Below are 115,343 nucleotides of genomic sequence, written 5' to 3' on the forward strand. Positions count from 1 at the left end.
ACAACGGAGCCCCGGCTGCTGGGCGAACCGGACGCGTCACGGGCCGGGCCTCACGGCCGCGCGTGTGTCGGCACGGTGAGGATTTCGGCTCCGTCCTCGGTGATGGCGATGGTGTGCTCGCTGTGCGCGGTGCGGCAGCCGGTCGCACTGCGCAGCGTCCATCCGTCGGCATCGGTGACGAGCTGAGCGGTGTCCGCCATGACCCACGGCTCCAGTGCCAGCAGCAGCCCCGGGCGCAGTGTGTAGCCACGGCCGGGCCGTCCGGTGTTCGACACGTGCGGGTCCTGATGCATCGTTGATCCGATGCCATGGCCTCCGAACTCGGTGTTGATCGGGTATCCCGCCGTGCTGAGGACCGTGCCGATGGCATGGGAGATGTCACCGATGCGAGCCCCGGGCCCGGCGGCGGCGATCCCCGCGGCCAGCGCGCGTTCGGTCGCGCTGATCATGGCGACGCTCTCCGGGGGCAGTGTGTCGCCCACGATGAAGCTGATGGCGGCGTCCGCGGCGACTCCGCCTCGGGAGACGGCGAGGTCGAGTGTCAGCAGATCGCCGTCGGCGAGTGTGTAGTCGTACGGCCGTCCGTGGAGCACGGCGTCGTTGACGGCCGTGCAGATGTAGTGGCCGAACGGGCCGCGTCCGAAGGACGGCTCGTAGTCGACGTAACAGGAGAGCGCTCCCGCCTCCACGATCATGGACTTGGCCCACCGGTCGATGTCCAGAAGGTTCGTGCCGATCGAGCTACGGCTCTTCAGCGCCTGCAGGATGTCGGCGACCAGGGCGCCGGTGTCTTTTGCTCGGGCCAGCAGGGTGGAGTTCAGGATCTCGATCATGTGGCGTCCTTCTCGCGCAACCAATAACTATACCGGCCGCACTATACCGGTATGAGAATTGGGTTCCGTGTCAGGGTGTCGCTCGCTGGGGGGCAAAGACCGCCGTCTCCGTCACGCCCCGCGCGTCGACGCCACAGTGGCTCCGTATCGACAACTTGGTACGGTGCGCGGGTTCACCGCTCGGAGAGTCATGGCAGTGCTGAAGAGGGAGAGGCCGGGCCACGATGCAGGCATCAGAGGTCCCGCGTGCGATGGCCGCGGCCATGTCGACCGCCTCATCACTCGGCCTGACCGCCGACGACGTGACCGTTCTTCAGGACTCGAACAGGCTCACACTGCGTCTGCTGCCCTGTGACGTCCTGGCCCGGGTGGCACCCGTCGCGCATCAGGCCGCACCGTTCGAAGTCGAGCTTGCTCAGCGGCTCGCCGGAACCGGGTGCCCGGTGGCCGTGCTCGATCCCCGGGTGGAGCCGCGCGTCCACGAGCGTGACGGCTTCGAGGTCACGCTATGGACCTACTACGAACCCGCGACACCCCGAGAGATCTCACCGGCCGACTACGCCGACGCGCTCCAGCGGCTGCACGCCGGCATGCGCGCGCTCGATGTCCCGACGCCGCGCTTCACGGATCGAGTCGAGCAGGCCCGGCGACTCGTGGCGAACCGCGACCGCTCCCCGGCGCTCGCCGACGCGGACCGGGAACTGCTCGGCGCCACGCTACGCGGCCTGGGGCGAGCGATCGGCGAGCGCGGCGCCGCAGAGCAGCTACTGCACGGCGAGCCGCACCCGGGCAACGTGCTCACCACGAAGAACGGGTTGCTGTTCATAGACCTTGAGACCTGTTGCCGTGGGCCCGTCGAATTCGACCTCGCCCATGCCCCCGAAGAAGTCGGCGAGCACTATCCGGGTGTCGATCAAGACCTGCTGCGCCAGTGCCGGGTTCTCGTACTGGCGATGATCACGGCATGGCGCTGGGATCGAGGCGACCAACTCCCGAACGGGCGCCAACTGGGCGCCGAGTGGCTCAGCGGGATCCGGGCGGCACTCGACAGCAACGACTTTGACATCCCTGGCTGACCGGGGACCTTCGCGGTCGTAGCCGACCGGCTGCTGATGCCGGGATCTGCCGTGAGTCCGGCCTTGGCCAGTCGTACGCAGGCTCCAGCAGCCCATGCCGTCGGCTCGACGACCGATTCGGGCTCCGTCGGGACAGGGCCGGGTTCAGTTCCCCACGCCGAGGCCGGACATGAACGCGGACGGGTATCGGTCGCCGCGTGCCGCGCCCCGCGGTACCGCCTTCTCGATCTCGGCGAGGTCGTCCGCGGTGAGGGTCAGCTCCGTCGCGGGCAGCGCCTCGGACAGCCGCTCGCGGGTGCGGGCGCCGACCAATGGCACGATGTCCTCGCCCTGTGCGGCCACCCAGGCGATGGCCAGTTGGGCGACCGTGCACCCCTTCGCGTCGGCGACCTGGCGCAGAGCCGCCACGAGGGTGAGGTTGTGTTCCACGTTCCCGCTCGTGAAGCGCGGGCTGAAGCCGCGGCCGTCGCCGGGGTCCGTGGCGTGGCCGGCGGACCAGTGGCCGGAGATGAGGCCGCGGCCGAGGACGCCGTACGCGGTCAGGCCGATGCCGAGTTCACGCAGCGTGGGCAGGACCTCCGCCTCCACCGCGCGGGAGATCAGCGAGTACTCGATCTGCAGGTCGGCGACCGGATGCACGGCATGCGCCCGGCGGATCGTCGCCGCGTCGACCTCCGAGAGGCCGAGGTGGCGCACGTACCCGGCATCGATCATCTCCTTGATCGCGCCCACCGTCTCCTCGATCGGTACCGTGGGGTCGAGCCGGGCGGGACGGTAGAGGTCGATGTGGTCGGTGCCCAGCCGGGTCAGCGAGTAGGCCAGGAAGTTCTGCACCGCCTCGGGACGGGCGTCGTGTCCGCCGAACCCGGGGCCCGGCCCCCGCAGCATGCCGAACTTCACGCTCAGCCGGTAGCTGTCGCGGTCCCGGCCCCGCAGGGCCTCGGCGAGCAGCAGTTCGTTGTGGCCCATCGCGTAGAAGTCGGCGGTGTCGATCAGTGTGACGCCGGCGTCCAGCGCGGCGTGCACGGTGGCGACACTCTCCGCGCGGTCGGCCTCGCCGTAAGCCCCCGACATGGCCATCGCGCCCAGGCCCAGCGCGGAGACGGCCGGGCCGGTGCTGCCCAGGGTTCGGATCTGCATCGTGTGCTCCTTCGTCGTCGATCTGCCATCCACCGTGCGCCCGCGCCGCGTCGTACGGGAGCGGAGCGTTCATCATGGGAGAGCCGCTCCCTGGATCGGCTCGCCCTCGCGAGGGACCCTGGGGTGATGCAACGTGACCAGCTCGCCGACTTCCTGCGCCGCCGCCGTGAGGCGATCCGCCCGGCCGAGGTCGGCATCGCCGACGGCCCCCGGCGCCGCACCACCGGCCTGCGCCGGGAGGAGGTGGCCATGCTCGCCGGCATGTCGGTGGACTACGTCGTACGCATCGAACAGGGCCGCAGCAGCCGGCCCTCGACGCAGATGCTCGGCGCGCTGGCCCGGGCGTTGCGTCTCTCCGACGACGAGCGCGACCACCTGTTCCACCTGGCCGGCCACCGGCCCCCGCCCGCCGACGGGCTGGCAGGCCGGGCCCGCGCCGGCCTGATCCGTATGCTCGACCTGCTCGGCGACACCCCGGCCCTGGTCCTGTCCGACCTGGGCGAGGTCCTCGCCGGGAACCGGGCCGCACTTCTGCTCACGGGCGACCTCACCAGCTTCTCCGGCGACCGGCGCTATGTCGTGCACCGCTGGTTCACCGACCCCGCCGCCCGCGCCGTCTGCCCGCCCGCGGAGCGGGAGGACCACGCCCGCCGTCTCGTCGCCGACCTGCGCGCCGCCGCGGGCCGCCGGTCCGGCGACCCCACGGTCGCCGGACTCGTCGACCGGTTGCGGGCCGCGAGCGCCGACTTCCGCCGGCTCTGGGCCGAACACGAGGTGGCGGTCCGGCGCGCGGACCGCAAGACCTTTCTGAACCCGAGGGTGGGCCGGCTGCTGATGGACTGCGAGACCCTGGTCACGCCCGACCAGGGCCAGCAGCTACTGGTGCTCACCCCGGCGGACGCCGACACCCGCGAGCGGCTGGAACTGCTGCGGGTACTCGGCGTCCAGGATTTCCCCACAGGGTAAGGGAGCCCCGCCCGTACGGTCGTGGGCGGCGCCCCGGAAGCGGGGGGAGGAACAGGCCGTCCGCCTGTCCGCCCGGGGCCGGGTGCTGCGCCGTTGGTGGGAAGCCTGAGGTGTTCTCGCTGCGCCCGGTGACCGGGGTGCCACCGGCTGCGGTTGTATCCATCGGATGGACCACATCACGTTCCTCGTGGCTGTAGTGATCTTGACCGCTCTCGTGTTCGACTTCACCAACGGCTTCCATGACACGGCGAACGCGATGGCGACCTCCGTCGCCACGGGGGCGCTGCGCCCGAGGCACGCCGTTCTGGTCAGTGGCGTGCTCAATCTCGCGGGGGCGTTTCTGTCGACCGAGGTGGCCAGGACGATCTCCGGCGGCATCGTCAGCGACGGTCTGGTCACTCCGGCCATGGTGTTCGCCGGACTGATCGGCGCGGTCCTGTGGAATCTGACGACCTGGCTGCTGGGGCTGCCGTCCAGTTCCTCGCACGCGCTCTTCGGCGGGCTGATCGGCGCCGTGTGGGTGGGGGCCGGACGGGCCGGGGTCCACTTCGACCAGGTGGTCGACAAGATCATCCTTCCGGCGGTCGCCTCGCCGCTGGTGGCGGGGCTCGCGGCGCTGCTGTCCACCACGCTCGCCTACCGGCTGACCGCCCGGGGCCGGGGCATCTCGGTCGACCGCGGTTTCCGGCTCGGCCAGATCGCCTCCGCCTCGCTGGTCTCCCTGGCCCACGGCACCAACGACGCCCAGAAGACCATGGGGGTCATCACGCTCACCCTGATCTCCGTCGGCGCGCTCGCCCCCGGTTCGGGGCCGCCGCTCTGGGTCATCGTGTCCTCCGGGCTGATGATCGCCCTCGGTACCTGTCTCGGCGGCTGGCGGATCATCAGGACCATGGGCAGGGGCCTCACCCACATCAGGGCCCCGCAGGGCTTCGCCGCGGAATCGTCCTCCGCGACCGTGATCCTGACCTCGGCCCACCTGGGTTTCGCCCTGTCCACCACGCAGGTCTGCTCCGGTGCCATCCTCGGGGCGGGCCTGGGCCGTAAGCTCGCCGAAGTGCGCTGGGGGGTCGCCGCGCGTATCGCCATCGCCTGGTGTGTGACCCTGCCCGCCGCCGCGGCGGTCGGCGCGCTCGCCGCGGTCATGGTCGTTTACGGCGGCACGATCGGCACCGTCCTCGTCGCCCTGGCCGCGGCCTCCGCGGCGGCGTTCATCGTGGTCCTCTCCCGCAGGCACCCGGTCACCGCCGGCAATGTGAACGACGCGCACACCGTGACCCTGCGCTCGGACACCGCCCGAGCGAAAGTCTGAGAGGGCGGACCATGGCTTCGAACTGGAGCAGCCTGGGCGAAGTGGCGCTCATCGGCGTCGGCGCCACGGTCGGGATCGTGACCGTGTTCTCGCTGGGTGTCCGCGCCCTCGCGCCACCGGAGGTCCCCAGCGGGGACATGCCCGCCGGCGACGACGTCGAGCGTTCGGCCCCGCTGAGGAAGGCCGTCGCCGCACTGTGCTTCACGGCCTGCGCCGGCGCCGTCGCGTACGGCCTCTGCCTGATGGTTCCGGCACTCCGCTGAACCCTGCCCGAGTACGTGGGTCCACCGGCTTTCCACCAGGTGGCCGGCCTCCCGCGCGAGACCGGGCACGACGCCGGCCCGCCCCGCGCCCCGGCATGCGTACCCGTTTGGCGTGAATGGCGCTGTTGCCCCTGTGCCGCGAGGTACGCGAGCCTGCTGCGTCATGGACCGCGAACACAGCACCGCCGCCGCCTTCTCGCTCTCCCGCCGTCAACTGCTCGCCGCCGCGGGCGCCTCAGGGGTCGCCGCCCTCGGCTCCGCCCCGGCGGCGGCACGGTCGCACGCCGCGCTCTCGCTGTCCTTCACGGCGGCCACCAACGGCGCGGCGACGCTCTCACCCTCCGGGGACCGGCTGATCGCCGAGGTCCAGAACGTGCTGTGGTCGCTGCCGCGCACCGGCGGCGCGGCCGTGCCGCTCACCCCGGCGGGCCTCGAACCCAACCGGCCCGTGCACTCCCCGGACGGCTCGCTCATCCTGTTCTGCGCCTACCAGGGCGGCGGTTACCACCTGTGGACCATGCGGCCGGACGGCTCCGATGTACGGCGGCGGACCGAGGGCCCCTGGGACGACCGGGGGCCCGCCTGGTCGCCGGACGGCACCCGGATCGCCTTCGCCTCCGAGCGCGCGGGAGACCCGGTGGCCGGCGGCCCGTACCGTATCCACGTCCTCGACCTGCACAGTGGCGCCATCACCCGCGTCACCGGGCTCCCCGGGCAGGACGGGCCCCTCCAGGACGGTGGCTGGGAGGACTTCGACCCCACCTGGTCCCCGGACGGCGAGCGGATCCTGTTCGTACGGGCGCGGGCCGTCACCACCGCCACCGGGCCCGCACTGGACGCCCGTACCGTCGCCGCCGTACCGGCCGGGGGAGCGGGGCCGGTCGTGGCCGAACACACCGAGGCCGAGGCCGCGCAGATCCTCACACCGGCCCTCGCGCCGGACGGCCGCCGCCTCGCCTACCTGCGGACCACGCCGTCGGCCCACGCCTCCTGCGCGCTCGTCGTCGACGGCAAACCCGTGACGGTCCCCGGGGACATCGCGGCCGTCCCGCCGCGCTGGACGGCCCGGGGAGAGCTGCTGCTCACGGTCGACGGCCGCTTCACCCTCGTACGCCCCGGAGAGCCGGCGGAACCGGAGACCATCCCGTTCGAGGGGACGCTCCCCGTGGACCGGCCGCGGTACCGCGTCAAGGAGTACGACCTGGGGGAGGGGCGGGTGCGCTCGGTGCGGGGCATCCATCTGCCCGCGCTCTCGCCCGACGGGCGCCGGTTGGCCTTCGCCGCGCTCAACACGCTCTGGCTCGCGGACACTTCGGGCGCCCGGCCGCCCGAGCGGCTGCGCCGGTCGCCCGCCACCCGCTATCCCCTCGGGCCGGTGTGGGCGCGCGACGGGCGCTCGCTGCTGTACGCCGACGACCGCGACGGACTCCTCGGCGTGTACCGGCGCGATCTGGCCACCGGCGAAGAGAGCGCGCTCGCGACGGGCGGCCGGGTCCATCCGGCGCTCTCGCCCGACGGCACCCGGCTCGCCTGTCTCGACCTGGCCGGCCAACTCGTCGTACGCGACCTGGCGACCGGCGCGGAACGGGTCCTCGCGGCCCCGCTCGGCGGTGGCGGACTGCCCGGCCGGCCGAGCTGGTCACCCGACGGGCGGTACCTCGCCCTCTGCGACCGCAACCGCCTCAACCTGCGCTTCAGGGAGGGCTACAACCTCATCCGGGTCGTGGACACCACGACCGGCGCCGACCGGCTGCACACCGTCGCGCCCCATGTGTCCCTCGCCGACCGGTACGACTCCGGGCCCGTCTGGTCCCCCGACGGCCGCTGGATGGCGGTGATCGTGGAGTCCGCGCTCTGTCTGCTGCCCGTCACCCCCGACGGCACCCCGCGAGGAGAATTCCGTACCCTGACCGGCGAACCGGCCGACCACCCCTCCTGGTCCGGCGACTCCGGCACCCTGATGTACCTGTCGGGATCGAGACTGCGGCTCATCGGCGCCGACGGCACCCGCCTGCGCACCGTCCGCGTACCGCTGGACCGGCGCACACCCACCCCCGCCGACACCGTGGTGCACGCCGGGCGGCTGTGGGACGGCACCGGTGACGCCGTACGGGACGACGTCGACATCGTCGTACGCGGCGGCCGGATCGCGGCGGTCGAACCGCACCGCGCCGCCCGCCCCGGCGCCCTCCGGCGGATCGACGCCTCGGAGCGCACGGTCGTCCCCGGCCTGTGGGACACCCACACCCACCCGTGGCAGAGCACCTACGGCGGCCGCCAGAGCGCCGGGCAACTCACGTACGGGATCACCACCGCCGTCTCCCTCGGCGGGTTCGCCTACGAACAGGCCCGTATCCGCGAGGCGGTGGCCTCCGGCCAGCTCGCCGGTCCCCGGCTGCTCACCACCGGCGAACTCCTCGACGGTGCCCGGGTCGCCTACAGCATGGGACGCGCCCACCGCACCCGCGAAGGGCTGCGGCGCTCCCTGGAGCGGGGCGCCGCGCTCGACTGGGACTTCGTCAAAACCTATGTCAGAGCGCCCGGTTGGCTGATGGAGGAGGCGGCGCGGTTCGCCCACGAACGGCTCGGCGTACGAGCCGGCAGCCATCTGCTCTCGCCCGGCATCCAGTTGGGCCAGGACCTGACGACCCATCTGCAGGCCACCCAGCGCGCGGAGTCGGGCCACGCGGTGACCGCGGCAGGCCACGCCTACCAGGACGTGGTCGAGATCTACGGCACGCGCGGGGCCGGCTTCGGCCTCATCGCGACCCCGTTCACCGCCGCACCCCTGATCGGCGCGGACCCCGCGCTCGCCGACGACCCCCGCGTCACCGCCGTGATGCCGCCGTGGGACGTCGCCGCGGTACGGCAGTCGGCGGGCGTGGCACCCACCCCGGCCCAACTCGCCACCCTGCGTACGGAGACGGACGTCTACCGCCGGGTGCTGGCCGCGGGCGGTCTGGTCGCGCTCGGCACGGACGCGCCGCTCGTCCCGGTCGGCCTCTCCCTGCACCTGGGCCTGCGGGCGCTGCACCGGGGCGGGTTGTCGCCGGCGGCGGCGCTGCGCACCGCGACCGTACTGCCGGCCCGGCTCTTCGGGGTCGACCGGGACCTCGGCACCGTCGAGGAGGGCAGGCTCGCCGACCTGACGATGGTGGACGGCGACCCCTTCACGGACTTCGACACGCTGGTACGGACCGTGTCGGTGCTCAGGGGCGGCGTGCCCTACACGACCGAGGAGCTGGTCGCCGCGTTCGGGACCCCCGCGCACCGCGCCCTCACCGGCGACGAGGACCACTGGCTCGCGGTGGGCCGGCTGATGCGGCGGGACGGCTGCTGCGATCCGGGCAGGTGAGAGCGGGGGCGTGAAAGCCCCGGCAGCGCACCACCGGCGCCGGGCCGGGGCTCAGTCAAGGGCGAGCGGGTCCTTGGGCGTCTCCCGCTGGTCCGTGAACAGCCCCTCCGGCGGAAGTTCGAGAGCCAGCGGCTCCTCGCTTTGGTGGCCGTCGCCGCAGCGGGCGAACGGGCCGGTGACCGGGTCCATCAGGGCCCGCATGTGCGGCTCCGCGTGATGGATCCACCAGTTCGACATGCCGAGGGCGGGGTCGAAGCGCAACATCTCCCACGCCCGCCAGACAGAGTCCAGCCGGGAGAGTGCCTGGGCGTGCGTGAACCAGCTCGGGCACCAGATCCGTCCGGAGCCGGGAGCGGGGGCCGGAACGAGGTAGGCGAGCCGGTTGGTGACGAATTCGTGGACGTTCGCGTGGAACAGCTCCGCCGGGCTGGCCGCCTCCTCCTCGTCGTGCCGGATGTCGTCGAGCGACTCGTCCTGCGCCTCTTCGCGGGGTGCTGTCATGGCCTCATGCTCCTCTGCGTAGCTGTACGTCGACGGCCTCGTCGTGACGGCCGACACGGTCCAGGACCTCGGCGAGCAGGATGAGGGACCAGCGCAGGCCGGTCTGGGCGTGGGAGTCGGACGGGTTCCGGTCCACCAGGTCCCGGTAGACGCGGACGGCCCGCCGGGCCGGGTCCACCGCACGGACCGCCCGCTGCCAGTCGCGTCCGCCGCACAGGCTCAACGCGCGGGCCAGCCGCTGCAGGAGCCCTGCGACCTGGCCCGGTGCCAGGCCAGGACGCCCGGTCGCCGCCCGGCAGGCATCCTCGGCCCGCAGGGCGGTGCGCCAGGCCGCGGCGGGGTGCCCCGCCCTCGACTGTCCCTCGGCCAGCCGCAGCAGGGCGTGGGCGAGCGGCAGCTCCTGGCCCTCAGGGTCCGCGACGAGCAGTCTGCGGCGCAGGCGCACCTCGTGCTCCGCCACCGGGACGCACGCACGGAAGCGGCTCGTCCTCAGCGACGCCTTGGCCAGTTCCGCGCAGGTGTCCGCCAGGTCCGCCTCGTGCCGCGCGTCGCCGGCGGCCAGTTCCCCGCGCAGCGCGTACGCCTCACGCAACGCCACGACCGCCCGGTCGGCCGTCGGCCAGGAGCGCGCGTAGCTGGTACCGAGGTCGTGCAGACAGGAAGCCAGCCACGGGAGCGCCTCCTCGCTGTCACGGGACAACCGGCGGTAGTACGGCAGGGCCTGGCGCAGCAGGATGCGCTCCGCGACGGGGCGCCCCAGTCTCCGGTACAGGTAGGCGCCGTCCTGGAGGCTGACGGCGTACCTCTCCGCGTAGAGGCTGGGGGCGTACGCGCTGAGCCGCCGCAGAATGGCGAGGGCCTGGGTCAGCGGAGCGACCGCGTCCGCCGGGCGGCCGAGGGCGTCGTGGGCCAGGGCGAGATTCAGCACGTTCGCGGACTGGAAGTCCAGCTGGCTCGCGCTGAGCGGCAGCCGGGCCTGGGCGTAGATCTCCAGAGCCTCCTGGAAGCCCTCCACCGCCGCCCGATGGTCGCCTGTGCGCACCTGGAAGGTGGCGAGCGCGCTGACCGATTGGGCCAGGCGGGGGCCCATGGTGTCGCGCGAGGTGCGCGCCAGGGCCCGGCGGAGCTCGATGGCCTCGCGGATGAACTTCCGCGCCGCCGCGTGGTCCCCCTCGTCGGAGTGCCCCCAGGCGAGATTGTGCAGGATCTGCGTCAGGTTGGAGCCGTGGGCGCCGGGTGCTTCCGCGGCCAGCGGACGCAGCAGTTCCATCGCCTCCCGTTCCAGCACCACCACCTCCTCGTACGGGCGCGAGGCGAAGCTGTAGTCGACGGCGAGGCCCATCAAGGCGCGCGCGAGATCGGCGGTGTACGCGTCGGGGTTCTCCTTCGCCAGCCGGCGCGAGGTCTCCACCGCCTCCTCGCCCAGCGCCAGCGCCTCCGGATGCCGCCGCAGGCGCCAGAGGTTCGCGCCTCGCTCCGTCAGCGTCGTGGTGAGCAGCAGCGGATCCAGTTCGGGGTGCCGGACCGCCAGCGGGCGGGCGCGTCGGACGGCCTCCTCCGTGTACGCGTCGGAGCGGGCGATCCGGTCGAAGGCCATCGCGTCAGGATCGAGCTGCCAGACCACCTGCGACTGGTTGACGAGCGCCCGCACCAGCCCGCTCTCGCGCTTCTCCCACCCCTCGCCGTCCTCGGCCGCCAGCGCCCGGAAGAGGCTCAACGCCTTGTCGCCGGCGTCGTACGCCTCGCTCAGACGCCCGGTCATACGGCAGGCTTCCGACAGGACCAGCAGCGAATCGGCCAGCTCCGTGCGGTGCGTCGTCGCCCCGTCGCCCGCCGCGCCCTCGCGGATCGCCACCGCCTCGACGGCCGCCTCCCGGGCGTCCTGCCGGTCGGCGACCGCCAGATGCCGCTCGGCCAGGTTGTGCAGCGCCCAGGCCCGGTCGCGCAGCGCGCGCGGATCGTCGCCCGTGGTACGGCACAGGCCGCTCAGCGCACGGGCGACATCGAGGGCGTGGTCGCGCAGGATGTGGGACTGCGCCGGCAGCGCGTCCGAGTGCGCGCGCAGCACGGCCGCGGTCAGTGGCGTGCCGGCGGGTACGGAGCGCAGCGCCGCGCGCAGCCGGCCGATGACGGTCCGTGCCTGATCCGGGCGTCCCTCGTTGGCGTGGGCCACGGCGGACCGGGCCAGTACGGTGAGGGTCTGCACCCGCTGATGGTCAGGGGCCCGGCCGAACAGCCGCGCCAGCAGCCCGCTGTCGGCGACGATCTGCTCCGAGGCGTGGTACTCCGCCAGCCGGTCCGGTTCGAGCTGTCCCCAGTGGCGCCCCTCGGGCGGCGGATACAGATCACTCAGCCAGCCGACGATGTCCGTGACCAGCCAGGGGGGTTCGTCCGGCAGCAGCCGTGCGACGGTCTCCCGTGCCTCCCGCTCGTCCTGCGCGGGGCACAGCACGGCCGCCGCCACCGCCGGTTCGAGATGTCTGATCCCCCGGGACTCCAGACCCCATCCGTCGGCGGTCTCCTGCCAGTACTTCCGCTCGTGGTCCAGGAGTTCGTCCTCCAGCGTCCTTCCGTCCCGCTGGGCAGGCAGGGCGCGGCGCAGCAGCGCGGCCAGCGCCGCCATCTGCACGGTCAGCGCCGTCTCGGCCCCGGCGCCCGCCGCCGGGTGGGTGGCCGGGAGGGTGTCGGCGAGCGCGGTCCAGTCGATGTCCGTCCTGCCGGTCACCTCGGCCATACGGTGGGAGAGGTCGCGGGCCGCCCGCCGGAACGCCTCCTCCCGGTCCCCGGCGTCCGGGGTGAGCGCGTGCAGCCTGGTCTCGGGCAGCGCGCCGGTCGCCCTGGTCTGCCAGGAGCCGAGCGAGCGGGCGAGCAGCAGCAGGCGTACCGGATGCCTGACCTCCCGGGTCAGCTCCCGTACCTGCCTGACCAGTTCGGGCCGGGTCTCGGCGTAGTCGATGACCAGCAGCAGCGGGTGCTGGACCGTACGCAGCGCCCGCACGTCGCGGGGGTCGTGCGCCACCTGTCCGACAATCCAGCCGTGGTCGCGCATCCGCGCCATCAACTGCCGCGCCAGCCGCGTCTTTCCCTGGCCGCCGGGAGCGGTGAGCACCCGGACGGCGAGCGGGCCGTCCGGATCGGCCCGGCACCACTCCTCCAGGTCGGCGAGGGTGTCCTCCCTGCCGTGGAACGACACGACCTCGGCGTCGGCCCGCAGCAGCATGATGGGGGAGGTCACGTCCCGCTGGGGCGGCGCCGGATCCAGCAGACCGGCGAGCTCCGCCGGTTCGGGCCGAGGGTCGACGCCGGTCGCCTCCCGCACGACCTCGCGGAAGCCGTCGCAGGCCAGCAGGTCCTCGCTGCGGGTGTACGTCAGCCGGGTGCCCTGATGTGGTCGCCGGTCGGCTCGCACCACGCCCAGGAGCAGCTTCTCGTCGACCGGGAAGACGGCCGCGCCGGACATCCCGGACCAGGGGGTGGTCCGGTCGGCGGTTCTCGGGTCGAGCCCCGAGGTGTCGATGTCCAACAGGCCGATGTCGTCGAGGATTTCGAAGGCCGCCCCGCCGTGCGGCCTGACCCGGCCGACCAGCGACTGCTGGTTCCGGCGGTCCGCGGTCCGTTCCTGGCGGGGGAAACCCGTGGCGGTGAGCCGCTGTTCGGTGCCGCCCGTCACCCAGCGGCCCCAGCGCTGCGGGTGGCGGCCCCGCGCGCCGTCCAGCGTGCTGGGCGTCGGCCAGTCCCGTACCTCCGCGGGGACCTCCAGCAGCGCGGCGTCCACGGTCTCGTCGTGCCGGCGCCACCGCGTCTCCACGGGGAACCGCGCGCCGGAGTCCGGGAGGGACACCGTGATGTCCCCGTACGCGTCCGGCGACAGCAGATGCGCGGCGGTCAGCACGAGCCGGGGCGCGATCAGATAGCCACTGCCGAAGCTCGCGCCGCGAACCTGGACGACCTGTGTCCACTCCATGAGCGGGCCCCCGACTACTCGACGTCGCCCACGGCCACGTCTCCGCCCCCGCGGCGCTCCGGGGTCAGCCGCAGCGTCACCCGCTGGGCGGAGCGGGTCGAGCGCTCACCGCGGGCCTCCGCCTCCGCCACGCCGAACCGCAGCTTCCCGCCGCCGTTCTTCGCCCGCACCAGCTCGATCTCGAACTCCGCCGTGATCTCGCCCAGTACGAAGCGCAACGACGAGTCCTGGCCTCGCCGTTGGGCCTCCGAGAGCTGGGACCGCAGAACCTCGATGGCGTCGGCCAGATCCAGCCAGCCCTCACCGTACTCATCGTGTGCCATGCCCCGCCCCCGTCACCACGACATTACCCGGGGACATGGTAGTGCCCCTCCCGGTAAGCCTTTCCCCCGCGAGCGGCCCGGCACGCACGCCCGCGGGGTCGACGGTGTCAGCGGCCGGTGGCCGGGCGGGCGCCGGTGAGGGCGCAGTCCCGGGCGGACAGGTCCAGCTGCCGACCCCTTGGTCAGACAGGCCGCGATCATATGAACCTGCTGGCCGTAGCCACGTCCCTGAACGGAGGTCACCTGTCCGGCCTGGTCCACCTCGCCGGGGTTGTTGTCGGTGCACTGCTCGCCCGCGGTGTTGTGCGTGTGGTGGATTCCCACGACCGTCTCGCCGTCGGGGGCCGGCAGCGCCGAACCGGAGGTGCCGGGCCAGGGGGCGCACTCCTCCCCGGTGGCGTAGTGGATCGAGTCGTCCTGCTGGTACCTGCCCTCGCGCAGGTGCGGTACGACGGCCTCGGCGGCGCAGTTGAGGCGCAGACTCGTGTACGCCATGGTCAGGGAGTCTCCCGCGCGTACGGGGGAGGTGGTGAGCCGGAAGACCTTGGCGCCCTCGGCCCGCAACCGGGCGTAGCTCTTGTCCAGTCGGTGGAGCGCGATGTCGGTGCCGGTCATCGTCGCGTACACCAGACGCTTCGCGCGGGCGGTGGCCTGCGGGTAGCCCTGGCGGTCCGCGATGGGCACCTCGCGGTCCGCCGGCCGGTCCACCAGGGCGGTACCCGGCTCGGCCCACTCTCCCTCGGCACAGTGACCGTTGGTCAGCATCAGCGCCGGGTCCTCGGGCCGGGAGGCGGGGGTGCCGGAAAGGCCGGCTGGAACGAGCCCATGAACGAGTAGGCATGCGCGGACTCGGTGCCCCCGCGACGGCCTGCGCCGGAGCGGCGGCCATCAGCGGCGCGGTGAGCGCGAGCAGGGAACTGACGAGAAGAGAACGACTTCGCACGTGTCCGGACCGTACGGAGCTCATATGCGCACCCCTGGATCACCGTATGACCATTGCGCGACAGCGCTCAGCTCCGGCCGCGGGCCTCTCTGAATCTGGCCAGCCCCTCGGACAGCTCCACCAGAGGCTCCGGATAGCCGCCGTGCCCGTCCGCCGGTGCCCGCCCGCGCGCCTTCCACGGTTCGTGGACCGCGCCGCCGTCGATCCCCCGCAGTTCGGGCACCCAGCGCCGTACGTACACGCCGTCCGGGTCGTACCGCTTCCCCTGGACCACCGGGTTCAGTACGCGGTGGGGCCGGCTGTCCGTCCCGGTCCCCGCCACCCACTGCCAGTTGAGCTGATTGTTCGCGATGTCGCCGTCCACCAGCAGGTCCAGGAAGTGCCGGGCCCCGACGCGCCAGTCCACGTACAGCGTCTTGACGAGGAAGCTCGCGGCCAGCAGCCGCCCCCGGTTGTGCATCCACCCCTCGTGACGCAGTTGCCGCATCGCCGCGTCGACGACCGGATAGCCGGTGCGCCCCGCCTTCCATGCCGCGATCTCGGCCTCCGCCGACGCCCCGGTGCGCCACCGGTCGTGCCGGGTGCGGTAGTCGGCGTGGGCCGCCGCCGGGCGGGCCGCCAGGACCTGGTGGTGGAAGTCCCGCCAGCAGAGCTGCCGTACGAAGGCGTCCGCGCCGGGGCCGCCCGCCGACCGGGCCCGGTGGACCAGCTCGGCGGGGGAGAGGGTGCCGAAATGCAGATGGGGCGAGAGCCGCGAGGTGGCGTCGCCCGCCAGATCGTCATGAAGGTCCTCGTACCGGGCGAGCCCCGTACGCCGCCAGGCCGCCAGGCAGCGCCGCGCCGCCCGCTCCCCGCCCTGGGCGAGCCCTTCCGAGACACCGGTGACCTCCGCGCGCGACGGCAGCGCGTCCGATCCCACGTCCCGAGGTACGCGCACGGTGCGCGGCGCGCCGAGCGGGTCCCGGATCCGCTCCTGGGACCACCGCCGGAAGTACGGCGTGAAGACCGCGTAGTGGTCGGCGTGCGAACCCGCCGGGGTGACCGCGCCCGGCGCCACGGCGGTCACCACGGCGTCGTGCGCGTGCAGCCGGCGTCCGCCGGCCTCCAGGGCCTCGCGCAGCCTCTCCTCGCGCCGTACCGCGTAACCGCTCACACCGCCGGTCAGATACACCTCCCGCGCCCCCGTTCCCGCGGCGACCCGGGAGACCTCCTCGGCCACCTCGCCCGACCTGATCACCAGCCTGCCCCCGCGCTCCCGCAGCTCCGCGTCGAGGTCGCGGAGGCAGTCGGCGAGGAACGCCCGGCGGTTGGGCGCGCCGAAGCCCAGTTCCTCGATGCGCCGGTCCCGCACGAAGAGCGGGACCACCTCGTCGGCCGCCGCGAGCGCCGCGCGCAGGGACGGGTTGTCGTGCAGCCGCAGATCGGAGGTGAAGAGGACGACGGCGACGCTCATGCTGCTCCTGTTCCAAGGGCCCCAGGGCCCCAGGGCCCCAGGGCCCGACGGACGGGGTTACCCCGGCCCACCGGGGTTCGCCGGTGCAACGGTCAACGGGAGGTGACGGACACGGCCGGGGCCGGTGGCGTCACCTGGTCCGCCGCGCGGGCGATGTTGCGAGCCATCCCGCCGAAGACCAGGGCGTGGAAGGGGGAGACGCTCCACCAGTAGGCGTGCCCCAGCAGACCGCGCGGATGGAACAGGGCCCGCTGGCGGTAGCGGGAGCCGCCGCCCTCCCCTTCCACCACGTACATCTCCAGCCAGGCCAGGCCCGGCAGCCGCATCTCGGCGCGCAGCCGCAGCAGCCGCCCCGGTTCGATCTCCTCGACCCGCCAGAAGTCCAGCGAGTCCCCCGCACGGAGCCGCTCGGCGTCCCGGCGGCCCCGGCGCAGCCCCACCCCGCCGACCAGCCGGTCCAGCCACCCCCGGACGGCCCAGGCCAGGGGGAACGAGTACCAGCCGTGGTCGCCGCCGATGCCCTCGACGACCCGCCACAGGGCGCCCGGGGAGGCGTCCACGTCCCGCTCCCGTACATCGGTGTAGAGACTGCCACCGGCCCAGTCGGGGTCGGTGGGCAGCGGATCGCTGGGCACACCGGGAACCGAGGCCGAGGACCACCGGGTGGTGACCCGCGCCTCGCGCACCCGCTGGAGGGCCAGCGTGAGCGCCCGGTCGAAGGAGATCGGCCGGCCCGGCAGATCGGGGACATGGCGCGCGATGTCGTGCTCCCGGCAGACGACCTCGTAGCGCAGCGACTCCGCGAGAGGCCGCGCGATCGACCGCGGGACCGGGGTGACGAGGCCGATCCAGTGACTGGACAGCCGGGGCGTCAGCACCGGGACCGGCATGATCAGCCGGTGCGGCAGCCCGGCGGCCCGCGCGTACCGCTGCATCATGGCGCGGTAGGTGAGGATGTCCGGGCCGCCGATGTCGAAGGCGCGGTTCACGTCCCCCGGCATCCGGGCGCTGCCGACCAGGTAGCGCAGCACATCGCGTACGGCGATCGGCTGGATCCGGGTCGACACCCAGCTCGGGGTGACCATCACCGGAAGGCGCTCGGTGAGATAGCGCAGCATCTCGAAGGAGGCCGAGCCAGAACCGATGATCACCGCGGCGCGCAGCGCGGTCGTCGGTACCCCCGAGTCGAGCAGGATCCGGCCCACCTCGGCGCGGGAGCGCAGATGCGGCGAGAGCTCTTCCACGGGGAGGGAGTCCGGGGTCAGACCGCCCAGATAGACGATGCGCCGTACGCCCGCGGCCCGTGCCCGCTCGCCGAAGACCCGCGCCGCCGTCCGGTCGGTCTCCTCGAAGCCCGGACCGCCGGCCAGGGCGTGGACCAGGTAGTAGGCGACATCGATCCCCTCCATCGCCGCGCCGACCGAGGCCGCGTCGGTGACGTCCCCTTGGACGATGTCGACCTGCCCCGCCCAGGGATGGTCCCGCAGTTTCCCGGGGGTACGGGCCAGACAGCGCACCGGGTGGCCGGCCTCCAGCAGTTCGGGGACGAGACGCCCGCCGATGTACCCCGTCGCCCCTGCCACCAGGCAGCGAGGTCCTGCCCCGGTCTCCTTGGCCTCCATGGCGCCTCCGTATCGGCTCGTACCGGTACTCCCACCGTGGACGCACCGGGCTCATTCCGCTTCCGGACACGCCGAGGACCGGTGCCGTCCGCGTGTACGTCGCCTTCCCTCCGCCCGGGGCCGCGCGGCGCGCCACTCTTCGGTACCCGGCTGCCCGTGGTTCACCTGCCGGACCGCCGAAGGTCCATGAACGCACGTTCAATCCCAATGAACGCGCGTTCATTCCCGGTACGGAAGCCTCTCGGAGCCCGGAGCCGAACGCGCGCTCGCCACCACGACCAGGAGGCCCGCCGCGCTACGCCGACAGGGCCGGAACGGAAGAGAACCGATGCGTCTGACCCTCACGGCCCCGGTGGCCGTGCTCGCCACCGCCCTGCTCGCCGCCGGATGCTCCTCGCCGATGTCCTCCGGCGGCGACGACGCGCGGAGCCTCGTCGTCTACAGCAACTCCCTGTCCGACGGGCGGGGCGCCTGGCTCAAGGACGAGGCGAAGAAGGCGGGCTTCGACGTGCGACTCGTCGAGCTGGGCGGCGCCGATGTGCGCAACCGCCTGGTCGCCGAGAAGAACAACCCGGTGGCGGACGTCACCTTCGGCCTCAACAACGTCTACTTCGAGAAGCTGAAGGAGGCACAGGTCCTCGACAGCTACACACCCTCCTGGTCCGGCCAGGTCGACGCCTCGCTGGGCGACGCGACCGGGAAGCGGTTCTGGCCCATCGTGCGCGAGCCGGTCATGCTCGTCTACAACAAGGCCGCCTACCCGGACAACGCCCAGGCCCCCGCCGACTGGCCGGACCTGTGGACCAAGGAGCGGTTCAGGAAGAAGTACGAGGTCCCCGGCGAACTCGGCGGCGGCACCACCCAGATGGTGCTCGCGGGCATCCTCAGCCGCTACCGCGATGCCCGGGGCGACCTCGGTGTCAGCCAGGCCGGCTGGGACGCGGTGAGGGACTACTTCGCGGACGGTACGCCCGCGACGGCGGGCACCGATCTCTACGCGCGGATGGCCGCGGGCAAGGTCGGCGCGGGGCAGATGTGGCTCTCCGGCAAGGCCACCCGGGAACAGCAGTACAGGATCCGGACCGAGGCCGTGCACCCACGGGGCGGTGTCCCGATGGTCGTCCAGCAGGTCGGTCTGGTGAAGGGCACGAAGAAGGCCGCCGCCGCGAAGAAGTTCATCGACTGGTTCGGCGGCGCCGACGTCCAGGCCGCGTGGTCGCGGAAGTTCTTCACCGCCCCGACCGACAAGGCGGCCCTGGCGAAGGCGAGCCCGGAGGCGGTCAAGGAGACCGACTCGTTCACCGCGCAGGACATCGACTGGTCCTTCGTCGCGCGCAACCTCGACCAGTGGATCGAGAAGATCGAACTCGAATACCTCGCCAAGTGAGCCCGGTCCGGCAGCCCGCCGGCACCAGCCGTCCGACCGTCCGCCCCGCACGACCCGTACCACCGCACCGTCCACCCCTGTTCAACCGAGGAACGACATGATCACCTTTGACGGCGTGACGGTGAGGTTCCAGGACTTCGAGGCGCTTCCCTCCTTCTCCCTGCGGGTCGAGGAGGGGGAGTTCTTCACCCTTCTGGGACCCTCCGGCTGCGGGAAGACCACCGCGCTCCGCGCACTCGCCGGCTTCGTCGACCTCACCGCGGGAGACATCCTCGTCGACGGCCGGAAGGTCACCCGTCTTCCCAGCGGCAAGCGCGAGGTGGGCATGGTCTTCCAGAACTACGCCCTGTTCCCCGGTATGAGCGTGCGCGAGAACATCGCCTTCGGCATGCGCGTACGCAAGCGCCCCGCCGAGGAGGTGGACCGCCGTGTCGACGAGATCGCGGAACAGGTCGACCTCTCGCGGGAACAGCTCGCGAAGGGCGTGGCCGAACTCTCCGGCGGTCAGCAGCAGCGTGTCGCCATCGCGCGCGCTCTGGTCATGCGCCCCAAGGTCCTCCTCCTCGACGAGCCGCTGTCGAACCTCGACGCGAAGCTGCGTCAGCAACTGCGCGGCCAGCTCAAGGAGTTGCAGGCTCAGTTCTCCATCACCACCGTCTATGTCACCCACGACCAGGAGGAGGCCCTGTCGATGAGCGACCGCATCGCGGTGCTCAACCGGGGCCGTGTGGAGCAGGTGGGGACGCCCGAGGAGATCTACGACCGCTCCGCGAGCGAGTTCGTCTGCACGTTCATCGGCGAGGTGAACAAGCTCAGCCCCCAGCTCGTGGGCGCCCTGGCCGCACACGGGGGCCGCGACCTCGACCCGGCCAAGCCCTCCTACATCCGTATCGAGAAGGTCGCCCTGCCGGGCGACGGCCGTCCCGCGAAGGGCCTCCCCGTCCGGGGGACCGTCACCGCGCGCACCTACCACGGACCGCACAGCGTCTACCGTCTGCGGACCGAGCACGACACCTTCCGGATCGTACGGAAGGAGGGCGACGGGCCACCGCTGCGGACCGGGCAGGAGGTCGAGGCCGTCGTCGACCCCGAGTCCGTCCTCCAGTACGCCGGAGCCGCGCGATGAGCGGGTCCACACGGACCATGCTCCGGTCCCCCCTGACGCTCACCGCCGGCGTGGCGCTGCTGTGGTTCGTCGCCACCTTCCTGGTCTATCCGAACGCCGTCACACTGGGGCAGATCTTCTTCCCCGGCGGTACGCCGAGCACCCGCGCCTTCGAGAAACTCTGGGCCTCGCGGCGCGCGCTGGACTCGCTGCGCAACAGCTTCCTGCTGGCCGCCGTCCTCTCGGTCACGGTGAACATCGTCGGCCTCTTCATCGTGCTCGTCACGCGCTACTTCAGCGTCCGCGGCGCTCGTCTGCTCTGGCTCGGGTACGCCACGACACTCGTCTACGGCGGTGTGGTCGCGGTCTCGGGCTACGCGTTCGTCTACGGGGAGAGCGGCTTCGTCACCCGGCTGCTGACCGCACTCCTGCCGGGGACGGACCCGGCGTGGTTCTCGGGGATGCTCGCGGTGGTGGTCGTCATGACCCTCACCGGTACCGGTCACCATCTGCTCTTCCTCTCCTCGGCGGTCGCCCGGATCGACCAGCAGACCATCGAGGCGGCACGCCAGTTGGGCGCGTCCCCCTGGCGGATCCTGCGGCAGATCGTGCTGCCCGTCCTCAGGCCCACGCTGTTCGCCGTCACCATCCTGACCTTCCTCGGCGGGCTCGGCGCGTTCGCGGCGCCGCAGATCCTCGGCGGACGGGAGTTCCAGACGATCACCCCCATGATCCTCACCTTCTCGGGGATACCCACCTCCCGCGACCTCGCGGCCACCCTCGCGCTGATCCTCGGCGTGGCCTCCCTTTTGCTGCTCGGACTCCTCAACCGCCTTCAGGCCGGGGGCACCTACTTCTCCGTCTCCAAAGTCCCCGCCGTCCTGAAGAAGCAGCGCATCGACCATCCCGTGGCGAACGCCGTCGTCCATGTGCTCGCCTACACGCTCTTCCTCGTCTACGTGATCCCGCCGCTGCTCATCGTGGTCTTCTCGTTCACGGACGCGGCGACGATCGCCTCCGGCCGGCTGGGCGCGGACAGCTTCACCCTCGCCAACTACCAGCGGGTGCTGACGGACGCGACGGCCTCCTGGCCGTTCGTGGTGAGTGTCGGGTACGCGGCGGTGACCGCCGCCGTCGTCATCGTCGCGATGCTGTTCGTCGCCCGGATCCTGCACAAGTTCGTCAACCCCGTGACCGTCACCGTCGAGTACCTGCTGCACATCCCGTGGGTGCTGCCCGGCACCCTCACGGCGCTGGGCCTGATCATCACGTACTCCGTACCGCGCGCCCTCACCGGCGGCACCGTCCTCACCGGCACGGTCGGCCTGCTGGCGGTCGCCTACATCACCGCCAAGATCCCGTTCACCCTGCGCCTGCTCAAGGCGGCGTACGCGGGCATCCCCGGCTCGCTCGAAGAGGCGTCGGCCATCCTCGGCGCGAGCACGTTCCACACCTACCGACGGGTGTTGCTGCCCCTGGTGCTCCCGGCGGCGGCCGCCGTCACGGCGCTGAACTTCACCAGCCTGCTCGACGAGTACGACACGGCGGTGTTCCTCGCCCATCCGCTGTACCAACCGCTCGGCACCGCCATCCAGAACGCCACCCGTAACCAGGGGAACGGCGACGCCACGGCCCTGACCTTCGTCTACACCGTGCTGCTCATGGTCATCTCCACCCTGGCGATCTGGTTCGTCTAAGGCCGCCGCGGCAGGGCGGGGCCGCGCCGTGCCGCGAGCGGCGCGGGGCGCCGCTGACGGTCCTCGCGCCGTAACCACCACCACACGTCCACCCCCTGACGGAAGGAACCCATGTTCGGCCAAGCGCGGTACCAGGACATCAACTCCCTTGTGAACAACAGGCTCGCGGAGCGCACCCCGCTGATCGCGGTGCACCGCGGAACCGGTCTCGGTGACGTGCCGGAGAACACCGACCGAGCGATCGAGGCGGCTCTGCTGCAGGGCGCCGACATGGTCGAGATCGACATCGTCGAGTCGACGGACGGGGACTTCTTCCTCTTCCACGACGGCTGCGAGCGGCAGGCGTTCGACCGGGACATCGATATCCGCGCGCTGTCGACCGAGGAGATACGCGCGCTGAGGTACCGGTGGATCGGGCACGACGTCGCCGTGACCGCACTCGGCACGGTGTTCGAACGCTACCGCGGTGACACGCTGTTCAACATGGACCGGTCGTGGTGGTACTGGGACGACCTCCTGCCGTTCCTCGACCGCTACGACATGGCGGGCCAGTTGGTCTTCAAGAGCCCCGTCGAGGAGAGCTGGCTCGGCACACTGCGCCGGCACCCGGTCAAGTACCCGTTCGTCCCGATGGTGCGGTCCCTCGCCGATGTCGACGCCGTACTCGGTGACCCCGACATCAACCTGATCGGGGTGGAACTCATCGCCACGGGACAGGACCACGAACTCGCCCGGCCCGAGGTGGTCGCGCGGATGCACGAGGCCGGGCTGGCCTGTCTGCTCGACGCGATCAACCTCACCAACGGCGTCCCCCTCTTCGCCGGTTTCGACGACAACACCTCGCTCTTCGGGGACCCGGCCGACGGATGGGGACGGCTCATCGGACTCGGCGCCGACATCATCCAGACCGACTGGCCGGGGCCGCTGGGCCAGTACCGGCAGCAGCTCCTCGGCATCCCGCCCCGGCGCCACCGTCCCCGGTACGAAACGGCCCCCGGCCAGGGGTGGATAGGGTGACCGGGTGCGATCAAACGAAGGCGTCGACAGCCCCGCGGACCCGCCCTCCTCGGCGTCACCGCTGAACGTCACGATGGAAGCGGTCGCGACGGCGGCAGGGGTGTCACGGGCCACCGCCTCCCGCGTGTTCTACGGCTCGACCCCCGTCTCCCCGAAGACCCGGGACGCGGTCTACGCGGCGGCGCAGAAGCTCGGATACGTCCCGAACGTGATGGCGCGATCGCTGGCGGCCCGGGGCTCCGACATCCTCGGGCTGCTGCTGCGGGACCCCACCAACCCCGCGTACGGCCTGCTCTTCAGCGAGTTGCAGTCCCACATCAGCCGGGTCGGCCTCCAGATGGTGACGGTCGCCCCGTCACGGACCGAGGGAGCCCACTTCGAGCGGCAGGCGCTCAACCGTCTACTCGGGCTGCGGGTCGGCGGGATGTTCGTGGCGACCGGCGTCATCCGCGCCGAGATGCTGGGGCCGTTCCTCGACGTGGTGCCGGTCGTCGTCATCGGACGGCCGGAGACACACCCCCGGATATGCAGCGTCTCCTACGACGAGGAGAACAACGCGACCCAGCTCGCGGACGCCGTCGCGTCCCACGGACACCGGGCCGTGGCGGTGGTGGTGCCCAGCGCCGAGAACTCCGTACCCGAGAACCGGCGCGGTGTGACGATGGCCCGGCGGCTGCGGAGCCACGGCATCCAGGTGCACGAGATCCCAGCCCCCACCTTCGGACGCAGCGACGAGGGCGTCGAGGAGATCGTCGCCCGGCAGCGCGCCGGGCGGATCACGGCCGCCATGTTCCCGTCGGACTGGCGGCTGCTCGCCTTTCTGCCCCACGCCCAGGCGGCCGGCGTACGGGTGCCGGAGGACCTGTCCCTCACCGGGTGCGACGGCATCATGCACGGCATCGACCTGCTGGGCTTCACCACCCTGCGCATCCCGGTGGAGCGGGCGGCCGGGCGCGCGGTGACGGTCATGAGGTCCATGCTGGACAACCCGGGCGCCACGGAGGTCACGCACGAACTGCTCCCCGGCACGCTGGTGCCGGGACGCACCCTGGGGCACGTCTCCGCGCGCTGAACCGTCCCGCGCCCCGCCGTCCCGTCCGCCGGATGTCAGGGGAGGCGCGCCAGGCCCAACGCCGTGAGCTGGCGGATCTCCGTCGACTCGACACGCGCCGCCTGCGGTGCGGTGATGATGTCGCACACCCAGTCCCAGTGCAGCGCCACCAGGTCGCCGGGGGCGAGCCCGGGCAGCAGGGACCGGCCGCCCGTCGACCAGCGTACGGACTCCTGGACGGGTGCTCCCGGGGCCAGACACGTACCCGTCCAGCGCAGCGGGCGGGACTCGACGGTGGCGCTCTCGCCGCTGACCGAGCGGACCACACCCGTACGGATACGGCACCGGTCGAGGACGGAGAGCGCCGTCGGGGCGGCCGGGGTACGCAGCAGACCGGCCCAGGGGTACACGTCGAAGACCTGGAAACTGTGGTGGGCGAGCGCGCGCTCGGACGCGTCGCGCCAGGTGCCCCCCTGCTGGCCGGCGAACCGGTCCCGCAACCGGTCCAGCAGGGCGCCCGGGGTGGTCAGGTCCAGGAGTTCGTTGCCGATCCAGTACGCCTCGACGACCCGCTCGTCGAGGGGATCGGCGAGCCCGGCCCTCTCGGCGAGCAGTTCGAGATAGCACCAGGCGCCCTCGAACCGGCGGGCGTGACGCTCGATGCCCGCCGTCTCCTCGGGACGGAGCAGCGCCCCGGAGTCGGCGGGCCCGCAGTAGCCGAGTTCGTTGGGAGGATAGGCGTACCGCGCGAAGAGGAGCGCGCCGCGCTCGCTCATTCAGCAGATCCTCGGCAACTGCTCACCGACCGGGAGGCCGACCACCCGGGATCCACCGAGGCCGGTCCTCGCCACCACCATCCCGGGATGGCCGGCCACACAGGTGCCGATCCGGCGGGCCCCCCGGCCCAGCGGGTGCGCGGTGAGCGCCGCGAGGATCCCCTCGGCGGCGTCGGCCGGGACGACGGCGATCAGTTTGCCCTCGTTCGCGACCTGGAGCGGATCGAGCCCCAGCAGGCTGCACGCGTCACGCACCGTCTCCGGTACGGGCAACTCCCGTTCGACGAGTTCGACGCCGACGCCCGAGGCGGTGGCGATCTCGTTCAGCGAGGCCGCGACCCCACCGCGGGTGGGGTCGCGCAGGACATGGATCCCGGCGCCGGTGGCGATCATCGCGGCGACCAGGCCGTGCAGGGCCGCGGTGTCGCTCTCCACCGCCGTACCGAACTCCAGCCCCTCCCGGCAGCTCAGCACCGCGATGCCGTGCACCCCGATGTCGCCGCTGATCAGCACGGCGTCACCGGGCGCGGCGCGGTGCGGGCCGATCTCGACACCGTCGGGGATCACACCGATCCCCGAGGTGTTGACGTACACGCCGTCCCCGCTGCCGCTGTCGACGACCTTGGTGTCACCGGTGACCAGCCGGACCCCCGCCGCCCGCGCCGCCGCGCCCATGTCCTGGGCGATCCGGCCGAGTTCGGTCAGCGCGGTGCCCTCCTGGAGGATGAACGCGCAGGACAGGAAGAGCGGTACGGCGCCCGACATCGCCAGGTCGTTGACGGTCCCGTTGACCGCGAGGTCGCCGATGGACCCGCCGGGGAAGAACATCGGCTTCACCACGAAAGAGTCCGTGGAGAAAGCGAGCCGTGTGCCGTCCCCGACGGTGAGCACGGCGGAGTCGCCCAGTTCGGACGCGGCGGCGGATCCGTACGCCGGGAGGAACAGATGCTCGACCAGTTCGGCCGACATCGCCCCGCCGCCGCCGTGCCCCATCACGACCGCCGGGGTCTCACGCAGCGGGACCGGGCAGGACCAGCCCTCGAAATCCAGCCCGGACGCCGCGTCGGTCTCCAGGGGGAGCGCGGCGGCGGGGGCGGGCACCTGACGTTTCGTCTCAGTCACTTCGCATCGACCAGTTCCAGTCGGCGGTACGTGTAGTAGGCGGCGCAGGCGCCCTCGGAGGAGACCATCGTGGCGCCCAGCGGAACCCTCGGCGTGCACTCCTTGCCGAACGCCGGGCACTCGTGCGGCTTGATCAACCCTTGAAGGACCTCCCCGGACCGGCACAGCGAGGACTCGGCGGTACGGATCTCCGCCACGTCGAACCGCGACTCGGCGTCGAACTCCCGGTACTTCTCCGCCAGTCGCCAGCCGCTGGCGGGGATCGTCCCGATGCCGCGCCAGGTCCGGTCGGTGACCTCGAAGACGTCCCGCAGCATCTCCATGGCGGGCAGGTTCCCCTCGGCGCGTACGGCGCGGGGGTAGGCGTTCTCCACCTCGTGCCGGCCCTCTTCGTACTGGAGGACCGTTCTGCGGACGCCTTCGAGGATGTCGAGCGGTTCGAAGCCGGTGACGACGATGGGGACCCGGTACTTCTCCGCGAGCGCCGGGTACTCCGACGTCCCCATCACACTGCACACATGCCCGGCGGCCAGGAACGCCTGGACCCGGCAGGCGGGGGACTCCATGATGGCGGCGATCGCGGGCGGTACGAGGACGTGCGAGACGAGCAGGGAGAAGTTGTGCACGCCGAGACGGTGTGCCTGGTGGACCGTCATGGCGTTGGCGGGGGCGGTCGTCTCGAAGCCGATGCCGAAGAAGACGACTTCCCGGTCGGGGTTCTCGCGGGCCAGTCTCAGAGCGTCGAGCGGCGAGTACACCACCCGTACGTCGCCGCCCGCGCTCTTCACGGTGAACAGGTCCTGGCTGCTGCCCGGCACTCGCAGCATGTCGCCGAAGGAGCAGAAGATGACCTCGGGACGGGCGGCGATCGCCAGCGCCCGGTCGATGATCTCCAGCGGGGTGACACAGACCGGGCAGCCAGGTCCGTGAATCAACTCGATGTGGTCGGGCAGCAGTTGGTCGATGCCGTGCCGGATGATCGAGTGGGTCTGGCCTCCGCAGACCTCCATCATCGCGAGCGGGCGGGTGGAGGCCGCGTGGATCTGCTCCAGCAGCCGTCCGGCCATTTGGGGGTCGCTGAATTCGTCCAGGTACTTCACCGGTCGGTTCCTTCCACCGCGCCACGCTGCCGGGCAGCCAGTTCGAAGCCGTCGCCGAACTCCTCCTCCAGGAGTCCGAGCTTCTCGAAGTTGGCCAAGGTCTCCTGGGCCGACTTCTCGTCGAGCCGTTGAATGGCGAATCCGACATGGACGACGACGTATTCGCCGACCGCCGCGTCGGGTACGTACTGGAGGCAGACCTCCTTGCGTACACCGCCGAAGTCGACCTCCGCCATCAGGGCGTCGTCGACCTCGACGGTACGCAGGACGCGCCCCGGAACTGCCAGACACATGGTGTCTTCCTCACTCTGCGGGTCATCGGGTGGATTCGGGAGTGGTGTCAGCCGCCGGACGCCGCGACCAGCAGTTGGCCGAAGGCGAGGCCGCCGTCGTTGGGCGGCAGCAGGCGTGGCCGCAGAACGGTGAAGTCCCATTCCTCAAGGACGTGTTGGGTGGTTTCGAGCAGAACGGCGTTCTGGAAGACCCCGCCGCCCAGCGCCACCACCCCGAGCCCGGTCCGCCTCCGGCACTCCTCGGCGAGGTCGGCGGTGAGCCGGGCGACGGCCGTGTGGAAGCGCGCCGCGATCAACTCCGGTGCGACGCCCGCCCGTACGTCGGAGACCACCGCGCGGACCACCGGACCGGGGTCGGCGAGAACCGGCTCGCCGGGGCCCGCCGCCGCCCGTGTGCCGAAGGCGTAGGCGTGCCCGGCGGGCTCCGGCGGCGCGGCGCGGGCCAGCCCCTCCAGCCCGATCGCCGCCTCCGCCTCGTAGGCCACCTCGTGGCGTACCCCCGCCAGCGAGGCCACCGCGTCGAAGAGCCGGCCCATGCTCGATGTCGGCACACAGCCGAAGTCCGTCGCGAACTGGTGGGCCAGCACCCGCTGTTCGGCGGGCGGGCAGGCCGCCACGGACGGCAGCTCCTGGTCCCAGGTGACACCGGCGGCCCGCAGATGCGAGAGCGCCATCCGGTACGGCCGCAGCACGCTCGCGTCGCCGCCCGCCAGCGGCACGTACGCCAGATGCGCCGCCCGCCGGAACGACTTGTAGCCCGCGATCAGCACCTCGCCGCCCCACACCGCGCCGTCGCCGCCGTGCCCGGTGCCGTCGTAGGCGAAGCCGATGACGCTCTCGCCGGGGCCCAGGCCGTGCTCGCCCATCACGGACGCGATGTGCGCGTGATGGTGCTGTACGGTGCGCACCGCCCGGCCCCTGGCGTGGGTACGGGCCCACACGCCGGAGCGGTAGCCGGGGTGCCGGTCGGCCACGAGCTGTTCGGGCGTGACACCGGTCAGCAGCGCCAGATGATCCGCCGTACGGGTCAGCGCCTCCACCGTGGAGAGGTCGTCCAGGTCACCGACGTGCTGACTCACCCAGGCGTAGCCGCCCTCGCCCAGGGCGCAGGTGTTCTTGAGATCGGCGCCCGCCGCGAGCAGCGGCGGGACCTCGAAGGGCAGGGCGAGGGGGAGCGGCGCGTACCCCCGCGATCTGCGCAGGGGCAGTTCGGCGCCGGCGACGAACCGGCTGACCGAGTCGTCGCACGGCACCTGGATCGCCCGGTCGTGGCGCAGCCACGCGTCGGCCAGCGGCGCCAGCTCGGTCAGCGCCCGCGCGTCGTCGGTGACGATCCGCTCGCCGGAGCGGTTGCCGGACGTCATCACGAGGGCGTCGGGGCCGGGGGCGTCGCCGTCGAGACCGAGGAGGAGAACGTGCAGCGGGGTGTACGGCAGCATCAGGCCGAGATCCGGGTTGCCGGGAGCCACGGCCCGGGCGATCCCCTCCCCGGCGGCGGGCGTTCGGCGGGGGAGCAGCACGATCGGCTTCCGCGCGCCGGTGAGCAGCGCTCTTTCGCCCTCGGTCAGGGACACCAGCTCCTCGGCGACACCGAGGCCGGCGACCATGACGGCGAAGGGTTTGCCGCCCCGGTCCTTGCGCCGGCGCAGCCGGGCGACCGCCGCCTCGTCGCGGGCGTCGCACGCCAGGTGGTAGCCGCCGAGCCCCTTGACCGCGACGATCCGGCCCTCGGCGAGCAACCGCCGTGCCGCACGCAGCGCCTCGTCACCGTGGAGCGGTGGGCCGCCGTCCCGGGTGAGCAGTTCGAGGCGCGGGCCGCAGGCGTGACAGGCGATCGGCTGCGCGTGGAAACGCCGGTCGCGCGGGTCCTCGTACTCGGTACGGCACTCCGCGCACATCTCGAACGCCGCCATGGTCGTCGCAGCGCGGTCGTAGGGCAGGCCGGTGACGATCGTGAACCGGGGCCCGCAGTGCGTGCAGGTGATGAAGGGGTGGCGGTGTCGGCGGTTGTGCGGGTCGCGCAGTTCGGCCAGACAGTCCTGACAGGTCGCGATGTCGGGGGAGACCAGGGTACGGGCCCGGTCCCCCGTACTGGAGTCCTCGATGGTGAACCCGGCGCCGCCGCACGGCGCCAGATCCGTCTCCGTCACGGACTCCACGACCGCGAGCGGGGGCGGCCGCTCCCGCAGGAGCCGGCCGAACTCCGTCACCGCCCCGGGATCGCCCTCCACCTCGGCGAGCACACCCGCGCCGGTGTTGGCCACCGAGCCGATGAGGGCCAGCTCGGCGGCCAGGACATAGACGAAGGGGCGGAAACCCACGCCCTGGACGACACCGCGCACCGCGAACCGGCGTCGGACACGGGGCTGTTGGGGCGCCGGACCCTCCGCCGTACGGGCACCGCTGCCCATCATCTCCAGCCCCGCCAGCGCCTGTGACGCCTTCGCCTCGTCGATGATCTCCAGGGCGAACCCCATGTGCAGCAGGACCCAGTCACCGGTGGCCGGGGGCGCGTCGAGCATGCCGACATTCACCCGGCGCCGGGCGCCCTCCACATCGACGAGGGCGAGCTGGCCCGCGTAACCCTCGACGGTCTCCACGACTCGCCCGGGAATGCCGAGACACATGATCAGGACCTCCGGGGCCGGTCGGGCGCGGATGCGAGGGCGGGGTCGGGCAGGGGTGTGGCTGAGGGCGGGGGGCCGGCCATCGGCAGCCGGTGGAGCAGCGTCCGCACCGCCGCCACCGCCCGGGGGACGGCCGCGGCGACCGCTTCGCTGAGACCGATGCCCTCGTCGACGCCGGCGGGCGTGCAGCCCACGAGGTGAGTCAGCGGGAGCGTACCGCCTAGTTGGTCCAGATTTGCCAGCATCGCGACCGGATTCATGCCGTGTGCATCGAATTCACCCGTACCGAGGTCGTCCGGGCCGATCTCCAGCACGGTCAGCTCACCGGGCGGCCCGCCCCCCGGATACGCGTCCACCAGCACCAGCGCGTCGTACCCGTCGAGCAGGTCGTACGCGAGGTGCATGCCCCGGATCCCGTAGTCGGTGATCCGGACTCCGGCGGGCAGCGGCGGCCCGGGGCCGGCGGCGAGCCGCCGTACGACCTCGGGGCCGAAACCGTCGTCGCCGAGGAAGAGATTGCCGATGCCCGCGACGAGCACGCCCCGGGTCATGTCCGGGCCCCGCCCGGCGGTGTACGGCCTGCCGCGCCGGAGCGCCCGGCCGGGGCGGCCGGACACTCCTCCCGCTCACGCCGCGCGCTCACATGGAGCGCATTCTGAGGTACCTGCGGATGTCGGGGATCGAGCGCACGCCGAGGGCGACGGCGGCCGCCGCCAGAACGGCGGCCACACCCGTGGTGATCAGTCCGAGGGATCGCACGATGGGTTCTCCTTCCGGAACTCCGGTGACAGGGGATCGGGGACGGTACGGCCGGAATCGCCGGCGGGCAGCGGTTCCAGCTCCTCGGGGGCGAAGTAGAGGTAGCGGCCGTACCAGTCGTGCAGATCGGCCGCCGGGTCGTCGACAAGGACCAGCGCGACATGCACCCCGCCGTCCACGTCCGCGAGCACGGCCGTCACCCGCGCCACCCGACCCTCGAAGAAGAGATCCTGCGCATCGGCGCGGCGGGCCGGACGCACCCGTACGAGACTGCCCCTGGCGACCTCGACCCCGTCGATCACCACATGGTCGGAGCCCGGCGACACGGCCGCGTCGGCCGCCGGATCCCACCAAGGGGCGCCGCCGGTGTCGAAGGCGGCGGGAGCGGCGTTCCGCGCGTCGGCGGCGGGGTCCGGGGCAGGGCCGTGAGGATCGCGCAGCAGACCGTGGAGGCGCTGGAGGTCCCCGGGCGACATCGCGTCACAGCGGTCGATGATCTCGCGGGCACGGGGATCGGTGGCGCGTGCCTCCGCCTTCTCCCGGTCCGTCATCGTCATCACCCGCAGCGTCAGGATCTCGTCGATCTCGGTCGAGTCGAAGAGGGCGCCCGCGCTCTGCTCGGCGATCTCCGGGTGGTCGTAGAGAATGATCGGCGCGCCCATCACCGTGTCCGTGGAGCCCTTCGCCCCCGCCAGAACCGGCCAGCACCGGCGCTGTACACACCGGGCCGCCGCCCGGACCGCCGCCCTCGGGGGCTCGCGCAGCGAGACGAAGCGGGCGCCCCGGGCCTGGAGCAGCAGATGCGTGCCGATCAGCGAGACGCGGATCGCGGCGTCCTTGCCCGCGACGGTCCCGGCGTGCTCGTTCTCCACCGAGACCGACAGCCGCAGGAATCCGTCGTCCTCCGTGACCCGGGTACGGACCCGGGCCGTCAGCGGCTCGCGCCGCCGCACGAGGGAGCCGACCGCCACCCCGTCCGGGTCCGTCAGGGGCTCGGTCTCCTCGCCTCCGGGCACGGTACGGAGCTGATCGCTCTCCCCGGTCAACGGGAGCGTCCCCAGGTCGACTTCACGCTCGACCGCCTCGTCCCAGCTCAGCACCGCCGTACCGGCCACGACGAGTTCGCCGACGGGGACGTGGCGGCCGTCCTCGGTCCGCCGCCGTACCTCGCGCACCTGGTGCTGGAGGAAGCGCAGCCGCACCGTCACCTCCGCCGGGCCCGGCGCGCCGTCCGGGACCGAGAGCAGGCACTGCATCGCCATCCCCGGTTCCTCGGCGAAGCTCCCGGGGGTCGCGGAGGGCGGCCCGAGGACACCGAACTGCCAGCGGGAGCGGTTCTTGTGGGCGCTGGCGCGGTACGGGTACAGCAGATAGCCCTCGTACAGCACCGCGTCGGCGACCTCACGCACCTGGTCGAGGCCCACCGGAGCCGTCCCGGTCACCGGACCACCTCGTCGAGATCACCGGGGGCGGCAGCGGCGCACACTGCCACTCCCGTCTCCGCACCCGCGCCGGCCAGCAACGTGTCCACCGTCTCGTCCCAACTGATCAGCCCGCGCCGCTCACGGAAGTCCGCGAGCGCGGCGAGCATGTCGTGATCCAGCCTGATCCAGCCGGAGTGCGGAAAGTGGTACGCGATCAGCCGCCGCCAGACCGCGACCGGCAGGTCGTAGCGCGCCTCACGGTCCCAGGGCACCTGCCGCACACCGAGCCCCGGACCGCCCCCACCGCCCCGGGCGAACACGGTGCCCGAGAACAGCAGACTGATCGGCACCGTCCCGTCCTCGCCGAGCGCGTGCAGATAGCGGGAGCCGACCACGTCGAAGTCGTAGGTGCAGGGCAGCGCGAGGTCCACCTCGGTGGTGCCGGTGAACCCCTGGACCGTGGTGTTGCACTGCATCCACAGGAACGGCCGCAGTGTGTCGGACCACCGCTCCCGCTCCCCGAACAGGCCCCGCAGACCGTCCTGTTCGGCCTGGTCGTACGGGCGGCGCTGCGGTTCGACGCGGACCTGGCAGCGCAGCACGATCGCGTGGACCGGCTCGCCGGAGCCGTCTTCGATCCGCAGCCGCGCGGTGAGCTGCGGCGCCGCGCTGTACGGCTCGGCGACGATGTCGCGTACGGAGAACTCCAGGCCGGGCGCGGCGGGAAGGCTCATGAGGAACCCTCCACGGCCGCCGGCTCCGGGCGCGCGGGCCTGCTGCGCGCCCTGACCCGCTCGAAGAACGCGTCGATGGCGGCGTGCGCCTCCTGGCCGCCGTCGAAGCCGCGCCACAGCGTGCGCAGCCGGCCCACCAGTTCGTAGCAGGCGTCGATCGGCACCAGATGGCACGACGCCGTTCCCTCGTCCTCGCCCGGTCCTGGACGGCGCACGAGCAGCGCCTCGACATCGGGGCGCACCACCGCCAGTTCGGGGACGGCCGCGACGAGCGTGGTCCAGCCGTCGAGCGGCAGTTCGGACTCCGTTGCCCCGGCCGGGCCGGGGTAGAAAGCGACCGTGCGCTCCTGCGCGGAGTTGCGGAACAGGAAGGCCAGCCCCACCGGGATCCGGAACTCGTCCCAGGTCCGCGCGGACAGCGGGAGCCCGTCGAAGCTCAGATACCGTTCGGGCACGGCGCGGTAGCGCAGCCGCGCCCCGTCCTCCGTGAACAGCAGGTAGCAGGCCCGGCAGCAGCACATCAGGCCCCGGCTCTCCAGGTTCACCACGTGCTGGTGCTCCTCGCCGACCGGCGCGGCGCACATGTCGCACCGTTCGCCGGTGACCGGCTCGGGGCGGTTGCGGTTGACCCGCAGCAGGGTGGCGACCGGGGACCGGGTAGGGCCCGTCGGCGCGCTCATGTCGCGACCGCGGGCGTGCACGGCACGGCGACCGAGACCGAGGCCCCGTCCGCCAGCACGGGCAGGGGGTCCAGGTGTGCGCCGTCGGCGTCCGTGTCGAGACAGGCACCGGCCCGGCGTACGTCGTAGTGCGCGCGGCAGGCCGAGCAGCGCAGCACCCCGTCCTGCGCGCCGCCGCCCAGCCGCCGGGCCAGTGTCGCGCCGTTCATCGGCCGTTCGCACCGGGCGCACCGGTCGCGGAAGGCGAACAGGTCGGCGCCGATCCGGCAGGCCACCACGGGGAACCCGGCGGCGCTCAGCCGCTCGACCCCGCCGGGCTCCAGGGCGAGCAGCGCCGGGACCGACTGCCAGGTCGCGCCCGTACCGCCGGAGCCGGAGCCCGGGCCGGAGCCGGAGCCGGCGCCCGCGTCATCACCGGCATCGGCGTCCGCGGCGCCGGCCCCCGCCGCATCGGTGCGCAGCCGCGAGAACAACGTGTCCACCGGTAGCAGCGGACCCGGTGGATCCGGTGTCCCGGCCGCGTCCGCCACGTCGATCGTGGTGATCTCCGGCGCCGCCGCCTCGACCGCGCCGCGCACGGCGAGCGCGAGCGTGGCGGAGGAGGACGGGCAGCCGTCGCAACTGCCCAGCAGCCGCAGCCGTACCGCTCCGTCCTCCGTGACACCGATCAGCTCCACGTCACCGCCGTGCGAGCCGAGATACGGCCGTACGCTCTCCAGCGCGTTCTCGACGCGGGTCTCCACGCTGTACGGGTGGAGCCCGTGCACCAGCAGCACACCGGACACCAGTTCGTCGCCGGCCAGGGCGGCCAGGACCGTGTCGCCGAGACCGCCGTGCTCGTGGACGAGGTCGAGCAGCCGCTCCAGTCCGGCGCCGTAGAAGTCGGTGACCAGCCGGACCAGTTCCTCGCCGCGTTCGCGCGCCGCCGGGCCGCCCGCCGCCGGACCGCCCGCCGCGCCGGCCGAGATCAGGGCGTCGATACGTTCCCCGGTCGTCCGCCAGCTCTCGGACGGCGCCGGCTCGCGCGTCTCATGCCTCTCCGTCTGCCGCTCCGCCACGTCACTCACTGCCCGCGGACTGCGTGGGCGAGTGCAGCAGCTCCAGCTTCTTGCCCTCACCGAGGTACATGTGCACGCCGCAGGGCAGACAGGGGTCGAAGCTGCGTACCGTGCGCATGATGTCGATGCCCTTGAAGTTCTCCCGGTCGTTCTCCTCGAAGATGGGCTGTCCCTGCACCGCGTCCTCGTACGGCCCGGGGGTCCCGTAGGTGTCGCGCGGGCTCGCGTTCCACGGGGTCGGTGGGTACGGGTGGTAGTTGGCGATCTTGCCGTCCCTGATCACCATGTGGTGCGAGAGCACCCCGCGTACGGCCTCGGTGAAGCCGCAGCCGATGCCCTCCTCCGGTACCTCGAACTTCTCCCAGGTCTTGGTGCGGCCGGCCCGGATCTCCACGAGCGCCTTCTCCGCGAAGTGCAGCGCGCAGGCCGCCGCGTACGCCTGGAAGTAGGTGCGCGCCCGGTTGCGCTCGATGGTGTTGCTCCAGCGCGGGACATGCCACTCGAACTCGACAGGGCCCTTGGTGGCGGTCTTGGGGAGGTTGATCCGCACGCTCTTGCCCGTGGCCTTGATGTAGCCGATGTCGACCAGGCCCGCCAGCGCGGTCGTCCACAGCCGGGCGAGCGGTCCGCCGCCGGTGTCGAGCGCGAGGTAGTCCTTGCCGTCGAACCAGCGCGGCGACATCACCCAACTGTATTTGTCGCCCAGGTCGCGCTTCTGGGGCTGCGGGTTGGTGTGCTGGTTCCACGGGTGCCGCCGGTCGACCGGGTTGCCGAGCGGGTCGTGGGTCACGAACATTTCCTGCTCCTCCCAGTCGTTGTAGTACGACGAGCCGAGCAGGATGCGGATGCCCAGGTTGATCTCCACGAGGTCGGTGGTGATCAGCTTGCCGTCCACGACGATGCCGGGGGTCACGTACATCTTCCGGCCCCAGTCGGTCATGTCCCGGTACGCGAAGTTGCAGTGCTCCGGGTCCTGGAAGGAGCCCCAGCAGCCCAGCAGGATCCGGCGGTTGCCCACCTGCTCGTAGCCGGGCAGCGCCTCGTAGAAGAAGTCGAAGAGGTCGTCGTGCAGGGGCACGACCTTCTTCATGAACTCCACGTAGCGCTGGAGACGGGTGAGGTAGTCCGTCATGAGCTGGATGGTCGCGACCGTGCCCACGCCGCCGGGGTAAAGCGTGGAGGGGTGTACGTGGCGCCCCTCCATCAGACAGAACATCTCGCGGGTCATCCGGCTGACCTGAAGGGCCTCGCGGTAGAACTCGCCGGTGAACGGGTTCAGCGCGCGCATGATGTCGCCGATGGTCCGGTGCCCGTGGGCGTCCGCGTGCGGCGCGGGGGTGCGGTTGGCCTGTTCGAGGACGCCGGGGTTGGTCTCGGCGACCATCTTCTCGCAGTAGTCGACCCCTACCAGATTCTCCTGGAAGATGTTGTGGTCGAACATGTACTCGGCGGCCTCGCCGAGATTCACGATCCACTCGCCGAGGTGCGGGGGCTTCACGCCGTACGCCATGTTCTGCGTGTAGCAGGAGCAGGTGGCGTGGTTGTCACCGCAGATCCCGCAGATCCGGCTGGTGATGAAGTGGGCGTCGCGCGGGTCCTTGCCCTTCATGAAGACCGAGTAGCCGCGGAAGATCGAACTGGTGCTGTGGCACTCGGCGACGACCTTCTGCTTGAAGTCGATCTTCGTGTAGATGCCCAGACTCCCGACGATACGGGTGATGGGATCCCACGCCATCTCCACCAGATCGTCTTTGCCCTGGCTCGTCGTCGTCATGAGGCCGCCTCTTTTTCCTTTTTTCGGTGCGTTACCAGGTGCGGGTGGCGCCGGTGGTCAGTTTCCTGCCGCGGGTACGCCATTTGGGCTCGCGGTCGAGGGTGTGCGTGGTGATGCTCCGCAGTCGGCGCATCGTCGAGCCGTACAGTCCGACGGCATTCGTGGAGAGCTTTCCGCCCGGAGGCTCGTCCATGAACGGCATGAATTTGTCGGGGAATCCCGGCATGGTGCAGCCGATGCAGATTCCGCCGACGTTGGGGCAGCCCCCGATGCCGTTCATCCAGCCGCGCTTGGGCACATTGCATTTCACGGTGGGGCCCCAGCAGCCCAGCTTCACGATGCACTCGGGCCGGCCGTACTCCGTCGCGAAGTCGCCCTGCTCGTAGTAGCCGGCCCGGTCGCACCCCTCGTGCACCGTACGGCCGAACAGCCAGGTCGGACGGAGCGACTCGTCGAGGGGGATCATCGGGGCCTGGTCGGTGGCCATGTAGAGCAGGTAGGTGAGCGTCTCCGACAGGTTGTCCGGCTGGATGGGGCAGCCGGGGACGCACACGATCGGGATGCCCGCCTTCGACTTCCACTCCCAGCCCAGGTAGTCCGGCACGCCCATGGCGCCGGTCGGGTTGCCCGCCATGGCGTGGATGCCGCCGTACGTGGCGCACGTACCGGCCGCGACGATCGCCGTGGCCTTGGGTGCGAGCCGCTCCAGCCACTCACTGGTGGTCATCGGCTGCCCGGTGGCCGGGTCGTTGCCGAAGGCCGACCAGTACCCCTCCTCGTGCAGTTTCTCGTTGGGGATCGACCCTTCGACCACCAGGACGAACGGTTCCAGTTCGCCTCGGTCGGCCTTGAAGAACCACTCCAGGAAATCGTCGGCGCCGCCGTTGGGGCCGCACTCGAAGTCGATGAGCGGCCAGTGCACGGCGATCTGCGGCAGACCCGGCAGCGCGCCGAGCGCGATTTCCTCGATACTGGGCTGCGTGGCGGCGGTCAGTGCCACCGAATCCCCGTCGCAACTCAGCCCCGCGTTGATCCACAGGACATGGATGAGAGTGTTCTCCGCTTTTACGGCTGCTTCTGTCGGCATAGCCCGCTGCCTTCCGGGATGGGACCGCCCGATTCCAGTGAGGATGGCGACACTCACCTTGCTACCATCTAGAATCCGCCCGGTTGTTCTGTCAACACGAGATTTTTTCTGGTGACCATCTTTCGCCCCGGTCGGACCGGGGCGAATGGGTGAGTACGGAAAGCTGGCTCTTGATGCATGAATTGTCAATCACCCGGAGCGTGGTCGACGCGGTGTGCGAACGTGCCGCGGGACGACCCGTGCGCTCGGTGCGGATCCGCGTGGGGGCGCTGACCGCCGTGGTGCCCGACGCGATGCGGTTCTGCTTCGATCTCACCACCGCGGGCACGGTCGCCCAGGGCGCGGTGCTGGAGATCGACCAGCCCCCCGGAACGGCGCACTGCCGGGCGTGTGAGCGGGACTTCACCCTGGCCGATCTTGTATTGCTGTGTCCGTGCGGCAGCGCCGACGTGAATGTCACGTCGGGGCGGGAGCTGCAGATCGTCTCGATGAGAGTGGGCTGACCACATGTGCGGTACTTGCGGTTGCGTCGGCGGAAGCGGTGCGGACGGCGGGACGAGGATCGCCGTACCGCACACCCACCCGCACGGCCACGATCGGGTGCCTCCCGGTCACGGCCATGACCACACCGCCGTACGGGACCATCCGTCGGCCGTCGGGGGGACCGCGGGGGACGGCGAGACCCTCACCCTCGAACAGAAGGTGCTCGGCAAGAACGACGACCTGGCCGCCCGCAACCGCGCGTGGCTCGCGGACCGGGGCATCGTGGCCGTGAACATGATGAGTTCGCCCGGGGCAGGCAAGACCACCCTCCTCGAACGGACCCTCAGGGACTTCGCGGGGCGCCGCCCGGTCGCGGTGATCGAGGGCGACCAGGAGACCGCGCTCGACGCGGAGCGGATCCGGCGGGCGGGCGGCGCCGTCGTCCAGGTCAACACCGGCGCCGGCTGCCATCTCGACGCGGAGATGGTGGGGGACGCGCTCATGGCGCTGGAGCCGGAGCCGGGCTCGCTGATCCTGGTCGAGAACGTGGGCAACCTGGTCTGCCCCGCCCTCTTCGACCTCGGTGAGCGGAGCCGGGCGGTGATCATCTCGGTCACCGAAGGCACGGACAAGCCGCTCAAGTACCCCTACATGTTCGCCGCCGCCGACCTCGTGATCATCAACAAGACCGACCTGCTCCCGTACGTCGACTTCGACGTCGAGCAGTGCGCCAAGTACGCCCGTTCGGTCAACCCGGAGCTGAGCGTGCTCACCGTATCGGCGACCACCGGCGAGGGGATGGCGGCCTGGTACGACTGGGTCGCGCGCCCCTGATCACCGGGCCGGCCGCGCCATCCGGACCGGGCCGCCGGTGGTGACGGACTCGATCGCCGCGAGGGCGATGGACAGCGCCGCGCGGGCGTCGTCACCGGTGACCGCGGGGGCGCGCCCGGTGCGGACGCTGTCGGTGAAGTCGGCGAGTTCGGCCACATAGGCGTCGTGGAACAGGTCCTGGTCGTAGCGGACACTCTCGGCGCCGACCCGGGGTTTGAGGAACATCCATGTCAGATCGTGCGCTAAGCCTTCTCGGTGTTGCTTGACGCTTTGACCTGGGGTGATCGCCTGTCAGAGCCTTCGTGGGTCGCTGTTGTCGATCTTCGGAGAGTTGTTGTGGCGGTCGAGTTTCTGTCGGGCGAGCAGGCTGGGTACGGGGTGTTTGCCGGGGCGCCGTCCCGTACCGAGTTGGAGCGGTACTTCTTCCTGGACGACGCGGACCGGGAGGCGGTGCAAGCCAAGCGGCGTGCGCACAACCGGCTCGGGTACGCGGTCCAGCTCACGAGCGTGCGCTACTTGGGCCGGTTCCTGCCGGATCCGCGGCAGGCGCCGGCGGAGGTGGCCGAGTACCTGGCCGAGCAGTTGGAGATCGCGGACCCGTCGTGCCTGAAGGAGTACGGCGAACGGGACGGGACGGCTCGCACCCACGCCGGGGAGATTCAGGAGGCCGGGGGCTGGCGGGACTTCGCCGAGGTCTCGGCCGAGCTGAGTGAGTGGCTGGACGCACGGGCCTGGACGACTGGGGACGGGCCGAAGGCGTTGTTCGACGCGGCGGCGGGATGGCTGCGCGAGCGCAGGGTGCTGCTGCCCGGGGCAAGCCGTCTTTCCCGGTTGGTGGGCAATGTCCGGGAGGCTGCGAACCAGCGGCTGTGGGACACCCTGTACGGACTGCTGAACACCGGCCAGCGAGCGGTGCTGGACTCACTGCTGACGGTCCCTGCCGGTGCGCGGGTCTCGGAGCTGGACCGCCTGCGGCGCGGGCCGGTGCGGGTGTCGGGCCCGCAGATGAAGTGGTCCTTGGACCGGGCGGAGGAGATCGCCGACCTGGGCATGGGCACCCTGGACGTGTCGGGGATACCGCCACGCCGGCTGGCGGAGCTGTCGAGGTACGGCGTGGATGGCAAAGCCACGTTGCTCAAGCGCCACAACGAAGCGCGACGCCTGGCGACGCTGCTGGCCACCGCGGTGCACCTGGCGACGCGGGCGGTCGATGACGCCCTGGACCTGCTGGAGGTGCTGATCGCCACCAAGCTGCTGGCCAAGGCCGAGCGGGAGACGGCCAAGGAGAAGATGAAGACCCTGCCGAGGGTCGAGCGGGCCGGGGCGAAGCTGGCGACCGCGTTCCAGGTCGTCTTCGACACCACCTCCGAGCAGGTCGACACCGACACCGGGGAGATCAATCCGCCGAAGGTGGAGACGCTGACGGCGATGTGGGAGCAGATCGAGGCGGTGGTGCCGCGCAACGAGCTGGCCGCCGCGATCGCGGCGCTGTTTGAGCTGACCCCGCCGCTGGACTCCGATGCGGATCAGGCATGGCGGGCGATGCTGGCCACCCGGTTCGGCACGGTGAGGCCGTTCCTGAAGCTCCTGGTCAAGGTTGTGGACTTCGGCGCGACTCCGGAGGGCGCCCCGGTTCTGGCCGCTCTGAAGACCTTGCCGGAGCTGATGGGCCGCAAGAAGGTGGGACCTGCCGAGATCGACACCGAGCTGTTGGCCGGGTCCTGGCGGCGTCTGGTGCTGGCCGCGCCGGGCCTGGAACCGGGGACGGTGGACTGGAAGGCGTACGTGTTCTGTGTGCTGGAGCAGTTCCACCGCATGCTGCGCCGGCGGGAGATCTTCGCGAAGAACTCCTCCAAGTGGGGCGACCCGCGGGCGAAGCTGCTGGCCGGTGAGGCATGGGAGCAGGCCAAGCCCACCGTCCTTGCGTCCCTGGGCCTGCCCGAGGAGGCGGACGAACACTTGGCGGCGCGGGCCGCACTGCTGGGCGGTACCTACCGGGAGGTCTCGGGCCGTCTGCCGGACAATGCGCAGATCTCCTTCGACGATGACGGCCGCCTGCACTTCGCCGCGCTGGAACCGGAGCCCGAGCCGACCTCCCTGCTCGACCTGCGGGCGGCGGTGAACGCGATGCTGCCCCGCGTCGACCTGCCGGAGGTGCTGCTGGAGGTTTTCTCCTGGACCGGCGCCGACCAGGCGTTCACCTCGGTCACCGGCGGCGAGGCCCGGCTCAAGGACCTCCCCGTCACCATCGCGGCCCTCCTGGTGGCCCACGGCTGCAACGTCGGCTACACCCCCGTCATCAGCGGGGTCGATGCGCTGAAGTACGGGCGGCTGTCCCACGTCGACCAGACGTACCTGCGCCTCGCGACCTACCGGGCCGCGAACGCCGCACTGATCGACACCCAGGCGGCGATCCCGCTCGCCAGTGCGTGGGGCGGCGGGCTGGTCGCCTCTGGGGGGCCAGCCAAGGTGAGCCCAAAGCCCGCCACGAGTGGATCTTGAACGTTGGTTTGCCCTGATCAGGGGCTTCGGGACCGTTGGGCAGCACGTTCGTGGGGAGGATTCCCCTGGTTTCCAATATCACTTCGCTTGATCGCGTGTCCCGGGTATGGCGGTTTCCCGGAGTTTTGGATCTTCCGGTCGAGACGATGCCGCGCGGGTGCGTGTGGCGCCCGTGACTGTTGTTGGCATCGGGTCGTCTGGGGCGCTTGGTATGACGTCGATCGAGAGGACCGCGTATCCGCGGTTCAAGCGGCTGATCTCCGCTCGTGAGCTGCATGTGTTCTTCACTCCGGGCAGGGAGGAGGCGCAGTGGGCGGCGGAGAGCACGGCCTCCGACGAGCATCAACTCGCGCTGCTGCTGGCGCTGAAGTCGTACCAGCGGATGGGGTGTTTCCCACGGTGGGAGGAGATACCAGAGCCGGTGGTGGAGTTCGTGCGCCGGGCGGTGGATCTACCGGAGGGCACGGAGCCCTTCCGGGCGTCGGGGCGGACCGGGGAGCGGATGAGGACGGGTGTGCGGCGCCGGTCCGGCGTGTCGTACGACACGGCCAGGGCCCGCAAGATTTCCGAGGCGGTGATGCGGGCGGAGGCGGCGGCGAAGAACAATCCGGCTGACCTGATCAACATCGCGCTGGAGCGGCTGGTCGCGGCGAACCTGGAGCTGCCGGCGTTCTCCACGCTGGACGCCATGGCCTCGAAGGTCCGGGCCGAGGTGAATACGGCGCTGTACGCCGGGGTCCGGGAGCGGATGACGTCCGCCGAGCAGATACAGCTGCTGGGCCTGCTGGATCGTGTGTATCTGGACGGGAAGACGTACTTCAACCGGCTGAAGAAGTCGGCCAAGGGGCCGACGTGGACGAACTTCCGCAATCTTGCCGACCATCTGGAGTGGGTGGACGGTCTCGGCGACACCGAGGTGTGGCTGTCCGGGATCGCTCCGAGGAAGATCGCCGACTTTGCCGGAGAGGCGGAGGCGGCGGATGCCGGGGTGCTGCGCGACTACGCGCCCGACAAAAGGATCGCGGTGCTGGCCTGCATGGTGCACAAGGCGCAGATGCGGGCCCGGGACGACCTGGCCACGATGTTCTGCAAGCGCGTCGCGCTGAAGACCAAGCGGGCCAAGAGCGAGCTGGAGGAGATCCGCCTGCAGCAGCAGGCGATGGTCGAGGCGCTGATCGGCAACTACCGCACCCTGCTGAAGCAGACGGACGCCGACGGGCCCGCCCAGAAGGCGCGGCAGAAGGCCGCGGAGATGACCGGCGACCTGCTCGGAGCCCTGACCGATCTGAGCGAGGACATCGGCATGGCGGAGCTGCGGCGGCTGCTGGGCGGCAAGGTCCCGCCCGCGCTGCTGCTTCTTGCCAAGGCGCTGACGGTGCAGGCCGGCGGGCTGGCGGCGCCCGCCGCCGCGGTGGAGGCGTTCGGCGGGTTCGCCAAGCAGTACGAGCAGATCGAGAAGGTCTCCGCGCACCACGGCAACAACTGGGAGATCCTGCTGTACGGGCAGGTCGGCCGGGACCGTTCGGTGATGTTCGACCTGCCGATGCTGCTGGAGCTGACGGCGACCAGCGAGGACACCCTGGTCCTGGCCGCGCTGGAGCACGCCCGGCGACACCGGGCCCCGGCCCGCGACTACATCCCCGCGCATGACGAGAACGGCGACGTGGTCGACTTGTCGTTCGTCACGCAGAACTGACGCAAGGCGATTGTGGACCCGGCCCGGGAGGGCCAGTTCGTGCGCAAGCACTTCGAGGCGATGGTCTTCTTCCACCTCGCCGAGACGAACAAGGTCGAGGCGTACAACGGGTTCTCCGACTGGCTGCACTTCGGCAACCGCGGCGTCATCGCCGACAACGACCCCGTCGAGCAGGAGAAGGCCATGAAGTTCAACTCGCTGCTCACGAACTGCGTGATCTTCCACAACACCCTGGACATCGCCGAGGTCGTCCGCCATCTGCAGGCCGAGGGCTACAAGGCGGATCCGGAGGACCTCGCGCAGATTTCGCCATACCTGACGGACAACATCCGCCGCTTCGGCGAGTACTCCACCCACGAGCTCGGCATCCGGCCCGAGGACTACGAGCCACACCTGGACGTCGACTTCACCCGGCTCCGCGACGGTTTTGATCAGGAAGCTGCCTGAGGAGCGCCGGACGCCTTCGCGGAGTGAGGAGTAGCGGCGGCGTATCGACGTCGACGCTGCCGGTTACAGCTCCCCGGGAACGGTTGCTTCTGGGGCGACGTGCTCAGGTGGCCACTGCGATGGCGCGCTACGACGACACCGATCTACTTTACCAACCGGATGGTAAAGTTGTTTCATGCGGAAACCCCGACAGCAAATACTCGAAGCCTCTCTCGATGTCCTACGGGACCCATCGGGTCCCGCGCTGACGCTCGAATCGGCCTCGCGGCAGGCTGGGCTCTCGAAGCCTGGGTTGATGTACCACTTCCCAACGAAGGATGCGCTCGTGCGCGGGGTGCTGGCGCATGTCGCAGCTCTGTGGGAGAGCCGCCTGCTCCAGCTTCTCGGCAAGCCCCTGGAGTCGGCCTCTGCGGAAGAACGGGTCGCCGCCTACGTGGCGTTCGCAGCCGAGACGGTGCACGATCCCGCGGACGTGGCGGTGTGCTTCAACGCCCATTACCGCGCCGACCTCGCCGCGGTGTGGGAGGAGCGACTTCGCCCGTGGGTCGCTCTCGATGAGGATCTGGGCGCCGAACGCCGTGGCCGACTCGAAGCGGCACGTCTCGCCGCAGACGGCTACTGGTACGCGATCGCCAGCGGCGTGCTGGCCCCCGCAGCCTCCGACCGCGCCGCCACGCTCGCGGCCATCGGCTCGCTCTTGCTCGACGACTCACGCCACCGCGACTGACAGCCCACCGAACAACTGAGGAAGACATGCAGCGCACCACCATCCAAGTCATCTGGGCACACCCCCGCAGCGACTCCCTGACCGCGGCCATCGCCGATGACATGATCAAGGAGCTACGCGGCCTCGGCCGGGACGTCGAGGTCATCGACGTCTACCGGTCGGGCTTCGACCCTGTTCTCCACGAGGCCGACGAGCCCGATCTGGAGAACCTCGACAAGCAGTACACACCAGAGGTGATGGAAGCCGCAGCCCGCACAGCCGGTGCCGCCGCGGTCATCTTCGTGTTCCCTGTCTGGTGGTACTCAATGCCCGCCGCGCTCAAGGGCTACATCGACCGGGTCTGGAACTACGGCATCTTCTACGGCGGCGGTCGCCGCACCGGGCTTCCGGCCGTTCGATGGGTCGGCCTGGCCGGCGACACCGAGGCCAAGTACACCAAGCGCGAGTACGACTCGATGATGGCCCACCATCTCAACCAGGGCATCGCCGGCTACTGCGGCGTCTCCGACAGCCGGCTTGAACTGCTCTACGACACGTTCGCCTCGGAAGCCGACGATCCCGCGACGCACATCACCACCCTGCGTCAGCAAGCACGCACGATCGCCGCCGCGCTCCACAGCCAGACCGGCGACACGCAGGCCACCCCCAGATGACTCCTGCTCCCCGGCGAACTCCGCGAAGCGTGCCCCTGCTGCCGATGCCCCAACTGCTACAGGTAGGTGACGCCCCGCATGCGCTGTCCGACGGCGATGGACTCACCGGAGATCACGGCGAGCGGGGACAGGAGGAACGTCACCAGTGAGGCGATCTGCTGCGGGCTGGATTCGCCGGCCCGACCGATCTCGACATCCGGTGACGGGTGGTCGGAGACGATGCCAGGATTGACGGCGTTGACCGTGACGCCCGTGCCGCTCAGGCTGTCGGCGATGTTCTTCGCTGCGAGGATCATCGCCGCGTTCCGGAGCGAGCCTGTGACGTTGCCGGTCTGGAACGCGTTTTGACCACTGATGCCCACGACACGACCGAAGCCCGCGGCGCGCATGTGCGGGGTGACGGCGTTCGCGACCCGCAAGAACGACATCGCTTTCGCGTCGATCGCGTCGAGCACCTGCGCCGGGTCGTCGCTGCGAGCCGGATCAAGCGTCAGCGCGCTCGGAGCGGCTGCAACGACAAGCCCATCGATGCGTCCGTGCCGTTCCACCAGTCGGCCCACCGCGGCGTCGACTGAATCGGGGTCGCGCGCGTCGAGGAGGACTCCGTCGCTGCCCGGATGACGGGATGCGACGACCACCGTTGCCCGCTCGGCACGGAGCTGGTCCACGATCGCGGAACCGACGTATCCGGTTCCGCCAAGTACGAGCACGACCCGTTGGTCAAGAAGAAGATCCATGGTCACCATCATCCACCGAGGGCATGGTCACCGCCCACCGCCCTCGTCGCGATGATCGGCGTCGCCCTGGTCCTGCTCGCTTCGCGCTCGCAGAAATGACTAGTTCTGCGAACGATCACACCTAGCCGACCCGAGCCTATCTCATCCCTATTTGTCGTTCTCATAACTTCTCGCAAAACAGGGTTCGCACAATGGTCGCTCAGATAGCTTTTGCGTCATGAACTCGCTCGCCGAACCGGCCGCCGCCGTCGAACAGTTCGACTGCCCGACCTGTTCCGTCCCCGCCGGAAGCACCTGCCGCACCCGCGGCGGCAAGGTCGCCCCCAAGTACCACACCCCGCGCTTCATGCTCGTGCCCCAGCTCCGCGCCGAACTCGAAGTCCGCATCCCCGCCAGCCGCGGCCCCGGCCACGCCTGGGAGAGGGGCCCGGCCATCGAAGCCACCGCCCCCAAAGCCCAGGTGAAGCCCACCAGGGTGGGCTACGCACGCTGCAGCACCGCAGCCCAAGAGCTGCAGAGCCAGCTCGACGCTCTCCAGGAAGCCGGCTGCGAGCCGGTGTTCTCGGAGAAGATCAGCACCCGGATCAAGGATCGGCCCGAGTTCGTCAAGGCCCTGGCCTACGCGCAGAACATCAAGAAGGCCGTGCCGCACCAGCGGGTCATCCTCACCGTCCACGAGATGAAACGGCTGGGACGCGGCGCCGCCGAGCTCCTGACCATCGCCGAGACGCTCCGCGCCGACGACATCCAGCTCGAACTCCTCACCGGCCCTCTCCAAGGGGTCTACGACCCCTCCGGGCACGGCGCCGCCCTCTTCGCATTCTTCGCCGGTATGGCCGAGTCCGAGCGCGAGTACATCCGCGAGAAGTCCCTGGGAGGCCAGGTCTCCGCCCGCGAGCGCGGACGCCACGGCGGACGACCCAAGGTCATCGACGACGACCAGATCGCCTATGCCCGCACCCTGCGCGCCAGCGGCGTCCCCGTCCCGCAGATCGCGGGCAAACTCTTCATCTCCAGCGGCAAGAACAAGGGCGAGAACCCGTCGGTGGCCACCGTCTACCGCGTCCTGGCCGACGCCGACACCGAGGAGAGCGCGTGATCGCCGCCATGCACCGCACCAAGGGCAGCGGCCCGCAGCTCGGCGCCACCGCCCCATGAACCTACGGGCCGTTCGGACCGTACGGCGGACGCCAGGAGTCCCCGGCCGCCGACTCGGGCGCACTGGCGGACGACCCCGAGCCCATGAAAGTGACTGGCTGCTCTGACCGGGGCTTCAGCGGTTCAAGATCCACTCGTGGCGGGTTTTGGGTTCACCTTGGCCGACCCCCCTCTGTGGACGGGATGCGGTTCGTGGTGCCGGTGCCGTCGGTGTACGCCCGGCCGAACCCGAAGTACTTCGGGCGCCAGGGCGGCGCCACCTGGCTCAACATGATCAATGACCAGGCGGCCGGGCTCGGCGGGAAGGTTGTGGCCGGCACCCCGCGCGACTCGCTGTACGTGCTGGACGTGCTCTACGACCGCGGACGGCGGCAAACGCCCCGACATGATCGTTACTGATAGCGCCTCGTACTCCGACATTGTCTTCGGACTCCTGACCTTGGCGGGATTCACCTACGCGCCGCAGCTGGCCGACCTGCCGGACCAGAAGATGTGGCGTATCGACCGCACCGCCGACTACGGCGCCTTCCAGGACGCGGCCCGCGGCCGGGTCGACCTGGTTCGGATAGAGCGGCACTGGGAGGACATCCTGCGGATCATCGGCTCTATCCACACCGGAGCCGTCCGCGCCTACGACGTGATCCGGATGCTCTCGCGCGACGGCCGCCCCACCCCGCTGGGCGATGCGATCGCGCACTACGGGCGGATCGCCAAAACGCTGCACATCCTGCGTCTGGCGGACGAGCCGGCCTACCGACGGAAGATCAAGGTGCAGGCCAACCTCCAGGACGGCCGCCATGCACTCGCCCGGAAGATCTTCCATGGCAAGGCCGGGCAGCTCTACCAGCGCTACCAGGACGGCATGGAAGACCAGATCGGCGCCCTCGGCCTGGTCCTCAACGCCCTCGTGCTGTTCAACACCCGCTACATGGACGCTGCCGTCACTCAGCTCCGGGCGGACGGATTCGATGTCCGTGATGAGGACGTCGCGCGCCTATCCCCGTTCGTCCGCCATCACATCAACATGCTCGGCCGGTACTCCTTCCAGCTCCCCGAGCTGCCCGACGGCCTGCGGCCATTGCGTGATCCGGATGTCGTAGACAACGAGTGATCGCCGCTCAGGGGATGCGCGTGGCAAACCCGGCCGCGAGGAGATGACCGCCGCGTTGACCAGGTCGAAGCTGAGGCACACCCTTCTGCGTCGGCAAACCTAGGTGCTCACGCTGGCCGCTGCCGGGGCAGTTCGGCTTGCCGTACGGCCCCGGAGGCCAGGGCGATGACCACGCCCAGGCTGGCGAAGATGCCGCAGCCGACGAACACCGGGGCGGCGCCCCAGGCGCCGATGGCGGCGCCGACCAGCGGGTAGCTGAGGGGTGCGAGACCGACCATGGTCAGCATGACCACAGAGGTGACGCGGCCGAGATAGGCGGGGTCCGCCGCGGTCTGTATCAGGGCATTGTCCAGACTGCCGAAGACACCCGCGCTCAGTCCGATGACCGCTGCCAGCACTACCGCGATCCAGAGGGTCGGAACCAGTGCGATGGTGGCCGCTCCCGTGCAGCCCACGAGGAGCGTCCCGGCCAGCATCAGGCCGGCGCGGGGCAGCCAGCCGGTGATGGCGAGCAGGGCGGCGCTGACCGCTGCTCCTGCGCCGAAGCTGCTGACGATCCAGCCGTAGCCGGAAGGTCCCCAGCCTCGCTCGGCGTTGAGGAGGACCATGCCCACGTTGAGGGTGCCGGTGAGGCCGAGCTCGCAGATGGCTCCGGCGGCGACGAGCGGCCCGATGAGGCGGTGGCGGCGGATGTAGCGCAGGCCGTCGAGGAGGTCCTTCCACGCCGTGCCGGGTTGCGGTTGCTGCTGGCCGTGCTCCCCGAGGGGCTGTATCCGAATCGTCAGCAGGAGCGGCAGGGACAGTGCGAAGAGGAGGCCCGCGACGGTGAAGGCGGCCGCGGGCCCGCCGAGCCCCATGGCCAGGCCGCCGATGGGCGGGCCCGTGATCTGGCTCAGGCGCATGGACAGGGAGCGCATGCCGGTGACCCGGGCGAGCTGGTCGGAACTCGTGATCCTCGCCGGAAGGGCCCCGATCGCGGGTACGAACAGCGCGTCGACGGCACCGAAGACGAGCGCCACCGCCACCAGGATCCAGAGGGCTGGTGCACTCAGCGCTATGACAGCGGCCACCGAGAGGATGAGGAGACAGCGCAGCGCGTCGCTGCCGAGAATCACCCGGCGTGGGTCGATCCGGTCGGCCAGCACGCCTCCGCCGAGCATGAGCAGCGCTCGTGGCAGCGCCCCGGCGGCCATGACCAGACCGACTTCGGTAGGACCGGCAGCCTTCTGGGCGGACCAGGCGAGGGCGACGAAGTACACGCTGTCACCGATGAGGGAGGCGGTGTACGCGGTGAGCCAGCGCAGCACGTTGCCGTCGCGGTAGGCCGGTGTGGCGGCGCGTTGGGGCAGGGCTGTCTGTATCCCTAAGGGTGCCATGACGGGGCTCCAGCGAGTCGGGGCCCCCGGTCAGGGCCGGAAGGGGAAGCCGTAGAAGTGGGCGGAGACGTGCTCACGGTCCTCGGTGTCGCCGGCCGCCTTGGCGGCCTTGCCGCACTCCCGCCAGCGCCGCGCCACTGCCTCCAGTTCGTCGCTCATTTCAGCGAGTTCAGCCGGAGTGAGGTCGAACATCCATTCCGAGCTGAACGCGGCGTCGGTCCACGTCTTGCCCCAGGCGGCCGTCTGGTCCAGATACGTGCGGTACTGGGCGGTGCGGGTATCGAGGATGCTCCGAGTCACTGCCCCGACGGCAGCGGCCCCTTCAGGCGATTCCGTGAAGTCCGAGTCGCGAAAGCCCCAGCCCTCCTCGGATGCCACCTGCCACCAGCGCTCACGGCCGTCGGTTCCCTCGCCGCTCGCCTGAGTCACGAAGCCGTGCTCGGCCAGCTTGCGCAAGTGGTAGCTGACCAGCGACGGCGTCTCGTGGACGTGCTCGGCGAGCTGAGAGGCGGTCGCTGTGCCCGCGGCGTACAGCAGCCGGTAGAGCTGCATTCGCAGGGGGACGGTGAATGCCTTCAGCCGGGACAGGTCGGTGATCTGCTCGGGCTCATGCTTTGGGCGCATGCCCTCACCTTAGATATGAAGCGAAAGTTTCGCAATATCGGCTTCAGAACTGCCCGAAGGTGAACTGGCCCTCAGTGAGGGTCCATGTCCAGTCGATCCAGGTCGCTTTGACTGCCGCCGCAGATGCCGGAAACGTGGTCAGCCCCGACGATCGCCCGGCGCGAGCAGGCTGGTGACTTCGGCGATCGCCTCGGGTGAGGGATGGAAGTACGACCACGGCCGCGCCGCCCCGGGAGGCGTGACGCGCGGAGCCCGTGCGCGGCCGAGGCGGTGAATCGTGAGCCCCGGGGCCGACGGTGAAACCCCCGCCCCCTCCCGGCCCGGGACCGGGGCGGGCGGAGACGGGGGTCGGGGAAAGGGCGGCGCCCGCGGGTCAGTTGCCCGCGACGGCCTTACGGCGACGGGTCACGATCACGACCGCGCCACCGGCGGCCAGCAGCACGGCCGCGCCCGCGGCGAGCGGCACGACATTGCCGCCACCGGTCTCCGCGAGGTCGCCGCCGCCACCGGTGGACGCCTGGCTCGGCGTGTTCGGCGGCGTGGAGGTGTCCGTCTCCGGCTCGGAGGCGCTCGGTGTGGGGGTGGCCGACCCGGGAGTGCCCGGTGTGCTGGTGGCGGGGGGCGGGGTGTCGGAACCGGGGGTCGCCGGCTGCGACGGTGTGCCGGCGGGAGGCGTCGCCTCGGCCGGCGGCTCCTCGGGCGTGGACTCGCTCGTGGACGGCCCCGGGGCCGGCGGGATCTCCTGCGTGGTGCAGTTCTTCGTGCCGCCGTTCCAGGCCGCGATCAGCTTGTCCTTGATGACCGAACGGCTGGGCCCGATCGGCAGATCGCCGTGCTCGAAACCGTCCTTGGCGTCCTTGAGGCCGTCGTACCTGACCTTGCCGCGGTAGAGGTCGACCTGTGCGAAGCAGCCGACGTCGGGGAAGGCCACGTCCAGGGTGTCCTGGCCGCCCTGCTCGATGTCGACGGTGTCGAAGTCGTGGAAGACCTGTTCGCCGGAGGTCTCCCAGGTGGGGCCGTGGGTACGGTACGAGGCGAGCGAGACCGTGCAGTTCGCCGCGTCGGAGGCGGTGCGGACCTTGACATGGACCTTGCCGTCGTCGGCCGCCTTGAGGCTGATGTCGTCGACCTTGATCTGGGAGAACCAGTCGCGGCCGTCGAGTGAGAACTCACACTTGTCGGCGGTGGTGACCGGCGTGCCCGCGCCCGTACCGGGCTTGTAGCCCCCGTGGTTGCCCTTGTCCCAGCCTTTGCCGCCGGGGCAGTCGGTGGCCCACGCGGAGCCGGCCGCCACGGTGGTGAACGCCAGGGCGGCGGCGCCGACTCCGAGCAGGCGCAACGCGGTGACACGTCTCGTTCTGGCCATGCGTTTCTCCATCTTGTCGCCACGCGTGATCCGGTCCCGCACCTCGCGTCGCGCACAACACGGGGTGGCCCGCCGCGCGCTGGAGCGGGCAGGCCGAAGCGGGGGGCCGGACTGAAGTGATTGGTCGCACACCGGCAGGGTGGCTCGGTGGCATCACGCATGCTGCTGGGGCGGCGACTTCCGTGTCAACCTGCGGCAACGGCCGGAATATGGCCTTCCGTCGAGCCGGGCGGCGGTCGTTTCGTACGGCGGAACACGCGGTCGGGGCCTCCCTGGCGGAACGGGTTCTTCCGCCTGTCCGCGTGGGAACCCGGGCGCCCTTGACCGGGCCTGGCGGCCGGGGTGAGCGGTGGCCGTGCCGGGCGGCCCGGTCGTCCGATCCGGTGTTGTGCGTGGTCAGCGGCAGGTGCGTGAGGCGTACCGCGCACCTCGGTGGCGGCGGGCCGCTCGCGGAGCGGGCGGGGAACGCGCCGCGTTCCAGGCACTGTTGGAGGGGCGCGGATGAAGGGGGCGGGCCGCGGGGCGAGTGTGGTGCGGGCGGTCGATGATCAGCGTCCCGCCAGGAGGGTTGCGGTGAAGTCCAGCCAAGCGAGGCCCGATTGTGGTCAGGGCCGGTGTCTCGGAGCGGACCCCCGTGCCGTGGTCCCGCCGGACCCGTCCGGGGCCTGAACCTGGGGCTGATTTTAACCGCCCATTACAGAACACCGACTCTGTCACTACCTGTTTTCAGACAACTTCGGGGTGATAGTGGCTGATTCGCGATGGTTCCCTGGTTCTACTTGCCTCCCGGGCATAAGTGGCAGAGGTGTTTTCGGCCATGGCGTGGATCGCGTGTGCCGTGCCGGTCGCCTCCGTACGGGGCGGTCGGTGCCGCCCGTGTTCGACGGGTCGGCACACGTGATGACCGATTGGCGCCGGGGCCGCCTCCGGTTGCCGCAGGGCCCGTCCCCGGGAACCGGGCGGCGGCAGGCGCACCGGTCGCTCCCGTACGCTCCGGCCCCTCTGCCACGCCGGCCCCTGGGATAGGGGACCTGGCCTGCGCGTTCGCTCCTTCGCGGCCGGCGGCGCCGGATCGGAGGCGCCACGGGGGGAGCGCGCGGTGGCGCAACTTCTCCGCATTCTGTTGGCCTTGAATCCATCAAGAAATATGACGGTGACACCTTTCGTGATCCGGCTGGAAAGATTCAATTCCTTGATCACCGGCGCCTTCGGCTGTTTCGTCGATCACATCGGCCTCGGCGATGTTTCTGAGACACGCGATGCTCCGGCTGTCCAGTTTTCGCCCCTTCAGATTTCTCGCCGTGGACTCGTATGGTCTGCAGTGAGAAATCGGAAGACGGACGGTGGGGAGGACACACGTGCGAAGTGAACTCCTGGCATGTAGACGCGTGCGACGTTCTTCGGGGCCGAGGGGAAAAGGTGTTCTTCCCCTGATCGGGGAGATCCGCTACGTTTCTTCAGCCGTCGACCCGCCGGCTCCTGAGAGGCATTCACGGACCGGGCCGTTCTCCGTCATCGGCGACTGAGGACGGACCGGCGCGAGCGCGATCTCGTAGGGCACTCCCGCGCTTCTGGACTGGACCAATGCTCCCTCCGGTCCTGAGGTCTGAGCTGTGCGGGAAGCTGTGCGGGACATGTGCGGAACATGTGCGGGAACCTTCCGGCATTCCCGGCGACGAAGCCCCGGAGGCGAAATATGGATTCGACGACGCGTCATCGAAAGTTTTCCGGAACTTCATAAATGCGGAAGGGTTTACGGATCGCACCAGGCGAAGCGGGAGCCTGATTCGCCTCATAGACGATGCGTGCTGCTTGAAATCCCTGATGAAAACGGGCGAGAAACGGTGGTGGGCACGTGAGGACAGGTGGGGACGTGACGGATTCAATAATTGAGGACCAGGGGTATAAAGGCCCTGTCGCCCTTGTCGGACTGTCCTGCCGTCTTCCGAAGGCCGCCGACAGGCACGCTTTCTGGACGATGCTGGCCGATGGAGCCCACGGGGTGACGGACGTCCCCGAAGACCGGTGGAACCACGCCGACTACTTCGACGAGGACCCCGGAGCGCCGGGCAAGGTCAACACCCGGCGGGGCGCCTTCCTCGATCAGGTCGACCGGTTCGACCCGGCCTTCTTCGGGATCTCACCGCGTGAGGCCGCCGCAATGGACCCCCAGCAGCGCCTCGCCCTCGAACTGAGCTGGGAGGCGATCGAGGACGCGGGGATCGTCCCCGCCACCCTCGCGTCCACCAGGACCGGCGTGTTCATGGGCGCGATGAACGACGAATACGCCACGCTCACCCGCCGCGCCGGGCTGCGCCGGGTCGACCAGCACACCTTCACCGGACTGCAACGCAGCCTGATCGCCAACCGTGTCTCCTACTTCCTCGGCCTGCGCGGCCCCAGTGTGACCATGGACACCGGACAGTCGTCCTCGCTGGTCGCCGTGCACATGGCCGTACAGAGCCTGCGGACCGGAGAAGCGGACATCGCCCTGGCCGGCGGCGTGAACCTCACCCTCACCCCCGAGGGCGCGGTCGGCGCGGCCAAGCTCGGCGCGCTCTCCCCCGACGGCCGCTGCTACACCTTCGACGCCCGGGCCAACGGCTTCGTGCGCGGCGAGGGCGGCGGCGTCGTGGTGCTGAAACCCCTGGCCGCCGCGGTCGCCGACGGGGACCGCGTGTACTGCGTCATCGACGGCAGCGCCGTCAACAACGACGGCGGCGGCGCGGGGCTGACGGTGCCCAGCGGCCCCGCCCAGGAAGAGGTGCTGCGCCTCGCGTACGAGCGGGCCGGGGTGGACCCCGCCTCGGTCCAGTACGTAGAACTGCACGGCACCGGCACCCGGCTCGGCGACCCGGTCGAGGCCGCGGCCCTCGGCGCCGTGCTGGGCGCGGCGCGCGGCGCGGCGGGCCCTCTCCAGGTGGGCTCGGTCAAGACCAACGTCGGTCATCTGGAATCCGCCGCCGGCATCACCGGGCTCATCAAGACCGCGCTGGCGCTACGGCACCGGCTGCTGCCGCCGAGCCTCGGCTTCACCGCGCCCCATCCGCGGATCCCGCTGGCGGAGCTGAACCTCGAAGTCCGCGTCGCGCACGGGGAGTGGGCGGCGCCGGACCGGCCGCTGGTCGCCGGGGTCAGCTCGTTCGGGGTCGGCGGGACCAACTGCCACGTCGTCCTCTCCGAAGCCGAAGCCGAAGCCGAAGCCGAAGCCGAAGCCGAAGCCGAGGCCGAGGCCGAGCCCGCAGCCGTGTCGCGAGCCGGGACCGCCCCGGCCACGGCCGGGCCCGGCGCCGGGGCGGCGCCCGGGCCCGGGGGCGGCGGGGCGCCCTGGATCGTCTCCGGCCGGTCGGCGGCGGCTGTACGGGAACAGGCGGCGCGGCTGCGCGCACATGTCGCGGACCGCCCGGGGACGGATCCGGCCGATGTGGGCCGCTCCCTCGCCACGACCAGGACCGCGTTCCGCCACCGGGCCGCCGTGACCGCCACCGACCTGGCCGGATATCTGGCCGGACTCGACGCCCTGGCCGCCGGTGACCCGGCCCCGGGAGTGGTCGAGGGAACGGCCGACACCTCGGGCGGCACCGTCTTCGTCTTTCCCGGTCAGGGGTCGCAGTGGGTGGGGATGGCGGGGGAGTTGCTGGTGTCGTCGCCGGTGTTCGCGGCGCGGATGGCGGAGTGTGGTGAGGCGTTGGCGCCGTTCACCGGGTGGTCGTTGTGGGAGGTGCTGGACGACGGTGAGGCGTTGGAGCGGGTGGATGTGGTGCAGCCGGTGTTGTGGGCGGTGATGGTGTCGCTCGCGGAGTTGTGGCGTTCGTACGGTGTGGAGCCGGCGGCGGTGGTGGGGCACAGTCAGGGGGAGATCGCGGCGGCGTGTGTGGCCGGAGCGCTGTCGCTGGAGGACGCCGCGCGTGTCGTCGCCCTGCGCAGCCAGGCCCTCGTCTCCCTCTCCGGACACGGCGCGATGGCCTCCGTCGCCCTGCCCGCCGGTGAACTCGCCCTCGACGGCACCCTGTCGGTGGCCGCCGTCAACGGACCCCGCTCGACCGTGGTCGCCGGTGACGGGGCGGCGATCGACACCCTGGTCGCCGAGTTGACCGAACGGGGGGTCCGGGCCCGTCGTATCGCCGTCGACTACGCCTCCCACTCGGCCCATGTCGAGGCGATCCGCGACCGGCTGCACACCGCGCTGGCCCCGATCGCCCCACGGGCCGCCGAGGTCCCGTTCTTCTCGACGCTGACCGGACAGTGGCTCGACGCGGGCGCGACCGACGCCGACTACTGGTACCGCAACCTCCGGAGCACCGTCCGCTTCGAGGAGGCGGTCCGCGGGCTGCTCGAATCGGGCCATCGGGCGTTCGTCGAGGTGAGCCCGCACCCCGTGCTGGTGATGGGCGTCCAGGAGACCGCCGAGGCGGTGGGCGCGCCCGTGGTCGTCGTCCCCTCGTGCCGCCGGGACGACGGCACGACGGGACGCGTGCTGGCGTCGCTCGCCGAACTGTCCGTGCGCGGGGCCGACATCGACTGGACCGCGGTCTTCCCCGGCGGCCGCCGCGTCGAACTGCCCACGTACCCCTTCCAGCGGCAGCGTCACTGGCTTTCCTCCGTATCCGAGACGGCGATGGACGGGGACGGGGACGGGGACGAGCCGGCGTACGCGGCCGGGGCCGAACCCACCCCCGAGGCCCCGGCCGACGGTGTGCTCGACGCCGGCCGGTTGCGGCAGCTCGTCCGGGCCCACGCCGCGGCCGTCCTCGGCCACACCTCCCCGGCCTCGGTCGAGACGGACCTACCCTTCAAGGACCTCGGCTTCGACTCCCAGATGACCGTCGACCTGCGGAACCGGCTCAGCGGCGCACTCGGCCGGCGGCTGCCGTCCGCCCTGCTCTTCGACCACCCGACGCCGGACGCGCTCATCACCCATCTGACCGGCGCCCCCGCGCCTCGCCCCGGCGCACCCGCCCTCGCCACCGCCACCGCCACCGGCGACGCCGACGCCGACCCGATCGCGATCGTCGCGATGAGCTGCCGCTTCCCCGGCGGGGTACGGACCCCGGAGGAGCTGTGGGACCTGGTGGTCTCCGGCACGGACGCGATCTCGGCCTTCCCCGCCGACCGGGGCTGGGACCTCGACGCGCTCGCCACGACCAGCCACACCCGGCACGGCGGATTCCTGCACGACGCGGCCGAGTTCGACGCCGCGTTCTTCGGCATCAGCCCGCGTGAGGCGCTCGCGACCGACCCCCAGCAGCGGCTGCTGCTGGAGATCTCCTGGGAGGCGCTGGAACGCGCCGGACTCGACCCCGCCGCCCTGCGCGGCAGCGACACGGGTGTCTTCGTCGGGGCGATGGCCCAGGACTATGTGCCCCGCCTCCACGAGGCGCCGGAGGGGTTCGCCGGATACGGGCTCACCGGCTCCACCGGCAGCGTCGCCTCCGGCCGTATCTCGTACGTCCTGGGCCTGCGCGGCCCCGCGCTGACCGTGGACACCGCGTGCTCCTCCTCGCTGGTCGCCCAGCATCTCGCCGCCCAGGCCCTGCGGCGCGGCGAGTGCTCCCTGGCACTGGCGGGCGGCGTGACGGTGATGGCCAACCCCGGCATGTTCGTGGAGTTCTCGCGGCAGGGCGGGCTGTCACCGGACGGCCGGTGCAAGGCGTTCGGTGCGGACGCCGACGGCACGGGGTGGGCCGAGGGCGCCGGGATGCTCGTCCTGGAACGGCTCTCCGACGCCCGGCGCAACGGACACCCGGTGCTGGCGCTCGTGCGCGGCTCCGCCGTCAACCAGGACGGCGCGTCCAACGGCCTGACCGCGCCCAACGGCCCCTCCCAGCAGGAGGTGATCCGGCGCGCCCTCGCCGACGCCGGACTCGCGCCGTCCGACGTGGACGCGGTGGAGGCACACGGTACGGGCACCACCTTGGGCGACCCGATCGAGGCCGAGGCGCTGCTCGCCACCTACGGGCAGGACCGGGAACACCCGCTGTGGCTCGGCTCGTTGAAGTCCAACATCGGCCACACCCAGGCCGCCGCCGGGGTCGGCGGTGTGATCAAGACGGTCCTGGCCCTGCGCCACGGGATCATCCCCAGGACCCTCCACGCGGACGAGGTCTCGCCCCGGGTGGACTGGTCGGCAGGCCAGGTCGTGCCCGTCGCCGCCCAGGTGGCCTGGCCGGAGACCGGGCGCCCGCGCCGGGCCGCCGTGTCCTCCTTCGGTGTCAGCGGCACCAACGCGCACACCATCATCGAACAGGCCCCGCCGGAGCCCGCCGTACCGCCCGCTGCCGTACCGCCCCCCGCCGCCCCGGCCCAAGCCGCCGCCGGGGGAGCGCCCCTCCCGTGGCAGCTCTCCGGCCGGACGCCCCGGGCGCTCCAGGACCAGGCGCGGCGCCTCGCCGACCACCTCGACGCCAGGACCGGTCCCGGCGCCGCCGACATCGGCCGCTCCCTCGCGGCCACCCGGTCCGCCTTCGAGCACCGCGCCGTACTGCTCGGCCGGGACCGCGCCGAACTCCGGGGCCTGCTCGACACCTTGGCCGACGGGCGGAGCGACCCCCGGCTGGTCCTGGGCAGCGCCGGGACCGCCGGCCGCGCCGTCTTCGTCTTCCCCGGCCAGGGCTCCCAGTGGGCCGGGATGGCGGTCGAACTCCTCTCCTCCGAACCGGTGTTCGCCGCGCGGATGGCCGACTGCGCGCGTGCCCTCGCCCCGCATGTGACCTGGTCGCTCGCCGAAGTGCTCTCCGACGCCGAGGCGTTGGAGCGGGTCGACGCGGTCCAGCCGGCGCTGTTCGCGGTGATGGTGTCGCTCGCGGAGCTGTGGCGTTCGTACGGTGTGGAGCCGGCCGCCGTGCTCGGGCACAGCCAGGGGGAGATCGCCGCGGCCTGTGTCGCCGGAGCCCTCTCGCTGGAGGACGCCGCGCGGGTGAGCGCCCTGCGCGCCAAGCTGATCCTCGCCGAACTCGCCGGCCGCGGAGGCATGGCCTCGGTCGCACTGGCCCCCGAGGAACTGCTGCCGCGCCTCGACGCCTGGGACGGACAGCTCTCGTTGGCCGCGTCCAACGGGCCCACGGCCTCCGTCGTCTCCGGCGCACCCGGGGCGCTGGACGAACTGCTGGCCGCGCTCAGCGCCGAGCAGGTCAGGGTCCGCAGGATCCCGGTGGACTACGCCTCGCACTCCCCGCAGGTCGAGGAGGTCCGCGACGGGCTCCTGGCCGCCGTCGACGCCGTACGGCCGCGCACCGCTTCCGTCCCGTTCTTCTCCACCGTCACCGGCGCACCGTTCGACACCACCGCGCTGGACGCCGGGTACTGGTACACCAATCTGCGTGCCACCGTCCTCTTCGAGCAGGCCACCCGGGCCGCCCTCGACCAGGGGTACGACCTGTTCATCGAGGTCAGCCCGCATCCGGTGACCGTGCCCAGCGTCCAGGAGACCATCGAGGCCACCGAGGCGCGCGCGGTCGCCCTCGGGTCGCTGCGCCGTGACGAGGGCGGGCAGGAACGATTCCTCACCTCGGTCGCGACCGCCCACACCCAGGGCGCCGCCCCGGACTGGAGCGGCCTGCTCGGCGCCGGACCCCGGGCCGAGCTGCCCACGTACGCCTTCCAGCGCGAGCGGTACTGGCTGCTGCCCGAGCGGGGCGGCCGGGCCGCGCACGGCCCGGACGACTGGCGCTACCGGGTCACCTGGCGCCCCGCCACCCCCGGGGCCGTCCCCAGGACGGCCGGGCGGTGGCTGCTGATCGCGCCCGCAGAGGACATCGGCGGACCCCTCACCGCCCGGTGCGAACGGGCGCTGACGGAGGCGGGAGCCGAGGTCGCCCGGCTGACCGCCGGCGACCCGGCGGCGCTCACCGAACGGCTCGCCGCGGGGACACCCGCCGGGGTCCTCTCCCTGCTCGCCCTGGACGAGCGCCGCGCACCGGACGGTTCGGCCCCGCGCGGACTGCTCGACACGGTCGCCCTGGCCCAGGCGCTGGCCGGGCGGGAGATTCCGCTGTGGCTCGCCACCCGGGGCGCCGTCGCCGTCGACCCCGACGACCGGCTCGACCACCCCGAACAGGCGGCGGTCTGGGGCCTGGGCCGCGCCCTCGGCCTCGAATCGCCCCGCGACTGGGGCGGCCTGGTGGACCTGCCCGCCGACCTCGACGAGGCCTCGGCGGCCCTGTTCGCCGCCGCGCTCACCGGCGACGGCGACGAGGACCAGATCGCCGTGCGCCCCGCGGGTCTCCTCGTACGGCGACTGGTGCGGGCCACGGCCCCGCCGGTGACCCCCGCCGTCTGGCGGCCCCGGGACACCGCTCTCGTCACCGGCGGTACCGGCGCGCTCGGCGCCCGGGTGGCCCGCTGGCTCGCCGCCGCCGGGGCCGCGCACCTCGTCCTGGCGAGCCGCGGCGGCCCCGAGGCACCGGGAGCCGAGAAGCTGCGGGCCGAACTCACCGCGCTCGGCGCCTCGGTGGAGATCGTCGCCTGTGACACCGCCCGCCGCGAGGAACTGGCCGCGCTGCTGGACTCCGTACCCGAGGACCGTCCCCTGCGGACGGTCGTGCACACCGCCGGAGTCCTTGTCGAGTCCGCCGTGGCCACCCTGACCACGGACCAACTCGCACACACACTGCGCGCCAAGACCGAGACCGCTCGCCATCTCCACGAACTCACCGAAGGGCTCGACGCGTTCGTCCTGTTCTCCTCCGGCGCCGGTGTCTGGGGCAGCGGCGGACAGGGCGCGTACGGCGCGGCCAACGCCTATCTCGACGGGCTCGCCCGGTACCGCCGCGACCACGGGCTGCCCGCCACGGCCGTCGCCTGGGGCGCGTGGGGCGGCGGCGGGCTGGGCGCCGTCGACGGCGCCGAGGACGTCTGGCGGCGCCTGGGCGTCCTTCCGATGGACCCGGGCTCGGCCGTCACCGCGCTCCAACGGGCCCTGGACGCCGGGGAGAACACCCTCACCGTCGCGGACATCGACTGGACGCGGTTCGCCCCGGCCTTCGCGTCCGCCGGGCCCCGGCCGCTCCTCGCCGACCTGCCCGAGGCACAGCGCGCCCTGAACGGTCCCACCGGTGTCACCACCACGGACCCGGCCGCCACGGACACCGAGCGCCCCGAACGGATCCGGCATCTGGCGGGCCTGCCCGAGGCGCGGCGCACCGAGGCCCTGCTCGACCTCGTCCGCGCCGAGGCCGCCGCCGTACTCGGCCACACCGACCCCCGCTCCGTACGGCCGCGACGGCCCTTCAAGGAGAGCGGGTTCGACTCGCTGACCTCCGTCGAACTCCGCGACAGGCTGGTCACCGCCGTCGGCCACCGGCTCCCCACCAGCCTCGTCTTCGACCGGCCGACACCGACGGCGCTCGCCCGCCACCTCGACACCCTGCTCTTCGGCACCGCCACCACCGGCGCCGGGACCGCCGTGGCCTCCGACGAACCCGTCGCGATCATCGCGATGGCCTGCCGCTACCCGGGCGGCGTCGGCTCGCCCGAGGACCTGTGGGACCTGGTCGCGGCCGGCGCGGACGCGGTGTCGGAGTTCCCCGCCGACCGGGGCTGGAACGTGGAGTCCCTGTACGACGCCGACCCCGACCGGCCCGGCGCGTCCTATGTACGGCACGGCGGATTCCTGTACGACGCCGCCGAGTTCGACGCCGAACTCTTCGGGATGAGCCCGCGCGAGGCACGCGCCACCGACCCGCAGCAGCGGCTGCTGCTGGAGACGGCCTGGGAGACCTTCGAGCGCGCCGGCATCGACCCCCGGTCGCAGGCGGGCTCCCAGACCGGTGTGTTCGTCGGCGCGATGTCCCAGGACTACGGGCCCCGGATGCACGAGGCGCCGCAGGACCTGGAGGGGTATCTGCTCACCGGCAACATCGGCAGTGTGGCCTCCGGGCGCCTCTCGTACACCTTCGGCCTCGAAGGCCCGGCGATGACCGTCGACACCGGATGCTCCGCGTCCCTCGTCGCCCTGCACCTCGCCGCGCAGTCGCTGCGGCGCGGAGAGAGCTCGATGGCCCTCGCGGGCGGGGTGACGGTGATGTCCACCCCCGGGGTGTTCATCGAGTTCTCCCGGCAGCGGGGTCTCGCGCCGGACGGCAGGTGCAAGGCGTACGGTGCGGGTGCGGACGGTACCGGCTGGTCGGAGGGGGTCGGTCTGCTTCTGCTGGAACGGCTCTCGGACGCCGAACGCAACGGCCATGAGATCCTGGCCGTGGTCCGGGGCTCCGCCGTCAACCAGGACGGCGCGTCCAACGGACTGACCGCCCCCAACGGCCCCTCTCAGGAACGCGTCATCCGGCGCGCGCTGGCCGACGCCGGACTCTCCCCGGCCGAGGTCGACGCCGTCGAGGGACACGGTACGGGCACGACGCTCGGCGACCCGATCGAGGCCGAGGCGCTGCTCGCCACCTACGGCCGCAACCGCGAACGCCCGCTGTGGCTCGGCTCGTTGAAGTCCAACATCGGGCACACCCAGGCCGCCGCGGGCGTCGGCGGCATCATCAAGATGGTGCAGGCCATGCGCCATGGCGTCCTGCCGAAGACCCTGCACGCCGACGCACCCTCGCCCCGGATCGACTGGTCGGCCGGCGCGGTGTCGCTGCTCACGGAAGAGCGGGCCTGGCCCGACGACGGCCGCCCGCGCCGCGCGGCCGTCTCCGGATTCGGCGTGGGCGGCACCAACGCCCATGTCATCGTCGAACAGGCTCCACCGCCCGCCCCCGCCACCCCGCCCGCGCCCGTCCCCGGTGCGCTGCCCTGGCTGCTGTCGGGCCGTACCGAACAGGCCCTGCGCGACCAGGCACGCAAGCTCTCCGACCACCTCGCCGCCCACCCGGACGCCGCCCCGCTCGACATCGCGTACACCCTGGCCACCGGCCGCACCGCGCTCGACCACCGGGCCGTCGTGGTCGCCGCCGACCACAGCGAGTTCCGTGCCGCGCTCGACGCCCTGGCCGCAGGGGACGACGGCTGCCCCCGGGGCATCGCCGACGAGGACGCCGCCACCGTCTTCGTCTTTCCCGGTCAGGGTTCGCAGTGGGTGGGGATGGCGGGGGAGTTGCTGGTGTCGTCGCCGGTGTTCGCGGCGCGGATGGCGGAGTGTGGTGAGGCGTTGGCGCCGTTCACCGGGTGGTCGTTGCGGGAGGTGCTGGACGACGGTGAGGCGTTGGAGCGGGTGGATGTGGTGCAGCCGGTGTTGTGGGCGGTGATGGTGTCACTGGCCGAGTTGTGGCGTTCGTACGGTGTGGAGCCGGCGGCGGTGGTGGGGCACAGTCAGGGGGAGATCGCGGCGGCGTGTGTGGCCGGAGCGCTGTCGCTGGAGGACGCCGCGCGTGTCGTCGCCCTGCGCAGCCAGGCCCTTCAGGCGCTCTCCGGCGGCGGCGCCATGGCGGCGCTGCTGCTCGCGCCGGACGAGGTCGCCCGGCTGATCGCACCCTGGAACGGGCGGCTCACCATCGCCGCCTACAACGGCCCCCACTCCACCACCGTCGCCGGGGACCCCGAGGCCGTCGAAGCGCTGCACGCCCACTGCGCACACGAACGGATCCAGTCCCGCCGCGTCGCCGTCGACTACGCCTCCCACTCGCCGCAGGTCGAGGAGATCCGCGAGCGGCTGCTCGCCGACCTGGCCCCGATCACCCCGCGCCGGGCCGCCGTACCGTTCCACTCCACCGTCACCGGCGCACCGATCGACACCACCGGGCTGGACGCCGCGTACTGGTACACCAACCTGCGCGGCCCGGTCCTCTTCGAACCGACCGTACGGGCCCTGATCGACACCGGCCACGGCATCTTCATCGAGCCGAGCGCCCACCCCGTCCTCACCACCGCAGTCCAGGACACCGCCGAGCGCGCCGGACATCCCGTCGCCGCGTTCGGCACCCTGCGCAGGGACGACGGAGCGGCCGACCGCTGGCTGGCCGCCCTCGCCGAGGCCCATGTCCACGGCGCCCCCGTCGACTGGTCCGGCCCGCTCGCCGGGGGCCGCAGGACCGCGCTGCCCACCTACGCCTTCCAGCACGAGCGGTACTGGCTGGACCCGGTCGCCGCGCCGTCCGCGGACGGCGCGGCGGGCCTCGGGCTCCGGCCGGCGGCCCATCCGCTGCTCGGCGCCGCCGTGGAGATGGCCGGCACGGACACGTATGTCCTCACCGGCCGGCTGTCCCTCGCCACCCACCCCTGGCTCGCCGACCACGCCGTGTCCGGCACCGTACTGCTCCCCGGCACGGCGTTCGTCGAACTCGCGCTGCGCGCCGGGGACGAGGCGCGCTGCGACCGGATCGAGGAACTGACCCTGAGCGCACCGCTGCTGATCGACGGCGAGGTGACTCTCCAGGTCCTGGTCGGGGCCGCCGGCGCCGACGGACGGCGGACCCTGACCGTGTACGCCAGGACCGCCCCGGACGCGCCGTGGACCCAACACGCCGACGGCACCCTGGGCACCGGAGGACCCGACCCGGCCGGGGACGACGGGGCCTGGCCGCCCCCCGGAGCACACCCCGTGGAGCGGACCGGTTTCTACCCGGCGCTCGCCGCGGCCGGCTACGACTACGGTCCCGTCTTCCAGGGGCTGCGCGCCGTATGGCGGCACGGCGACGACCTCCTCGCCGAAGCGGCCCTCCCGGACACCGGGTCCGCCGACGGATTCGCGCTCCACCCCGCCCTGCTGGACGCCTGCCTCCACCCGCTGGGGCTCGGGAAGGGCCCCGACGACCCGGCCGACGGGGGCGGGACCCGGCTCCCGTTCGCCTGGACCGGGGTCCGGCTGCACGCCGTGGGCGCCACGTCCGTACGCGTACGGATCTCCCCGTCCGGCACGGACGCCGTCTCGGTGACCGTCAGCGACCCGGCGGGCGCGCCGGTCGCCACGGTGGAGGGCCTGGTGCTCCGCCCGACGACCGCAGGACAGCTCGCCGCCGTACGCCATGACGACCACGACGCGCTGTTCCGGCTGGTCTGGAACCCGGTCGCCGCCCCGGCTCCGGCCGGGCCCGTCACGGGGATCCCCCTCATGGGTACGGAGGCGCTCGGCACGGCCCTCGCCGAGGGCGCGCCGCTGCCCGCCGTCGTCGCCGTACGGCCCGACGCGCCGGCCGGGGACGACCTGGCCGCCCGGGTCCACGGGGCGACGGCCCGGCTGCTGGAGCTGATACGCACCTGGCTCGCCGACGAGCGGCGTGCCGCCACCAGGCTGGTGATCCTCACCCGGGGCGCCGTCGCCGTCCGGGCGGACGAGGACATCCTCGATCTCGCGCAGGCGCCGCTCTGGGGGCTCGTCCGCGCGGCACAGACGGAGAATCCGGACCGGTTCCTGCTGCTGGACACGGACACGGACGCGGACACGGATACGGACGCGGACACGGATACGGACGCGGATACGGATACGGACGCGGATACGGACCCGGCTGTCGACGCGGCCGTCGCCGTCGCGCTCGCGGCCGGCGAACCGCAGGCCGCGCTGCGCGACGGCGCCGTACTGGTGCCACGGCTCGCCCGCCCGGCATCCACCCGCCTCCCCGTCCCCGCGCTCGACCCGGACGGCGCCGTCCTGATCACCGGAGGCACCGGCACCCTCGGCGGCCTCGTCGCCCGGCACCTCGTCACCACCCGGGCGGTCCGCCACCTCGTACTGATCAGCCGCCGCGGTCCGGACGCGCCCGGCGCCGCCGCGCTGAGAGCCGAACTCACCGCACTCGGCGCCGAGGTGACCGTCGCCGCGTGCGACGCCGCCGACCGGGACGCCCTCGCCGCGCTGCTGGCGGACCTCCCGGTCCGGCTGACGGCGGTCGTGCACGCGGCGGGCGCCGTGGACGACGGCGTCCTCGCCTCACTCACCCCCGACCGGCTCGCCCCCGTCCTGCGGCCCAAGGTCGATGCCGCACTCCACCTGCACGAACTCACCGACAGTCTCGACGCGTTCGTCCTCTTCTCCTCGGCGTCGGCCACCTTCGGCACCGCCGGACAGGCCACCTACTGCGCCGCCAACGCGTTCCTCGACGCGCTCGCCCACCACCGCCGTACGGCCGGACTCCCCGCCGTCTCCCTCGCCTGGGGCTACTGGGCGCAGACCAGCGAGCTGACCCGCGGTCTCGGCGCCGGTGACGTCGCCCGCCTGGAGCGTTCGGGCGTGCTTCCGCTCACCACCGCACGCGGGCTCGCGCTCTTCGACGCCGCACAGCGCCTCGCCGAACCCTTCGCGGTCACGGCACGGCTCGACACCACACCCCGGGCCCACGCCCCCGCCCTGCTGCGCGATCTCGTCAGGACACCGGCCCGGCGCACCGCCGGGGCGCCCGCCGCGACGACCGCCGCGACCGCCTTGGCGGACCGGCTCGCCGGGCTCTCCGTACCGGAACGCGAACGGCTCCTCCTCGACGAGGTGCTGCGCCACGCCGCGGCCGTCCTCGGCCGTACCGGCTCCGCCGGACTGCTGCCGGGCCGGCCCTTCCGGGACAACGGGTTCGACTCGCTGACCGCCGTCGAACTGCGCAACCGGCTCCACACCCTGACCGGGCTGCGGCTGCCCGCCACCCTCGTCTTCGACCACCCCACCCCCCTCGCGCTCGCCACCGACCTGGCGCAGCGGCTGACCGGTACCGCCCCCGGCTCCGCCGCCCTGGCCGCCGCTCCGGCCTCCGGCGACGAGCCCATCGCGATCGTCGCGATGGCCTGCCGCTACCCCGGCGGCGTCAGCTCGCCCGAGGAGCTGTGGGACCTGGTCGCGGCCGGTACGGACGCGGTGTCCGGCTTCCCCACCGACCGGGGCTGGGACGTCGAGTCCCTGTACGACGCGGACCCCGCCAGGACCGGTACGTCGTACACCCGCAGTGGCGCGTTCCTGTACGACGCCGCGGACTTCGACCACGAACTGTTCGGGATGAGCCCCCGCGAGTCCCTGGCCACCGATCCGCAGCAGCGGCTGCTCCTGGAGACCACCTGGGAGGTCTTCGAACGGGCGGGCATCGACCCGCTGTCGGTGAAGGGCAGCAGCACCGGTGTGTTCGTCGGCGCGATGTACAACGACTACGCCTCCCGCATCCAGCAGGCCCCCGCCACCGTCGAAGGACAACTGCTGACCGGCAGCGCGGGCAGCGTCGCCTCCGGGCGGCTGGCCTATGTCTTCGGACTCGAAGGCCCGGCGATCACCGTCGACACCGCGTGCTCCTCCTCGCTCGTCGCCCTGCATCTGGCCGCCAGGTCGCTGCGCCAGGGCGAGAGTTCGCTGGCCGTGGCGGGCGGGGTGACACTGATGGCAGGACCGACCCTGTTCGTGGAGTTCTCCCGGCAGCGCGGGCTCTCCGCCGACGGACGCTGCAAGGCGTTCGGCGCGGGGGCCGACGGCACCGGCTGGGGCGAGGGCGTCGGAGTCCTGCTGCTGGAACGGCTCTCGGACGCGAAGCGCAACGGCCACGAGGTCCTCGCCCTGCTGCGCGGCACCGCCGTCAACCAGGACGGCGCGTCCAACGGTCTGACCGCGCCCAACGGTCCCGCGCAACAGCGTGTGATCCGCGGAGCCTTGGCCGATGCGGGACTCACCACCCAGGACATCGACGTGGTCGAGGGACACGGTACGGGGACGACGCTCGGTGACCCCATCGAGGCACAGGCCGTGCTGGCGACATACGGGCAAGGCCGTGAACACCCGGTGTGGCTCGGCTCGTTGAAGTCGAACATCGGGCACACCCAGGCCGCCGCCGGGGTCGGCGGTGTCATCAAGATGGTCGAGGCCATGCGCCACGGCATCCTCCCGAGGACCCTGCACGCCGACGAGCCGTCGCCCGAGGTCGACTGGGAGCGCGGCGCCGTGGAGCTGCTGACCGAGGCCAGGCCGTGGCCCGGGGGGACACCCCGGCGCGCCGGGGTGTCCTCCTTCGGCGCGGGCGGCACCAACGCCCATGTCATCATCGAACAGGGCCCGACCACCGAAACGCCCGGACAACCACCTGCCGAAACCCCCGGACACGCGCCCGTCGAAACCTCCGGACAGCCGCCCGCCGAAACCCCCGGCGGAGCGCCCGCGCTCCCCTCCGCCGGGACCGCCGCCGGGGCCACCACCGGGGAAACCGCCCCGACGGCCGCCGCCCCGCTGCCCTGGGTGCTCTCCGCCAGGACCGGTCCTGCGCTGCGGGCCCAGGCCGCCCGGCTCGCCTCCTTCCTCGCGGTCCACGGCGACCTCGGCACCGCCGAGATCGGCCACTCCCTGGTCACCACCCGCGCCCGCCTGGACCACCGCGCGGTCCTCGTCGCCGCCGACCGTCCCGAGTTCCTGGCACAGCTCACCGCGCTCGCCGAGGACGGCGGACCCGCCGTCCTCGGGAGCGCCGGAGGCCACGGCCGTACCGTCTTCGTCTTCCCCGGCCAGGGCTCCCAATGGGCCGGGATGGCTCTCGGACTGATGGACTCCTCGCCGGTGTTCGCGTCGCGGATGGCGGAGTGTGCGGCGGCGTTGGCGCCGTACACGGACTGGTCGCTCGCCGAAGTGCTGGGTGACGCGGGGGCGTTGGAGCGGGTGGATGTGGTGCAGCCGGCGTTGTTCGCGGTGATGGTGTCGCTCGCGGAGCTGTGGCGTTCGTACGGTGTGGAGCCGGCCGCCGTGCTCGGGCACAGCCAGGGGGAGATCGCCGCCGCCTGCGTGGCCGGAGCCCTCTCGCTGGCCGACGCCGCCCGGGTGGTCGTGCTCCGCGGCCAGGCGCTGACCGAACTGTCCGGGCGCGGCGCCATGGCCTCGGTGGCGCTCGGCAGGGACGTGCTCGGGCCCCGGCTCCCCGCGGGGCTCTCCGTCGCCGCCGTCAACGGCCCCGCGTCCACGGTGATCTCCGGGGACCCCCGCGCCCTCGGTGAACTGCTCGACACCCTCACCGCCGAAGGGGTACGCACCCGCCGCATCGCCGTGGACTACGCCTCACACTGCGGCCAAGTGGAGGCCGTACAGGCCCGGTTGCTAGAAGACCTCGCCCCGATCACCCCCCGTACCCCGCGCATCCCCTTCTTCTCGACCGTCTCGGCGAGCTGGCTCACCGAGCCCGTCGACGCGGACTACTGGTACCGGAACCTGCGCGGGACCGTCGAGTTCGAGGCCGCCACCCGCGCGCTCGTCGCGGAAGGGTACGGCGTCTTCGTCGAGGCCAGTCCCCACCCCGTCCTCACCGTCGCGATCCAGGAGAGCGCCGAGGACGCCGTTGTCGTCGGCTCACTGCGCCGCGACGAGGACGGGCCGCGCCGCTTCCTCACCTCCCTCGCCGAGGCCCATGTCCGGGGCGTCGACGTCACCTGGACGCCCGCGTTCCCCGGCACGCCCCGCCGGGTGGGCCTGCCCACCTACGCCTTCCAGCGCGAACGGTTCTGGCTGGAGCGGACCCCCGGCGGCCCCGCCGATGTCACCTCGGCAGGACTCGCCCCCGCCGAACACCCGCTGCTGGGCGCCACGGTGGCCCTGCCGGCCTCCGGCGGCCACCTCAGCACGGGACGGATCTCCCGGGAGGACCACCCCTGGCTCGCGGACCACGGCGTACTCGGCACGGTCCTGTTGCCGGGCGCGGCCCTGGCCGAACTCGCCGTCCGGGCAGGGGACCAGGCCGACTGCCCCCATCTGGAAGAACTCGTCCTGCACGCCCCGCTCGCACTGCCCGCGCACGGCGGCGTACAGGTACAGCTCGAACTCGGCGCGCCCGACCCGACAGGCCGGCGCACGCTGAGCGTGCACGCCTACGACGCCGACAGCCCGGACGCCTGGACCCGTCACGCCACCGGCGTCCTCGCCCCCGCCCCGGAACGGACCGGCGAGGCGCTCACCGCCTGGCCACCCGCCGGCGCCACCCCGCTCGACCTCGGCGCCTTCTACCCGGGGCTCGCCGACCGGGGCTACGGCTACGGACCCGCCTTCCAGGGGCTGCGCGCCGCCTGGCGCGACGGCGACGACATCTTCGCCGAGATCGCCCTGCCCGAGGAACACCACGCGCAGGCCGCGCGGTTCGGGCTGCACCCCGCCCTCTTCGACGCGGCCCTGCACACCGTCGGACTCGGTCAAGCCCTGGACGGGCACGACCGGCCGGTGCTGCCGTTCTCCTGGCAGGGAGTGAGCCTGCACGCGGTCGGCGCCGCGGCGCTGCGTGTGCGCACCCGCTTCACCGGCCCCGACACCGTCTCCCTCACCCTGGCGGGACCCGACGGGGCGCCCGTCGCCACGGTCGCCTCCCTCACCGTACGGCCCCTCTCCCCGGACCTGCCCGCCGCCGCACCCGCCGTACGCGACGCGCTGTTCCACGTCGCCTGGCGCGAGCAACCGCGGCCCGCCGCCCACGACACCACCGAGGGGCCGGTCCTCGTGCTCGGCGCGGACGGCCTCGGGATACGCGCCGCGCTGGAGACGGCCGGGGTGCCGGTGACGGCGTCCCGGGACCTGGCCCACTGGAACCCCGCCGAGGACACGCCCGCACCCGGGCCGGTGCTCACCGGCGAACTGCCGGGACGTACCCCGCGTGAAGCCGTCCACCAAGCCCTCGCCCTCGTACGGAGCTGGCTCGCCGACGACCGGTTCGCCGCCTCGCGCCTGGTCGTCGTGACCCGCGGAGCCGTCTCCACCCGCCACGACGAGGACATCACCTCCCTCGCGCAGGCCGCCGTGTGGGGCTTCGTCCGTACGGCCCAGGCGGAGCACCCCGGCCGGTTCACACTGCTCGACCTCGGCGCCGGGGAGCCGCCCCTCGCCGGGCTGCCCGCCGCGCTGGCCTCCGGCGAACCCCAACTCGCCCTGCGCTCCGGCGGCTTCCTCGTACCACGGCTGGACCGGCTCGACCGCGGCGGCACCCTGCTGCCGCCCCAGGACGGGGCATGGCGGCTCGATGTCACCAGCCCCGGCACCCTGGAGAACCTGGCGCTCCTGCCCGCTCCGGAGGCCGAAGCCCCCCTCGGCGAGGGCGAGATACGGATCGCCGTACGGGCCGCCGGACTCAACTTCCGCGATGTCCTCATCGCCCTGGGCATGTATCCGGGCGCGGGCATCATGGGCAGCGAAGGCGCCGGAACCGTACTCGAAACCGGGCCGGGCGTCACCGGACTCGCCGTCGGCGACGCCGTGTTCGGCCTGTTCCTCGCCGGTTCCTTCGGCCCCCGCGTGGTGGCCGACCGACGGCTGGTCGCGAAGATCCCGGCCGGCTGGTCCTTCACCGACGCGGCCTCCGTTCCCGTCACCTTCCTCACCGCCTACCACGCACTGGTCGACCTGGCGGGGCTGCGCCCCGGCGAGTCGGTGCTCGTGCACACCGCGACCGGTGGTGTCGGTACGGCCGCCGTCCAACTCGCCCGGCATCTGGGCGCGGAGGTCTTCGCGACCGCCGGCCCCGGCAAGTGGCACGCCCTGCGCGCCCTCGGCCTGGACGAGAAACACATCGCCTCCTCCCGGGACCTCGACTTCGAGGAGCGTTTCCGGACGGCCACCGGCGGACGCGGTGTCGATGTCGTCCTCAACTCCCTGGCCCGCGAGTTCACGGACGCCTCCCTGCGCCTGCTGTCCGAGGGCGGCCGGTTCACCGAGATGGGCAAGACCGATCCGCGCGACCCCGGCCAGGTCGCCGCGCGGTACCCGGGCGTGACCTACCGGGCGTTCGAGCTGATGGACGCGGGCCCCGACCGGGTCGGCGCGATCCTCGCCGAACTGCTGACGCTCTTCGAGCGCGGCGTCCTGTCACCGGCGCCCGTCACCACCTGGGACATCCGCAGGGCGCCGGAGGCCGTACGCTTCCTCAGCCAGGCCAAACATCTCGGCAAGCTCGTCCTCACCCTGCCCGCCCCGCTCGACCCGGACGGCACGGTCCTGGTCACCGGCGCGTCCGGGACCCTGGGCGGCGCCGTCGCCCGCCACCTCGTGACCCGCCACCGTGTACGTCACCTGGTGCTGGCCTCCCGGTCCGGTCCCAGCGCCGACCTGTGCGCCGAACTCACCGCGCACGGCGCCACGGTGACGGCCGCCGCGTGCGACATCGCGGACCGTACGGCGCTGGCGCGCCTCCTCGACGCGATCCCCGCTCCTCATCCGCTCACCGCGGTGGTCCATGCCGCCGGGGTCCTCGACGACGCGGTGGTCGACTCGCTGACCCCCGAACGTATCGACACCGTCCTGCGGCCCAAGACCGACGGCGCGGCCCATCTCCACGAACTGACCCGCCACCTGGACCTGTCGGCGTTCATCCTCTTCTCCTCCGCCGCCGCGACACTCGGCAGCGCGGGACAGGCCGCGTACGCGGCGGCCAACGCGTATCTCGACGCCCTTGCCCAGCACCGCCGCGCCACGGGTCTGCCCGCCACCTCACTGGCCTGGGGCCTGTGGGCCGAGCGCAGCGCGATGACCGGGCATCTGGACGACACCGACCTGGCCCGCATGGGCCGTTCGGGCATCGCGCCGCTCACCACCGAGGACGGCCTCGCCCTCTTCGACGCGGGACGTTTTGCCGCCGAGGCCGCAGTGGTCCCGCTGCGCCTCGACCTCGCGGCGCTCCGGTCGGGCGCCGCCGACCCGGCGTTCCCGCCGCCGTTGCGCGGTCTGGTCAGGGCCCCGGCGCGCCGGGCGGCGGAGGCACGGCCGGCCTCCGAGGGGGTACGCGAACGGTTCGCCGCCCTGCGCGGCGCCGACCGGGAGCGCGCGCTGCGTGAACTGGTCTGCGACCACGCGGCGATCGTCCTCGGACACGGCGACAGCGCTTCCGTCACCCCGGGACGGCCGTTCAAGGAACTCGGGTTCGACTCGCTGACCGCCGTGGAACTCCGTAACCGGCTGGGCGGCGCCACCGGGCTGCGGCTCTCCGCCACACTTGTCTTCGACCACCCGACACCCCTCGCACTCGCCGAGCATCTGCGGGCCGAACTGTTCGCGGACGAGGAGCCGGCGGGCGGCTCGCCCGACGCCGAACTGGAACGACTCGAAGCGGCCCTCGCCCTGGCCGCCCCCGACACCTTCGACCGGACCCAGGTCACCACCCGGCTGCGCGCGCTCCTCAAGCGCGTCGAGCGGGCCGAGCGGACCGAACCGAACGGGCAGGACGGGTCCGACGGCGGACTCGACCTCTCCTCGGCCACGCACGACGAGATCTTCGCACTCATCGACGGGCAGCACGACGACGTCTGAGGCTCCCCCACTCGCTAGGAGACACCGTGGCGACCGAACAAGAACTCTTCGCGTATCTCAAGAAGGCCACCAGCGATCTTCAGCAAGCCCGTCGCCGGGTCCGTGAACTGGAGTCGCCGGAGCCCGTCGCCATCGTCTCGATGGCCTGCCGCTACCCCGGCGGAGTGCGCTCCCCCGAGGAACTGTGGGAGCTGGTGGCGGCGGGCACCGACGCCGTCTCGCCGTTCCCCGACGACCGCGGCTGGGACCTCGACGGACTGTACGACCCGGACCCCGACACGCCCGGCACCTCATACGGCAGGGAGGGCGGCTTCGTCACCGGCGCCGCCGACTTCGACGCACCGTTCTTCGGTATCTCGCCGCGCGAGGCGCTGGCCATGGACCCCCAGCAGCGGCTGCTGCTGGAGACCTCGTGGGAGGTCCTGGAACGGGCGGGCATCGACCCGGCCGCGCTGCGCGCCAGCAGGACCGGTGTCTTCACCGGGATCAGCCACCAGGACTACGCGCTGGGCCTGAACATCTCCACCGAGGTCTCCGAGGGACACCTCATGACCGGCAACGCCGTCAGTGTGATGTCCGGCCGCGTCGCGTACACCTTCGGCTTCGAGGGGCCCGCGGTCACCGTCGACACGGCGTGCTCGTCGTCGCTGGTCGCCCTGCACCTCGCCGCGCACTCACTGCGTACGGGGGAGTGCTCCCTCGCCCTCGCGGGCGGGGCCACCGTGATGGCCACCCCCAACGCCTTCACCCGGTTCAGCCGGGAGCGCGGACTGGCCCCCGACGGCCGGTGCAAGGCGTTCGGCGCGGGCGCCGACGGGACCGGGTTCAGCGACGGCATCGGCGTCCTGCTGCTGGAACGGCTCTCGGACGCCGAACGCAATGGCCACCGGGTGTTGGCGGTCGTCCGGGGCTCCGCCGTCAACCAGGACGGCGCGTCGAACGGACTGACCGCCCCCAACGGCCCCGCCCAGCAGCGGGTCATCCGGGAGGCGCTGTCCGCCGCCGGGCTCGCCCCGTCCGAGGTCGACGCCGTCGAGGCACACGGTACGGGGACGACGCTGGGCGACCCAATCGAGGCGCAGGCCCTCCTCGCGACGTACGGGCAGCACCGGGACCGCCCGCTGTGGCTGGGCTCGCTGAAGTCCAACATCGGGCACACCCAGGCCGCGGCAGGGGTCGGCGGCGTCATCAAGATGGTCCAGGCGATGCGCCACGGCACCCTGCCCAAAACCCTGCACGCGGACAAGCCCTCGCTCCGGGTGGACTGGTCGGCCGGCGCGGTGGAACTGCTCACCGAACCCCGGCCGTGGGACCCCGCCGCCGGAGGCGTCCGCAGGGCCGGTGTCTCCTCCTTCGGGATCAGCGGTACGAACGCGCATGTCATCCTGGAGGAGCCGCCCGCGCGCCAGGAGGCCCCCCGGGCGCCGGGGCGGGCGCCGGGCGCGACGCCCTGGGTGCTCTCGGCGAGGAGCGCGCCGGCGCTGCGGGCCCAGGCCGGGAACCTGCTGGCCTTCCTGGACGCGCGCCCCGGCCACGACACCACCGACACGGACACCGACGCTGCCGACACCGACACCGACACCGACACCGACACCGACACCGACACCGCCGACACCGACATCGCCTTCTCCCTGGCCGCGACCCGGTCCGCGCTGGAGCACCGTGCCACGGCCGTCGCCGGGGACCGCGCCGGGCTGCTCGCCGCGCTGCGGTCCATCGCCGACGGATCGGCGGCCACCACCGTGGCCGACACCGGCCCCAAGGTCGCGTTCCTCTTCGCGGGCCAGGGCTCCCAACGCGTCGGCATGGGCCGTGAACTCACCGCGCGTTTCCCGGTGTTCGCCGCCGCGCTCGACACGGTCCACGCCGCCCTCGATCCGTATCTCGACCGGCCGCTGCGCGAGATCATCGACGGTGACGCGCCGGCCCTGGACTCCACCGACCACGCACAGCCCGCCCTGTTCGCCCTGGAGGTGGCGCTCTTCCGGCTGCTGGAGTCCTGGGGCATCCGGCCCGACGCGGTCGCCGGGCACTCGGTCGGGGAGATCGCCGCCGCGCATATCGCCGGAGTGCTGACCCTCGACGACGCCGCGCTGCTGGTGACCGCCCGGGGCCGGCTGATGCGTGGCCTGCCCGAGGGCGGCGCGATGGTGGCGATCGAGGCCCCGGAGGCCGAAGTCCTCCCCGCCATCGACGCGTTCACCGGCCCGCCGACCGGCCCGCCCACCGGCCCGCCCACCCGTGCACGCGCCTCCGTCGCCGCCGTCAACACCCCGGCGTCCACGGTTGTCTCCGGCGACGGGAGCGCCGTACGGGAGATCGCGGCGCACTTCGAGGAGCGAGGCGTCCGGACCAAGAGGCTGCGGGTGAGCCACGCCTTCCACTCCCCGCTGATGGAGCCGATGCTCGCCGAGTTCGCGGCCGTCGTCGACGGCCTGTCGTTCGCCCCGCCCGCGCTCACCTTCGTCTCCACGGTCACCGGCCGGGTCGTGACCGAGGAGCTGGCCACCCCCGCCTACTGGGTCCGCCACGCGCGGGACGCCGTACGGTTCGCGGACGCCGTCACCGAACTGGCCTCCCTCGGCGCCACCGCGCTCGTCGAACTGGGCCCGGACGCGACCCTCTCCGGCCTGGCGGCGGGCGCCGCCCCCGTGGTCCTGCCCGTACTGCGCAAGGACCGCGCCGAGGAGCTTTCCGCCACCGCCGCGCTGACCGGGCTGTGGGCGCACGGCGTACCGGTGGCGTGGCCCGCGTACTTCACCGGCACCGAACCGCGCCCGGCCGGGCTGCCCACCTACGCCTTCCAGCGCGAGCGGTACTGGCTCGACCCCGTCACGTCCGCGCCCGGCCGGGCGAGCGCCCTCGGGCTCGGCTCGGCGCGGCACCCGCTGCTCGGCGCCGTCACCACCCTCGGCGCGGACGACGGGCTGCTGTTCACCGGGCGGCTCGCCACCGCGACCCACCGCTGGCTCGCCGACCACGCCGTCGACGGCACCGTCCTCCTGCCCGGCACCGCCTTCGTGGAACTGGCCGTACGCGCCGGGGACGAGGCGGGATGCGACCGCGTCGACGAACTCACCCTGCTCGCCCCGCTCGTCCTGCCCGCGCGTGACGGCGTACGCCTCCAGATCGCGGTGGGCGCGCCCGACCCGGCGGGCCGGCGCACCGTGACCCTGCACTCCCGCCCCGAGGGGCACGGCGAGGACGAGCCGTGGACGCTGCACGCGAGCGGATTCCTCGCCCCGTCCACCGCCACGCCGCCGCCGGGAGGGCTCACGGTCTGGCCGCCCGAGGGCGCGACCGTGCTGCCCGTCGACGGGGTCTACGAGCGCCTGGCCGAACAGGGTTACGGATATGGGCCCGCCTTCCAGGGGCTGCGCGCGGCCTGGACCCGTGGCGACGAGGTCTTCGCCGAGGTCGCGCTGGATCCGGTGGGGCAGCGGGACGCGGCGGAGTTCGGCCTCCACCCGGCGCTGCTCGACGCCGCCCTGCACGCCACCGCCGTACGGACCCTCGGTGACGGGGGAGAGCGGCTGCTGCCGTTCTCCTGGAGCGGCGTGTCGCTGTACGCGTCGGGCGCGACCGCGCTGCGTGTCCGGGTCGCCCCGGCGGACGGCGACGCGCTCGCCGTGCTGGTGACGGACGACGAGGGGCGCGCCGTCGCGTCGGTCGACGCGCTGACCGTACGGGCCGCCGATACCGACGCGCTCACGGCGGCGGGCGCGGGCGACGACGCGCTGTTCCGGCTCGACTGGACCGAACTGCCGCCCACCGAACTCCCGCCCGCCGAAGCCGCCATGGCCGGGGCACCGGCCGCCGGTACGACGGAACCCGGAAGCCTGGTGGTGCTCGGCGACAACGACCTGGGCCTCGGGTCCGGCCTTGGCACCCGCCCTGGTTCCGCCGTGGGCGTCCGCGCCTCGCTCGCGGAGCTGGACACCGTGCCGGACACCGTCCTCGCGCCGTTCCTCACCCCGGCCGGGCCCGGCACGGATCTATCGGGCGCCGCCCACGCCACCACCCACCGGGCGCTCGCCCTCGTACAGGAGTGGCTGGCCGACGACCGGTTCACCGCGTCCCGGCTGGTCTTCCTCACCCGTGGCGCGCTCACCGGCGATCTGGCCAACGCGCCGGTCCCGGGCCTCGTCCGCGCCGCCCAGTCGGAGCACCCCGGCCGGTTCGTCCTGCTCGACCTGGACGAGATCACCCCCGAAGGCGTCGGCGCGGCACTGGCCACCGGGCATCCCCAACTCGGCGTGGCCGAGGGGCGGATCAGGGTGCCCCGGCTCGTACGGGCGGGCGCCGCCCCCGGTGGCACGGCGCCTTCCGCGCCCTGGTCACCGTCCGGAACCGTACTGATCACCGGCGGTACGGGCGGACTCGGGGGCCTGGTCGCCCGCCATCTCGTCACCGAGCACGGGGTGCGTCGCCTCGTCCTCGCCGGCAGGCGTGGCCCCGACGCCCCCGGCGCGGCCGAACTCACCGCCGAACTAGAGGCGTTGGGCGCCGAGGTGACCGTCGCGGCCTGCGACGCCGCCGACCGGGACGCCCTGGCCGCACTGCTGGCCGCGCATCCGCCGAACGCCGTCGTGCACGCGGCGGGCGTCCTGGACGACGGGGTCATCGGCTCACTGACCCCCGAGCGCGTCGACGCCGTCCTGCGGCCCAAGGTGGACGCCGCCATCCATCTGCACGAACTCACCCAGGACCTCGACGCGTTCGTCCTCTTCTCCTCGGCCTCCGGTCTGCTCGGCGGCGCGGGACAGGCCAACTACGCCGCCGCCAACGCCTTTCTCGACGCCCTCGCCCAGTCCCGTACCGCACAGGGCCTGCCCGCGCTCTCCCTCGCGTGGGGTGCCTGGGCCGCCGACCACGGCATGACCGGCGCCCTGGACGCGACCGACACCCGGCGGATGGCGCGCGGCGGGGTGCTGCCGCTCGGCGCGGAGCGCGGACTCGGCCTGTTCGACCTGGCGACGGCGTCCGGCCGGCCGCTGCTCGTCCCGATGCTGCTGGACACCGCCGCCGTACGGAACTCCGGCGAGCCCGTGCCCGAACTCCTGCGCGGCCTGGTCCGCCCGGCCCGCCGGCGCGGCGCCGCGGGCGGGACCGGGGATGTCGGCGGCACGGCACTGGCGCGGCGACTGGCCGCGCTCGACCCGGCCGACCGCGCGGCCGAACTGCTCACCCTCGTCCGTACCCAGGTCGCCCTCGTGCTCGGGTACGCCGATCCGGGGACCATCGAGGCCGACAAGGCGTTCAAGGACCTCGGCTTCGACTCGCTGACCGCCGTCGAGCTGCGCAACGCGCTGCACACGCGGACCGGGCTCCGGCTGCCCGCCACCCTCCTGTTCGACTCGCCCACCCCGCTGGTGCTCGCCGAACGGCTCACCGCGGAACTCGCCGGGACCGGCGAACCGGGCGCCGCCGCACCGGCCGCCCAGGTACGCGCCCGTACCGACCAGGAGCCGATCGCCATCGTCGCGATGGGCTGCCGCCTCCCCGGCGGGGTGCGCTCGCCCGAGGAGCTGTGGTCCCTCGTCACCGGCGGCGTCGACGCCATCTCCGCCTTCCCCGACGACCGGGGCTGGGACGTGGACGCGCTCTACGACACCGACCCCGACCGGCCGGGCACCTCGTACACCCGGCACGGCGGATTCCTGCGGGACGCGAGCCTGTTCGACCCGGCATTCTTCGGGATGAGCCCCCGCGAGGCGCTGGCCACCGACCCGCAGCAGCGGCTGCTGCTGGAGACAGCCTGGGAGGTGTTCGAGCGCGCCGGAATCGACCCGGCGACGGTGAAGGGGACCCCGGCCGGTGTCTTCGTCGGCGTCATGTACAACGACTACGCGGAGTGCCTGGCGGAGAGCCTGGAAGGGCACATCGCCAGCGGCAGCGCCGCCAGTGTGGCCTCCGGGCGCCTCTCGTACACCTTCGGCCTCGAAGGCCCCGCCGTCACCGTCGACACGGCGTGCTCCTCCTCGCTGGTCGCCGTCCACCTCGCCGCCCAGTCGCTGCGGCAGGGCGAGTGCACACTGGCGCTCGCGGGCGGTGTCACCGTCATGTCCACGCCCACCACCTTCGTCGAGTTCTCCCGGCAGCGGGGTCTCGCGCCGGACGGCCGGTGCAAGGCGTACGGTGCGGGTGCGGACGGTACCGGCTGGTCGGAGGGGGTCGGTCTGCTTCTGCTGGAACGGCTCTCGGACGCCGAACGCAACGGCCATGAGGTCCTGGCCGTGGTCCGGGGCTCCGCCGTCAACCAGGACGGCGCGTCCAACGGACTGACCGCCCCCAACGGCCCCGCCCAGCAGCGCGTCATCCGCCAGGCCCTCGCCAACGCCGGGCTCGACCCGGCCGACATCGAAGCCGTCGAAGGACACGGTACGGGGACGACGCTGGGCGACCCGATCGAGGCGCAGGCCCTCCTCGCCACATACGGACAGGACCGGGACCGCCCGCTGTGGCTGGGCTCGCTGAAGTCCAACATCGGGCACACCCAGGCCGCCGCGGGCGTCGGCGGCATCATCAAGATGGTGCAGGCCATCCGGCACGGCGTCCTGCCCCGAACCCTGCACGCGGACGAGCCGTCACCGCACGTGGACTGGTCGGCGGGCGCCGTCTCGCTGCTCCATGAGAACCGGCCGTGGCCCGGGACGGGACGGCCGCGCCGCGCCGGTGTCTCCTCGTTCGGGGTGAGCGGCACCAACGCGCACACCCTCCTCGAAGAGGCCCCGCGCCCGGCCGCCCCGCCCAGGGCCCGCGAAGCGCTGCCCGCGCTGACGGCGCCGGTGCCGTGGATCCTCTCCGCGAAGACCCCGCGGGCCCTGCGGGAACAGGCCGCCCGGCTCGCCCGGCACCTGGACGACCACCCGGAGACCTCCGGCGCCTTTCTTCCCTCCGTCGCCGATGTCGGACTCTCCCTGGCGACCACCCGGGCCGCCCTCGACCACCGGGCCGTCCTCGTCGGCCATGACCACGCCGAATTCCGCACCCTGCTCGACGAGTTGGCGGCCGACACCGTCTCGGCCCGGATCGTACGGGGCACCACCCGCCCCACCGCCAGGACGGTCTTCGTCTTTCCCGGCCAGGGCTCCCAGTGGCCAGGCATGGCCACCGGCCTCCTCGAACACCCGGTGTTCCGGGCCCGGATGGAGGAGTGCGCCGCCGCCCTCGCACCCCATGTGGAGTGGTCGCTGTGGGACGTCCTGGGCGATGCGGAGGCGCTGCGGCGCGTGGACGTCGTCCAGCCGGCACTGTTCGCCGTGATGGTCTCGCTCGCCGCACTGTGGCGCGGTTACGGTGTGGAGCCCGCCGCCGTCGTCGGGCACTCCCAGGGCGAGATCGCCGCCGCCTGCGTCGCGGGCGGACTCACCCTGCCCGACGCCGCCAAGGTCGTCGCCCTGCGCAGCCGGGCGATCCTGGAACTCTCCGGACACGGCGGCATGGTGTCGCTGTCCCTGTCCGCCGCCGAGGCGGCCGGGCGCCTCGCCCGCTGGGACGGCCTGTCGGTCGCCGCGGTCAACGGACCGCGCTCGCTCGTGGTGGCGGGCGACGACCAGGCCCTCGAAGCGCTGCTGGCCTCCTGCGAGGCCGACGGTATCCGCGCCCGCCGCGTCCCCGTCGACTACGCCTCCCACTCCGCACACGTCGAAGCCGTACGGGAGGAACTGCGCACCGTCCTCGACGGCATCGCGCCGCGCCCCGGCCGGGTCGCCTTCTACTCGGCCGTCACCGGCGGCCTTCTCGACACCACCGAACTCGGCCCCGCCTACTGGTACCGCAACCTCCGCGAGACCGTACGGTTCGACGAGGCCACCCGCGCCCTCGCCGGCGGCGGCCACCACCGCTTCATCGAGATGGGGCCGCACCCCGTCCTCGCCGTGGGGATCCGCGAGACCCTGGAGGACCTCGGCGCCGACGGGCAGGTCCTCGGCTCGCTGCGGCGCGACGACGGCGGCCCCGACCGTATGCTGCTCTCGCTCGCCGAAGCGTACGCCGGGGGCCAGCGGCTGGACGCGGAGAGCCTCTTCGCCGGGCTGGGCGCGCGCCGCGTCCCGCTGCCGACGTACCCGTTCCAGACCGAGCGGTACTGGCCCGCCCCGCACACCGGACGGCGCGGCGACCTCACCACGCTGGGGCTGAACGCGAGCGGCCATCCGCTGTTCGGCGCCGGGGTCCCGATGTCCGAGGGCGACGGCGTCCTCCTCGTCGGCGCGCTGTCACTGGCGACCCACCCCTGGCTGGCCGACCACGCCGTGGGGGACACCGTCCTCCTGCCCGGTACGGCCTTCGTGGAGCTGGCCCTGCGCGCCGGGGACCAGGTCGGCTGCGCCGGACTCGCCGAACTCACCCTCCAGGCACCGCTGATCCTGCCCGCACGGGGCACCGTACGCCTTCAGCTCACCGTGGGGGAGCCGGACGAGCACGGCAGGCGGCCGGTCACCGCAGGCTCCCGGCAGGACGACGACGAGCCCTGGACCCGGCATGCCACCGGCGTACTCGAACCGACGGCCGCCGCACCGGAAACAGGCCCCGGCGCCACGGACTTCACCGCCTGGCCGCCGCCCGGCGCCACCCCCGTCGCCGTCGACGGCCTCTACGACCGGCTGCCCGGCATCGGACTGCGGTACGGCCCCGCCTTCCAGGGCGTCCACGCGCTCTGGCGGCGCGGCGACGACCTGTTCGCCGAGGTACGACTCGCCCCCGAACAGCGCGACGAGGCAGGGCTGTTCGGGATGCATCCCGCCCTGCTGGACGCGGCGCTCCACCCGTTCCTGACCGACGTCCTGGACGGCGGCACGCCCGACGGACAGGTGGTGCTGCCCTTCGCGTGGACCGGGGTGGCGCTCCACTCGACGGGCGCGAGCGCGCTACGGGTCAGGCTCGCCCCGGGAGGCCGGGTCGAGGCCGCCGACGGGACGGGCGCGCCGGTGGTGACCGTGGCCGGTCTGGCCTCCCGGCCGGTCTCCGTCGCCGGACTCGCGGCGCACGGCCCGCTCTACCGGATCCTCTGGCAGCCCCTCGCCCCGGAACCGGCCGGTGCCGTATCCGGTACGGGCGGGGCGGTCCTGGGCGAGGACGTCCTCGGCCTCGGGCTGCCCGCGTACCCCGACCTGGACGCCCTCGCCGCCGCCCGCCCCGGGAACGGACCGGTCTTCGCCACCCTGTCGGGCGGGCCGGGGGCGGACGCCGTCCACACCGCCACACACGAGGCGCTGGCCCTGGCCCGGGCGTGGACCGGCGACGAACGCTTCGACGGATCGCCTCTGGTCGTGGTGACCCGGGGCGCGGTCGCGACGACCGGCGACGAGGACGTGCCGGACCTGGCCGCGGCGGCCGCGCGCGGGCTGCTGCGCTCGGCGCAGTCGGAGCACCCCGGACGGATCGTCCTGGTCGACCTGGACACCGTGGCGGGCCCGGCGGCCCCGCTGTACGCCGCGGTGGCCACCGGTGAGCCCCAAGTCGCCGTACGCGGGGAGGAGTTGCGCGTACCACGGCTGGACCGCGCACCCCTGGCCGCGCCCGCGCCCGCCGGGCCGTGGGATCCGGACGGAACGGTGCTGATCACCGGTGGTACCGGTGTGCTGGGCGGACTGGTCGCCCGCCATCTCGCCTCGGTGCACGGGGTCCGCCGTCTCCTGCTGACCAGCAGGCGCGGTCCCGACTCCCCGGGCGCCGCCGAACTCCTGGTGGAAATGAGGGGGTTGGGTGCCGAGGTGACCGTCGCGGCCTGCGACGCCGCCGACCGGGACGCGCTGGCGGCCCTGCTGGCAGACCACCGGATCACCTCCGTCGTACACACCGCCGGAGTGCTGGACGACGGGGTCATCGGCGCGCTCACCCCCGAACGCGTCGACACCGTCCTGCGGCCCAAGGCCGACGCCGCGCTCAACCTCCATGAACTCACCCGGGATCTCGACGCGTTCGTCCTGTTCTCCTCGGCCGCCGCCGCGTTCGGCGCCCCGGGACAGGGCAACTACGCGGCGGGCAACGCCTTCCTCGACGCGCTCGCCCAGCACCGCAGGGCGGACGGACAGCCCGCCGTGTCGCTCGCCTGGGGTCTGTGGGAGCAGTCCAGCGCGATGACCGGCCATCTCGGCGCCGACGACCTCGCCCGGCAGCGGGCCACCGGAGCCCTCCCCCTCTCGTCGGCGGAGGGGCTGCGTCTCTTCGACGCGGCGACGGCCCGTACGGAGCCGCCGGCGTCCGGTACGGGTTCGCCCACCGGCGCCGGCGATGCCCTGCTCCTGCCGCTGCGGCTCGATCCCGCCCGGCTGCGCGCCTCCGCCGCACCCGTCCCCGCGCTGCTGCGCGGACTCCTCAGGACCACCACACGCCCCACCGCGGACACGGCCCCCACCGACGGCTCCGACCTCGCCCGCCGGCTCGCCGCACTCCCCGTCGAGCAGCAGGGCCACGAACTCCTCGCCCTGGTAAGGGGCCACGCCGCGGCCGTACTCGGCCACCCGGGGCCGGAGGCGATCGACCCGGACACCGCCACCCGTGACCTCGGCTTCGACTCGCTCACCGCCGTGGCACTGCGCAACCAGCTCGCCGAGGCCACCGGGTTGCGGCTGCCCGCCACGCTCGTCTTCGACCACCCCACCCCGGCCGCGCTCGCCGCCACCCTGCGCACCCGGCTCACCGGCACGTCCCCGGCCCCGGCCGCACCGGCCACCGGGAGCGCCGTACCGTCCGACGACCCGATCGCGATCGTCGGGATGGCCTGCCGCTACCCCGGCGGGGTGCGCTCGCCCGAGGACCTGTGGGAGCTGGTGGCGTCCGGGGGCGACGCGATCGCCGCGATGCCCGGCGACCGGGGCTGGGACGTCGACGGGCTCTACGACCCCGACCTCTCCCGTCCCGGTACCTTCTCCACCCGCCAGGGCGGATTCCTCTACGACGCCGCCGAGTTCGACCCGGCGTTCTTCGGGATCTCCCCGCGCGAGGCCCTGGCCATGGACCCGCAGCAGCGGCTGCTGCTGGAGACCTCCTGGCAGGCGTTCGAGCGGGCCGGGATCGATCCGGCGACCGCGCGCTCCACCAGGACCGGTGTGTTCGTCGGCGTCATGTACCACGACTACGGCGCCGGGGCGGACGCCGTACCCGAGGACGTCGAGGGATATCTCGGCGGCGGCACGGCGGGCAGTGTGGCCTCCGGCCGCGTCTCCTACACCCTCGGCCTCGAAGGTCCGGCGGTCACCGTCGACACCGCCTGCTCCTCCTCCCTGGTCACCCTGCACCTCGCCGCACAGGCGCTGCGCGGTGGCGACTGCACCATGGCCCTCGCGGGCGGCGCCACGGTGATGTCGACACCCGGCACCTTCGTCGAGTTCTCGCGGCAGCGCGGGCTGGCCGCAGACGGACGCTGCAAGTCCTTCGCGGCGGGCGCGGACGGCACCGGCTGGGGCGAGGGCGCCGGGATGCTCCTTCTGGAACGGCTCTCCGACGCCCGGCGCAACGGCCACGACGTCCTCGCGGTAGTCCGGTCCACCGCGATCAACCAGGACGGCGCCTCCAACGGCCTCTCCGCGCCCAACGGCCCCGCTCAGCAGCGGGTGATCCGCCAGGCACTGGCGGGCGCCGGGCTCTCCTCCGCCGATGTGGACGTGGTCGAGGGGCACGGTACGGGGACCACGCTGGGCGACCCGATCGAGGCGGAGGCCGTGCTGGCGACGTACGGGCAGAGCCGTGAACACCCGCTCTGGCTCGGCTCGTTGAAGTCGAACATCGGGCACACCCAGGCCGCCGCCGGGGTCGCGGGCGTCATCAAGATGGTGCAGGCGCTGCGGCACGGCCTGCTGCCCCGCACCCTGCACGTGGACGCACCGAGCCCGCACATCGACTGGACGGCGGGCGCGGTACGGCTGCTGACCGAGGCCCAGCCGTGGCCCGCGACAGGACGGCCCCGCCGGGCGGGGGTCTCCTCGTTCGGGGTGAGCGGCACCAACGCGCACGCCATCCTCGAACAGGCCCCCGCGGCGCCCGTACCCGACCGTCAGGACGGCCCGGCCCCCGGCGCGGTCCCGTGGGTGCTGTCGGCCAGGACCGCCGAGGCGCTGCGCGCCCAGGCCGGACGGCTGACCGCGCGGGTGACGGACCAGGCGCCGGCCGATGTCGGCCTGTCGCTCGCGGCCACCCGTACCCGGTTCGCGCACCGGGCCGTGGTCATCGGCGCGGACGGCCCCGCGCTGCTCACGGGAACGGACGCCCTCGCACACGGCGAGCCCGGGACCGACATCGTCGAGGGCGTCGCGGACCTGCGCGGCCGTACCGTCTTCGTCTTCCCCGGCCAGGGCTCCCAATGGGTCGGCATGGCAGCCGAGTTGATGGACTCCTCGCCGGTGTTCGCGTCGTGGATGGCGCGGTGCGCCGAGGTGTTGGCGCCGTATACGGACTGGTCGCTCGCCGAAGTGCTGGGTGACGCGGGGGCGTTGGAGCGGGTGGATGTGGTGCAGCCGGCGTTGTTCGCGGTGATGGTGTCGCTGGCGGAGCTGTGGCGTTCGTACGGTGTGGAGCCGGCCGCCGTGCTCGGGCACAGCCAGGGGGAGATCGCCGCCGCCTGCGTCGCCGGAGCCCTCTCCCTGGCCGACGCCGCGCGGATCGTCACACTGCGCAGCCGGGCCATCGCCGCGACGCTGGCCGGCCACGGCGCAATGGTGTCGCTGGCCCTCTCCGTCGCCGAGGCCGAGGACCAACTCGCCCGCTGGGAAGGCAGGATCACCCTCGCCGCGGTCAACGGCCCCCGCTCCGTCGTCGTGGCGGGGGAGCCGGCCGCCCTGGAGGAACTGCGGACCGCCGTCGAGAACAGCGGCCGGCGGGCCCGGCGGATCCCCGTCGACTACGCCTCGCACACCGCACACGTCGAGGCGGTCCAGACCGAACTCCTCACCGCACTGGCCGATGTCGCCCCGACGGAGGCGACGGTGCCGTTCTTCTCGACGGTCACCGCAGGATGGCTCGACGGCACCCGCCTCGACGCCGCCTACTGGTACCGCAATCTGCGCGAACCGGTCCGCTTCGAGGACGCCGTACGGGAACTCGCCACACTGGGCTTCGACTTCTTCGTCGAGACGAGCGGCCATCCGGTCCTGACCGTCGGCGTCCGCGAGACGCTCGACGCCCTCGACTCGACCGCCGTCGCCCTGGGTTCGCTGCGCCGCGACGACGGCGGCCCCGACCGCTTCCTGAGGTCGCTCGCGGAAGGGCATGTCCGCGGGCTGGCCGTCGACTGGACGCCCGCGTTCCCCGGCGCGCGCCGTGTCGCCCTGCCGACCTACGCCTTCCAGCGCGAGCGCTACTGGCTGGAGTCCGGTGGACGGCCCGCCACCGCCCCACGGGACGCGGCGGACCAGGCGTTCTGGGCCGCCGTCGAGCGCGAGGACCTGGCCGAACTGACCGGCGTCCTCGCACTCACCGGGGACGAACCTCTCAGCGCCGTACTGCCCGCGCTCTCCTCCTGGCGGCGCGGGCACCAGCGGCGCTCCCGTACGGACGGCTGGCGCTACCGGATCACCTGGCAGCCCGTCGCCGCCACCCGCCACCCGGCCGCCGGCACCCGGCTGGTCCTGCTGCCCGCCACCGGCGAGGGGGACGGGTGGGCCGACGCGCTGGACGGGCCCACGGTACGGATCGTGGTGGACGCCGACGACCGGGCCGCCCTCGCGGACCGGCTGCGCGCGGTACGGGACGGGCTGCCCCACGGCGGCCGGATCACGGGCGTGGTCTCCCTGCTGGCGCTGGACGGACGCGCCGGGCCGGCCGGATCCGCCGTACCCGCCGGGACCGCCGCGACCCTCACCCTGGTCCAGGCCCTCGGCGACGCCGGTGTGGACGCCCCGCTGTGGCTGCTCACCCGGGGCGCCGTCGCGGTCGGCCCCGAGCGGCCGGCGCGGGTGCCGCAGGCGCAGATCTGGGGGCTCGGCCGGGTCGTCGCGCTGGAACACCCGGAACGCTGGGGCGGCCTGGTCGACCTGCCGGAGACGCCCGAAGGGCCCGCGGCCCAGCGGCTGGCCGGGGCGCTGACCCGGACCGACGACGAGGACCAGCTCGCGATCCGCGCCTCCGGCGTGTACGCCAGGCGCCTCACCCGCGCACCCGAGACGCCCTCCGCGACCACCTCACGCGCACCCGCCTCCCCGGCGCCCGACTCATCCGCGACGGAGCCGGACGCGATCACCTCACGCGCACCCGCCCCGCCCGCGACCGCTTCACCCACGACGGAGCCCGACGCGGCCTGGCGCCCGTCCGGGACCGTCCTGGTCACCGGCGGCACCGGCGCCCTCGGCGCCCGCGCCGCCCGCTGGCTGGCCGCGTCCGGGGCGGACCACCTCGTCCTCACCAGCAGGCGCGGCGCCGACGCCCCCGGCGCCGCCGAACTCGCCGCCGAACTCCGCGCGTCGGGCGCCGAGGTGACCGTCGCCGCCTGCGACGCCGCCGACCGGGACGCGATGCGGCACCTGCTGGCCGAACATCCGCCGACCGCCGTCGTCCACACCGCCGGAGTACTCGACGACGGCGTACTGGACCGTCTCGACACCGGCAGGCTGGAGACGGTGTTCGGCCCCAAGACGGCCGCCGCGACCGTCCTCGACGAGCTGACCCGCGACCTCGGCCTCGACCTCTCGGCGTTCGTCCTCTTCTCCTCGGCCGCCGGCGTGCTGGGCAGCGCGGGACAGGCCAACTACGCCGCCGCCAACGCCCATCTCGACGCCCTCGCCGAGCAGCGCCGCGCCGACGGCCTCCCCGCCACCTCCGTGGCCTGGGGCGCCTGGGCACACAGCGGACTCGCCATGGACGCGGGCGTGGTGGAGCGGCGCCTCCAGCAGGGCGGTGTCCTGCCGATGGCACCCGATCTCGCCCTCGACGCCCTCGGACGGGCCCTGAGCCGGGGCGACACGACGGTGATGATCGCCGACATCGACTGGCGCCGCTTCACCGGCGCGGGCGCCGGCCGTACCCGCCCCTGGCTCGGCCGGCTCGCCGACACCGCGACCGCCACCGAGGGGACGGCACCGGACGCGGCGCCCGACCTCGTCCGGCGGCTCCGGGACCAGGGCGCCGCCCAGCGCGCCCGGACCCTGCGGACACTCGTACGGAGCCAGGCCGCCGTCGTCCTCGGCCACCGCGGCCCCGAATCCGTCGACGCGGACCGGGCGTTCCGCGAACTCGGCTTCGACTCCCTCACCGCCGTCGAGCTCCGCAACCGGCTCGCCACGGCCACCGGACTGAAACTCCCGACCACCCTGGTCTTCGACCATCCGACGGCGGCCCTGCTCGCGGACCGCCTGGAGAGCGAGCTTTTCGGCGCCGCCGACGCGGCGCCGGCCCCGGACGACGCGGCCGCGCCCGGCGCCGCGACCGACACCGACCCCATCGTGATCGTCGCCATGAGCTGCCGCTTCCCCGGTGGCGTACAGAACCCGGACGAGCTGTGGGAGCTGCTGGCCGCCGGGCGCGACGCCGTCGGCGAGTTCCCGGACGACCGCGGCTGGGACCTCGACACGCTCCACCACCCCGACCCGGACCACCGCGGCACGACGTACACCCGGCACGGCGCCTTCCTCCACGACGCGCCCGAGTTCGACGCCGACCTCTTCGGGATATCGCCGCGCGAGGCCCTGGCCATGGACCCGCAGCAGCGGGTGCTCCTGGAGACGGCCTGGGAGGCGTTCGAGGGTGCGGGCATCGACCCCGCCACCCTGCGGGGCAGCCGGGCCGGGGTCTTCGTCGGCACCAACGGACAGGACTACGCGGGCGGGCTCGGCGACACGCCCGAGGGCACCGAGGGCTATCTGCTCGCGGGCAACGCCGCCAGCGTCGTGTCCGGCCGTATCGCCTACACCTTCGGTCTGGAGGGCCCGGCCGTCACCGTGGACACGGCCTGCTCCTCCGCGCTGGTCGCCCTGCACTTGGCGGCCCAGGCGCTGCGCCTGGGCGAGTGCTCGCTCGCGCTGGCCGGCGGGGTGTCGGTGATGTCGACCCCGGCGGCGTTCGTGGAGTTCTCCCGCCAGCGCGGCCTCGCCCCCGACGGCCGGTGCAAGGCCTTCGCCGACTCCGCCGACGGTACGGGCTGGGGCGAGGGGGCCGGGCTGGTCGTGCTGGAACGGCTCTCCGACGCCGAACGCCACGGCCATCCGGCCTTGGCGGTGATCCGGGGCTCCGCCGTCAACCAGGACGGCGCCTCCAACGGACTGACCGCGCCCAACGGCCCCGCCCAGCAGCGGGTCATCCGCCAGGCCCTCGCGAGCGCCCGGCTCGCGCCGTCCGACATCGACGCCGTCGAGGCACACGGCACCGGCACCACCCTCGGCGACCCGATCGAGGCGCAGGCGCTGCTCGCCACGTACGGACAGGACCGGGACCGCCCGCTGTGGCTCGGCTCCGTCAAGTCCAACCTCGGCCACACCCAGGCCGCGGCGGGCATGGCCGGGGTGCTGAAGATGGTGCAGGCCATGCGGCACGCGACACTGCCCAGGACCCTCCATGTGGACCGGCCGACCTCCCAGGTCGACTGGTCGGCGGGCGCGGTGTCGCTGCTGACCGAGGAACGGCCGTGGCCGGCGGACGGCGGACCGCGCCGCGCCGGGGTGTCGTCCTTCGGCGTCAGCGGTACGAACGCCCACGTCATCCTCGAACAGGGACCGGCGGCCCCGCCCCGCCCCGTACGCCCCGCCGCGCCCGACTCCCCGCCGCTGCCGGTCGTCCTGTCCGGGAGGACCGAACCGGCCCTGCGCGCCCAGGCGGCGCGGCTGCGCGCCCATCTGGACGCGCACCCGGACGACTCGCTCCTGGACACCGCGTTCTCGCTGGCCACCACCCGCTCCGCGCTCGACCGGCGCGCCGTGGTGCTCGCCGGCTCGCCCGACGCGCTGCGCGGCGGCCTCGACGCGCTCGCCGAGGGCCGGAGCGCCGCCGGAGTCGTCACCGGCGCCGCCAGGCCGGGACAGAGCGTCGCGTTCCTCTTCTCCGGGCAGGGCTCGCAACGCCCGGGCATGGGCCGCGAACTGTACGACGCGTACCCCGTCTTCGCCCGCGCCCTCGACGAGATCTGCGCGGAACTCGACCCGCTCCTCGCCCCCGGGCCCGGCGGCTCCCTGCGTACGGCCCTGTTCCGCGCCCCCGCCGGGGACGGCGGCGGCCCGCTCGACCGCACGGAGCTGACCCAGCCCGCCCTCTTCGCCCTGGAGGTGGCCCTCCACCGGCTGATGGAGCACTGGGGCATCCTCCCCGAGTACGTGGCGGGCCACTCCATCGGTGAGATCGCCGCCGCGCACATCGCGGGCGTCCTGGCGCTGCCCGACGCCGCCGCCCTGGTGGCGGCGCGCGGACGGCTCATGCAGGCGCTGCCCGGCGGCGGCGCGATGCTCGCCGTGAACGCCCCCGAAGCCGCCGTCCTCCCCCTGCTGGCGGAGCACGGGGGCCGTGTGACGGTCGCCGCTGTCAACGGGCCGTCCTCCGTGGTCGTCGCCGGTGACGAGGACCCGGTCACCCGGATCGGTGAACTCCTCGCCGCCTCCGGGGTACGGACCAGGCGGCTGCGGGTCAGCCACGCGTTCCACTCGCCGCACATGGACGGGATGCTGACGGAGTTCCGCCGGGTCGCCGACGGGCTGACGTACGGCACACCCCGTATCCCCGTCGTGTCGGCCCTGACCGGGCGGAGCGTCACCGACGAGATGGGCACGGCCGAGTACTGGACCCGGCACGCCCGCGACGCCGTCCGCTTCCACGACGCCGTGGGAGCCCTGCGGGACCTGGGCGTCACCGTCTTCGTCGAGATCGGCCCGGACAGCGCGCTCACCCCGATGGTGCTGGAATCCCTCGGCGACGAGGCGAGCGCCCTCCCCGTTCTGCGCAGGGACCGGCCGGAGACGGACGGAGCGCTCGACGCGCTGGCCCGGCTGCACGTCGCCGGGGTCAGCCCCGACTGGGCCGCCTTCCACGCCGGTTCCGGCGCCGCCCGCGTCGCCCTCCCGTCGTACGCCTTCCAGCGCGCCCGGTACTGGATGGAGCGCCCCGCGCCCACCGCGGGCCTCGGCTCCGCCGGGCTCACCGTCTCCGGACATCCGCTGCTCGGCGCCGGGGTGCCGCTCGCGCACGGCCCGGGCGCGCTCTTCACCGGCTCCCTCTCGGTACGCAGCCACCCCTGGCTGGCCGACCACCGGGTCGCCGGTGCGATCGTCCTGCCCGGCACGGCCTTCGTGGAACTCGCGGTGCACGCCGGGGACCAGGTCGGCGCCGCCACCGTCGAAGAACTCACCATCGAGGCACCGCTGGTGCTGCCCGAGCGCGGCGCCGTCCAGGTCCAGCTCTGGGTCGACGGCCCGGACGCCTCGGGGCGCCGCGAACTGACCCTGTACGGACGGGCCGTGGGCGACGACCCGGACCCGGTCGGCGAGTGGACCCGGCACGCCGGCGGAGTCCTCGCACAGGGGCCCGCCGCACCGGGGGACACCCTCACGGTCTGGCCGCCGTCCGGCGCCGAACCGGTGCCGGTCGACGGCCTCTACCGTACGGTCGCCGACGCCGGGTTCGGCTACGGACCGGTCTTCCGCGGACTGCGCGCCGCGTGGCGCCGGGGCGACGAGGTCTACGCCGAGGTCGCGCTCCCCGAGGAGCACCGGGCGGCCGGCGAGGCCCCGCGGTTCGGCCTGCACCCCGCCCTGCTCGACGCGGCGCTGCACACCGTCGCGCTCTCCCGGGCCGGTCAGGACGGCGTCGGACGGATGCCGTTCTCCTGGTCCGGGGTGACCCTGCACGCCTCCGGCGCCGCCGCGCTGCGCGTCCGGCTCACCGCCACCGGGACGGACACGGTCTCCCTGGCCGTCGCCGACCCGGCAGGGGCGAGCGTCGCCACCGTACGGTCGCTGAAACTCCGCCCGGTCCCCGCCGGGCTCGGCGCGGCTCCCGCCAGGACCGACGGGCTGCACACCGTGGAGTGGACCCCGCTGGGGACCGTGCCCGTGCCCGCGTCGGCCGCCGAAGAGCACACCGCACCTGTCGTACGGATCGCCGGCCCCGCAGACCTCGCCGCGCTGGACCACATCCCCGGCCTCGTCGCCGTGGAACTGCCCCCGGCGGACGGCACGGCGGCCGACCGGGCCCGTACCGCCGTGCACCGTACGGTGGAACTGCTTCAGGCCTGGCTCGCCGACCCCCGGTGCGCCGGATCCCGCCTCGCCTTCCTGACCAGCGGCGCCGCCGGGCCCGACGGTCCCGACGCGCTCGACGGTCCCGACACGCGTGACGGCACCGACACGCGTGACGGCCTCGGCCAGGCGCCGGTCTGGGGCGCGGTGCGTTCGGCGCGCGCCGAACACCCGGGCCGGTTCCTCCTCGTGGACGCCGACGACCCGGCCGGCTGCCTCGGCCTGCTGCCGGCCCTCGCCGCACTGGACGAACCCGAACTGGCAGTACGGGCCGGGGCGGTCACCGTGCCCCGGCTCACCCGGCTCTCCTCGGACGACGCGCTCCTACCCCCCGCCGCAACCGCCGCCTGGCGGCTCGACATCCCCGTCCAGGGCACCCCGGACAACCTGCGTCTGGTCGCGGAACCGGCCGCCACCGCACCGCTGGAGGACCAAGAGATCCGGGTCGCGATCCGCGCGGCGGGCGTCAACTTCCGCGACGTCCTCACCACCCTGGGCGCCTATCCAGGCCCCGCGGTCATCGGCATCGAGGGCGCCGGAGTCGTCACCGCGACCGGCGCCGGGGTGGCCGACCTGGCCCCCGGCGACCGGGTCGCGGGCATCTTCTCCGGCGCGTTCGGACCGACCGCCGTCACCGACCACCGGATGGTCGCGCGGCTGCCCGAGGACTGGTCCTTCGAACAGGCGGCCTCGGTCCCCGTCGCGTTCCTGACCGCGTACTACGCCCTCACCGATCTCGCCGGCCTCAAGGAGGGCGAGTCCGTCCTCGTCCACGCCGCGGCCGGCGGGGTCGGCATGGCCGCCGTCCAACTCGCCCGCCACCTCGGCGCCGAGGTGTACGGCACGGCGAGCCCCGGCAAATGGGACACCCTCACCGGTGCGGGCCTGCCCGCCGACCACGTCGCGTCCTCCCGTACGACCGACTTCGCCGGCCAGTTCCTGACCGCCACACAAGGCCGCGGCGTCGACGTCGTCCTCAACGCGCTCACCGGCGAGTTCATCGACGCCTCACTGCGCCTGCTGCCCCGGGGCGGCCGCTTCCTGGAGATGGGCAAGGCCGAGATCAGGACCGCCGGCACGGTGACCACCGGCCACCCCGGCGTCGCCTACCGGGCGTTCGACCTCATGGAGGCGGGACCCGCCCGCATCCGGGAGATGCTCACCGATGTCCTCGGCCTGTTCGCGTCCGGCGCGCTGACCCCGCTGCCCGTCAGGACCTGGGACGTCCGGCGCGCCCGGGAGGCGTTCCGCCATCTCGCCCAGGCCAAGCACATCGGCAAGGTCGTCCTCACCGTGCCCCGCCCCCTCGACCCGGCGGGCACCGTCCTGATCACCGGCGCGAACGGCGCCCTCGGCTCGCACATCGCCCGCCACCTCGTCACCGGACACGGCGTGCGCAAACTGCTCCTCGTCGGCCGCCGGGGCGCCGACGGCCTGCGCGACGAACTGATCGCGCTCGGCGCCGACGCGACCTCCGCGGCCTGCGACGTCACCGACCGCGACGCCCTCGCCCGGCTGCTCTCCGGAGTCGGTCTGACCGCCGTCGTCCACTGCGCCGGTGTCCTCGACGACGGCGTGGTCACCGCGCTCACCCCCGACCGGATCGACACCGTCCTGCGCCCCAAGGTGGACGCCGCGCTCCATCTGCACGAACTGACCGCCCACCACGACCTCGCCGCGTTCGTCCTGTTCTCCTCGGCCGCCGCCGTCTTCGGCAGCCCGGGACAGGCCGCCTACGCAGCCGGGAACACCTTCCTCGACGCCCTGGCCCGGCGGCGCCACGCCGCCGGACTGCCCGCCCAGTCGCTCGCCTGGGGCCCCTGGGCGCCCGACGGCGGCATGACCGAACAGCTCAGCGCCACCGACCTCACCCGGGTCGCCCGCGGCGGCATGGCCTCCCTGACACCCGCCGAGGGCCTGGCCCTGTACGACGCGGCCGGCGCCGCCGACCGGGCCGTCGTCGTCCCCGTACTCCTGGACCTCGCCGCGCTGCGCACGGCGGCGGGCACCGAGGGGCCCGCGGCGCTGCTCCGCGGCCTCGTCACCCTCCCGGCCCGGCGGGCGGCGGGCACGGCCGGTACGGCGGCGCCCGCGGCCGCCCCTCCGTGGCCCCGGCGGCTCGCCGCGCTGACCACGGCCGAACGCGACCAGCTCCTCGGCGAACTCGTCAGGACCGAGGCCGCCGCCGTCCTCGGCCACGCCTCCGCCGACGCCATCGACCCCGACCGGGGCTTCCTCGACCTGGGCTTCGACTCGCTGACGGCGCTCGAACTGCGCAACCGGATGAACGCCGCCACCGCGCTCCGCCTGCCCGCCACCCTCATCTTCGACCACCCGACCCCACTCGCCCTCGCCCGGCACCTGCGCGACGCACTGGCCCCGGACCCCGGGACGGATCCGGCAGGTCCCGCCGCCGGCGCCGGCACCGGCACCGCGCAACCCCCGTCGGAGAACCCCATCGACTCCATGGAGCTCGACGGCCTGCTTGAGCTGGCGTACGAGAACGCCGACTCGGACTTGGAGATGTCATGACCGGCACCGGCGCCACCACCGGAACCGAGCGGAAGATCGTCGACGCGCTCCGGGCGTCCCTCAAGGCCAACGAGAGGCTGCGGCGGCAGAACGACGAACTCACCGCCGCCTCCGCCGAACCGCTGGCCGTCGTGGGCATGAGCTGCCGCTTCCCCGGCGGGGTCGCCACCCCCGACGCGCTGTGGGAGCTGATCTCCGACGGGCGGGACGCGCTCACCCCGTTCCCCTCGGACCGGGACTGGGACCTGGCGGCCCTCCATGACCCCGACCCGGCCCGGCCCGGCACCTCGTACGTCCGTGTCGGCGGCTTCCTCCACGACGCGGCCGACTTCGACGGCGCCTTCTTCGGCATCTCGCCGCGCGAGGCCGCCGCGATGGACCCGCAGCAGCGCCTCTCCCTGGAGACCGCCTGGGAGGTGTTCGAGCACGCCGGAATCGACCCGGCGACGCTCCGCTCCAGCCGGACCGGTGTCTTCGTCGGCGCCGCCGACCAGGGGTACGGCACCCGGCTGCGGCCCCCGCCCGAGGAACTGGAGGGATATCTGCTGACCGGCAGCGCCGCCTCCGTCATCTCGGGGCGGATCGCCTACACGCTCGGCCTGGAGGGGCCTGCGCTCACCGTCGACACGGCGTGCTCCTCGTCGCTGGTCGCCCTGCACCTCGCCGGACAGGCGCTGCGCCGCGGCGAGTGCTCGCTCGCCCTGGCGGGCGGGGTCTCCGTCATGGTGACCCCCGGCACCTTCGTCGAGTTCAGCCGGCAGCGCGGGCTCGCCAAGGATGGCCGGTGCAAGTCCTTCGCGGCGGCCGCCGACGGCACCGGCTGGGGCGAGGGCGCCGTCATGCTGCTGCTGGAACGGCTGTCGGACGCCGAACGCCACGGCCACCCCGTGCTGGCCGTCGTCCGGGGCTCCGCCGTCAACCAGGACGGTGCCAGCAGCGGCCTGACCGCGCCCAGCGGCCCCGCGCAGCAACGCGTCATCCGCGAGGCGCTGGGCGCCGCCCGGCTCACACCGGCCGACGTGGACGCCGTCGAGGCGCACGGCACCGGCACCGCGCTCGGCGACCCGATCGAGGCGCAGGCGCTGCTCGCCACGTACGGACAGGACCGGGACCACCCGCTGTGGCTCGGCTCGGTCAAGTCCAACATCGGCCACACCCAGGCCGCCTCCGGGCTGGCGGGCGTGATCAAGATGGTGCTGGCGCTGCGCCACGGTGTCCTGCCGAGGACCCTGCACGTGGACGCTCCCACCCCGCGCGTGGACTGGGAGTCGGGCGCCGTGTCGCTGCTGACGGAGGAACGGCCCTGGGTACGGGGCGGGCGCCCCCGGCGGGCCGGGGTGTCCTCGTTCGGCGTCAGCGGAACCAACGCGCACATCGTCCTGGAGGAAGCACCGGCCGCGCCGGAAGCCGCCGTACCGGAAGCCGTCGTACCGCGCCCCGCCGTACCGTCGCCCGTGGCGCCGCGCCCCGGCGTCGTCCTGCCCTGGGTCCTGTCGGCCCGGAGCGAGGAGGCGCTGCGCGCCCAGGCGGCGCGGCTGGCCGCCCAGCTCGCCGAAAGGCCCGGTGACGGCCTCGCCGACATCGGCTTCTCCCTCGCCACCACCCGCTCCGCGTTCCCGCACCGGGCGGCCGTGGTCGCGGCCGACCGGGAGGAGTTCCTGCGCGGCCTGGACGCGCTCGCCACCGGGGCGCCAGGACCGGTCAGGGGTACCGCGCGCCCCGGCCCCAGGACGGCCTGGCTCTTCTCGGGTCAGGGCGCCCAACGGCCCGGCATGGGACGGGACCTGGCCGACGCGTTCCCCGTCTTCGCCGACGCGCTGGAGGAGATCTGTGGCTGTCTCGACCCGGAGCTGGAGCTGCCGCTGCGCGAGGTCATGTTCGCCGCCGAGGGGACCCCCAAGGCCGCGCTCCTGGACCGTACGGAGTTCACCCAGCCCGCGCTGTTCGCCTTCGAGGTGGCCCTCCTGCGGCTGTTCATGTCCTGGGGACTCACCCCCGACCTGCTGCTCGGCCACTCCATCGGCGAGATCGCCGCCGCGCACGCCGCCGGCGTGCTCTCCCTCCCGGACGCGTGCGCGCTGGTCGCCGCCCGGGGCCGGCTGATGCAGGCACTGCCCGAGGGCGGCGCCGTCGTATCGGTGAGGGCCGAGGAGGACGAGGTCGTCGCCTCGCTCGCCGGACGCACCGGCCGCCTGGGCGTCGCCGCCGTCAACGGGCCCGCCTCCACGGTGATCGCCGGGGACGAGGAGGCCGTCATGGAGGTCGCCGGGTACTGGGAGGAACAGGGGCGCAGGACCCGCCGGCTGCGCGTGAGCCACGCCTTCCACTCACCGCTCATGGAACCGATGCTCGCCGAGCTGCGGACCGTCGTCGCGGGCCTCACCCTCTCCGCGCCGCGCGTCCCGGTCGTCTCCACGCTCACCGGCGAACCGGCGGCCGGGCTGGACGACCCGGAGTACTGGGTACGGCAGGCCAGGGAGCCCGTACGGTTCCGCGACGGCGTCCGCGCCCTGGAACGGCTCGGCGCCCACGCGTATCTGGAGATCGGCCCCGACGCCGTCCTCACCACGATGGCCGAGGCCTGCCTGACCGGACCGGCGGCCCTGGTCGCGGCCGTCCGCCGGAACAGCGGCGGACCGCGCTCCACGCTCACCGCGCTGGCCGAACTGTTCGCGGACGGCGTGCCCGTGGACTGGCCCGCCGTGTTCCCCGGCGCGGAGCGCGTGGAGCTGCCCACGTACGCGTTCCGCCGCCGCCGGTTCTGGGCGAGCGCCGCCCCCTCGGCCGATGTGGGCGCCGCCGGGCTCACCCCGGCGGGACACCCGCTGCTCGGCGCCACGCTGGAACCCGCCGCCGGGGGAGGCCCCGTCTTCACCGGCCGGCTCTCGCTGCGCTCCCACCCCTGGCTCGCCTACCACGCCGTCGGCGGTACGGTCCTCTTCCCGGGCACCGGCTTCCTCGAACTCGCCCTCCACGCCGGGTCGTACGTCGGCTGCGGACGCGTCGACGAACTGCTCGTCGAGGCGCCCCTCGTCCTCGCCGAGGACGGCGCCGCCCGGATCCAGGTCACTCTCGGCCCGGCCGGCCGGAGCGGCGACCGGGGCACCCGTACCGTCTCCGTCCACGCCCGGCCCGACGGCTCCGACCTGCCGTGGACGCTCCACGCGAGCGGTGTGCTCGCGCCGGACACCGAACCGGCCGGCTTCGACCTCACGGCGTGGCCGCCGGACGGGGCCGCCCCGCTGGAGGTCGACGGGCTCTACGCCTCCATCGCGGACCTCGGCTACGACTACGGCTCGGCGTTCCAGGGCGTACGGCGGGCCTGGCGGCGCGGCGCCGAGACGTTCGCCGAGGTCCGCCTCCCCGACGAACAGCGCGCGACGGCAAGCGGGTTCGGCGTGCACCCCGCGCTGCTGGACGCCTCCCTGCATGTGCTGGGCCTGTCGGCCGGGGACGAGGACCGCGGCGGCGCCTCGCACCGGCTGGTCTTCTCCTGGAACGGCGTACGGTCGTACGGCACGGGCCCCGCCGAGCTGCGCGTACGCATGACGTCCACCGGCCCCGACGCCGTCGCCCTGGACGCGGCGGACGCCACCGGGCGCCCCGTGGTCTCCGTCGCCTCGCTCGCCCTGCGCACCGTCGCCGCCGACCGGCTCAGGGCCGCGACGGGCGCCCCGAGCGACGCCCTGTTCCGGATCACCCTGGCCGAACTCCCCTCGGTGGCACCGGAGTTCCCGGCCCCGCGGCCGGCGGTGCTGGAGGACGAGGACGGCACCGCGTACGGCGCGCCCGGCACCGCCTCGTACTCCGGTCTCGAAGCCCTCACCAAGGCGGTCGACGACGGCCTGCCGCTCCCCGACGCGGTCGTCGTGCCCTGCCTGTCGGGCCGGGACGCCCACGGGGCCACCCACCGGGCACTCGGCCTCGTACGGGAATGGCTCGCCGACGACCGGTTCGCGGTGTCCCGGCTGGTGTTCCTCACCAGCGGCGCGGTGGGGGAGGGCGTCCGGGACCTGGTGCACGCGCCCCTGTGGGGCCTGGTCAGGTCGGCGGCGAGCGAACACCCGGACCGCTTCGCCCTGGTGGACCTGGACGAGCCCGCGGACCGGGACCGTACCCTGCCCGTGGCCCTCGCCCATGCCCTCGCGCAGGGCGAGACCGAGGTGATCGTACGGGCCGGGACCCCGTACACGCCCCGCCTCGCGCGGCTCGCCGCGTCCGGCCGTACCGTCACCACGGATCCGGCCGGCACCGTTCTCGTCACGGGCGCCACCGGGGCGCTCGGCGGGCTGGTCGCCCGGCACCTCGTACGCGAGCACGGCGTCCGCAGGCTGCTGCTGCTCAGCCGCGCCGGAGCCGCCGCCGACGGCGCGGACCAACTCCTCGCCGAACTGCGCGCGTCGGGCGCCGACGCCGAACTGGCCGCCTGCGACACGGCCGACCGCGCCGCCCTCGCCGACGTGCTGGCCCGCGTGCCCGCCGCACATCCGCTGACCGCCGTGGTGCACACGGCGGGCGTCCTCGACGACTCCGTCGTCACCGCGCTCACCCCCGGCCGGCTCGACCGGGTGCTGCGCCCCAAGGTGGACGGCGCGCTCCACCTCCACGAACTGACCGCGGACGCCGACCTCACCGCCTTCGTGCTCTTCTCCTCGGTCGCCGCCACCGTCGGCGCCCCCGGACAGGCCAACTACGCCGCCGCCAACGCCTTCCTGGACGCCCTGGCCGCTCACCGGCGCGCGGCCGGGCTGCCCGCCACCTCGCTGGCCTGGGGGCTCTGGGCGCAGGGCGGCGGCATGACCGGCACCCTGGACGACGCCGACCGGACCAGGATCGCGCGCTCCGGGATGCGGGCCCTGTCCGCCGAGGACGGACTCGCCCTGTTCGACCTCGGCCGGGCGCAGGACGAGGCGGTCGTCGTCCCCGCGGCGTTCGACCTCGCGGGCCTGCGGGCCCGCGCCCGCGCCGGCGGACGCGTCCCCGCGCCGCTGCGCGCCCTGGTGCCCGCACCGCCCCGCCGGTCCGGCGCCCCCGCCGACGCGCCGTCGTTCGCCCGGCGGCTGGCCGGCCTCACCGAGGACGCGCGGGACGGCGCGGTGCTCGACCTGGTCCGGGGCCTCGCGGCCGAGGTGCTCGGCCACGGGTCCCCGGACGCGGTCGACGCAGAACAGGACTTCATCGAGATGGGGTTCGACTCGCTGACCACCGTGGAACTGCGCAACCGGCTCGCCGAGGCCGTCGGCGCATCGCTCCCGGCCACCCTGCTCTTCGAGTGCACGACGCCCCGCGCCCTCACCACGCGGCTGCGCTCCATGGTGACGGTCTCCGAACCGGCCGCCGCCCCGCAGGCCGCACCGGCCGGACCGGGCTCCGGGCTCAGCGCCCTGTTCCGCACCGCGTGCGACGACGGCCGGTTCGAGGCGTTCGTCCGTTTGCTGGGCGACGCCGCCGCGTTCCGGCCCGTCTTCACCGACGGCACGGGCCCGGCGCCGAGGCCGCTGCGGCTCGCGACGGGGGAGCGGGCCCCCGGGCTCCTCTGCTTCCCCTCGTTCCTGGCGATCGCCGGACCCCATCAGTACGCGCGGTTCGCCGCGGCCTTCCGCGGCGTACGGGAGGTGACCGTGCTCCCCGAACCGGGCTTCGGCGACGGCGGCCCCCTCCCGGCCGGCGTCGACGCGCTCGTCGCGCTCCACACGGAGACCGTACGGCGCCACGCGGGCCCCGCCCCGTACGCGCTGCTCGGCCACTCCTCGGGCGCGATGGTCGCGTACGCCGTCGCCGCCCGCCTCGAAGAACTCGGCGCCCCGCCCCGGGCCGTGGTGCTCCTGGACATCGTCCCGGGGGACGTGCACGCGCTCCCCGGCTTCCAGTCCGACCTCGCGGCCGGTCTGCGGGCCCGGGACGGGGACGCCGCGGCGCCGGACGACGAACGGCTCACCGCGATGGGCGGCTACGTCCGGGCCTTCTCGACCTGGGAGCCCGCCGAGATCTCCGTCCCCACCCTGCTGGTACGGGCGGAGGAGAACCAGTGGTCCTCCGCCTGGCCGCACCCGCACACGGCCGTGGACGCGCCCGGGGACCACTTCACGATGCTGGAGACCCACGCGGGGGAGACCGCCCGCCTGGTCCAGGAATGGCTGTCCGGCCTCTCCTGACCCACGTACCGACGTACGCACCCACGCACAGCCCCCTGATCCATACGAGGAAGGAACGTCACGGCGATGGCAGCACGAGCGACCCACGCGGTGGTCCTGGGCGGTGGTCTGGCCGGCACCCTGGCCGCCGCCGCACTGGCGGGCCACGCGGACCACATCACCCTGGTCGAACGCGACCGGATGCCCGCCGGCCCCGAGGAACGCAAAGGCGTGCCGCAGGCCCGCCACGCGCACATGCTCATGTCCAGCGGCGCCGAGGCGATCGAGGCGCTCGTCCCCGGCATCACCAAGAGCCTCTACGCCGCCGGGGCGCACCGCATCAGCGTACGGAAGGGCCTTGTCTCCTCCACCGCGCAGGGCTGGGTGCCGCGCTCCGCGGACCTCCAGTACGTCATCACCTGCGGACGGGCCCTGCTGGACTGGACCGTACGGGAACAGGTCCTCGCGGATCCGCGGGTGACCCTGCTCCAGGGCACGGACGTCACCGGGCTCGACGGCGACAGCCGCCGCGTCACGGCCGTCCGGATTCGCGACCGGGCCACCGGCGAGGCGTCGCTGATCGGGGCGGACTTCGTCGTCGACGCGACCGGGCGCGGCTCGGCCGCGCGCACCTGGCTGGAGGAGCTGGGGATACCCCGGGTACGGGAAGAGACCGTCGACACCGGACTCGCCTACTCCACCCGGCTGTTCCGCGTACCGCCCGGCGCGGAGCGTGACTTCCCGGCCGTCACCGTGATGCCGAGCCCCGCCGACCCGGCCCCGGGCCGCTCGGGCACCCTGCTGCCGATCGAGAACGGCCGGTGGCTGGTCACCCTGACGGGCGTCCGGCCCGCGCAGCCGCCGACGGACGACGCGGGCTTCCTGCCGTTCGCGCGCACCCTGCGCACCCCGGTCATCGCCGACCTCATCGAGGCGGCCCGGCCGCTCGGCCCGGTGTGCGGCTCCCGCAGCACCGCCAACCGCCGCCGCCACTACGAGAAACTGCCCGTCTGGCCCGCCGGGTTCGTGGCCCTCGGCGACGCGCTGGCCGCGTTCAACCCGGTGTACGGCCACGGCATGTCCGTGGCGGCGAAGGCGGCGACCGCGCTCCGTACCGACCTGGAGCGGTACGGATACGTACCGGAGCGCGCACAGCGCGTCCAGCGCGCCCTCGCGGCCACCGTGAACGACGCCTGGGCCCTCGCCGTCGGCCAGGACGTCCAGTACCCGGACGTCATCGGCCCCCGCTTCGGCGTCGGGGCGAAGCTGATGCGGCGCTACTCCGCGCGCGCGGCACGGGCGTCCGCCACCCGTCCCGCCGTCGCCGCCGCCATCGCCGACATCTTCACCCTGTCGGCCCCGGTGTCCCGCCTGCTGGCACCGAGGTCCGTGCTCGACGCGCTGCGGGGGCCCGGCGCACCGCCGCTGACGGCCCCGCCCTTCACGGAGCGCGAACGCGCGCTCTTCTCCCGCGACCCGGCCCGGTGATCACCACCGTGCCGTGACCGGTGCCCCGTGCCGCGTGACCGATGCCCCCTGACACCCGGACGACCAGGAAGGACCGCGAGATGAGCCGAAGCGCCGAGGAGACCCCGTGGACGACGGAGGAGGTCGGTCACCGCTACGACCGGCTGTCGCGCGTGCCCGAATTGCTGGCTTTCGGTGAGAGCCTGCACTTCGGGTACTGGGAGGACCCCGACGACGAGGGCGGTCTCTCCGACGCGATGGGACGCCTCACCGACCTGGTCATCGCCCGGCTGGACGCCGGCCCGGGCAGCCGGGTGCTCGACCTCGGGTGCGGGGTCGGCGGCCCCGCCGTCAAACTCGCCGCCGCCACCGGCGCCGAGGTCGTCGGCGTCACCGTCAGCCGGGAACAGATCACCAAGGCCACCGGACTCGCCCGGGCCGAAGGGCTGGCGGGACAGGTGGTGTTCCAGTACGCCGACGCCATGGACCTGCCGTTCGACGAGGGGTCCTTCGACGCGGTCTTCGGCCTTGAGTCGATCATGCACATGGACCGGCCCGGCGTGCTCCGGCAGATCGCGCGGGTACTGCGCCCCGGCGGCCGGCTCGTCCTGACCGACGAGGTGCTGCGCGCGCCCTTCCCCGCCGAGCGCGCCGAGGACGACGAGACCGTCGCCGGCTATCTGCGCGCCAACATGATCAGGTCGCTGGCCAGGCCGGAGGAGTACCCGGACCTGCTGGCCGGCGCCGGTCTGACGCCCGAGGCGATCACGGACATCACCGACCGGACCGTCCGCCCCACCTTCCGCACCCTCTGGCGCCAGGCGAACGACCGCCTCGACACGATCCTCAACGACCTGGGGTCACCGCCCGCGGCCGTGGCGGAGGAACTGCGCGGCTGGCAGCGCCTCGCGGAGATCCCCGAGTTCGGCTACCTCCTCATCAGCGCGCACCGCCCGAACCGCTGACCGCTCCCGGTCGACGAACGCCTCCCGGAGGACCCCATGACCGAGACCTGCCCCGTGCACGACCTCTACACCCCCGCGTACTTCAAGGACCCCTACCCCGCGCTCACCCGGCTCAGGGACGCGGGGCCCGTTCACCGCGTCGAGCGCCCCGACGGACTCACCGTCTGGCTGATCACCCGCTACGCCGAGGCACAGGCCGCACTCGGCGACCCCCGGCTCTCCATGGACGGCGACGTCGTCCAGAAGGCGCTCGGGGCCTTCGCGTACGGCTACCTCGACCCGGAGAACGAGGCGCCGCACACCCTGCTGTCGAGCGACCCGCCCGACCACACCCGGCTGCGCAGGCTCGTCAACCGGACCTTCACCGCCCGCCGGATCCAGGCCCTGCGCCCCCGGGTGCAGGAGCTGATGGACGGGCTGCTCGACGCGCTCGGCCCGGACGCCGCACACGCCGACCTGATCGAGGCGGTCGCCGCGCCGCTGCCCATCGCGGTGATCTGCGAACTGCTCGGGGTGCCGCCGGAGGACTACGACAGCTTCAAACTGTGGACGACGACGATGTTCGTGCTCCCCGCCGATGTCGGGGACGGCATGTCACCCACCGACGCCATGCGCAACCTGCGCGGCTACCTCGGCGAACTCATCGCCGCCAAGCGCGCCGAGCGGCCGGAGACCGCCCGGGGCGCGGCGGGCACCGAGGAGTCCGGGGATCTGCTCTCCGCGCTGATCGCCGTCCGGGACACCGACGAAGACCGGCTCTCCGAGCACGAGTTGGTGAGCATGGCCGTCCAACTGCTCATCGCCGGCCACGAGACCACGGTGAACGGCATCGGCAACGCCGTGCTCAATCTGCTGCGCCATCCGGACCAGCTCGCGGCGCTCCGGGCGGATCCCGCACTGCTGCCCCGGGCCGTCGACGAACTGCTGCGCTTCGAAGGCCCGCTGGAGACCGCCGTACTGCGGGTCGCGACCGAGCCGATCCCGCTCGACGGCCAGGTCATCCCGGCCGGCGGACTGGTCAAGGTGGTCCTCGCGGCCGCCAACCGTGACCCGGAGCGGTTCGCCGCGCCCGACACCCTCGACATCACGCGCAAGAACGAGGGCCATCTCCAGTTCGGTCACGGCATCCACAACTGCCTGGGAGCCTTCCTCGCCCGGATGGAGACCGAGATCGCCATCAGCTCACTGCTGCGCCGCTACCCGGGGCTCTCCCTCGCGGTACCGGACGACGGGATCCGCTGGCGGGAGATCGCCATCATGCGCAGCATGGAGGAACTTCCCGTCACGCTCACCGGTCAGGTCTGAGGGGCCGCCCGGACTCAGAGGTGGTCGAACGGTTCGGCGAGCCCGAAGGTGCCCGTGAGCCCGCCCCGGTACGCGCTCAGCGTACGGACCTGGAAGTACTCGCTCCACGACGGATCGGGCGGCACGATCCCGTACTCCGTGCTGTTCCGGAAGCCGTACCGGCCGTAGTACGCCGGGCTGCCCAGCAGCGCGACGAGCGGTTCGCCGAGCGCGTCCGCCGCACCGAGCACGGAATGCACGAGCGCCAGCCCGACACCGCGCCGCTGATGGTCCGGGTGCACGCTGAGCGGACCGAGCAGCAGGACCGGGTCACCGCCGGCCCGCCCCCGCGTACACACCACATGCCCGACGACCCGCCCCGGCTGCCCGCCGCCGTCCCGGTCCCCGTCTGCGTCCCGGTCGCCGACGGCGACGAGCGACAGCGCGGGCAGCCAGTCGTCACAGACCCGCAACGCGTCGAGCAGCGGAGCCTCCACGGGCTCCGGCCGCTCCGGCGTCGCGAAGGCGGCCGTGGTGACGGCCCGTACGGCGGCCTGGTCTGCGGGGGTCTCACGTCGGATCAGCACCGGCACAGTCTGCAACCGCGCGCGGCCCGGACGCAAAGGAATTACCCCCGGCCAACTCACTTTCCCGGATGGTCCGCCGCCTCTCCGAAGACCGCGGCGAGCACCGAGGAGACCGGCGGGCCGCCGAGGACGTCCCGCAACTCCTCGACGCCGTGGTGCCGCTGCGCCGGGGTGAGTGCGACGTACTGTTCGATCCGCTCGTTGAGCGTGCGCCGGAACAGGGCGTAGAGCGTGTCGTCGGTACGGACCCGGGCGGCGGTCCGCACGAGGGCCGCGGTTCCCGCGATGTCGTCCTCGGGTATACGCCGGCGCGGCAGCACGTCCGCGAACCGCCCGGCAGCGCGCCCGAAGAGCGTGGAGCCGAGGCTCCGTACGGTGAAGAGGTGCGCGTAGTGCTGTTCGTGCAGCCCGAGCGGCAGCCGGCCGAGCGCCAGGGCCTCGTGGAGGGCCGTGAGCCCCGGTGCCAGCAGATAGTGGGGGACGTGCGCGACCTGTCGCAGCAGTGCGCGCTGTGGCAGGAGACGGCAGTCGGCCCGCCTCCCCGCGGTCTGGTAGCTCCGCTCGCGGCGCCCGGCGAACGGGCCGCCGCAGACCAGGACGCGCGGGAACCGGGGCCAGTCGCGCAGCAGGTCGGGAATCCACCGGTCGAGGAGGCGCAGGTAGTCGTTGTTGACGTCGAAGTCCAGCAGGAAGTTCCTGAACCCGCCGATGTTGATCAGCAGGTCGTACTCCGGTGCGCCGCCGAGCGGTACGTCGCGCACCCCGGCCAGATCGATGAGCGGCCCGGACAGATGCGTCACCGGGCCGGCGCCGAGGGCCGCGAACGCGGCCGCGCGGTCGGTGACGCCCGGGAAGTTCTGGACGACGCTGTGCCGCGCGAGCAGATGTGCCGCGAGCACGCGCTCGTGCGGGGAGAGCGCGGCGAGATGCCGGTCGGCGGCGGCGAAGGAGGAGCGCGGCAGCCCCGCGCACAGCTCGCCGATCGCGGCCATCGGGCGCTCCGCGCGCCAGAAGCCGAAGAGGCTGTCCACCATGACGACGGGCCGGCCCACCACGACCGCCCGCAGGGCCAGCTCGGCGTCCATGACCGAGACGACCTGGTCGCAGGAGGCCAGCAGGGCGTCGAGAGCGGCGGCCGGTACCGGTTCCGACCGGGACATCTCGTGGATGACGTCGAAGGCGTCCGCGTTGCGGCACGCGAACGAGGCCGCCACGCCGTCCCCCACGAAGACCCGGTGATGGCCGGGGAGCAGTCGGGAGACCGCGACGAGTCCGGCCGCCGGGCCGAAGCCGCAGTTCTGCGCACCCATCAGGATCCGCACGGTGCCCGCCCCTGGCCGGTGGGCAGCGTGGCGAACAGCGCGAGGAGCAGACGGGCGAACTCCGCGGGCCACTTCGCGTAACCGGAGTGACCGCCGGGGAACTCCACCAGCTCCCGGCCCAGCCGCTCGGCGAGCACCACCACGGGCCGGCGTGCCACATGCGTCCGCGACTCCCGGCCGCCCGCCACCGCGATACGCGCCGCCATCGGCACCAGCCCCGCCACATCGGGTACGAAGCGGGTGAACGGCCGCATGGTGTGCGCCAGGAAGAACGCGCTGTTGTCCTGCGCCTCGGGCAGCACGGGCGCCGACCGTCCGCCGAAGAGGGAGCTGAACCGCGCCATCGCGGCCCCGACCCCCTCCCGGCGGAACACCGTGTGGACCTCCTCGATGAACGCCAGTTGGTCCTCGGCGTCCGGCAGCAGGCTCAGCGACGGCGGCTCGTGGACGACCACGGATCCGACCCTGTCCGGGTGCCTGAGCATCAGTTCGAGCGCGGTGAGCCCGCCCGAGCAGCTTCCGAATGCCGACGCTCTCTCGCCCGGCGCGGCCACCGCGTCCAGCAATCGGTACGCGTCGTCCGCGTGCACCTCGATCCGCTGGTCCGCGGGCGGCCCGTCGAGCACGCTGCGCGAGTTGCCGCGCGGATCGTACGAGACGACACGGTGGCCGGTGGCGAGCACGGCGGCCAGGCTCCCGAACACGTCCGCGTCCGAGTTGCCGCCCGCCATGAGTATCAGCAGCGGCCCCTTGCCGCGTACCTCGTAGTGGAGCCTGGCTCCCGGTACGGCCAGGGTGCCGCCGCCGCTCTCCCGTGTGTCCATCCGACTCCACCCCCAGACACGATGCGCGTACTCCAGGTGACTACCCGTGGCTGGGGCCGATCACCGGTTTCGGCCGACCACGTACGGGTGATGGACGGGCCTTCCCGCTGACGTGTCGGGCCGGCCCAAGGGTTTTGCGGGCCGCCGGACCCGTGCGGACGCGCGCCCGGCGTGGACGGCGCGGCGGGCGGCCCGTGAAGTGCGGCATGCTCTGCGGGACGAGTGGAACGGACCCGGCACGGGCACGGCCCGGAGCGGATCCGTCATGGCCAGAAGGACCGGAACCAGATGACAGACCACAACGCTGGACTGATGGCGTTCGTGCGGGCACGCCTCGACGAGGAAGAGCGGATCGCGCGCGAAGCCGGCGGCGATTCCTGGCGGTGCCCGCCCGAGCAGCCCGGTGAGATCCACGACCGCACCGGCAGCATCGCGTTCAGCCTGCGCACCCACGGGTACGACCGTCACATCGCCCGTCAGGATCCGGCGTACACCCTCCGGCGCGTCGAGACGAGCCGCGTGCTGCTCGACGAGTACGCGGAGGTCGCGGCCCTGGACGTGGACCGCCCCGACGACGGCTTCGCGTCCGGCCGCGCGGTGGGGCTGGGCTTCGTCGTCCGTCAGATGGCCGCGGAACACGCCCATCACCGGGACTATCAGGTGAAGTGGCTGCCCCGGTTCTCCCACTAGGGGTGTTCCCCCGACGGACCGGGATCGCCCGGTCCGTCGGAGAGCTCGGGGGAGTTCAAGGGAGTTCAAGGGAGTTCGGGGGCGGGGGAGGCCGGCGCGGGCGCGCGGCGGTTACGGTACGCGCGCGACGCCCGCGTAGAACCCGCTCAGCTCGGGCTCCGGGGCCGGCCCGTCCTTGTACCAGTGGGCGGCGGTCACCAGCCCGGGTTCCACCAGGTCGAGCCCGTCGAAGAAGCGCCCGACCTCGGCTCGGTCCCGCATCCGCAGCGGGATCTCGCCCTCCTTGTAGGCGGTCGTGACGACGTCCTTGTACTGCGGGTGTTCGTCGAAGGTGGTGTGCGAGAAGATCAGATAGCTGCCGGAGGGCAGGGCGTCCACCAGGGTACGGGTGATCCCGTACGGGTCGTCCTCGTCGGGGACGAAGTGCAGCAGCGCGATGAGGCAGAGCGCGATGGGCCGGTCGAAGTCCAGCAGAGTGCGCGCGTGGTCGAGGATGGTCTCCGGCTGCCGGACGTCCGCCTGGATGTAGTCGGTCGCGCCCTGCGGTGTGCTGGTGAGCCGGGCCTCGGCGTGGCGCAGCACGATGGGGTCGTTGTCGGCGTACACGATCCGGGCCGCCGGGATGATCTCCTGGACGACCTGATGGAGATTCGGCTCGGTGGGGATCCCCGTACCGATGTCGAGGTACTGGTCGACGCCCTGCCGCGCGGCCCAGGCGACGGCACGCCGCATGTATGCCCGGTTCCGTAACGCGTTGCCCTTGGCCTCCGGGGGTATTCGCTCGCCGACCACCTGGTCGACCGCGTAGTTGTCCTTGCCGCCGAGAAGCCAGTCGTACACCCGGGCCGGGTGGGCCCTGCTGGTGTCGATCCGGGGACGGGGCGGCGGGTGTGCCGTCATGAAACGCTCCTGTGTGGGTGACCGGGTCCGCCGCGGTCGCCGACGCGGGCCGGGTGGCCGCGCCGCGATACGGACGGGCGGACAGCCTAGGCGACCGGGCCGCCCGGGACCAGGCTGTGATCACCGCGGGGGCCCGGGAGAGCCGGGGGCCGTACGTGACGGGCCGCCCGGATCTCCCGGGCGGTCACACCGCGCTCCTCGGGATGCTGTCGTGGCGGGCGGAGAGCGGGGCCGTGTCCGGCCGGGTCCAGCGGCCGAGGGAGATCTCCGCGGTGATACCGGGCCCGAAGCCGGCGATCACCCCCCGGGCCCCGTGCGCGGCGCCGCCCTCCTCGAAGAGCCGGTCCAGCGCGTCGAAGATGACGGCACTGGCGATGTTCCCGCGCTCGGTGAGGGTGGCCCTGCTGTAGCGGAAGGTCTCGGACGGCAGCATCAGATACTTGCTCAGGTCGTCCAGGATCCTGGGCCCGCCCGCGTGGACGATGTAGAAGTCCAGGTCGGAGATGTCCCAGCCGAACGGTTCTGCCATGTCCCGCATGGCGGGGGCGAGCATGGACATCGTGCCGGGGACCCGCTTGTCGAGCATGAAGTGGAATCCGGTGTCCCGGACGGCGTACGAGATCCACTCCTCCGTTCCGGGCACGAGATGCGAGCCGTTCTGTTCGAGCTGCACGCCCACCCCGCCCTCACCCCGTACGGCGACGGCGGCGACGGCATCCCCGAAGAGCCCGTTGGAGAGCAGATTGCCGACGCCCAGATCCTCCGGCTGGTAGCAGAGCGAACAGAACTCGCAGGAGACGATGAGCACGTTCGCCCGTGGATACGCCATGCAGAAGTCGTGCGCGCGGTTGATGGCGGTGCCGCCCGCGGCGCAGCCGAGCTGCGCGATGGGCAGTTGGCGGGTGGCGGATCTGAACCCCATGGTGTTGATCAGCCACGCGGTCATCGAGGGCATCATGAAGCCGGTGCACGACACGTAGACGATCAGGTCGATGTCACGGGTCGTCAGTTCCGCGTGGACCAGCGCCCGCTGGATGACCTCGGGCAGCCGGGACTTGGCCTCGCTCTCGTAGAGGGCGTTGCGGGCGGTGAATCCGGGATGTTTCAGCGTGTCCTCGATCGGCTGCACCAGATGCCGGGTCCGCACGCCGGTGTTGCCGATCAGCCGTAGCGCCAGACTGAGTTGCGGGTGCCCGGCGTGCAGGGTGCGCGCGAACTCCAGGGTCTGTTCCCGGGTGATGACGTGCTCGGGCACGGCGATCGCCGGTCTGCACAGTGTTGCCATGTCAGCTCCTCACCAGGCGACCGGAAGCGCCAGCGGATAGCGCCAGATGGAGTCGGTGTTCCACCGCACCTCGGGCTCGGGAACGGCCAGCCGCAGCGCGGGGAACCGGTTGAACAGGGTGCCGACGGAGACCTGGAGGGTCATCCGGGCGAGATGGGAGCCGAGGCAGTGGTGGCTGCCGTACCCGAACGCCATGTGGACGGCGGGGTCCATCCGCTCGAAGTCCAGCTCGTCGGGGCGCTCGTAGACGAGGTCGTCGCGGTTGGCCGTCAGATACGAGACATGGACGGTGTCGCCGGCCCTGACGGTCACACCGTCGAAGTCGACATCCTCCAGGGCCACCCGCGGGATGCCGACACCCTGGCGGAACGGGATGTACCGCAGCAGCTCCTCGATGGCCTCGGGCAGCAGGTCGGGGCGGGCCCGCAGACGGGCCAGTTGCGCGGGGTGGGTCAGCAGCGTGAAGACGATGTTGCTGATCTCGTACGTGCTGGTGTCGTGGCCGGTGACGACCAGGAGCATGGCCAGGACGGCCAGTTCGGCCTCGTCCAGCATCTCGTCGCCCACCCGGGCGGTGGCGAGGGCGCTGATGAGATCGTTGCCCGGGGCGCGCCGGCGCGCCGCCGTCAGTTCGGTGAAGTACGCCCGCAGCCCGGCCTTCGCACCCACCGCGGAGTCGCGGTCGGCGGCGTTCATGGACATCATCGCCATGGCCCAGTCGCGCAACTGGCGCCGGTCCGCGACCGGTATGTCGAGCAGTTCGCAGATCGACATCAGGGGCAGCCGATCGGCGAGATCGGCGACGATGTCGCCCGGCTCGCCCCGCGCCACCATCTCGTCGAGCAGTTCGTCCACGGTCCGCTGCGTCCAGGGCCGCAGCTCCTCGACCTGACGGGTGGTGAACGCCTTGATGATCAGCCGGCGCACCCGGTTGAGGGTGGGCGGGTCCATGAGATTGATCGCCTCGGACTGGGCGATGGGCGCGGGGGTGATCCGCGGGAAGTCCCTGCCGATCAGCGCGGCCCGGCTGAACCGCCGGTCCGAGGTGACGGTCTGGACGTCCGCGTACCGGGTGACCAGCCAGCAGTCGCCCTCTCCGTAGGGCATACGGACCCGGGTGACCGGCGCCTCGGTCCGCATCCGGGTCATGAAGGGGTCGGGTTCCAGCGCGTTGTCATGACGGACCGGGCAGGTGCGCACGGAGTCCGAAGGAGTCATCGCGGTACTTCCTCGTGGAAGGGGACAGATGGCGAGCGATCCTGATTGATCGGAGCATGCCATGACGATCGGCGTGGTACGCAAGTAATTCCCCGCAGTTCACCCGTAAGAGCTATTTCCAGGTAATCTCACGCAACACCCTTATCATTCAGGCAAATTGGGGCCATGCGGTACCGAACCAGAGGTACCCCGGGGCGGCGTCACGGGGTGGCTTCGCGCGCCCCGCCCCGGACGACCGCGTCCACCCGTACGGTCCAGCACGGCGCGCGCCCGGCGCCCGGCGGCGCTGCAATGGACGGGTGACCGCGCCTCCGGACGACTGCCTCGCGCGCAACGAGTGGATCTGCGGCGCCTACCTCTCCAGCCGGCGCACGATCCTGTGGGACGCGGTGCTCGAACACCTCCAGCTCACCTTCGCCGCCGTCCTGATCGGCCTGGTCATCGCCGTACCCCTCGCACTCGCCGCCCGGCGCTGGAAGGCGGCGGCGGCCCCCGTGCTCGGTGTCACGACGGTCCTCTACACCATCCCGTCGCTCGCCATGTTCTCGCTGCTGCTGCCGCTCTACGGACTGTCCGCCTCGCTCGTCGTCGCCGGGCTCGTGCTCTACTCGCTGACCCTGCTCGTACGGAACATCCTCGCCGGGCTGCGCGGCGTCCCCGAGGAGACCCGGCAGGCCGCCCGCGGCATGGGATACGGACCGCTCCGGCTGCTGCTCACCGTCGAACTGCCGCTCGCCCTGCCCGCCGCGCTGGCCGGGCTGCGCATCGCGACCGTCTCCGCCGTCTCCCTCGTCACCATCGGCGCCATCGTCGGACACGGCGGACTCGGCAACCTCATCTACGCCGGGATGAACACCTTCTTCAAGGCGCAGGTGCTCACCGCCTCCGTCCTGTGCGTCCTCATCGCCGTCGCCGCCGACCTGGCGCTCCTGCTCCTCCAGCGCCGGCTCACCCCCTGGACCCGGCGGGCCCCCGCGTGAACACCCTCACCGCCGCCTGGTCCTGGCTCACCAGCCCCGCCCACTGGCCGGGCACCGACGGCATCGCCAACCGGCTCGCCGAACACCTCTACCTCACCGTCGTCTGCCTCGCCCTGAGCTGCGCGCTCGCCCTGCCCGTCGCCCTGGTCCTCGGCCACCTCGGCAAGGGCGGCGCCCTCGCCGTCAACATCTCCAACGCGGGCCGCGCCGTCCCGACCTTCGCCGTCCTGGTCCTGCTGCTCCTCACCCCCATCGGCGCGTACGGACAGTGGCCGACGGTCATCGCGCTGGTCCTCTTCGCGATCCCGCCCCTGCTCACCAACGCCTACGTGGGGATGCGGGGCGTCGACCGTGATGTCGTGCGGGCCGCCCGGGGCATGGGGATGACCGCACGCCAGTGCCTGGGCCGGGTCGAGGTGCCGCTCGCGCTGCCGCTGATCCTCACGGGCGTACGGATCGCCGCCGTCCAGCTCGTCGCGACCGCGACGCTGGCCGCCCTGATCGGCGGCGGCGGACTCGGCCGGATCATCACCGCCGGATTCAACCTCGCCGACACGGCCCAGGTGGTGGCGGGCGCCTTCCTGGTCGCGGTGCTCGCGCTGCTGGTGGAGGGGGCGTTCGAGGCGGCGCTGCGGCTGGGACCGCGGTGGGTGAGGGGCGGCGCCGGATGAGACCGCTGCGTACCGCCGCCGTCTGCGGCGCCCTGCTCCTGGCGACCGCCACCTGCACCACGGGGCCGTCCCTGGAGAACCGCGACGCCGTCACCGCCCCGCCGGGCGACAGCGAACACCTCACCATCGGGACCGCCGGCTTCACCGAGAGCGATCTGCTGGCCCAGATGTACGCGCTCCTGCTGGAACGGGCCGGCTACCACACCCGGATCCTCTCGGTCACCAACCGGGAGCTGTACGAACCGGCCCTGGAGGGCGGCCGGATCGATGTCGTACCGGAGTACGCGGCGACCTTCGCCGACTGGCTGAACGCCAAGGCCCACGGCCCCGGCGCCCGGCCGGTCGGCTCACCCGACCTGGCCACCACCATGAAGGCGCTGCGCACCCTCGCCTCGGCGCGCGGGCTCACCGTCCTCGACCCCGGCCGCGCGGTCGACCAGAACGCCTTCGCGGTCGCCGCCGGCTACGCCAGGAAGCACCACCTCACCACCCTGAGCGACCTGGGCCGCTCCGGGCTGCCCGTACGGCTCGCCGCCGGGGACGAGTGCGTACGGCGTCCGTACTGCGCACCGGGGCTGAGGAAGACGTACGGGATCGACATCACCGGCATCGACCCCAAGGGCGTCGGCACCACCCCGGCCAAACAGGCCGTCCAGCGGGGCCAGGACCAGATGGTGCTGACCACGACCACCGACGCGACCCTCGGCCGGTTCGGACTGGTGCTGCTCGCGGACGACAAGCACCTCCAGAACGCCGACAACATCGTGCCCGTCGTCAACCGGGCCAGGGCCGGTGCGAAAGGCGTCACCGAAGCCCTGGACCGGCTGAACACCGTACTGACGACCGCGGACCTGGCCGCACTGAACCAGCGGGTGGACGGCTGGCGGCGGCTGCCCGAGGACGTCGCCAGAGGCTATCTGGAGTCACGGGGACTGTTGCCGGCCGGCCAGGGCGCCCCGCCGCTCCGTCAGCCCGTCCGCGGGCCCGTCAGTCGCTCCGGCAGCCAGGCCAGTTGGGCGGCCTGCTGGTACGCGCCGCCGCCCTCGTGGTCGTTGAAGTCGTACACCTCGATCGCCTTGTCCTCATGGGCGTACGCGTTGAAGGCGCCGAACACCGTCGACGGCGGGCAGGTCTCGTCCTCCAGGGCCACCGAGAACAGCGCGGGGGCCCGGCCGCGCGCCGCGAAGTGCACCCCGTCGAAGTAGCCGAGCGTCCGCCACACCTGCTCCGTCCTGCCCCGGTAGGTCTTCAGATAGAGACCCACCTCGCGGTACGGATGACGGGCGCTGATGGTCGTCGCCCGGGGGAAGTCGCAGAGGAACGGCACGTCCGGCGCCACCGCCGTCAGATCCGGTATCAGACCGGCCACCGCGAGGGCGATCCCGCCGCCCTGGCTGGCGCCGACCACCGCCGTGCGCGCGGCGTCCACCAGCGGGTGGGCCCGCGCGGCCTCGACGGCGCGTACCGCGTCGGTGAACAGCCGCCGGTAGTAGTAGTCGTGCGGGTCCTCGACGCCCCGGGTCATGAAGCCGGGGTAGGAGGAGGCGCTGCCCACCGGGTCGGGGGTGTCGCCGCCGTTCCATCCGGCGCCCTGCCCCCGGGTGTCCATCACGAAGTGCGCGAACCCGGCCGAACCCCAGAGCAGATGGGTGTGCGGCAGACCGCGCCCGCCGCCGTACCCGATGTACTCCACCACCACGGGCAGTGGCTCAGGGGCGGACGCGGGCAGGACGAGCCAGCCCTTGACCGGATGGCCGCCGAAACCGGCGAACGTCACATCGAAGACGTCCAGCGTCGCCAGCCCTGTGGCCACCGGTTCGAACCGTACGTCGAGCGCGTGGCCGCGTGTCTCGGCGAGGGTCTTCGCCCAGAACTGGTCGAAGTCCTCGGGCTCCTCGGACGTGCTCCGGTAGGTACGGAGCTGGTCGAGGGGGAGATCGGGCTGGGGCATGCGGGACCACCTCGGTCGGCTGAATCGCTCAGGGACAACGGATGATCACACGGTACGACCGGAGGCCGGGTCGCAGAAGACCGCGAGACCGCCGGACGACGAGACGGCGTGACCACGAGACCGCTGAGCCCGCCGCCGGCCCCGGACCTCGGCACCTCCGGTCACGCCCGCCCTCTCCTCACCCCTCACCCCCGCCTCCACTGCTCCTACGCGTCCGAGACCGAGTCGAAGTCGACCTCGCCCCGCCCGATGCCCTGCGCGTCCGCGTCCACCGAACGGCGCAGCGCCTCATGGAGCTTCGCCGGGGTCAGCACCCCCACGAAGCGCGCCCCGTCCAGCACCGCCACCCACCCCGCGTCGTGCTGGAGCATCTCGCTGAACGCCTGCTTCAGCGGCGAGCCGAGCGGCACCCACGCCTCCATCCGCCGGGCATGGTCCCCCACCGAACCGGGCTCCGAGCCTTCCGCCCCCGCGCGGGCCGGGGCGTCGGCCGCGATCCAGCCGTGCAGTTCGCCGTCGTCGTTCAGCACCACTGCCCAGCGGGCCCCCTCCGCGCGCATCCGCGCCGCCGCGTCCCGCGCGGGCTCGCCGGTCCTGGCGACCGGCGGCTGCTCCAGGTCGGCCGGCTCGACCGTGGTCACCGAGAGCCGCTTGAGCCCCCGGTCGGCCCCGACGAACCGGGCCACGTACGGCGTCGCCGGGGTGCCCAGGACCGCGCCGGGGCTGTCGAACTGCTCGATGCGCCCCTCCCCGTACACCGCGATACGGTCGCCCATCCGTACCGCCTCCTCGATGTCATGGGTCACCAGCAGGACCGTCTTGCGCACCGTCGCCTGGAGCTTCAGGAACTCGTTCTGCAGCCGCTCGCGCACCACCGGGTCCACCGCGCCGAACGGCTCGTCCATCAGCAGCACCGGCGGATCGGCGGCCAGGGCGCGCGCCACCCCGACCCGCTGGCGCTGCCCGCCGGAGAGCTGCGCGGGGTAGCGGGGACCGTATGTCGCCGGGTCGAGCCCCACCAGGTCGAGCAGTTCCGCGGCCCGCTCGCGGGCCCGCGCCTTCTTCCAGCCGATCAGCGCGGGGACGGTCGCGGTGTTGTCGAGCACCGTACGGTGCGGGAAGA

At 72.9% G+C, this 115,343-nt stretch carries 61 protein-coding genes and 3 pseudogenes (1 of these 64 running past the window's edge); 30 read left to right on the forward strand and 34 right to left on the reverse strand.

Annotated features, from left to right (window positions below; genetic code table 11):
* Window positions 1-50: 50 nt before the first annotated feature.
* The gene (gene map / locus ACIQ7D_RS04210; protein ID WP_403933369.1) at window positions 51-833 is read right to left on the reverse strand and encodes a type I methionyl aminopeptidase; all 783 of its coding nucleotides are present in this window, start codon (window positions 831-833) and stop codon (window positions 51-53) included.
* Between the two features lie 224 nt (window positions 834-1,057).
* Here map and ACIQ7D_RS04215 point away from each other — a divergent pair, with 224 nt between their 5' ends.
* Window positions 1,058-1,909 carry a phosphotransferase enzyme family protein gene (locus ACIQ7D_RS04215; RefSeq protein ID WP_403933371.1) on the forward strand — a complete coding sequence of 284 codons (852 nt, stop codon included), beginning with the start codon at window positions 1,058-1,060 and terminating at the stop codon, window positions 1,907-1,909.
* 144 nt (window positions 1,910-2,053) lie between these two features.
* Here the strand turns inward: ACIQ7D_RS04215 and ACIQ7D_RS04220 are convergent, their stop codons facing one another.
* Window positions 2,054-3,049 (reverse strand): aldo/keto reductase, encoded by a 996-nt coding sequence (locus ACIQ7D_RS04220; RefSeq protein ID WP_403933373.1) that lies wholly within the window; start codon window positions 3,047-3,049, stop codon window positions 2,054-2,056.
* A gap of 126 nt (window positions 3,050-3,175) precedes the next feature.
* Between ACIQ7D_RS04220 and ACIQ7D_RS04225 the strand changes: the two genes are divergently transcribed.
* From ACIQ7D_RS04225 to ACIQ7D_RS04240, 4 genes are all read left to right on the forward strand, one after another.
* Window positions 3,176-4,015 carry a helix-turn-helix transcriptional regulator gene (locus tag ACIQ7D_RS04225; protein ID WP_403933374.1) on the forward strand — a complete coding sequence of 280 codons (840 nt, stop codon included), beginning with the start codon at window positions 3,176-3,178 and terminating at the stop codon, window positions 4,013-4,015.
* Between the two features lie 166 nt (window positions 4,016-4,181).
* Complete coding sequence (locus ACIQ7D_RS04230; protein WP_403933376.1) at window positions 4,182-5,327, forward strand: anion permease; 1,146 nt, start codon at window positions 4,182-4,184, stop codon at window positions 5,325-5,327.
* A gap of 11 nt (window positions 5,328-5,338) precedes the next feature.
* On the forward strand, window positions 5,339-5,590 hold the full coding sequence (locus tag ACIQ7D_RS04235; protein ID WP_403933378.1) for a hypothetical protein: 252 nt from the start codon (window positions 5,339-5,341) through the stop codon (window positions 5,588-5,590).
* A gap of 163 nt (window positions 5,591-5,753) precedes the next feature.
* Complete coding sequence (locus ACIQ7D_RS04240; protein WP_403933380.1) at window positions 5,754-8,945, forward strand: amidohydrolase family protein; 3,192 nt, start codon at window positions 5,754-5,756, stop codon at window positions 8,943-8,945.
* A gap of 51 nt (window positions 8,946-8,996) precedes the next feature.
* Here the strand turns inward: ACIQ7D_RS04240 and ACIQ7D_RS04245 are convergent, their stop codons facing one another.
* The 6 genes from ACIQ7D_RS04245 to ACIQ7D_RS04270 form a co-directional block, all read right to left on the reverse strand.
* Window positions 8,997-9,446, reverse strand: coding sequence for a DUF4913 domain-containing protein (locus ACIQ7D_RS04245; protein WP_403933382.1), 450 nt, complete (start codon window positions 9,444-9,446; stop codon window positions 8,997-8,999).
* 4 nt (window positions 9,447-9,450) lie between these two features.
* Window positions 9,451-13,410, reverse strand: coding sequence for a tetratricopeptide repeat protein (locus ACIQ7D_RS04250; RefSeq protein ID WP_403933384.1), 3,960 nt, complete (start codon window positions 13,408-13,410; stop codon window positions 9,451-9,453).
* A gap of 14 nt (window positions 13,411-13,424) precedes the next feature.
* Entirely contained in the window at window positions 13,425-13,733 is a 309-nt protein-coding gene (locus ACIQ7D_RS04255; protein WP_403933385.1) for a trypco2 family protein, read from the reverse strand.
* Between the two features lie 12 nt (window positions 13,734-13,745).
* A complete protein-coding gene (locus tag ACIQ7D_RS04260; RefSeq protein WP_403933387.1) occupies window positions 13,746-14,498 on the reverse strand; it encodes a trypsin-like peptidase domain-containing protein in 753 nt (250 codons plus the stop codon).
* Window positions 14,499-14,743: 245 nt separating this feature from the next.
* On the reverse strand, window positions 14,744-16,129 hold the full coding sequence (locus ACIQ7D_RS04265; RefSeq protein WP_403933389.1) for a cryptochrome/photolyase family protein: 1,386 nt from the start codon (window positions 16,127-16,129) through the stop codon (window positions 14,744-14,746).
* A 92-nt stretch (window positions 16,130-16,221) separates the two neighbouring features.
* Complete coding sequence (locus ACIQ7D_RS04270) at window positions 16,222-17,751, reverse strand: SDR family oxidoreductase (protein WP_403933390.1); 1,530 nt, start codon at window positions 17,749-17,751, stop codon at window positions 16,222-16,224.
* Between the two features lie 328 nt (window positions 17,752-18,079).
* On the opposite strand from ACIQ7D_RS04270, the gene ACIQ7D_RS04275 reads away from it, so the two are divergent.
* From ACIQ7D_RS04275 to ACIQ7D_RS04295, 5 genes are all read left to right on the forward strand, one after another.
* Window positions 18,080-19,138, forward strand: coding sequence for an extracellular solute-binding protein (locus ACIQ7D_RS04275; protein WP_403933392.1), 1,059 nt, complete (start codon window positions 18,080-18,082; stop codon window positions 19,136-19,138).
* A gap of 97 nt (window positions 19,139-19,235) precedes the next feature.
* Window positions 19,236-20,264 carry an ABC transporter ATP-binding protein gene (locus ACIQ7D_RS04280; protein ID WP_403933394.1) on the forward strand — a complete coding sequence of 343 codons (1,029 nt, stop codon included), beginning with the start codon at window positions 19,236-19,238 and terminating at the stop codon, window positions 20,262-20,264.
* Window positions 20,261-21,940 (forward strand): ABC transporter permease, encoded by a 1,680-nt coding sequence (locus ACIQ7D_RS04285; RefSeq protein WP_403933396.1) that lies wholly within the window; start codon window positions 20,261-20,263, stop codon window positions 21,938-21,940. The genes ACIQ7D_RS04280 and ACIQ7D_RS04285 overlap by 4 nt, the downstream gene beginning before the upstream one ends.
* A 111-nt stretch (window positions 21,941-22,051) precedes the next feature.
* Window positions 22,052-22,957 carry a glycerophosphodiester phosphodiesterase family protein gene (locus ACIQ7D_RS04290; protein ID WP_403933398.1) on the forward strand — a complete coding sequence of 302 codons (906 nt, stop codon included), beginning with the start codon at window positions 22,052-22,054 and terminating at the stop codon, window positions 22,955-22,957.
* Between the two features lie 4 nt (window positions 22,958-22,961).
* Complete coding sequence (locus ACIQ7D_RS04295; RefSeq protein WP_403933399.1) at window positions 22,962-24,029, forward strand: LacI family DNA-binding transcriptional regulator; 1,068 nt, start codon at window positions 22,962-22,964, stop codon at window positions 24,027-24,029.
* A gap of 35 nt (window positions 24,030-24,064) precedes the next feature.
* Here the strand turns inward: ACIQ7D_RS04295 and ACIQ7D_RS04300 are convergent, their stop codons facing one another.
* From ACIQ7D_RS04300 to ACIQ7D_RS04360, 13 genes are all read right to left on the reverse strand, one after another.
* The gene (locus ACIQ7D_RS04300) at window positions 24,065-24,784 is read right to left on the reverse strand and encodes a DUF6390 family protein (protein WP_403933401.1); all 720 of its coding nucleotides are present in this window, start codon (window positions 24,782-24,784) and stop codon (window positions 24,065-24,067) included.
* Window positions 24,785-25,777, reverse strand: a complete 993-nt coding sequence (gene hypE, locus ACIQ7D_RS04305) for a hydrogenase expression/formation protein HypE (RefSeq protein WP_403933821.1) — start codon at window positions 25,775-25,777, stop codon at window positions 24,785-24,787. It lies immediately after the preceding gene.
* A gap of 125 nt (window positions 25,778-25,902) precedes the next feature.
* A complete protein-coding gene (hypD, locus tag ACIQ7D_RS04310; protein ID WP_403933402.1) occupies window positions 25,903-27,006 on the reverse strand; it encodes a hydrogenase formation protein HypD in 1,104 nt (367 codons plus the stop codon).
* Window positions 27,003-27,299 carry a HypC/HybG/HupF family hydrogenase formation chaperone gene (locus tag ACIQ7D_RS04315; RefSeq protein ID WP_403933403.1) on the reverse strand — a complete coding sequence of 99 codons (297 nt, stop codon included), beginning with the start codon at window positions 27,297-27,299 and terminating at the stop codon, window positions 27,003-27,005. The genes hypD and ACIQ7D_RS04315 overlap by 4 nt, the downstream gene beginning before the upstream one ends.
* Window positions 27,300-27,346: 47 nt before the next feature.
* A complete protein-coding gene (gene hypF / locus ACIQ7D_RS04320) occupies window positions 27,347-29,926 on the reverse strand; it encodes a carbamoyltransferase HypF (RefSeq protein ID WP_403933405.1) in 2,580 nt (859 codons plus the stop codon).
* Window positions 29,927-29,928: 2 nt separating this feature from the next.
* Window positions 29,929-30,543: a hydrogenase maturation protease gene (locus tag ACIQ7D_RS04325; protein ID WP_403933406.1), complete on the reverse strand. Its 615-nt coding sequence runs from the start codon at window positions 30,541-30,543 to the stop codon at window positions 29,929-29,931.
* Between the two features lie 22 nt (window positions 30,544-30,565).
* A complete protein-coding gene (locus ACIQ7D_RS04330; RefSeq protein WP_403933407.1) occupies window positions 30,566-30,685 on the reverse strand; it encodes a DUF6893 family small protein in 120 nt (39 codons plus the stop codon).
* Complete coding sequence (locus ACIQ7D_RS04335; RefSeq protein WP_403933409.1) at window positions 30,667-32,127, reverse strand: hypothetical protein; 1,461 nt, start codon at window positions 32,125-32,127, stop codon at window positions 30,667-30,669. Before ACIQ7D_RS04335 ends, ACIQ7D_RS04330 begins: the two co-directional genes overlap by 19 nt.
* A complete protein-coding gene (locus tag ACIQ7D_RS04340; RefSeq protein ID WP_403933410.1) occupies window positions 32,124-32,843 on the reverse strand; it encodes a DUF6084 family protein in 720 nt (239 codons plus the stop codon). The genes ACIQ7D_RS04335 and ACIQ7D_RS04340 overlap by 4 nt, the downstream gene beginning before the upstream one ends.
* Window positions 32,840-33,523 (reverse strand): DUF5947 family protein, encoded by a 684-nt coding sequence (locus ACIQ7D_RS04345; RefSeq protein WP_403933411.1) that lies wholly within the window; start codon window positions 33,521-33,523, stop codon window positions 32,840-32,842. The genes ACIQ7D_RS04340 and ACIQ7D_RS04345 overlap by 4 nt, the downstream gene beginning before the upstream one ends.
* Entirely contained in the window at window positions 33,520-34,590 is a 1,071-nt protein-coding gene (locus tag ACIQ7D_RS04350; protein ID WP_403933412.1) for a NifU family protein, read from the reverse strand. Before ACIQ7D_RS04350 ends, ACIQ7D_RS04345 begins: the two co-directional genes overlap by 4 nt.
* Window positions 34,583-36,355, reverse strand: coding sequence for a nickel-dependent hydrogenase large subunit (locus ACIQ7D_RS04355; protein WP_403933413.1), 1,773 nt, complete (start codon window positions 36,353-36,355; stop codon window positions 34,583-34,585). The genes ACIQ7D_RS04350 and ACIQ7D_RS04355 overlap by 8 nt, the downstream gene beginning before the upstream one ends.
* Before the next feature lie 31 nt (window positions 36,356-36,386).
* Window positions 36,387-37,442 carry a hydrogenase expression protein HypE gene (locus tag ACIQ7D_RS04360; protein WP_403933415.1) on the reverse strand — a complete coding sequence of 352 codons (1,056 nt, stop codon included), beginning with the start codon at window positions 37,440-37,442 and terminating at the stop codon, window positions 36,387-36,389.
* 173 nt (window positions 37,443-37,615) lie between these two features.
* Between ACIQ7D_RS04360 and ACIQ7D_RS04365 the strand changes: the two genes are divergently transcribed.
* Both ACIQ7D_RS04365 and hypB read left to right on the forward strand, forming a co-directional pair.
* Window positions 37,616-37,945 carry a hydrogenase maturation nickel metallochaperone HypA gene (locus tag ACIQ7D_RS04365; protein WP_403933417.1) on the forward strand — a complete coding sequence of 110 codons (330 nt, stop codon included), beginning with the start codon at window positions 37,616-37,618 and terminating at the stop codon, window positions 37,943-37,945.
* 97 nt (window positions 37,946-38,042) lie between these two features.
* Window positions 38,043-38,759 (forward strand): hydrogenase nickel incorporation protein HypB, encoded by a 717-nt coding sequence (gene hypB / locus ACIQ7D_RS04370; RefSeq protein ID WP_403933419.1) that lies wholly within the window; start codon window positions 38,043-38,045, stop codon window positions 38,757-38,759.
* Here the strand turns inward: hypB and ACIQ7D_RS04375 are convergent, their stop codons facing one another.
* Entirely contained in the window at window positions 38,760-38,984 is a 225-nt protein-coding gene (locus ACIQ7D_RS04375) for a Gfo/Idh/MocA family oxidoreductase (RefSeq protein WP_403933421.1), read from the reverse strand.
* Window positions 38,985-39,095: 111 nt separating this feature from the next.
* Here ACIQ7D_RS04375 and ACIQ7D_RS04380 point away from each other — a divergent pair.
* The 5 genes and pseudogenes from ACIQ7D_RS04380 to ACIQ7D_RS04400 all read left to right on the forward strand — a co-directional run.
* Window positions 39,096-41,246, forward strand: a pseudogene (locus ACIQ7D_RS04380) (Tn3 family transposase); the annotation flags it as partial.
* Window positions 41,247-41,472: 226 nt separating this feature from the next.
* Entirely contained in the window at window positions 41,473-42,957 is a 1,485-nt protein-coding gene (locus ACIQ7D_RS04385) for a DUF4158 domain-containing protein (RefSeq protein ID WP_403933422.1), read from the forward strand.
* Between the two features lie 39 nt (window positions 42,958-42,996).
* Complete coding sequence (locus ACIQ7D_RS04390) at window positions 42,997-43,404, forward strand: Tn3 family transposase (protein WP_403933424.1); 408 nt, start codon at window positions 42,997-42,999, stop codon at window positions 43,402-43,404.
* A 295-nt stretch (window positions 43,405-43,699) separates the two neighbouring features.
* A complete protein-coding gene (locus ACIQ7D_RS04395) occupies window positions 43,700-44,131 on the forward strand; it encodes a hypothetical protein (RefSeq protein WP_403933426.1) in 432 nt (143 codons plus the stop codon).
* A 26-nt stretch (window positions 44,132-44,157) separates the two neighbouring features.
* Window positions 44,158-44,784 carry an NAD(P)H oxidoreductase gene (locus ACIQ7D_RS04400; protein ID WP_403933428.1) on the forward strand — a complete coding sequence of 209 codons (627 nt, stop codon included), beginning with the start codon at window positions 44,158-44,160 and terminating at the stop codon, window positions 44,782-44,784.
* Between the two features lie 56 nt (window positions 44,785-44,840).
* Here ACIQ7D_RS04400 and ACIQ7D_RS04405 read toward each other — a convergent pair whose 3' ends face one another.
* Window positions 44,841-45,521 carry an SDR family NAD(P)-dependent oxidoreductase gene (locus tag ACIQ7D_RS04405; protein ID WP_403933429.1) on the reverse strand — a complete coding sequence of 227 codons (681 nt, stop codon included), beginning with the start codon at window positions 45,519-45,521 and terminating at the stop codon, window positions 44,841-44,843.
* A gap of 217 nt (window positions 45,522-45,738) precedes the next feature.
* Between ACIQ7D_RS04405 and ACIQ7D_RS04410 the strand changes: the two genes are divergently transcribed.
* Window positions 45,739-46,620 (forward strand): recombinase family protein, encoded by an 882-nt coding sequence (locus tag ACIQ7D_RS04410; protein ID WP_403933430.1) that lies wholly within the window; start codon window positions 45,739-45,741, stop codon window positions 46,618-46,620.
* Between the two features lie 230 nt (window positions 46,621-46,850).
* Window positions 46,851-47,790, forward strand: a pseudogene (locus ACIQ7D_RS04415) (transposase); the annotation flags it as partial.
* Window positions 47,791-47,897: 107 nt separating this feature from the next.
* Here the strand turns inward: ACIQ7D_RS04415 and ACIQ7D_RS04420 are convergent.
* The 3 genes from ACIQ7D_RS04420 to ACIQ7D_RS04430 form a co-directional block, all read right to left on the reverse strand.
* A complete protein-coding gene (locus ACIQ7D_RS04420) occupies window positions 47,898-49,166 on the reverse strand; it encodes an MFS transporter (protein ID WP_403933431.1) in 1,269 nt (422 codons plus the stop codon).
* 30 nt (window positions 49,167-49,196) lie between these two features.
* A complete protein-coding gene (locus ACIQ7D_RS04425) occupies window positions 49,197-49,790 on the reverse strand; it encodes a helix-turn-helix domain-containing protein (RefSeq protein ID WP_403933432.1) in 594 nt (197 codons plus the stop codon).
* A 373-nt stretch (window positions 49,791-50,163) separates the two neighbouring features.
* A complete protein-coding gene (locus ACIQ7D_RS04430) occupies window positions 50,164-51,156 on the reverse strand; it encodes an LAETG motif-containing sortase-dependent surface protein (protein ID WP_403933433.1) in 993 nt (330 codons plus the stop codon).
* A gap of 1,099 nt (window positions 51,157-52,255) precedes the next feature.
* On the opposite strand from ACIQ7D_RS04430, the gene ACIQ7D_RS04435 reads away from it, so the two are divergent.
* From ACIQ7D_RS04435 to ACIQ7D_RS04465, 7 genes are all read left to right on the forward strand, one after another.
* Window positions 52,256-52,525: a hypothetical protein gene (locus ACIQ7D_RS04435; protein ID WP_403933434.1), complete on the forward strand. Its 270-nt coding sequence runs from the start codon at window positions 52,256-52,258 to the stop codon at window positions 52,523-52,525.
* 504 nt (window positions 52,526-53,029) lie between these two features.
* Window positions 53,030-72,259 carry an SDR family NAD(P)-dependent oxidoreductase gene (locus tag ACIQ7D_RS04440; RefSeq protein ID WP_403933436.1) on the forward strand — a complete coding sequence of 6,410 codons (19,230 nt, stop codon included), beginning with the start codon at window positions 53,030-53,032 and terminating at the stop codon, window positions 72,257-72,259.
* Window positions 72,260-72,285: 26 nt separating this feature from the next.
* Window positions 72,286-93,942 (forward strand): type I polyketide synthase, encoded by a 21,657-nt coding sequence (locus tag ACIQ7D_RS04445; RefSeq protein WP_403933437.1) that lies wholly within the window; start codon window positions 72,286-72,288, stop codon window positions 93,940-93,942.
* Window positions 93,939-100,097 carry a type I polyketide synthase gene (locus tag ACIQ7D_RS04450; protein WP_403933439.1) on the forward strand — a complete coding sequence of 2,053 codons (6,159 nt, stop codon included), beginning with the start codon at window positions 93,939-93,941 and terminating at the stop codon, window positions 100,095-100,097. The genes ACIQ7D_RS04445 and ACIQ7D_RS04450 overlap by 4 nt, the downstream gene beginning before the upstream one ends.
* A 66-nt stretch (window positions 100,098-100,163) precedes the next feature.
* Window positions 100,164-101,564 (forward strand): NAD(P)/FAD-dependent oxidoreductase, encoded by a 1,401-nt coding sequence (locus ACIQ7D_RS04455; RefSeq protein WP_403933440.1) that lies wholly within the window; start codon window positions 100,164-100,166, stop codon window positions 101,562-101,564.
* Window positions 101,565-101,644: 80 nt separating this feature from the next.
* Window positions 101,645-102,508, forward strand: a complete 864-nt coding sequence (locus ACIQ7D_RS04460) for a methyltransferase domain-containing protein (protein WP_403933442.1) — start codon at window positions 101,645-101,647, stop codon at window positions 102,506-102,508.
* Window positions 102,509-102,544: 36 nt separating this feature from the next.
* Window positions 102,545-103,813: a cytochrome P450 gene (locus tag ACIQ7D_RS04465; protein WP_403933444.1), complete on the forward strand. Its 1,269-nt coding sequence runs from the start codon at window positions 102,545-102,547 to the stop codon at window positions 103,811-103,813.
* 14 nt (window positions 103,814-103,827) lie between these two features.
* Here ACIQ7D_RS04465 and ACIQ7D_RS04470 read toward each other — a convergent pair whose 3' ends face one another.
* The 3 genes from ACIQ7D_RS04470 to ACIQ7D_RS04480 are packed head-to-tail and all read right to left on the reverse strand — an operon-like array spanning window position 103,828 to window position 106,525.
* On the reverse strand, window positions 103,828-104,379 hold the full coding sequence (locus ACIQ7D_RS04470) for a GNAT family N-acetyltransferase (RefSeq protein ID WP_403933445.1): 552 nt from the start codon (window positions 104,377-104,379) through the stop codon (window positions 103,828-103,830).
* 56 nt (window positions 104,380-104,435) lie between these two features.
* Window positions 104,436-105,701 carry a hypothetical protein gene (locus ACIQ7D_RS04475; RefSeq protein ID WP_403933447.1) on the reverse strand — a complete coding sequence of 422 codons (1,266 nt, stop codon included), beginning with the start codon at window positions 105,699-105,701 and terminating at the stop codon, window positions 104,436-104,438.
* Window positions 105,689-106,525 carry an alpha/beta fold hydrolase gene (locus ACIQ7D_RS04480; RefSeq protein WP_403933449.1) on the reverse strand — a complete coding sequence of 279 codons (837 nt, stop codon included), beginning with the start codon at window positions 106,523-106,525 and terminating at the stop codon, window positions 105,689-105,691. The genes ACIQ7D_RS04475 and ACIQ7D_RS04480 overlap by 13 nt, the downstream gene beginning before the upstream one ends.
* 288 nt (window positions 106,526-106,813) lie before the next feature.
* On the opposite strand from ACIQ7D_RS04480, the gene ACIQ7D_RS04485 reads away from it, so the two are divergent.
* On the forward strand, window positions 106,814-107,215 hold the full coding sequence (locus tag ACIQ7D_RS04485; protein WP_403933450.1) for a DUF6221 family protein: 402 nt from the start codon (window positions 106,814-106,816) through the stop codon (window positions 107,213-107,215).
* Window positions 107,216-107,326: 111 nt separating this feature from the next.
* Here ACIQ7D_RS04485 and ACIQ7D_RS04490 read toward each other — a convergent pair whose 3' ends face one another.
* From ACIQ7D_RS04490 to ACIQ7D_RS04500, 3 genes are all read right to left on the reverse strand, one after another.
* Complete coding sequence (locus ACIQ7D_RS04490; RefSeq protein WP_403933452.1) at window positions 107,327-108,115, reverse strand: SAM-dependent methyltransferase; 789 nt, start codon at window positions 108,113-108,115, stop codon at window positions 107,327-107,329.
* A 184-nt stretch (window positions 108,116-108,299) separates the two neighbouring features.
* The gene (locus ACIQ7D_RS04495) at window positions 108,300-109,400 is read right to left on the reverse strand and encodes a type III polyketide synthase (RefSeq protein ID WP_403933453.1); all 1,101 of its coding nucleotides are present in this window, start codon (window positions 109,398-109,400) and stop codon (window positions 108,300-108,302) included.
* Between the two features lie 9 nt (window positions 109,401-109,409).
* The gene (locus ACIQ7D_RS04500) at window positions 109,410-110,618 is read right to left on the reverse strand and encodes a cytochrome P450 (RefSeq protein WP_403933454.1); all 1,209 of its coding nucleotides are present in this window, start codon (window positions 110,616-110,618) and stop codon (window positions 109,410-109,412) included.
* 299 nt (window positions 110,619-110,917) lie between these two features.
* Here ACIQ7D_RS04500 and ACIQ7D_RS04505 point away from each other — a divergent pair, with 299 nt between their 5' ends.
* From ACIQ7D_RS04505 to ACIQ7D_RS04515, 3 genes and pseudogenes are all read left to right on the forward strand, one after another.
* Window positions 110,918-111,598 carry an ABC transporter permease gene (locus ACIQ7D_RS04505; protein WP_403933456.1) on the forward strand — a complete coding sequence of 227 codons (681 nt, stop codon included), beginning with the start codon at window positions 110,918-110,920 and terminating at the stop codon, window positions 111,596-111,598.
* Window positions 111,595-112,269 carry an ABC transporter permease gene (locus ACIQ7D_RS04510; protein ID WP_403933458.1) on the forward strand — a complete coding sequence of 225 codons (675 nt, stop codon included), beginning with the start codon at window positions 111,595-111,597 and terminating at the stop codon, window positions 112,267-112,269. The genes ACIQ7D_RS04505 and ACIQ7D_RS04510 overlap by 4 nt, the downstream gene beginning before the upstream one ends.
* A pseudogene (locus ACIQ7D_RS04515) lies at window positions 112,266-113,216 on the forward strand (ABC transporter substrate-binding protein); the annotation flags it as partial. The gene ACIQ7D_RS04510 and the pseudogene ACIQ7D_RS04515, both read left to right, overlap by 4 nt.
* 20 nt (window positions 113,217-113,236) lie before the next feature.
* On the opposite strand, the gene ACIQ7D_RS04520 reads toward ACIQ7D_RS04515, so the two are convergent.
* Together ACIQ7D_RS04520 and ACIQ7D_RS04525 are read right to left on the reverse strand one after the other, a co-directional pair.
* Entirely contained in the window at window positions 113,237-114,220 is a 984-nt protein-coding gene (locus ACIQ7D_RS04520; RefSeq protein ID WP_403933460.1) for an acetylxylan esterase, read from the reverse strand.
* A 206-nt stretch (window positions 114,221-114,426) separates the two neighbouring features.
* Window positions 114,427-115,343, reverse strand: partial view of an ABC transporter ATP-binding protein gene (locus ACIQ7D_RS04525; RefSeq protein ID WP_403933462.1) — the 3' portion only. The gene runs 259 nt beyond the window's last position; 917 of the gene's 1,176 nt are visible here — the last part of the coding sequence; its start codon lies off the right edge, out of view; it ends in the stop codon at window positions 114,427-114,429.

The sequence above is a fragment of the Streptomyces sp. NPDC096310 genome (genome assembly GCF_044763125.1).
In the GTDB taxonomy this organism is placed as follows: domain Bacteria; phylum Actinomycetota; class Actinomycetes; order Streptomycetales; family Streptomycetaceae; genus Streptomyces.

Bases quoted from the DNA above. Each gene is read 5' to 3' on its own strand.
- ACIQ7D_RS04490 (WP_403933452.1), bottom strand. From the start codon at position 108,115: ATGACGGCACACCCGCCGCCCCGTCCCCGGATCGACACCAGCAGGGCC.
- ACIQ7D_RS04265 (WP_403933389.1), bottom strand. From the start codon at position 16,129: ATGAGCGTCGCCGTCGTCCTCTTCACCTCCGATCTGCGGCTGCACGAC.
- ACIQ7D_RS04230 (WP_403933376.1), top strand. From the start codon at position 4,182: ATGGACCACATCACGTTCCTCGTGGCTGTAGTGATCTTGACCGCTCTC.
- ACIQ7D_RS04245 (WP_403933382.1), bottom strand. From the start codon at position 9,446: ATGACAGCACCCCGCGAAGAGGCGCAGGACGAGTCGCTCGACGACATC.
- ACIQ7D_RS04465 (WP_403933444.1), top strand. From the start codon at position 102,545: ATGACCGAGACCTGCCCCGTGCACGACCTCTACACCCCCGCGTACTTC.
- ACIQ7D_RS04400 (WP_403933428.1), top strand. From the start codon at position 44,158: ATGCAGCGCACCACCATCCAAGTCATCTGGGCACACCCCCGCAGCGAC.
- ACIQ7D_RS04225 (WP_403933374.1), top strand. From the start codon at position 3,176: ATGCAACGTGACCAGCTCGCCGACTTCCTGCGCCGCCGCCGTGAGGCG.
- ACIQ7D_RS04365 (WP_403933417.1), top strand. From the start codon at position 37,616: ATGCATGAATTGTCAATCACCCGGAGCGTGGTCGACGCGGTGTGCGAA.
- ACIQ7D_RS04480 (WP_403933449.1), bottom strand. From the start codon at position 106,525: ATGGACACACGGGAGAGCGGCGGCGGCACCCTGGCCGTACCGGGAGCC.
- ACIQ7D_RS04240 (WP_403933380.1), top strand. From the start codon at position 5,754: ATGGACCGCGAACACAGCACCGCCGCCGCCTTCTCGCTCTCCCGCCGT.
- ACIQ7D_RS04375 (WP_403933421.1), bottom strand. From the start codon at position 38,984: ATGTTCCTCAAACCCCGGGTCGGCGCCGAGAGTGTCCGCTACGACCAG.
- ACIQ7D_RS04460 (WP_403933442.1), top strand. From the start codon at position 101,645: ATGAGCCGAAGCGCCGAGGAGACCCCGTGGACGACGGAGGAGGTCGGT.
- ACIQ7D_RS04355 (WP_403933413.1), bottom strand. From the start codon at position 36,355: ATGACGACGACGAGCCAGGGCAAAGACGATCTGGTGGAGATGGCGTGG.
- ACIQ7D_RS04220 (WP_403933373.1), bottom strand. From the start codon at position 3,049: ATGCAGATCCGAACCCTGGGCAGCACCGGCCCGGCCGTCTCCGCGCTG.
- ACIQ7D_RS04425 (WP_403933432.1), bottom strand. From the start codon at position 49,790: ATGCGCCCAAAGCATGAGCCCGAGCAGATCACCGACCTGTCCCGGCTG.
- ACIQ7D_RS04290 (WP_403933398.1), top strand. From the start codon at position 22,052: ATGTTCGGCCAAGCGCGGTACCAGGACATCAACTCCCTTGTGAACAAC.
- ACIQ7D_RS04360 (WP_403933415.1), bottom strand. From the start codon at position 37,442: ATGCCGACAGAAGCAGCCGTAAAAGCGGAGAACACTCTCATCCATGTC.
- ACIQ7D_RS04395 (WP_403933426.1), top strand. From the start codon at position 43,700: ATGTACCACTTCCCAACGAAGGATGCGCTCGTGCGCGGGGTGCTGGCG.
- ACIQ7D_RS04420 (WP_403933431.1), bottom strand. From the start codon at position 49,166: ATGGCACCCTTAGGGATACAGACAGCCCTGCCCCAACGCGCCGCCACA.
- hypF (WP_403933405.1), bottom strand. From the start codon at position 29,926: ATGTGTCTCGGCATTCCCGGGCGAGTCGTGGAGACCGTCGAGGGTTAC.
- map (WP_403933369.1), bottom strand. From the start codon at position 833: ATGATCGAGATCCTGAACTCCACCCTGCTGGCCCGAGCAAAAGACACC.
- ACIQ7D_RS04340 (WP_403933410.1), bottom strand. From the start codon at position 32,843: ATGAGCCTTCCCGCCGCGCCCGGCCTGGAGTTCTCCGTACGCGACATC.
- ACIQ7D_RS04255 (WP_403933385.1), bottom strand. From the start codon at position 13,733: ATGGCACACGATGAGTACGGTGAGGGCTGGCTGGATCTGGCCGACGCC.
- ACIQ7D_RS04280 (WP_403933394.1), top strand. From the start codon at position 19,236: ATGATCACCTTTGACGGCGTGACGGTGAGGTTCCAGGACTTCGAGGCG.
- ACIQ7D_RS04345 (WP_403933411.1), bottom strand. From the start codon at position 33,523: ATGAGCGCGCCGACGGGCCCTACCCGGTCCCCGGTCGCCACCCTGCTG.
- ACIQ7D_RS04405 (WP_403933429.1), bottom strand. From the start codon at position 45,521: ATGGATCTTCTTCTTGACCAACGGGTCGTGCTCGTACTTGGCGGAACC.
- ACIQ7D_RS04285 (WP_403933396.1), top strand. From the start codon at position 20,261: ATGAGCGGGTCCACACGGACCATGCTCCGGTCCCCCCTGACGCTCACC.
- ACIQ7D_RS04270 (WP_403933390.1), bottom strand. From the start codon at position 17,751: ATGGAGGCCAAGGAGACCGGGGCAGGACCTCGCTGCCTGGTGGCAGGG.
- ACIQ7D_RS04385 (WP_403933422.1), top strand. From the start codon at position 41,473: ATGACGTCGATCGAGAGGACCGCGTATCCGCGGTTCAAGCGGCTGATC.
- ACIQ7D_RS04500 (WP_403933454.1), bottom strand. From the start codon at position 110,618: ATGACTCCTTCGGACTCCGTGCGCACCTGCCCGGTCCGTCATGACAAC.
- ACIQ7D_RS04410 (WP_403933430.1), top strand. From the start codon at position 45,739: ATGAACTCGCTCGCCGAACCGGCCGCCGCCGTCGAACAGTTCGACTGC.
- ACIQ7D_RS04215 (WP_403933371.1), top strand. From the start codon at position 1,058: ATGCAGGCATCAGAGGTCCCGCGTGCGATGGCCGCGGCCATGTCGACC.
- ACIQ7D_RS04520 (WP_403933460.1), bottom strand. From the start codon at position 114,220: ATGCCCCAGCCCGATCTCCCCCTCGACCAGCTCCGTACCTACCGGAGC.
- hypE (WP_403933821.1), bottom strand. From the start codon at position 25,777: ATGGGGCACGGCGGCGGCGGGGCGATGTCGGCCGAACTGGTCGAGCAT.
- ACIQ7D_RS04450 (WP_403933439.1), top strand. From the start codon at position 93,939: ATGACCGGCACCGGCGCCACCACCGGAACCGAGCGGAAGATCGTCGAC.
- ACIQ7D_RS04315 (WP_403933403.1), bottom strand. From the start codon at position 27,299: ATGTGTCTGGCAGTTCCGGGGCGCGTCCTGCGTACCGTCGAGGTCGAC.
- ACIQ7D_RS04455 (WP_403933440.1), top strand. From the start codon at position 100,164: ATGGCAGCACGAGCGACCCACGCGGTGGTCCTGGGCGGTGGTCTGGCC.
- ACIQ7D_RS04275 (WP_403933392.1), top strand. From the start codon at position 18,080: ATGCGTCTGACCCTCACGGCCCCGGTGGCCGTGCTCGCCACCGCCCTG.
- ACIQ7D_RS04260 (WP_403933387.1), bottom strand. From the start codon at position 14,498: ATGCTGACCAACGGTCACTGTGCCGAGGGAGAGTGGGCCGAGCCGGGT.
- ACIQ7D_RS04300 (WP_403933401.1), bottom strand. From the start codon at position 24,784: ATGAGCGAGCGCGGCGCGCTCCTCTTCGCGCGGTACGCCTATCCTCCC.
- ACIQ7D_RS04430 (WP_403933433.1), bottom strand. From the start codon at position 51,156: ATGGCCAGAACGAGACGTGTCACCGCGTTGCGCCTGCTCGGAGTCGGC.
- ACIQ7D_RS04250 (WP_403933384.1), bottom strand. From the start codon at position 13,410: ATGGAGTGGACACAGGTCGTCCAGGTTCGCGGCGCGAGCTTCGGCAGT.
- ACIQ7D_RS04495 (WP_403933453.1), bottom strand. From the start codon at position 109,400: ATGGCAACACTGTGCAGACCGGCGATCGCCGTGCCCGAGCACGTCATC.
- ACIQ7D_RS04485 (WP_403933450.1), top strand. From the start codon at position 106,814: ATGACAGACCACAACGCTGGACTGATGGCGTTCGTGCGGGCACGCCTC.
- ACIQ7D_RS04235 (WP_403933378.1), top strand. From the start codon at position 5,339: ATGGCTTCGAACTGGAGCAGCCTGGGCGAAGTGGCGCTCATCGGCGTC.